This is a genomic window from Sinomicrobium endophyticum (genome assembly GCF_052983315.1).
The window spans coordinates 1-84,388 of record NZ_JBRKIS010000024.1 but is presented as its reverse complement, the minus strand read 5'-3'; the positions used below and the strand labels follow the sequence as shown (position 1 = coordinate 84,388).

The 84,388-nt window shown below is 44.3% G+C and carries 77 protein-coding genes and 3 tRNA genes; 38 read left to right on the top strand and 42 right to left on the bottom strand.

Annotated features, from left to right (window positions below; genetic code table 11):
- Positions 1–1,410: IS4 family transposase (locus tag ACVBDU_RS08725; protein ID WP_447179359.1), on the top strand; the 1,410-nt coding region annotated here is incomplete at its 5' end.
- Between the two features lie 452 nt (positions 1,411–1,862).
- Here the strand turns inward: ACVBDU_RS08725 and ftsY are convergent.
- The 11 genes from ftsY to recR form a co-directional block, all read right to left on the bottom strand.
- Entirely contained in the window at positions 1,863–2,816 is a 954-nt protein-coding gene (gene ftsY / locus ACVBDU_RS08720) for a signal recognition particle-docking protein FtsY (protein WP_447179358.1), read from the bottom strand.
- A gap of 217 nt (positions 2,817–3,033) precedes the next feature.
- Entirely contained in the window at positions 3,034–3,186 is a 153-nt protein-coding gene (locus tag ACVBDU_RS08715) for a DUF4295 domain-containing protein (RefSeq protein ID WP_123214962.1), read from the bottom strand.
- 39 nt (positions 3,187–3,225) lie between these two features.
- The gene (gene rpmG / locus ACVBDU_RS08710; RefSeq protein ID WP_447175892.1) at positions 3,226–3,408 is read right to left on the bottom strand and encodes a 50S ribosomal protein L33; all 183 of its coding nucleotides are present in this window, start codon (positions 3,406–3,408) and stop codon (positions 3,226–3,228) included.
- A 27-nt stretch (positions 3,409–3,435) separates the two neighbouring features.
- Entirely contained in the window at positions 3,436–3,672 is a 237-nt protein-coding gene (gene rpmB / locus ACVBDU_RS08705) for a 50S ribosomal protein L28 (protein WP_447179357.1), read from the bottom strand.
- A 77-nt stretch (positions 3,673–3,749) separates the two neighbouring features.
- A complete protein-coding gene (locus ACVBDU_RS08700) occupies positions 3,750–4,997 on the bottom strand; it encodes a competence/damage-inducible protein A (RefSeq protein WP_447179356.1) in 1,248 nt (415 codons plus the stop codon).
- Complete coding sequence (locus ACVBDU_RS08695) at positions 4,997–5,335, bottom strand: Hpt domain-containing protein (RefSeq protein ID WP_447179355.1); 339 nt, start codon at positions 5,333–5,335, stop codon at positions 4,997–4,999. The genes ACVBDU_RS08700 and ACVBDU_RS08695 overlap by 1 nt, the downstream gene beginning before the upstream one ends.
- Positions 5,336–5,533: 198 nt before the next feature.
- Positions 5,534–6,142, bottom strand: a complete 609-nt coding sequence (locus ACVBDU_RS08690) for a fumarylacetoacetate hydrolase family protein (protein WP_447179354.1) — start codon at positions 6,140–6,142, stop codon at positions 5,534–5,536.
- A 37-nt stretch (positions 6,143–6,179) separates the two neighbouring features.
- On the bottom strand, positions 6,180–7,121 hold the full coding sequence (locus tag ACVBDU_RS08685; protein WP_447179353.1) for a carboxypeptidase-like regulatory domain-containing protein: 942 nt from the start codon (positions 7,119–7,121) through the stop codon (positions 6,180–6,182).
- Between the two features lie 7 nt (positions 7,122–7,128).
- Entirely contained in the window at positions 7,129–7,905 is a 777-nt protein-coding gene (locus ACVBDU_RS08680) for an exonuclease domain-containing protein (protein ID WP_447179352.1), read from the bottom strand.
- A gap of 282 nt (positions 7,906–8,187) precedes the next feature.
- Positions 8,188–9,513 carry a dihydrolipoamide acetyltransferase family protein gene (locus ACVBDU_RS08675; RefSeq protein WP_447179351.1) on the bottom strand — a complete coding sequence of 442 codons (1,326 nt, stop codon included), beginning with the start codon at positions 9,511–9,513 and terminating at the stop codon, positions 8,188–8,190.
- A gap of 112 nt (positions 9,514–9,625) precedes the next feature.
- Positions 9,626–10,243 (bottom strand): recombination mediator RecR, encoded by a 618-nt coding sequence (recR, locus tag ACVBDU_RS08670; protein WP_447179350.1) that lies wholly within the window; start codon positions 10,241–10,243, stop codon positions 9,626–9,628.
- A 256-nt stretch (positions 10,244–10,499) separates the two neighbouring features.
- On the opposite strand from recR, the gene ACVBDU_RS08665 reads away from it, so the two are divergent.
- The 7 genes from ACVBDU_RS08665 to ACVBDU_RS08635 all read left to right on the top strand — a co-directional run bounded on the left by ACVBDU_RS08665 (position 10,500) and on the right by ACVBDU_RS08635 (position 16,881).
- Positions 10,500–11,966: a sodium:solute symporter gene (locus ACVBDU_RS08665; RefSeq protein WP_447179349.1), complete on the top strand. Its 1,467-nt coding sequence runs from the start codon at positions 10,500–10,502 to the stop codon at positions 11,964–11,966.
- A 19-nt stretch (positions 11,967–11,985) separates the two neighbouring features.
- The gene (locus ACVBDU_RS08660; protein ID WP_447179348.1) at positions 11,986–12,363 is read left to right on the top strand and encodes a nuclear transport factor 2 family protein; all 378 of its coding nucleotides are present in this window, start codon (positions 11,986–11,988) and stop codon (positions 12,361–12,363) included.
- Positions 12,364–12,527: 164 nt separating this feature from the next.
- Positions 12,528–14,468 (top strand): threonine--tRNA ligase, encoded by a 1,941-nt coding sequence (gene thrS, locus ACVBDU_RS08655; protein ID WP_447179347.1) that lies wholly within the window; start codon positions 12,528–12,530, stop codon positions 14,466–14,468.
- 35 nt (positions 14,469–14,503) lie between these two features.
- Positions 14,504–15,061, top strand: a complete 558-nt coding sequence (gene infC / locus ACVBDU_RS08650; RefSeq protein WP_447179362.1) for a translation initiation factor IF-3 — start codon at positions 14,504–14,506, stop codon at positions 15,059–15,061.
- 28 nt (positions 15,062–15,089) lie between these two features.
- Complete coding sequence (gene rpmI, locus ACVBDU_RS08645) at positions 15,090–15,287, top strand: 50S ribosomal protein L35 (protein WP_123214949.1); 198 nt, start codon at positions 15,090–15,092, stop codon at positions 15,285–15,287.
- 138 nt (positions 15,288–15,425) lie between these two features.
- A complete protein-coding gene (gene rplT / locus ACVBDU_RS08640; protein WP_447179346.1) occupies positions 15,426–15,770 on the top strand; it encodes a 50S ribosomal protein L20 in 345 nt (114 codons plus the stop codon).
- Positions 15,771–16,056: 286 nt separating this feature from the next.
- Positions 16,057–16,881, top strand: a complete 825-nt coding sequence (locus tag ACVBDU_RS08635) for an HAD family hydrolase (RefSeq protein WP_447179345.1) — start codon at positions 16,057–16,059, stop codon at positions 16,879–16,881.
- A 10-nt stretch (positions 16,882–16,891) separates the two neighbouring features.
- Here ACVBDU_RS08635 and ACVBDU_RS08630 read toward each other — a convergent pair whose 3' ends face one another.
- The 7 genes from ACVBDU_RS08630 to tgt all read right to left on the bottom strand — a co-directional run bounded on the left by ACVBDU_RS08630 (position 16,892) and on the right by tgt (position 24,749).
- Positions 16,892–17,314: a secondary thiamine-phosphate synthase enzyme YjbQ gene (locus tag ACVBDU_RS08630; RefSeq protein ID WP_447179344.1), complete on the bottom strand. Its 423-nt coding sequence runs from the start codon at positions 17,312–17,314 to the stop codon at positions 16,892–16,894.
- A 42-nt stretch (positions 17,315–17,356) separates the two neighbouring features.
- The gene (locus ACVBDU_RS08625; RefSeq protein ID WP_447179361.1) at positions 17,357–18,583 is read right to left on the bottom strand and encodes an asparagine synthetase B; all 1,227 of its coding nucleotides are present in this window, start codon (positions 18,581–18,583) and stop codon (positions 17,357–17,359) included.
- A gap of 200 nt (positions 18,584–18,783) precedes the next feature.
- The gene (gene dnaB, locus ACVBDU_RS08620) at positions 18,784–20,355 is read right to left on the bottom strand and encodes a replicative DNA helicase (protein ID WP_447179343.1); all 1,572 of its coding nucleotides are present in this window, start codon (positions 20,353–20,355) and stop codon (positions 18,784–18,786) included.
- 193 nt (positions 20,356–20,548) lie between these two features.
- On the bottom strand, positions 20,549–21,502 hold the full coding sequence (locus ACVBDU_RS08615) for an acetyl-CoA carboxylase carboxyltransferase subunit alpha (RefSeq protein ID WP_447179342.1): 954 nt from the start codon (positions 21,500–21,502) through the stop codon (positions 20,549–20,551).
- An 86-nt stretch (positions 21,503–21,588) separates the two neighbouring features.
- Positions 21,589–22,527, bottom strand: coding sequence for a DMT family transporter (locus tag ACVBDU_RS08610; protein ID WP_447179341.1), 939 nt, complete (start codon positions 22,525–22,527; stop codon positions 21,589–21,591).
- The gene (locus ACVBDU_RS08605) at positions 22,514–23,590 is read right to left on the bottom strand and encodes an LptF/LptG family permease (RefSeq protein ID WP_447179340.1); all 1,077 of its coding nucleotides are present in this window, start codon (positions 23,588–23,590) and stop codon (positions 22,514–22,516) included. The genes ACVBDU_RS08610 and ACVBDU_RS08605 overlap by 14 nt, the downstream gene beginning before the upstream one ends.
- Positions 23,591–23,618: 28 nt before the next feature.
- The gene (gene tgt / locus ACVBDU_RS08600) at positions 23,619–24,749 is read right to left on the bottom strand and encodes a tRNA guanosine(34) transglycosylase Tgt (protein ID WP_447179339.1); all 1,131 of its coding nucleotides are present in this window, start codon (positions 24,747–24,749) and stop codon (positions 23,619–23,621) included.
- A 241-nt stretch (positions 24,750–24,990) separates the two neighbouring features.
- Between tgt and ACVBDU_RS08595 the strand changes: the two genes are divergently transcribed.
- The 3 genes from ACVBDU_RS08595 to ACVBDU_RS08585 all read left to right on the top strand — a co-directional run bounded on the left by ACVBDU_RS08595 (position 24,991) and on the right by ACVBDU_RS08585 (position 27,584).
- On the top strand, positions 24,991–25,836 hold the full coding sequence (locus ACVBDU_RS08595) for a transketolase (protein ID WP_447179338.1): 846 nt from the start codon (positions 24,991–24,993) through the stop codon (positions 25,834–25,836).
- A 102-nt stretch (positions 25,837–25,938) separates the two neighbouring features.
- Complete coding sequence (locus tag ACVBDU_RS08590) at positions 25,939–26,892, top strand: transketolase family protein (protein ID WP_447179337.1); 954 nt, start codon at positions 25,939–25,941, stop codon at positions 26,890–26,892.
- Positions 26,893–26,984: 92 nt separating this feature from the next.
- The gene (locus ACVBDU_RS08585) at positions 26,985–27,584 is read left to right on the top strand and encodes an outer membrane beta-barrel protein (protein WP_447179336.1); all 600 of its coding nucleotides are present in this window, start codon (positions 26,985–26,987) and stop codon (positions 27,582–27,584) included.
- A gap of 87 nt (positions 27,585–27,671) precedes the next feature.
- On the opposite strand, the gene ACVBDU_RS08580 is transcribed toward ACVBDU_RS08585, so the two are convergent.
- Positions 27,672–28,403, bottom strand: a complete 732-nt coding sequence (locus ACVBDU_RS08580) for an FKBP-type peptidyl-prolyl cis-trans isomerase (RefSeq protein WP_447179335.1) — start codon at positions 28,401–28,403, stop codon at positions 27,672–27,674.
- Positions 28,404–28,482: 79 nt separating this feature from the next.
- Here ACVBDU_RS08580 and hslR point away from each other — a divergent pair, with 79 nt between their 5' ends.
- The 3 genes from hslR to ACVBDU_RS08565 all read left to right on the top strand — a co-directional run bounded on the left by hslR (position 28,483) and on the right by ACVBDU_RS08565 (position 30,077).
- Positions 28,483–28,872 carry an Hsp15 family ribosome-associated heat shock protein gene (hslR, locus tag ACVBDU_RS08575; RefSeq protein WP_447179334.1) on the top strand — a complete coding sequence of 130 codons (390 nt, stop codon included), beginning with the start codon at positions 28,483–28,485 and terminating at the stop codon, positions 28,870–28,872.
- A gap of 19 nt (positions 28,873–28,891) precedes the next feature.
- The gene (locus ACVBDU_RS08570; RefSeq protein WP_447179333.1) at positions 28,892–29,500 is read left to right on the top strand and encodes a methyltransferase domain-containing protein; all 609 of its coding nucleotides are present in this window, start codon (positions 28,892–28,894) and stop codon (positions 29,498–29,500) included.
- Positions 29,501–29,579: 79 nt separating this feature from the next.
- Positions 29,580–30,077 carry a phosphoribosyltransferase family protein gene (locus ACVBDU_RS08565; RefSeq protein ID WP_447179360.1) on the top strand — a complete coding sequence of 166 codons (498 nt, stop codon included), beginning with the start codon at positions 29,580–29,582 and terminating at the stop codon, positions 30,075–30,077.
- Between the two features lie 4 nt (positions 30,078–30,081).
- Here ACVBDU_RS08565 and ACVBDU_RS08560 read toward each other — a convergent pair whose 3' ends face one another.
- A complete protein-coding gene (locus tag ACVBDU_RS08560) occupies positions 30,082–30,597 on the bottom strand; it encodes a shikimate kinase (protein ID WP_447179332.1) in 516 nt (171 codons plus the stop codon).
- Positions 30,598–30,775: 178 nt separating this feature from the next.
- Between ACVBDU_RS08560 and ACVBDU_RS08555 the strand changes: the two genes are divergently transcribed.
- The 3 genes from ACVBDU_RS08555 (at position 30,776) to ACVBDU_RS08545 (ending at position 31,106) form a co-directional block, all read left to right on the top strand.
- Positions 30,776–30,848: transfer RNA gene (locus ACVBDU_RS08555), tRNA-Lys, on the top strand.
- Between the two features lie 91 nt (positions 30,849–30,939).
- Positions 30,940–31,012, top strand: a tRNA-Lys gene (locus ACVBDU_RS08550).
- A 10-nt stretch (positions 31,013–31,022) separates the two neighbouring features.
- Positions 31,023–31,106 (top strand) — tRNA-Leu (locus ACVBDU_RS08545).
- Between the two features lie 157 nt (positions 31,107–31,263).
- Here the strand turns inward: ACVBDU_RS08545 and ACVBDU_RS08540 are convergent.
- The 7 genes from ACVBDU_RS08540 to ACVBDU_RS08510 all read right to left on the bottom strand — a co-directional run bounded on the left by ACVBDU_RS08540 (position 31,264) and on the right by ACVBDU_RS08510 (position 40,541).
- Positions 31,264–31,827 carry a TlpA family protein disulfide reductase gene (locus tag ACVBDU_RS08540; RefSeq protein WP_447179331.1) on the bottom strand — a complete coding sequence of 188 codons (564 nt, stop codon included), beginning with the start codon at positions 31,825–31,827 and terminating at the stop codon, positions 31,264–31,266.
- A gap of 38 nt (positions 31,828–31,865) precedes the next feature.
- A complete protein-coding gene (locus tag ACVBDU_RS08535) occupies positions 31,866–32,417 on the bottom strand; it encodes a TlpA family protein disulfide reductase (RefSeq protein ID WP_447179330.1) in 552 nt (183 codons plus the stop codon).
- A 123-nt stretch (positions 32,418–32,540) separates the two neighbouring features.
- On the bottom strand, positions 32,541–34,805 hold the full coding sequence (locus tag ACVBDU_RS08530; protein WP_447179329.1) for an aconitate hydratase: 2,265 nt from the start codon (positions 34,803–34,805) through the stop codon (positions 32,541–32,543).
- 392 nt (positions 34,806–35,197) lie between these two features.
- Complete coding sequence (locus ACVBDU_RS08525) at positions 35,198–35,599, bottom strand: OsmC family protein (RefSeq protein WP_447179328.1); 402 nt, start codon at positions 35,597–35,599, stop codon at positions 35,198–35,200.
- Complete coding sequence (locus tag ACVBDU_RS08520; protein ID WP_447179327.1) at positions 35,596–37,488, bottom strand: amino acid ABC transporter substrate-binding protein; 1,893 nt, start codon at positions 37,486–37,488, stop codon at positions 35,596–35,598. The genes ACVBDU_RS08525 and ACVBDU_RS08520 overlap by 4 nt, the downstream gene beginning before the upstream one ends.
- A 54-nt stretch (positions 37,489–37,542) precedes the next feature.
- On the bottom strand, positions 37,543–39,072 hold the full coding sequence (gene guaA / locus ACVBDU_RS08515) for a glutamine-hydrolyzing GMP synthase (protein WP_447179326.1): 1,530 nt from the start codon (positions 39,070–39,072) through the stop codon (positions 37,543–37,545).
- Positions 39,073–39,167: 95 nt separating this feature from the next.
- A complete protein-coding gene (locus ACVBDU_RS08510) occupies positions 39,168–40,541 on the bottom strand; it encodes a pyridoxal phosphate-dependent decarboxylase family protein (RefSeq protein WP_447179325.1) in 1,374 nt (457 codons plus the stop codon).
- Between the two features lie 137 nt (positions 40,542–40,678).
- Between ACVBDU_RS08510 and ACVBDU_RS08505 the strand changes: the two genes are divergently transcribed.
- Positions 40,679–41,218, top strand: coding sequence for a pyridoxamine 5'-phosphate oxidase family protein (locus ACVBDU_RS08505; RefSeq protein WP_447179324.1), 540 nt, complete (start codon positions 40,679–40,681; stop codon positions 41,216–41,218).
- A gap of 4 nt (positions 41,219–41,222) precedes the next feature.
- Here ACVBDU_RS08505 and bshC read toward each other — a convergent pair whose 3' ends face one another.
- Positions 41,223–42,824 carry a bacillithiol biosynthesis cysteine-adding enzyme BshC gene (gene bshC, locus ACVBDU_RS08500; RefSeq protein ID WP_447179323.1) on the bottom strand — a complete coding sequence of 534 codons (1,602 nt, stop codon included), beginning with the start codon at positions 42,822–42,824 and terminating at the stop codon, positions 41,223–41,225.
- 257 nt (positions 42,825–43,081) lie between these two features.
- Here bshC and ACVBDU_RS08495 point away from each other — a divergent pair, with 257 nt between their 5' ends.
- Both ACVBDU_RS08495 and ACVBDU_RS08490 read left to right on the top strand, forming a co-directional pair.
- Complete coding sequence (locus ACVBDU_RS08495; protein ID WP_447179322.1) at positions 43,082–44,782, top strand: M23 family metallopeptidase; 1,701 nt, start codon at positions 43,082–43,084, stop codon at positions 44,780–44,782.
- 160 nt (positions 44,783–44,942) lie between these two features.
- Positions 44,943–45,572: a hypothetical protein gene (locus ACVBDU_RS08490; RefSeq protein WP_447179321.1), complete on the top strand. Its 630-nt coding sequence runs from the start codon at positions 44,943–44,945 to the stop codon at positions 45,570–45,572.
- Between the two features lie 117 nt (positions 45,573–45,689).
- On the opposite strand, the gene ACVBDU_RS08485 is transcribed toward ACVBDU_RS08490, so the two are convergent.
- On the bottom strand, positions 45,690–46,838 hold the full coding sequence (locus ACVBDU_RS08485; protein WP_447179320.1) for a cysteine desulfurase family protein: 1,149 nt from the start codon (positions 46,836–46,838) through the stop codon (positions 45,690–45,692).
- 172 nt (positions 46,839–47,010) lie between these two features.
- Here ACVBDU_RS08485 and ACVBDU_RS08480 point away from each other — a divergent pair, with 172 nt between their 5' ends.
- Positions 47,011–47,967 carry a hypothetical protein gene (locus ACVBDU_RS08480; protein ID WP_447179319.1) on the top strand — a complete coding sequence of 319 codons (957 nt, stop codon included), beginning with the start codon at positions 47,011–47,013 and terminating at the stop codon, positions 47,965–47,967.
- Positions 47,968–48,118: 151 nt separating this feature from the next.
- On the opposite strand, the gene ACVBDU_RS08475 is transcribed toward ACVBDU_RS08480, so the two are convergent.
- Entirely contained in the window at positions 48,119–49,129 is a 1,011-nt protein-coding gene (locus ACVBDU_RS08475) for a 3-oxoacyl-ACP synthase III family protein (RefSeq protein ID WP_447179318.1), read from the bottom strand.
- Positions 49,130–49,312: 183 nt separating this feature from the next.
- On the opposite strand from ACVBDU_RS08475, the gene ACVBDU_RS08470 reads away from it, so the two are divergent.
- Together ACVBDU_RS08470 and ACVBDU_RS08465 are read left to right on the top strand one after the other, a co-directional pair.
- A complete protein-coding gene (locus ACVBDU_RS08470; RefSeq protein WP_447179317.1) occupies positions 49,313–50,518 on the top strand; it encodes a DUF5009 domain-containing protein in 1,206 nt (401 codons plus the stop codon).
- A 141-nt stretch (positions 50,519–50,659) separates the two neighbouring features.
- The gene (locus ACVBDU_RS08465; RefSeq protein WP_447179316.1) at positions 50,660–53,083 is read left to right on the top strand and encodes an alpha/beta hydrolase family protein; all 2,424 of its coding nucleotides are present in this window, start codon (positions 50,660–50,662) and stop codon (positions 53,081–53,083) included.
- 80 nt (positions 53,084–53,163) lie between these two features.
- Here ACVBDU_RS08465 and ACVBDU_RS08460 read toward each other — a convergent pair whose 3' ends face one another.
- The 3 genes from ACVBDU_RS08460 to ACVBDU_RS08450 all read right to left on the bottom strand — a co-directional run bounded on the left by ACVBDU_RS08460 (position 53,164) and on the right by ACVBDU_RS08450 (position 57,159).
- On the bottom strand, positions 53,164–53,892 hold the full coding sequence (locus ACVBDU_RS08460) for an MIP/aquaporin family protein (RefSeq protein WP_447179315.1): 729 nt from the start codon (positions 53,890–53,892) through the stop codon (positions 53,164–53,166).
- A 75-nt stretch (positions 53,893–53,967) separates the two neighbouring features.
- Positions 53,968–55,455 carry a glycerol kinase GlpK gene (gene glpK / locus ACVBDU_RS08455; protein WP_447179314.1) on the bottom strand — a complete coding sequence of 496 codons (1,488 nt, stop codon included), beginning with the start codon at positions 55,453–55,455 and terminating at the stop codon, positions 53,968–53,970.
- A 123-nt stretch (positions 55,456–55,578) separates the two neighbouring features.
- Positions 55,579–57,159, bottom strand: coding sequence for a glycerol-3-phosphate dehydrogenase/oxidase (locus tag ACVBDU_RS08450; protein WP_447179313.1), 1,581 nt, complete (start codon positions 57,157–57,159; stop codon positions 55,579–55,581).
- Positions 57,160–57,463: 304 nt separating this feature from the next.
- Here ACVBDU_RS08450 and ACVBDU_RS08445 point away from each other — a divergent pair, with 304 nt between their 5' ends.
- From ACVBDU_RS08445 to ACVBDU_RS08425, 5 genes are all read left to right on the top strand, one after another.
- Complete coding sequence (locus tag ACVBDU_RS08445) at positions 57,464–58,219, top strand: DeoR/GlpR family DNA-binding transcription regulator (protein WP_447179312.1); 756 nt, start codon at positions 57,464–57,466, stop codon at positions 58,217–58,219.
- A gap of 246 nt (positions 58,220–58,465) precedes the next feature.
- Complete coding sequence (gene htpG / locus ACVBDU_RS08440) at positions 58,466–60,346, top strand: molecular chaperone HtpG (protein ID WP_447179311.1); 1,881 nt, start codon at positions 58,466–58,468, stop codon at positions 60,344–60,346.
- Between the two features lie 188 nt (positions 60,347–60,534).
- A complete protein-coding gene (locus ACVBDU_RS08435) occupies positions 60,535–61,173 on the top strand; it encodes an MOSC domain-containing protein (protein ID WP_447179310.1) in 639 nt (212 codons plus the stop codon).
- A gap of 101 nt (positions 61,174–61,274) precedes the next feature.
- Positions 61,275–61,742 carry a hypothetical protein gene (locus ACVBDU_RS08430; RefSeq protein ID WP_447179309.1) on the top strand — a complete coding sequence of 156 codons (468 nt, stop codon included), beginning with the start codon at positions 61,275–61,277 and terminating at the stop codon, positions 61,740–61,742.
- A 70-nt stretch (positions 61,743–61,812) separates the two neighbouring features.
- Positions 61,813–63,591 carry a DUF885 domain-containing protein gene (locus tag ACVBDU_RS08425; protein ID WP_447179308.1) on the top strand — a complete coding sequence of 593 codons (1,779 nt, stop codon included), beginning with the start codon at positions 61,813–61,815 and terminating at the stop codon, positions 63,589–63,591.
- 358 nt (positions 63,592–63,949) lie between these two features.
- Here ACVBDU_RS08425 and ACVBDU_RS08420 read toward each other — a convergent pair whose 3' ends face one another.
- The gene (locus tag ACVBDU_RS08420) at positions 63,950–64,558 is read right to left on the bottom strand and encodes a T9SS type A sorting domain-containing protein (RefSeq protein ID WP_447179307.1); all 609 of its coding nucleotides are present in this window, start codon (positions 64,556–64,558) and stop codon (positions 63,950–63,952) included.
- 232 nt (positions 64,559–64,790) lie between these two features.
- Here ACVBDU_RS08420 and ACVBDU_RS08415 point away from each other — a divergent pair, with 232 nt between their 5' ends.
- Both ACVBDU_RS08415 and ACVBDU_RS08410 read left to right on the top strand, forming a co-directional pair.
- Entirely contained in the window at positions 64,791–65,675 is an 885-nt protein-coding gene (locus ACVBDU_RS08415; protein WP_447179306.1) for an AraC family transcriptional regulator, read from the top strand.
- 38 nt (positions 65,676–65,713) lie between these two features.
- On the top strand, positions 65,714–66,319 hold the full coding sequence (locus ACVBDU_RS08410; RefSeq protein WP_447179305.1) for an alpha-ketoglutarate-dependent dioxygenase AlkB family protein: 606 nt from the start codon (positions 65,714–65,716) through the stop codon (positions 66,317–66,319).
- Positions 66,320–66,549: 230 nt separating this feature from the next.
- Here ACVBDU_RS08410 and ACVBDU_RS08405 read toward each other — a convergent pair whose 3' ends face one another.
- Positions 66,550–67,326: a S1/P1 nuclease gene (locus ACVBDU_RS08405; RefSeq protein ID WP_447179304.1), complete on the bottom strand. Its 777-nt coding sequence runs from the start codon at positions 67,324–67,326 to the stop codon at positions 66,550–66,552.
- 313 nt (positions 67,327–67,639) lie between these two features.
- Here ACVBDU_RS08405 and ACVBDU_RS08400 point away from each other — a divergent pair, with 313 nt between their 5' ends.
- Together ACVBDU_RS08400 and ACVBDU_RS08395 are read left to right on the top strand one after the other, a co-directional pair.
- Positions 67,640–68,971, top strand: a complete 1,332-nt coding sequence (locus ACVBDU_RS08400) for a serine hydrolase (protein WP_447179303.1) — start codon at positions 67,640–67,642, stop codon at positions 68,969–68,971.
- A gap of 96 nt (positions 68,972–69,067) precedes the next feature.
- Complete coding sequence (locus ACVBDU_RS08395; protein ID WP_447179302.1) at positions 69,068–69,877, top strand: HAD family hydrolase; 810 nt, start codon at positions 69,068–69,070, stop codon at positions 69,875–69,877.
- Between the two features lie 39 nt (positions 69,878–69,916).
- Here the strand turns inward: ACVBDU_RS08395 and ACVBDU_RS08390 are convergent, their stop codons facing one another.
- Positions 69,917–70,738: a siderophore-interacting protein gene (locus ACVBDU_RS08390; protein ID WP_447179301.1), complete on the bottom strand. Its 822-nt coding sequence runs from the start codon at positions 70,736–70,738 to the stop codon at positions 69,917–69,919.
- 189 nt (positions 70,739–70,927) lie between these two features.
- Between ACVBDU_RS08390 and ACVBDU_RS08385 the strand changes: the two genes are divergently transcribed.
- Both ACVBDU_RS08385 and ACVBDU_RS08380 read left to right on the top strand, forming a co-directional pair.
- A complete protein-coding gene (locus ACVBDU_RS08385) occupies positions 70,928–72,193 on the top strand; it encodes a DUF819 family protein (RefSeq protein WP_447179300.1) in 1,266 nt (421 codons plus the stop codon).
- Between the two features lie 56 nt (positions 72,194–72,249).
- On the top strand, positions 72,250–72,981 hold the full coding sequence (locus tag ACVBDU_RS08380; RefSeq protein ID WP_447179299.1) for a DUF4369 domain-containing protein: 732 nt from the start codon (positions 72,250–72,252) through the stop codon (positions 72,979–72,981).
- Between the two features lie 151 nt (positions 72,982–73,132).
- Here ACVBDU_RS08380 and ACVBDU_RS08375 read toward each other — a convergent pair whose 3' ends face one another.
- Both ACVBDU_RS08375 and dnaN read right to left on the bottom strand, forming a co-directional pair.
- The gene (locus tag ACVBDU_RS08375; RefSeq protein ID WP_447179298.1) at positions 73,133–74,113 is read right to left on the bottom strand and encodes a TIGR00341 family protein; all 981 of its coding nucleotides are present in this window, start codon (positions 74,111–74,113) and stop codon (positions 73,133–73,135) included.
- A 163-nt stretch (positions 74,114–74,276) separates the two neighbouring features.
- Positions 74,277–75,395: a DNA polymerase III subunit beta gene (dnaN, locus tag ACVBDU_RS08370; protein ID WP_447179297.1), complete on the bottom strand. Its 1,119-nt coding sequence runs from the start codon at positions 75,393–75,395 to the stop codon at positions 74,277–74,279.
- Between the two features lie 397 nt (positions 75,396–75,792).
- Between dnaN and ACVBDU_RS08365 the strand changes: the two genes are divergently transcribed.
- Entirely contained in the window at positions 75,793–76,362 is a 570-nt protein-coding gene (locus ACVBDU_RS08365) for an NADPH-dependent FMN reductase (protein WP_447179296.1), read from the top strand.
- 20 nt (positions 76,363–76,382) lie between these two features.
- A complete protein-coding gene (locus ACVBDU_RS08360; RefSeq protein ID WP_447179295.1) occupies positions 76,383–76,841 on the top strand; it encodes a MarR family winged helix-turn-helix transcriptional regulator in 459 nt (152 codons plus the stop codon).
- Between the two features lie 67 nt (positions 76,842–76,908).
- On the opposite strand, the gene lptB is transcribed toward ACVBDU_RS08360, so the two are convergent.
- From lptB to ACVBDU_RS08340, 4 genes are all read right to left on the bottom strand, one after another.
- On the bottom strand, positions 76,909–77,655 hold the full coding sequence (gene lptB / locus ACVBDU_RS08355) for an LPS export ABC transporter ATP-binding protein (RefSeq protein WP_447179294.1): 747 nt from the start codon (positions 77,653–77,655) through the stop codon (positions 76,909–76,911).
- 132 nt (positions 77,656–77,787) lie between these two features.
- Positions 77,788–78,147 (bottom strand): carboxymuconolactone decarboxylase family protein, encoded by a 360-nt coding sequence (locus ACVBDU_RS08350; RefSeq protein ID WP_447179293.1) that lies wholly within the window; start codon positions 78,145–78,147, stop codon positions 77,788–77,790.
- A gap of 30 nt (positions 78,148–78,177) precedes the next feature.
- Positions 78,178–79,008, bottom strand: a complete 831-nt coding sequence (gene tatC / locus ACVBDU_RS08345) for a twin-arginine translocase subunit TatC (RefSeq protein WP_447179292.1) — start codon at positions 79,006–79,008, stop codon at positions 78,178–78,180.
- On the bottom strand, positions 79,008–79,973 hold the full coding sequence (locus ACVBDU_RS08340) for a KpsF/GutQ family sugar-phosphate isomerase (RefSeq protein WP_447179291.1): 966 nt from the start codon (positions 79,971–79,973) through the stop codon (positions 79,008–79,010). The genes tatC and ACVBDU_RS08340 overlap by 1 nt, the downstream gene beginning before the upstream one ends.
- Before the next feature lie 88 nt (positions 79,974–80,061).
- Between ACVBDU_RS08340 and recQ the strand changes: the two genes are divergently transcribed.
- Complete coding sequence (recQ, locus tag ACVBDU_RS08335; RefSeq protein WP_447179290.1) at positions 80,062–82,263, top strand: DNA helicase RecQ; 2,202 nt, start codon at positions 80,062–80,064, stop codon at positions 82,261–82,263.
- A 191-nt stretch (positions 82,264–82,454) separates the two neighbouring features.
- Positions 82,455–84,020 (top strand): M28 family peptidase, encoded by a 1,566-nt coding sequence (locus ACVBDU_RS08330; protein WP_447179289.1) that lies wholly within the window; start codon positions 82,455–82,457, stop codon positions 84,018–84,020.
- Positions 84,021–84,388 lie beyond the last annotated feature (368 nt).

Sequence of the window (84,388 nt, the reverse complement as noted above, 5' to 3'; positions counted from 1 at the left end):
ACGGATCAAGGAACACATAGATTTCACCGATCATTTGCCAGACAAACGATTGGTAAAAAGGGGGCTACCTTATTAAGCTCCATACTCATAAGTAAAAGCAGCACTATACGTCGTATTTCCAGGGATTATGCAGAGCAACGTGCCAACTATAGATTTTTAAACAACCCAAGAGTGGAAGAACAATCGCTTATATCGGAATGCACCTCTCGCGTAAAAGAGTTAAGTAGAGACCGTGATCTTTTGGTGATCCAGGATGATACGGAATTCAATTTGTCCAAGCATTCCGGGCGATTACAGCCCCGTACAGGCCTTGGCCCCATAAGGAATACTAAGAGTATTGGTTTTTTTCTTCATCCTAGTTTGGTTCTGGATGCCACTATGCTTACTCCTATTGGTTTTTCCCATATCGATATATGGCACCGGGAAGAAGACAACGGAACTCGCCACAGCCGGCAATATCACAAGCTTCCCATAGAAGAGAAAGAATCTTTTAAATGGATTCGATCCAGTGAAGCTTCCAAAGAGAATCTGGCCTATGCAAGATCTATTACGATCATCCAGGATAGGGAAGGTGATATTTATGAGCAATTTGCCAGGATACCGGATACCAAAACTCATCTGTTGGTTCGGGCAGGTTATAACCGTAATATCAAAACGGACACCGAAAAGGTATTTGACCATTTGGCGCAACAAGAGGTTCAGGCGGTTTACACGGTTACCGTAGAAGAAGATTTACATAAAAACAGAAAGGGGCGGGAAGCAAAAATGGAACTCAAGTATAAACAGGTCGAGATTCAACGTCCCAAAAGGGCAGACAAAGCTGCTCCTAAAACACTAAAACTCTACATAGTAGAAGCCAAAGAATCCCAACATACCACACCCAAAGGAGAAGACCCCATTTGTTGGAGACTGTGGACTACTCATACTGTAGAAACCGCCGAACAAGCACAGATCATTGTTGCATGGTATAGCAGTCGCTGGTTCATAGAACAGGTCTTCAGGCTAATGAAAAAGAAAGGGTTTGCTTTAGAGGATAGCGAATTGGAAACCGGATGGGCCATACGCAAACTGGCCATAATGATATTACAAGGGGTTTTGAAATTGTGTCAAATGATGATCGCCTATGGAAAAGAAGAGAGTCAAGCTATAGCTGAAGTATTCGAGGATACAGAAGTAAAGTGTTTGGGAAAACTCAATGAAAAATTACAGGGAAATACCCTTAAAACAAAAAATCCATACCCCAGGGATCAATTAAGTTGGGCCACATGGATTATTGCTCGGTTAGGAGGATGGAATGGTTATAAATCCGAAAGACCACCTGGTCCAATAACCCTAAAAAATGGATTAGACGAATTTAACTCCATTTTTAAAGGATGGTCATTGCTAAATGGAGATGTGTACACACGGTAGTTCATCTGAAGGGAGGAGCTTTTTTGGTTTTTAATAAGATATAGAGCATAAGTCTTTTAAGACTATTATAGCACTAATTAAATGGCATTATCTAAAGCCTGCCTGTCGGCAGACAGGGGAGCCTGATTTCCTCTCCTGAAAGTTTTCGGGAGAGGAAAATCCTTCGGAATTAAATTTTGTCATGTACCAAGACCAGAAAGGCAAAGTAACGTTAGTTCGATTATATTACACAGAATAACAGATGGTTAACTTAATCCCTATCAGGTCGAGCGTAGTCGAGACCTCTTTGAGAGACCATTCGGGCTTAAAAACCCCTCGACTACGCTCGGGCCGACAGATATGTCATTATTAATTCGAGGTGACAGTATTATTTTGACTCAAGCACCTTATAACCAGTATATTTGGTCTTATCTTAACATACGTTAAAGTATATTTTTTACCCGGAAGCGGCTTTACTTAAAGAAAGAATCCACAAATTCATATTTATTGAACACCTGGAGGTCTTCAATCCCTTCACCTACACCAATGTATTTTACCGGTATACGGAACTGGTCGGAAATTCCGATCACCACACCTCCCTTGGCGGTTCCGTCAAGTTTGGTCACCGCAAGCGAGGTAACTTCGGTTGCTTTGGTAAATTGCCTGGCCTGCTCAAAGGCATTCTGTCCGGTAGATCCGTCCAGTACGAGTAAAACATCGTGAGGGGCATCGCCAATAACCTTTTGCATCACCCGTTTTACCTTGGATAATTCGTTCATCAGGTTTACCTTATTATGCAATCGTCCCGCAGTATCTATGATAACCACATCGGCATCCTGGGTTACGGCGGATTTCAGGGTATCAAAGGCCACGGAAGCGGGATCGCTTCCCATGTTCTGCCTTACTATAGGCACATCGACACGGTCTGCCCATACCTGTAACTGGTCTATTGCTGCGGCCCGAAATGTATCGGCGGCACCCAATACTACCTTTTTGCCCTCCTTTTTGAATTGGTAAGCCAGCTTGCCGATAGTTGTGGTTTTCCCCACGCCGTTTACTCCGACCACCATAATAACATAAGGTTTTTTGTCCTGTGGTATGGTAAATTCGGTTGCTTCCCCGGTATTGGTTTCGGACAACAGGCTTGCGATTTCCTCGCGAAGTATCCGGTTAAGTTCTTCCGTGCCCAGGTACTTGTCCCTCGAAACACGTTCTTCGATCCGTTCTATGATCTTCAGGGTAGTATTCACACCAACATCACTGCTAACCAGCACTTCTTCCAGGTTATCCAGTACTTCATCATCTACTTTGGATTTCCCGGCTACCGCTTTACTCAACTTACCGAAAAAGCTGGTTTTGGTCTTCTCCAGCCCTTTATCCAGTGTCTCTTTTTTTTCTGAAGAGAATATTTTCTTAAATAAATTCATGAATCGGGTTATTGGGTTGCTGAGTTACGGGTCATAAAGTTACAGATCTGTGTATTTCGGATTATTGAAGACAATGAACTCGTCTTGAGTTGTTCTATTCCGGAGGTACGGATAATAAAAATAACCTTAATGACCTTTACACCTGTCAAAGATATAAAAACAAAAAGCTACTTCCGATATGAAAGTAGCTGATATATAAAAAATATTGTGAACTTTTTTACTGTTTGCTCAACCAGTCATTAACCAATGAAGGATCCATAACTGATTCTACAAAAGTATATGCGCCTGTTTTCGGAGATTTTACCATTTTAATGGCTTTACTCAATCTCTTGGACTTAGTCTGTAAGGTTGCTACGGTTTTCTTTGCCATGACTTAACGTTATTTGATATTTTCTGCGAAAATATCCAATTATTTAATTTCTTTATGAACGGTCATTCTCTTCAGGATAGGATTGAATTTCTTGATCTCCAATCTATCCGGAGTGTTCTTTTTGTTCTTCGTACTAATGTATCTTGACGTTCCAGGCATACCGGACTCCTTGTGCTCGGTGCACTCTAATATTACCTGTATTCTGTTACCTTTCTTTGCCATCTTTCTATGCTTTTCTTAAAAAAACGATTATTTGTAATATCCTTTAGCCTTCGCTTCTTTCAATACCGCGGATATACCTTTTTTATTGATGGTCTTCAATGCGGAAGTAGAGACCTTTAAAGTGATCCAACGGTCTTCTTCTGGAATATAAAAGCGTTTTTTCGTGAGATTCACGTTAAATTTACGCTTTGTCCTGTTCATGGCGTGAGAAACATTGTTCCCCACCATTGCCTTTTTTCCGGTAAGCTCACAAACTCTTGACATTTTCTTCTATACTTTTGTGTTATCTAAAAACAGGGTGCAAATTAACGAAATTTTTCCCTGACAGACAAATACCTGCCTCAATTTTTTAAAATTTCTTTCCAAAGCATTTCCAAAGCTTTGTTCACTCCTTTATTCATTACCTTTTCCCGGTGATTTCCAAAATTGAATTTTTGCGAATAGACGCCTTTCGGAGTAGCTATTCCGATATATACGACACCTATATCCGCATCCGAATCTCCTTTTGTCGGGCCGGCATTTCCAGTTGTGGATACGGCAAAGTCCGATTTCAGCATTTTTTGTGCACCCAGGGCCATAGCTTCGGCTACTTCGGCGCTTACCACACTATATTTATCTATAAGTCTCTGCGGAACCCCAAGCACATCTACTTTTACCTCCGTGGCATAACTCACAACCCCTCCCCGGAAACAAGCCGAGGCCCCGGGAAACGAAATGATCTGTTCCGCTATCTTTCCACCGGTAAAGCTCTCTGCCGTTGCCAGGGTCTGTTTTTTTTCGGTCAATAGCTTCCCCAGAAGGCTCTCGAGAGGCTCTTCGTTTTCCACACCATATATAATATCCCCTATTAGCGCATACAGTTCTCTTATCTTTTCACTTACCGCTGTTTCTATCACTTCCTTGTCCGTACCTTTGGCGGTGAGTCTCAGGCGCACCTTACCTATCTGCGGCAAATAAGCCAGCCTGATGAACGATGGAAGATTATCTTCCCAATCTGCAATGGTATTGGCTATATCACTCTCCCCCGTACCATAGGTAATAATGGTATGGTGTAATATATACGGACGGTCATATATTTTTTGCAGCCTGGGCAGCACTTCTGCCTGCATCAGCGCCTTCATTTCATAGGGCACCCCGGGAAGGGATATATAAACCGTTTTTCCTTTTTCGAGCCACATACCGGGAGCAGTACCGTACCCGTTCATAAGAACCTGTGCTTTGGAAAGCACCATGGCCTGTTCCCTGTTAAGGTCGGATATAGGGGTATTTACATATTTTGCAAACAACTCTTCGATATGGCCCAGCACTTTCATATCCTGTACCAGGGTATCGTCAAAAAACTCACATAACGTATGTTTGGTAACATCGTCTTTCGTAGGTCCCAATCCACCGGTAAGGATAATAATATCCGCTCGATACCGTGCCTCTTCCAGTGTTTTCAGTATATGTTCCCTGTTGTCCTGGGTAGAAGTCACCTGGTACACGGAAATCCCGATCTTATTGAGTTCCGCGGCAATATAGGCTGAATTGGTATCCACGATCTGCCCGATGAGGATCTCATCCCCGATAGTAATAATCTCTGCCTGCATTAAAGTGCAAAATCCGTTTTTAATTCCGCAATAACTTCCAGTATCTGCCCTTTTGCTTCTGCATACATCTCTTTTACGCCGGAAATATCCGCATCCTCTCTGGCTTTTATTTCCAGGGTGCGTAATAATGAAGTGGTTTTGTCCATTCCAAGCAGATCCACATTGGGTTTTATTTTATGCGCATGCCTGTAGATCGCATCAAAATCTTCCGCTTGCACGGCCTGTTCCAATTCCTGCATATCCGAAGGGGTTTCTTCTATAAATACAGATACGACCGAAGCTATAAAATCCCTGTCCCCGTCGGACAGTTCTTCTAATTTTTCCAAACTGTATGGCATATTCTCTCTTTTAATATAGTGAACTCGTCGTTAAACTTTTTGCGGTTAATGAAAAGACAGTTAAAGAGTAAAAACAGTTAAGAGACTGTCTAAGAAAATTCCAGTGTTTTTTTTAACTCTTTAACTTTTGCCTTTTTAACTATAAAAAGCAAGTTTTTTTAAAGCTCCACTTCAGTAGTACTCTTTTTAAACATGCTCTTATTTTATATTCAGGGCAAACGAACTTTTGTCTTCCAGGAAACCTTCGAGAGTATCTCCGGGATTTACTTTACCGACCCCCGCCGGGGTACCGGTAAAAATAACATCGCCTTTTTTTAGCGTAAAATACTGCGAAACATACGCCACGAGTTCATCTACTTTCCAAAGCATCAATCGCGTGTTTCCATCCTGCACGACTTCTCCGTTCTTTTCCAGGCGAAAACGGATATTGTTAATATCCGGATATTCTGTTTTCGGCCCCCAACCACCCATCACGGCTGACGCATCAAAAGCCTTTGCTTTTTCCCAGGGCAGTCCTTTTTCTTTAAGTCTGCTCTGTACATCTCTCGCCGTAAAATCGATTCCCAACCCTATTTCATCATAATACTTGTGTGCAAACCTGGCATTGATATGTTTTCCTGTCTGGTTTATTTTCACGAGCAATTCCACCTCATAGTGTATGTCTTCACTGAAATCGGGAATATAAAAATCCTTTTCCCGCAACAAGGCGGTATCGGGCTTTATAAATATTACAGGATCTACCGGACGTTCGTTGGCGAGCTCCTCAATATGATCGGTATAATTCCTACCTATACAGATTATTTTCATCGATATTTCCAGTTTTCCGGGCATATTCCCGTTATTTTTAATTTGTTATCTTCAGCTTAAATGCAGGAACCGGCACCCTGTTACCAAAAACAGGAGCGGAGGTATCCAGGCGGTTCATTTTTTTCCATCCGTCGGTACTGCGGTAATAGGACCGGAAATTTTCATCATCCCGTTCCAGCACACCTTTAAAGACCGGGGCATACTTTATCACAGATACATTATCGTACACCAACGTGTCATTTACCCTCAAAGTCCTCGTTTCCTTATACGCGTTCTCCTTTATAAAAAGGTGCTCTACCGCCACAAAAAAACCGTTGTCCGGAATACGGATATGATAGGGCAACAAACCGATTTCAATTTTGGAAAGCAAGGGCTTTCTCCTTACGATAAGGTTATCTGGTAACAGGTCCTTACCCGGTTTACCTTCGGGAGTGACTTCCAGTATACGAAGGCGAAACACAGCGGCAATATTGTTTTGCTCCCTGGCAGGATAAAACCGTACCTGTACACTTTCCAAAAAGCAATTCTCTGCAAAATTACGCGGTTTTCCGTAATATTTAGCTACTGCGGAAGGATATGCTCCTCCACTGAAGTTCCCCAATCCTATGGTTCTTTTACCCGAAAAACCGTTTATGTTCTTGCGGTCGGTTCCTTTCACCAGGTAAACTTCCACCTCGTTCAACGCTTCCACATCCGGTTCCAGATAAACCCTTGCCCCGGACAATACGGACAAAGGCAGCATTCCGGACTTAAACCCAACACAGCTGAACCGCACCATTACATCGCCGTCACTTTCTTCCGGAATCCAGCGGAAATCACCGTTTTCATCCGTGGATGTTCCGGAGGTTTTCCCTACCAGGATAAGATGTGCAAAGGGAACCGGTTCGCCGGTATCTTCATTCAGCACACTTCCCGTAACAGCCTTTTCCTGGGCAACCCCGTACGAAAAGAACAAGAAAGTATACAGGAAGTACTTCACCGTGTATTTACAGAAGTTTATTATTCAGTTTTCGCAATTTTATTCCGGTAAGCACCTTTTTGGTATAGAGCGGAAAATCGGCATTCAAAAGCCAGCCAAAATACCCCGGTTCTTTTTCCAGGACTTCTTCTACAAGTTTCCCTTTATGTTTACCGAAAGAAAAGACTTCCACACCGTCCTCGTTATAGGTAATATACCCGGCAAAATCGGCAGTCTGTTTCCGGGTGGTAAATTCGGAAAGGAATTTTATATCGTTTTGCAGATCCTCGTACCGGTCCAACTGGGATTTCAACACCTCGTAAGTAGCTGTGGTATCCGCTTCGGCAGAATGTGCATTGTCCAGGTTCTTATCACAGTAAAATTTATACGCTGCTTCCAGGGTGCGCTTTTCCATCGTATGAAAGATAGTCTGTACATCTACGGACAGGCTGTTTTTCATATCAAAATCTACTTCGGCACGCAACATCTCCTCTGCCAGAAGGGGAATATCGAAACGATTGGAATTATACCCGGCCAGATCACTGTCTTTAATTATATTGTATATCTCGCGGGACAATTGTTTGAATGTGGGTTCGCCAGCTACTTTTTCGTCGGTAATACCGTGAATTGCCGTAGAGTGTTCCGGTATGGGCATTTCGGGGTTTACCAACCAGGTCCTGCTCTCCTTATTGCCGTTAGGGTATACCTTAAGGATAGATATTTCCACAATCCGGTCTTTCGCCACATCGGTCCCGGTAGTTTCCAGGTCAAAAAAACAAATAGGTCTGGTAAGTTTAAGTTCCATTATTACGATTAAAAATTTCTAGTCTTTAAATTACGGTAAATATACTGATTGCAAAAGAAAACCCCGAACAATGCCGGGGTTTTTTAATATATCATCTTCTTAGTACATGACAAAAATCGGTTTTGCACAATTTGATCGGAAAATCAGGCTCCCTTTAGGGTTGGGGCAACAATCCCGAAAGCTTTCGGGAGAGGAATTATCCAAATTCAATTTTTGTCATATACTAAAATTCATCTCTGTAATTAATTACAGCAGGAACGTACGGAAGTATGTCTCTGCAATTTATATGGTCCTTTCCAAATCCCAGGCCTCCAGATAATCGGCCACTCTTTTCACGAACATACCTCCCAAGGCACCGTCCACCACCCTGTGATCGTAGCTGTGAGACAGGAACATCCTGTGCCGTATACCGATAAAATCACCTTCGGGAGTTTCTATTACGGCGGGCACTTTCCGGATAGCACCCAGGGCCAGTATACCTACCTGCGGCTGGTTGATTATAGGTGTCCCCATAATACTTCCGAAAGTCCCCACATTGGTTACGGTATAGGTACCGTCCTGCACTTCGTCCGGTTTCAGTTTGTTTTGCCTTGCTCTCCCCGCCAGGTCGTTCACCTTCCTGGTAAGCCCCACGAGATTCAACTGATCGGCATTACGGATGACAGGTACTATAAGGTTACCGCTGGGCAGGGCTGCCGCCATTCCCAGGTTTATATTTTTCTTTTTAATGATCTTGTCCCCTTCTACGGAAATATTCATCATCGGGAAATCGCGAAGGGCCCTGGCCACTGCTTCCATAAAGATGGGAGTAAAAGTCAGTTTTTCTCCTTCTCTTTTTTCAAATTCACCCTTCTTCTTATTGCGCCAGTTTACAACATTGGTAACATCTACCTCTACAAAACTTTGCACATGGGCGGATGTCTGCACACTTTGCATCATGTGGTGAGATATCAGTTTCCGCATGCGGTCCATTTCAATGATCTCATCTTCCCCGCTGCTTACCGCTGTCTGTGGCGCCGGTTTTACAGGCTCTGTCTTCCCGGAAGTTCCGGTTACCGGAGCAGTCTTCCTCGCAATTTGCTCCTGCGTACTGCGGTTTTCCAGGTAGCCCAGAATATCATTTTTAGTCACCCTGCCATCTTTCCCGGTGCCGGGAACCCTTTCCAATTCTTCCAGGGATATGCCTTCTTCTCTGGCTATATTTTTTACCAATGGAGAATAAAATCTTTCGGAAGCAGAGAAATCCGCCGGTTCGGCTATTCCGGGAGATGTCGTTTCTTTAGCGGTTTCGAAAGTCTTTTCCACTTCTGCTACGGCGGCTTCCGCAACCTCCTCCCCGGTTTCTTTTTCAGCAGTACCGCCCTCTCCTTCTATTTCTATTATGGCTATGACCTCTCCAACCTGAACCACATCATCCACATCAAAGCGTTTTTCCAAAAGCACCCCTTCTACTTCACTGGGCACTTCGGAATCCACTTTATCCGTAGCGATCTCTAAAACTGCCTCATCCATTTCAATGGTATCCCCGACCTCCTTTAGCCATGATGTAATCGTTGCTTCCGCAACACTTTCTCCCATTTTGGGCAATTTAAGTTCAAATTTTGCCATATTTCTATTTTAAAGATGCCTTATCGATTTTCGATTGCGAAATTAATCAAAAAAACCGTTTTTCACTGAAAATAAATTATTTTATTTCCTTTCAATTTCCAACTTCCCGAGCCTATCCTTTCAAAGAATTCTCAAAAGGAATGCGGTGCAATATACTGCGCCCCAGGGTAATTTCATCCGCGTACTCCAATTCATCTCCGACGGCTATACCCCTGGCGATCGTAGAAGTCATTACGTCATAGGGTTCTATCTGCTTATAGATATAAAAATTGGTGGTATCTCCTTCCATAGTAGAGCTCAGAGCAAATATCACCTCTCTGACCCGGCCTTCTTTTACTTTATTTACTAACGTGGAAATGTTCAGATTATTCGGTCCGACCCCGTCCAAAGGAGATATTTTCCCTCCCAGGACATGGTACAATCCTTTATACTGGCTGGTATTCTCTATAGCCATGACATCGCGGATATCTTCCACCACACAAACCAGGGATTCGTCCCGTTTCGGGTTGGCACATATCTCGCATAGGTCCGTATCCGAAATATTATGGCAATTCCTGCAGTACTTCACTTCATTCCTCAGGCTGTGAAGGGTAAAAGCCAGCCTTTCTGTCTGTTCTGCGGGCTGCCGTAACAAATGCAATACAAGCCGCAAGGCCGTACGCTTGCCTATACCGGGAAGCTGAGACATTTCCCGTACCGCATTTTCCAATAGTTTAGAGGAGAATTCCATACCCGCAAAAATACGAAATTCAGGGTAGAATCAACAGCATCGGATGCCGATTGTTTTTTGATGTCGCGCATATTTTCGGTTGCTGGTTTTCGTCCGGATATCAGAAAGCCCCGGACCTGATCACTTGTAAAGAATATCCTGTCCGTTACCTGCTCTCCATCCGGGGCAACCCCGAACTCATCAACTCCAAAACTCCCGTACTCCCGAAACCATTCTTTTTCGTACTTTGGTCACCGGAAAAAATTCGATTTCTTTTATGCAACCGACATATATACTCCTCATCATTGCAGCTTACTTCGGACTACTTATTCTCATATCTTATCTTACCGGAAAAGGCGGCGACAACAACGAAACTTTTTTCAAGGCTAAACGACAATCGCCCTGGTATGTGGTAGCATTCGGAATGATAGGGGCTTCATTGAGCGGGGTTACTTTTATTTCCGTACCGGGATGGGTAGAGGCGTCTCAGTTCAGTTATATGCAGGTGGTTTTCGGGTATATTCTCGGGTACCTGATCATAGGGACGGTCCTCCTTCCTCTTTACTACCGGTTGAACCTTACCTCCATATACACCTACCTCGGCGAGCGTTTTGGCAATAACAGCTACAAAACGGGAGCTTCTTTTTTCCTCATATCCAGGGTTGTAGGCGCCAGTTTCCGGTTATTCCTGATCGCCAATGTCCTGCAGGTGATCCTTTTTGACGAAATGGGCATCCCTTTCTGGGTAACAGTTACCCTGACCATAGCTCTCATATGGTTGTACACCTTTAAGTCGGGCATAAAAACCATTGTCTGGACAGACACACTACAGACGCTGTTTATGCTTCTTGCCGTAGGTGTGGCCACGTATTCCGTCTACCAGGACCTGGCCATAAGCGATACAGGAGTTATCAGGTATTTATCGCAGAGTGAATTTTCCAGAATGTTCTTTTTTGACGATTTCAAAAGTGCCGATTATTTCTGGAAACAGTTTTTCTCCGGGGCTTTTATTGCGGTGGTGATGACCGGGCTGGACCAGGATATGATGCAAAAGAACCTCACCTGCAAAAGCCTGAAAGACGCCCAGAAAAACATGTTCTGGTTTACCATAGTTCTCACCGTGGTAAACTTTTTCTTCCTGTCCCTTGGCCTTCTCCTTACCGCCTATGCCCAACAAAACGGTATCGATGCCCACAAAGACGACCTGTTTCCGGTACTTGCCAAAGATTACCTTGGCACAGGAGTATTTGTCTTCTTCCTCATAGGCCTCATCGCGGCGGCTTACAGCAGTGCCGACAGCGCCCTGACATCGCTGACCACTTCTTTTAGCGTGGACATCCTGGATATAGAGAAAAGATATGATGAAAAAAAACAGGTCCGTATCCGTAAAAGGGTGCATATTCTTACCTCCCTGGTGCTTATACTGGTGATCATAACCTTCAAATACATTATAAAGAACGAAAGCGTTATTGCCAAACTCTTTGTATTTGCAGGATATACATACGGCCCACTACTCGGCCTGTACAGTTTCGGCCTTTTTACCAGGTGGAAAGTACGGGATGAACTGGTTCCTGTCGTGGCCATTCTCTCTCCCGTTCTATCTTATATTATTGCAGATCGTATGCAGGTGTGGTTCGGATTTGAATTCGGATTCATCATCCTTGTACTGAACGGGTTTCTCACCTTCTGCGGCCTGGCATTCCTGATAAAAAAGAATCCCCGGGAACACCTTCCGGTTTCGTAACCGTCAAATTCCGAAAATCATGACCGACCACAAAAAAATTATTGAAAACTATATCAACGCCTACAACAATTTTGATATTGACGGCATGCTCGCCGAACTCCACACGGACATCTGTTTTGAAAATATCCACGGCGACGAAACCACTCTCACGACTCAAGGAATCTCCGAATTTGAAGAACAGGCAGGGAAAGCCACCCGGATTTTCACCGAAAGAGAACAGGTTGTTAACAGTTTTCAGACCCATGGTAATCAGACCATCGTAAGCATCTCCTACACAGGGATCCTGGCCTGTGATTTGCCTAACGGATTGAAGAAAGGTGACATCATAAAACTGAACGGAAAATCCGTTTTCACCTTCCGGGAAGGAAAAATAATACACCTGAGAGATGAGAGTTAGAAACTACAAGAGTCAACATAACATTTACAATATACTGATATCCTACCGATTAAAGTCACTTCTCCATAATTTCGCCTTCGCTTTCGGACGATTATTTTAAACATGCGGTTATATTGCACGCGTGCTTACTTCCCCTTATCTTTGCACCTTAAAACTAAAAATTAATGATTGAGATTACCTTACCCGACGGATCTGTAAAGGAGTTTCCTGAAAACTCCACTCCTATGGACGTTGCCAGAAGCATCAGCGAAGGTTTGGCGCGCAACGTTATTTCTGCAAGTTTTAACGGTACAACAGTGGAAACGGCAACCCCGCTGACCACCAATGGTAATCTCGTATTGTATACCTGGAATGATGATGCAGGTAAAAAAGCTTTCTGGCACTCCACCGCCCACGTACTGGCACAGGCGCTGGAAGAACTTTATCCCGGAGCAAAACTCTCTATAGGCCCCGCCATAGACAATGGCTTTTACTATGATGTGGACTTTGGGGACAAAACCATCTCTGACAAGGATTTCCCTGACATCGAAAAGAAAATGCTGGAAATCGCAAGGGGAAAATACGATTATAAAATGCGCTCGGTTACCAAAACCGAAGCACTGGACTTTTATAAAAAGCAAGATAACGAGTATAAAGTAGAGCTCATCGAAAACCTGGAGGACGGCACCATTACTTTTTGTGACCACTCCACATTTTCCGATCTCTGCCGTGGTGGTCATATTCCGAATACCGGGATTATCAAGGCTGTGAAACTGCTCAACATCGCCGGTGCATACTGGAGAGGGAACGAAAATAACAAACAACTGACCAGGATTTACGGTATTTCTTTCCCGAAGCAAAAAGAACTGACGGAATATCTTCACCTCCTGGAAGAAGCCAAAAAGAGAGATCACAGAAAACTCGGAAAAGAACTGGAACTGTTCACCTTTTCGCAAAAGGTCGGACAAGGATTACCATTGTGGTTACCTAAAGGTGCCGCTTTACGTGAACGCCTGGAAAATTTCCTCAAAAAGGCGCAGAAAAAAGCCGGGTATGAACAGGTGGTATCGCCGCATATCGGACAAAAAGAACTGTATGTAACTTCCGGGCACTATGCCAAATACGGGGAAGACAGTTTTCAGCCTATTCACACCCCTCATGAAGGGGAGGAATTTTTGCTGAAACCTATGAACTGCCCGCATCACTGCGAAATATATAATGCCAGGCCGTGGAGTTATAAAGAACTCCCGAAAAGATACGCGGAGTTCGGAACGGTATATCGGTACGAACAAAGCGGCGAATTACACGGGCTCACCAGGGTAAGAGGTTTTACCCAGGACGATGCGCACATTTTCTGTACTCCGGATCAGCTCGATGAAGAATTCAAGAGCGTAATAGACCTGGTGCTTTATGTTTTCGGTTCTCTCGGTTTTGAGAATTTTACCGCCCAGGTGTCGCTTCGCGATCCGGAAAATCCGGGGAAATACATAGGTAGTGACGAAAACTGGGAAAAGGCCGAAAACGCCATTCTAAACGCAGCCAAAGAAAAAGGGTTGAATTACGTTATAGAAACAGGAGAAGCCGCTTTCTACGGCCCGAAACTGGATTTCATGGTTAAAGATGCCCTGGGAAGAAGCTGGCAGTTAGGTACCATACAGGTGGATTACAACCTGCCGGAACGCTTTGACCTTTCTTACAAAGGCAGCGACAATGAATTGCACCGCCCGGTGATGATCCACAGGGCTCCTTTCGGCAGTATAGAGCGCTTTGTCGCTATACTTTTAGAGCATACCGCGGGGAACTTCCCGCTGTGGTTAATGCCGGAACAAGCTATTCTACTCTCTATCAGCGAGAAATATGAAAAATATGCCGAAAAAGTTTTAAATGTATTAGAAAATTACGAAATTCGCGCCCTGGTAGATAACCGAAATGAGACCATCGGCAAGAAAATAAGGGAAGCCGAAATGAAAAAAATCCCTTATATGCTCATTGTTGGTGAAAACGAAGAAAAAGAAGGTACCATCTCGGTTAGAAAGCACGGTGAAGGTGACATAGGAACCATCACGGTGGATGCATTCGCCAAAATAGTAGAAAACGAAATAAACCGAACTTTAAAACAATTTTAAAACGAAGTTTAATTAAAAATCTGTAGGCCATAGCAATTAAAAGAAGATTCAACAGAAACCGTCCTAACCAAAGAGAGGACAAAAATCCGCACCGGACCAACAGGGATATCCGTGTACCGGAAGTTCGCCTGGTAGGAGACAATGTGGAAGTAGGCATATACCCAACCAAAGAGGCCCTGGCTAAAGCAGAAGAGCTTGGACTGGACCTGGTTGAAATTTCACCTAAAGCTGCTCCTCCTGTTTGTAAGATTACGGATTATAAAAAATTCCTTTACGAACAGAAAAAACGCGAAAAGGTTTTAAAGGCAAAAGCTACCAAGATAATAGTTAAGGAAATTCGTTTTGGGCCCCAAACCGACGAACACGACTACGAGTTCAAAAAGAAACACGGAGAAAAATTCCTGAAGGACGGCGCCAAACTAAAGGCATACGTATTTTTTAAAGGACGTTCTATCGTGTATAAAGACCAGGGAGAGATTTTACTTCTCCGTCTGGCCCAGGACCTGGAAGAGTATGGAAAGGTGGAACAAATGCCCAAACTGGAAGGTAAACGAATGACTATGTTTATCGCTCCTAAGAAGAGTAAGAAATAAGCGAAATAATTAAAATAATTTAGGAATTATGCCTAAGATGAAAACTAAATCCAGCGCCAAAAAGCGTTTTAAGCTGACCGGTTCTGGTAAAATCAAAAGAAAGCACGCTTTTAAAAGCCACATTCTGACAAAGAAAAGCAAAAAGCGTAAGCTTGCGTTAACACACAGTACCCTGGTACACGAAAATGATGTTAACAACATTAAAGAACAATTACGTTTAAAATAATTGTTCTTTACGGTTCGTATTATTGTATAACCCTGGAGTGAGGCAAAATAGATCGGAGATATTAGATTTTAGATTTAATAGAACAGCTATTTTAAAAGTACCGGTTGACGGACGCCTGCTACAAAAAACAAAAAAATTATGCCAAGATCAGTAAATTCAGTAGCATCAAGAGCCCGCAGAAAAAAAATAATGAAGCAGGCAAAAGGCTACTACGGAAGACGTAAAAACGTTTGGACCGTTGCCAAAAATGCGGTTGAAAAAGCAATGCTGTACTCGTACAGAGACCGCAGAAACAAAAAGAGGAGTTTCCGTGCTTTATGGATTACCCGTATCAATGCAGGTGCCAGGTTACACGGATTGTCCTACTCTCAGTTTATGGGTAAAGTAAAAGCCAATGACATCGAACTAAACCGTAAGGTTTTAGCCGATCTGGCCATGAACCACCCGGAAGCTTTCAAGGCAGTCGTAGACAAAGTAAAATAAACGTTTATTAACATATTTCGCTTATTGAAATCCGGCCAAAAGGCCGGATTTTTTATTGCCCCATGTGAAGTATAAGCTAGAACTTTCCACTAAAAAAACTCCACCACTTTTACGCTTGATCCTAAAATATTCGCGTACGTGTGACAAACAAAACACAAGACCTTTACCCAATACTTCATTTACCCTATACCCCTCTCCTGCCAGCAGCTTTCACCTCCGGAAATAACAAGCATTTAACAAGCATAACATCTATTATCCTTACCTTTGGGCCTTAAAATTGCTATGTATGGATTTATCACAAATAAAACTTATAGCCACCGATATGGATGGCACTTTGCTAAACTCCGAAAGCAATGTAAGTGACAGGTTCTTTAAAATATTCGAAGAACTCAAACAACATCATATACACTTTGTAGCCGCCAGCGGACGTCAATATCACAGTATCGTCGATAAACTTCGCCCAATAACGGATGACATTACCATTATTGCGGAAAATGGCGCTATTGCCAAACAGAGAGAAAAGGAGCTCCTTGTAACTCCGCTTTCCGTTTCCGTAGTGAAGGATACCATCTCACTGATCCGCCCCCTGCAAGACGCTTATATTGTTATCTGTGGCAAGGATCGGGCCTATATTGAGACGGACAACACCGCTTTTCAAAATATGTTCCGTGAATATTACCACGAATACACCAAAGTATCTGATCTGAACGATGTCACCGGGGACGAATTTCTCAAAATAGCCATATACAGCTTCGGTGGTTCCGAAAGGAACATATACCCTCATGTCCGTCACCTGGAAAGATCCCTGCAGGTAAAAGTATCCGGCGAATACTGGCTGGACATCTCCAGCCCGGATGCCAATAAAGGTCATGCCCTGAAGCTTCTCCAGGACAAACTAAAAGTAACCAAAGAAGAAACGCTGGTTTTCGGCGACTACAATAACGACCTGGAAATGATGGAGCAGGCGTATTTCAGCTACGCTATGGAAAATGCACATCCGAACGTTCTGAAAGCTGCCCGGTATAAAACACTGAGCAACGACAACAACGGTGTGGAACACATACTGGAAAAACTTCTGGAAGCAAAAAAAATGACGGTACCCGGACAATAACCCTTTAATATCACATCCCGAAAGCCGTTATTACCACGGTCCTGCTACCGCCGTAATTGCGATGTTCACAAAGGTAAATCCCCTGCCATGTACCGAGATTTAATCTCCCTGCACGGATAGGTACCTGGACCGAACTCCCCATGAGCGATGCCTTGATATGGGCAGGCATATCGTCAGGCCCTTCCTGGGTGTGAATATAATAAGGCTCGTTTTCGGGCACTGCAGTATTCATAAAGCTCTCAAAGTCTTTCCGTACGGAAGGGTCTGCATTTTCATTGATGGTCAGCCCGGCGGAAGTATGCTTTATAAAAACCTGCAACTGCCCTATCTGTATATCCCGTATCCGGGGGATGGCATTCCGTATTTCCTCCGTAACCAGGTGGAATCCTCTTTGCCTCGGTTTAAGTTGTATTTCTTCCTGCAAAAAGAGCATAACTTGTTATTTTAGAATTAATGATTTACCTATACCAGCCGATCAGGTTTTCTGCTTCTTTTTCTTCGCTGCGGGAAAAAGAATATTATTAAGTATAAGCCGGTACCCGGGAGAATTCGGATGCAATTCCAGTTCTGTTTTAGGGTCCCCTACCCTGTGCTGATAGTCTTCCGGATCATGCCCTCCGTAAAAGGTAAAAAATCCTTTTCCTTTTACCCCGTGGATATAACGGGCCTCCCCGTTGGCCTTGTTCTCTCCCAGGATCAATACGGGCGATTTGATCTCGTTTCCGTTAAAACTGGTGGTCTGACCCATAAAACCCTTGATGAGTGCCGTATGGTTCTGGCAGAGCATCGTAGGCACCGGGTCCCACTTGGCCGAAAATTCCATGAGCGTGAAATAATCCACTTCCTTGGCTATTCTCCGCCGTTCCGTCATATCAATAGAAGAAAACTCATAGACATTAGGATCGCGCTCCAGGGTAAACCCCGTAAAAGCAAATGTCTTATTATAATCTATTTTAGATTGGTAATTAGGCTCGGAAGGATCTCCGTCGAACATAGGCTCACATATATCCACCCCTTCTGCGGAAAGTGCTATATCAAAACTATCGGTAGCGGAGCACATGGCAAACATAAATCCGCCCCCTACGACAAAATCCCGTATTTTCAGGGCTACGGCCAGTTTGGCATCGGATACCTTATCAAAGCCAAGCCTGGTTGCGCGTTCTTCTGCTTCTTTCTTTTGTTGTATATACCAGGGCGCCATTTTGTATGCCCTGTAAAATTTCCCGTACTGCCCCGTGAAATCCTCATGGTGCAGGTGCAGCCAATCGTACATCAATAACCTTTCTTCAAGTACTTCTTCGTCATAAACCACATCATAAGGAATTTCGGCATAGGTAAGCACCATAGTCACAGCATCATCCCAAGGCGGGTTGTCTTTAGGGGAATACACCACCACTTTGGGTGCTTTTTCCAATACCACGGCTTCCTGGTTTTTAGCGGGACTGCTTATTTCCCCGAGAATACTTTCTGCTTCGGCATCAGATAAAACCTCGTAGGAAACCCCTCGTATAGTACATTCTTTCCGTATTCCTTCCGTATCGGGCAAAAGGAAGGAACCGCCGCGGTAATTGAGCAACCACTGCACTTTCAGATTCTTCGAGAGCGTCCAGTAAGCTATACCATATGCCTTGAGGTGATTCTTCTGATATTCCGCATCCATAGGCACCAGCACATGTGATGCCCGGACAGATATACCGCACATCAAAAGGACAAGGGTAAAAAGCAATGTACGGACAAATAAGCCGAAACGCATAATAAAAAGGTTTAGCTTCAAAGTTACGGAAAACGTTTGGAAATTTTATCGGGAAGACACCGGGTATTAAAAACGGCATGTTCCGGATATTAACCATTTGAATACCCGGAACACTACACTATCTTTCCTTCTATATTTACACCTGTCTTTTAGAACGGTACGTCACTGTCATCATCGGGCGCCGGACCATCGTTCATGGAACTTCCGAAAGCGTCTTCCGCACTCGGCAGGCTTCCGGGATTAAAGCCGTCATCTTCGGAAGCGTTCATCTTGGACTGGAATTCAAACGGAGAGTCAAAATCATCCAGGTTATCGAACTTACCGAGGTGTCCGATAAACTTCAGACGAATATTTTCCAATCCGCCGTTACGGTGTTTGGCCACGATAAATTCTCCCTGCCCCTGGGTAGGTGTACGCTCTTCATCGTCCCATTCTTCTATCTTATAATACTCCGGACGGTAAATAAAGGCAACGATATCCGCATCCTGTTCAATCGCCCCGGATTCCCGGAGGTCGGAAAGCAGGGGGCGTTTACTGCCTCCGCGGGTTTCCACCGCACGGGAAAGCTGTGACAGGGCAATTACGGGTACATTCAGTTCTTTTGCAAGCGCTTTGAGGTTCCTGGATATAGTAGATATTTCCTGTTCGCGGTTTCCTCCTTTCTGCGTTCCCCCGGCGGTCATCAACTGGAGGTAATCGATAATGATCATCCGGATACCGTGCTGCGACGCGAGTCTCCTGGCTTTCGCCCTGAGGTCGAATATAGACAAGGAGGGTGTATCATCTATAAACAAAGGCGCTTTTTCCAGGGATTTTACCTTTACGTTAAGCTGCTCCCATTCGTGTTTTTCCAGTTTTCCGGTACGCAGTTTCTCCGAAGACAGACCGGTCTCGGAAGAAATAAGACGGGTAATCAACTGTACGGAAGACATCTCCAGGGAAAAGAACGCTACGGGAATATCGGTATTTACTGCAATGTTCCGGGCCATAGACAGGGTTAACGCGGTTTTCCCCATACCCGGACGTGCCGCAACGATAATAAGGTCACTGGGCTGCCATCCGGAGGTGAGCTTATCGAGCTTATCAAACCCGGAAGGAACACCGCTGAGCCCTTCTTTATTGGATATCTCTTCGATCTTCTTCTTGGCCTGCATAACGAGACTTTGCGCCGTTTCCGAAGATTTTTTAATATTACCCTGGGTTACTTCGTACAACTTTGCTTCCGCGCTGTCCAGGAGATCAAAAACATCCGTAGTTTCATCGTATGCCTCTTCTATGATCTCCGAAGATATTTTAATCAGGCTCCTCTGAATAAATTTCTGCAGGATAATACGTGCGTGAAATTCGATATGCGCCGAAGAAGATACTTTCTGCGTAAGTTGTATAAGGTAGTAATCTCCTCCTATCTGTTCGAGTTTACCGTCTTTTTTCAACTGAGAAGATACGGTAAGCAGATCTATAGGTTCTGTATTTTCAAACAGTTTTACGACGGCTTCATATATGGACCTGTGTGCTTCCTTGTAAAAGGCATCCGGATGCAAAATATCTATCACTGCATCCACCCCTTTCTTATCGATCATCATGGCACCGAGTACCACTTCTTCCAATTCCAGTGCCTGGGGAGGTATCTTTCCTTTTTCCAACGAGATTATTCCCGACCTGCCCGAACTTACGGGCGCTTTTTCAATTTTAATTCCGGACACGGGGCCTGTTTTTTCCATAAATGCGAATGTAGAAAATGCTGCTTTAACTATTAAATAATAGAGTTACTTAATATTAACTCTTCGTTAACATTTAAGCTGTTAACAAGTTACAACTTTATGTTCATAACGTAAAAAAAACCGAAGTTCTTTACTCCGGTTTGTATACTTATCCCCCGAAACAGGGATTATAACGGTTGATATTTTAGGAAGATTAATTTTTAAATACTCCCATACTGGCGTATTTCTCCATACGTTCTTCCACGAGTTCCTGCGGGGAAAGTTTTTTCAGTTCTTCGTAATTTTCTATAATAACCTGGGAAACGGTTTTGAAAGTTGTTTCCCTGTCGGAATGTGCCCCTCCGAGAGGTTCTTTTATGATATCGTCTACCAGGTGTAGTTTTTTCATGTCTTTGGCCGTAAGCTTCAATGCTTCGGCAGCCTGTTCTTTATATTCCCAGCTTCGCCACAGGATAGAAGAACAGGATTCCGGTGATATTACGGAGTACCATGTGTTTTCCAGCATAAGCACCCTGTCTCCGACACCGATACCGAGGGCTCCGCCGGAAGCACCTTCTCCGATGATAACAACAATCACGGGGACTTTAAGACGGGTCATTTCCATAATATTCCTGGCAATAGCTTCTCCCTGTCCTCTTTCTTCCGCTTCAATTCCGGGATATGCACCGGGAGTATCTACCAGGCAAACTACCGGAACTTCGAATTTTTCTGCCATCTTCATAAGCCGAAGGGCTTTACGGTATCCTTCCGGGTTGGCCATACCAAAATTCCGGTATTGCCTTGTTTTGGTATTATACCCTTTTTGCTGCCCCACGATCATAAAACTCTGACCGTCAATTTTACCCAACCCTCCTATCATCGCCTTATCGTCCTTAACAGTACGGTCACCGTGCAGTTCCAGGAAAGTGTCCCCGCATATGGCCCTCACATAATCGAGCGTATAAGGTCTTGAGGGGTGACGTGACAACTGAACGCGTTGCCAGGCCGTGAGATTCTTGTATATCTCTTTTTTAGTTTGTGCAAGCTTCTTGTCTATCTGTTTACAGGTTTCGGTTACATCCACATCGCTCTCTTCTCCTATAACCCTGCACTTGGATAGTTGTTCCTCTAATTCTTTAATAGGTAATTCAAAATCCAAATATTCCATTATCCATTAAATTTTGATTCGGTTCAGCCCACAAACTTACGGATTTTTTTGTGTACAATTTACGGGCAAATCATTATTTATATCTCTTAACATATTCCCATATCACGGGAGGGGCCAATGCCATTACCCGGTCCGCCCGGTTTCCGTTTTTTTGCACCTCCCCTGTGTTTTAACACGCCATTAGCCAGTACAGTGGCCAGAATAACTATAGCTCCGAGATAAAATTCCGGACTCATCTTCTCACTGTCCCCCAGGATCATAAAAGCCAGTAGTATACCGTAAACCGGTTCCATATTAATGGTCAGCATTACCGTATAAGGGCTTATATATTTCATAACCTTAACCGAGGAAATCAGGGCATAAGCCGTACATACCGAAGCCAATACGAGGAGATAAAGCCAGTCTTGCGCAGCGAGCCTGAAAAAGTGCCCGGTGAAGACCTCTCCCGCCATAAAAAGAGAAAGAAAACCGACACCGCTCAGCAATTCGTAAAAGGAAATCACAGACGGACGGTACTGCTTTACAAACTTTCCGTTCATAAGCGAAAACACCGAAGACAACAAAGCGGCAATAAGAGCGAGTACAATTCCTTCGATATAGGAAGATTCCACCTTAAAAATAAGGTACAACCCGAGAATGACCACCAGTCCCAGAACAATTTCGTACCATATAACCTTTCGCTTGTACCATATGGGTTCGAGAATCGAAGTAAAAAGTGCTCCCGTAGATATCATCGCCAGGGTTACGGATACGTTAGATACTTTAACCGCCTTAAAAAAAGCCACCCAGTGCAGGGCAAGCACAATTCCTGCCAGGACAAAAGCAAACACTGCTTTTTTAGGCACCCGCAGGGAAAAGCCGCAGTACCACATGTAACCACCAACAAAAAAGGTAGCCATAAACATCCTGTACCAAACCAGCGGAATGGCATCTATAGTGATCAGGGCTCCGAGAACCGCCGTAAACCCCCAGATAAATACAATAAAATGCAGGAGGAGGTAGTTTTTCCGACTATTGTTTAGCATTATTCAGCAGATAGATGGCAAGTATTCCGAATACAATATTAGGTAATGCTGCTGCGAGCAACGGAGAAAATCCCGATTGCTCTGCCATGGCACCGAATATCCTGTCAAAAAATATAAATACAAAGGCCAGTGCGATTCCCAGGGCAAGATTAATTCCCATTCCTCCCCGTTTTTTCTTGGAAGATACGGCTACCGCAATAATGGTAAGTATAAATGCCGATACCGGAAGCCCCCATCTTTTATATTTCACCAGGAGATACGTATTGATGTTGGACGAACCTTTTCGCCGTTCTTTATCGATAAATTTATTCAGTTCAAAAAGGTTTTTGGTCTCCGCTATATACGATACCGGGGTCAGGTCATCCAGGTTAAAGGAAAAAACGGTATCCAGCCTGCTTTCCTTTTGCAAAACATCATCGGTTTCTCCTATTTTCCGCTTTATATAAGACGATAACCGGTATGTACTGTCTTTTTCTACCCACCGGATATTGCGGGCAGATATTTTGTATATGAGTTGTTCACCCTCAAAATGTTCCAAAGTAAAGTTATACCCTATTTTATTTCGCGGATCAAAGCTGCTCACATAAATAAAGTCATTATCGTTGATCTGGTTGTATAGATTTGTGGTTTCCCGGTCCTGTTTTCCTTTCTTCAGGTATTTATAATAGAATTCCTTGTATCCTTTACTGGCCGAGGGCACAATAAACATCCCCATAACAAAGGCCATTACAGCCACAAGAGCCGCCCCTACGATATACGGCCTGAGAAAACGGGTATAAGGTACTCCGGAACTCAATATAGCTGTTATCTCCGTATTATTGGCCAGCTTGGAAGTAAACCAAATTATGGAAAGGAAAAGGAATATGGGAAACAGCAGGTTGGCAAAATAAAAGGTAAAGTTAACGTAATAAATCACAATCTCCGAGGTAGGTGCTTCCTGCTCTATCATCTTCCCCACTTTTTCCGACAGGTCGATCATTATTCCTATAGGAATGAACAACAGGAGCATTACCGTAAAGGTACCCAGATACCTTTTAATAATATACCAATCTAATATTTTCACTATACCTATATATTATTTTCCCATTACACTAAAGCCTGTGTCCCAACTTTGGCACCATGGCATTTTTCCAGGCATAAAAATCTCCTGCGATAATATGCTTCCGTGCTTCGCGAACCAACCAGAGATAAAATCCGAGGTTATGTATTGTTGCAATTTGTTTGCCAAGATACTCATTTGCCGCAAAAAGATGCCTCAAATACGCTTTGGAATATTCGGTATCCACAAAAGTGATCCCCATTTCGTCTACCGGGGAAAAATCGTCTTCCCACTTTTTGTTCTTTATATTGATGATGCCATTTGCCGTAAACAGCATTCCGTTACGCGCATTCCTGGTAGGCATTACACAGTCGAACATATCCACGCCCAATGCAATATTTTCCAGTATATTTACCGGTGTTCCTACTCCCATCAGATACCGGGGTTTATCTTCGGGCAGTATGTTGCAAACCACTTCAGTCATGGCGTACATTTCTTCTGCCGGCTCTCCTACGGACAACCCTCCAATAGCATTCCCTTCTGCACCGACCCCGGCAATGTATTCTGCGGATTGCTCCCGGAGGTCTTTGTATACCGATCCCTGAACAATCGGGAATAATGACTGACTGAAACCGTATTTTTCGGGTACTTTCTCCAGGTGTTCCACACAGCGATCGAGCCAACGGTGTGTCATATGCATGGAACGCTGTGCGTAACGGTAGTCGCACGGATACGGAGTGCATTCGTCAAAAGCCATAATAATATCGGCCCCGATACTCCGCTGAATTTCCATTACTCTTTCCGGGGAGAAAAAGTGATACGAGCCGTCTATATGAGACTTGAATTTAACACCTTCTTCTTTTATTTTCCGGTTGGCAGACAGGGAATATACCTGATAGCCGCCACTATCCGTAAGTATATTTCTTTCCCATCCCATAAATTTGTGCAGCCCACCGGCCTTTTCCAGGATTTCTATCTGTGGCCGGAGGTAAAGATGATAAGTATTACCCAGGATAATATCCGGGTTAATATCTTCCCGCAACTCTCTTTGGTGTACACCTTTTACCGACGCCACAGTACCCACGGGCATAAAAATAGGAGTTTCGATAACCCCATGCCCCGCATGTATCTTCCCTGCCCTGGCCTTACTTGCAGGGTCGTTTGCTTGTAACTCGAACTTCATAAAAAATATCAATCAGTCGGCAAAGATAGGAATATTTTAAAGTTGGAAGCACGAAGCTCGAAGCTCGAAGTCTTGGCATACAAACTCCTGACTTCATGCTTCGAGCTTCGTGCTTCAGGCTTCGCACTTCCACCCAAATCCAACAAATTATTTGTGAAACCCTGAAAACTAACACGAAAATCCTTTGGGGGAAGCTTATTTTAAGTTTATTTTTGCCAGGGAATAATTTCAACTATTAAAAATGTCTAATATTCAACAACTAAACGACTTAGCAACACAGGTTCGCAGGGATATTTTGCGGATGGTTCACAAGGTTAATTCCGGCCATCCGGGAGGATCTCTGGGATGTACAGAGTTTTTCGTAACCCTGTACAACGAGATCATGGAACTGAAAGATGAATTCGATATGGATGGTAAAGGAGAAGACCTTTTCTTCCTTTCCAACGGGCATATTTCTCCGGTATTCTACAGCGTACTGGCACGAAAGGGATATTTTCCGGTGGAAGAACTCAGCACTTTCCGGATGATAGATTCCCGTCTCCAGGGGCATCCTACCACTCACGAAGGTCTCCCCGGAATACGCGTAGCTTCAGGTTCTCTCGGACAAGGAATGTCCGTAGCCATCGGGGCTGCACTCGCAAAAAAACTGAACAAAGACAACCACCTGGTATACAGTCTGCACGGTGATGGCGAATTACAGGAAGGACAAAACTGGGAAGCCATTATGTATGCTTCGGCATATAAGGTGGACAACTATATCGCAACCGTAGATTACAACGGCCAGCAGATAGACGGGGCAACAAATGATGTTCTCCCCATGGGTGACCTCAAAGCCAAATTCGAAGCCTTCGGATGGGATGTTATGGAAATTAAAGAAGGTAACAATACAGAAGCCGTAATAAAAGGCATGAAAGAGGCCAAAACCAGGACCGGAAAAGGAAAACCGGTATGCGTACTTCTTCATACGGTAATGGGTAACGGTGTGGACTTTATGATGTACACCCATGCATGGCACGGGAAAGCGCCTAACGACGAACAACTGGAAAAAGCCCTGGCCCAAAACCCGGAAACCTTAGGGGATTATTAATCCGTAGATTCGTGTACAGATGCACGGCCATGCGTCTCAATCCAGAGAAGGCCGTAGGTCTCTAACCGTTCCCTGAAAAATCCATTTAACAGAAAAACCAAGATGAAAAAATATACAGATACAGGAAAAAAAGACACCAGAAGCGGATTCGGAGCCGGGATGACTGTCCTGGGCCGTACTAACCCCAATGTGGTGGCTCTTTGCGCCGACCTTATAGGATCTTTGAAGATACAGGAGTTTATCGATGAAAACCCGGAACGCTTTTTCCAGGTTGGTATTGCCGAAGCAAATATGATGGGGATTGCCGCCGGGCTTACCATAGGTGGTAAAATACCGTTTACCGGTACTTTTGCCAACTTTTCTACCGGAAGGGTTTACGACCAGATTCGTCAGTCCATTGCCTATTCGGACAAAAATGTAAAAATATGCGCTTCCCACGCCGGGCTTACCCTGGGAGAGGATGGTGCTACACACCAGATACTGGAAGATATAGGACTCATGAAAATGCTTCCGGGCATGACCGTGATAAACCCTTGCGACTACAACCAGACCAAGGCTGCGACCATAGCCATAGCCGAACATGAAGGACCGGTTTACCTCCGTTTCGGAAGGCCAAGTGTAGCCAACTTTACTCCGGAAGATCAAAAATTTGAAATAGGTAAGGCCATTCTTCTCAACGAAGGGACAGACGTTACCATTATTGCTACCGGCCACCTGGTATGGGAATCTCTCCTGGCCGCCGAAGCCCTGGAAGCCAAAGGTATTTCTGCCGAAGTGATCAACATACACACTATAAAACCGCTGGATGAAGAGGCCATACTGGCTTCTGTTGCAAAAACCGGTTGTGTGGTTACTGCGGAAGAACATAACTACTACGGCGGACTGGGCGAAAGCGTAGCAAGAGTACTGGTAAAAAACCAGCCCGCCCCCCAGGAATTCATAGCTACAAACGACACTTTCGGAGAAAGCGGAACTCCCGCCCAGCTCATGGAAAAATACGGCCTGAACAATAAAGCCATAGAAAAAGCCGTTGAAAAGGTACTGAAGAGAAAGTAGACTTTTCCTTATTAAGGGAATACACCTGCTAAAAAAGTAATTATTTTTTAACCGTCCCGGACGAAAAATACTCCGGGAATTAAACCGTTCCTATGAAAAGATCGCTTTTAATTATTGCTATGCTTTTTGTCAGCGCTGCCGGGTTTTCCCAAATCGACTTTGGTGTAAAGGCCGGTTTTAACTACAACAAAACAGGAGACCTCAAAGACCAGGCAGAAAATGCCATCCTGGACGGCGGAAGCGGAAAAGCCGGATTTCACGCCGGAGTATGGCTCCGCGGAAATGTACCTATTATAGGTCTGTACCTGCGCCCGGAATTTATGTATACCCAGATCAGCAGCGAATACGAATATCAGGGTGACAAAGGGAATTTTGACCTGCAAAAACTCGATGTGCCGATTCTTATCGGTAAAAAATTCCTCGGTTTTGCACATGCCTTTATCGGGCCCTCTTTTCAATTCGTGGTAGATTCCGACTTTGATGCGGAGGATATTCAGGATATTGACACAGACAGCTTTACCCTGGGCATGCAAATGGGACTAGGCGTAGAATTCGGCAGTCTCGGTCTTGATGTCCGATGGGAAAGAGGACTCTCTGACTCCGAAGCTAAAATCGTGGGCAACAACAGTGACAACTTAACGATAGACAGCAGACCTAACCAGGTTATTTTTGGTTTGTCTTATAAGTTTTAGTGAAATCGCAACTCACTAACAGTAAAAAAAAAACGGTCTGAATTGGATTTTTCAGACCGTTTTTTATTTTCCTTTTTCCAAACCTCATCAATCCTCTTCTTCCTCCTTTATTTCCCGCACTCTCAAAAGATCAACGGTAAAAGCTATGGGCGTATAGGCCGGAATACTACCAGAACCGGAATAATATCCTAATCCGGCAGGCATAAACACCATTCCTATACCATAATTCCCGCTAATAACATAAGTACCGTCCTCTTCATTGATTTCTATCTTTCCACCCGACTTCAATGCAGGCATAAATTCCCGGAAACCGCGGATATTATTGGACAGGTTAAACCATACCGGTGTATTGCTGTTATCAAAGATAAAATCGTTCAGTAAAAAACCTTTGTACCTTACCAAGGTAGAATCCGTAGTCTTGGTAGCGGGAATACTATCATTGTCCCCCTGTCTTGCCACAAGGTAATACAACGTATGGTCGAGGGTCTCGTCTGCCGAGATCTCCACTGCTATGGTCTTTTCCTCTATCCGGTCCATCAGAGATTCCTTATTACTATTCTCTCCGGCAATGGTATCGATGACTATCTTGAAGTCAAAACCTGTACTCTCGGCATAGGTAGAGTCTTCAGCAGCTGCCTGGAACTCTTCGTAATTATAAAAGTGGGTGCTCAGGTATTCCCGGATATCCGCATCGTTTTCCGCTGCCACCTCGGCAGGGTCCCGAACCTCGACACCACCTCCGTTATCATCCTTTCTGCACGATCCCAGCAGGATCAATGCCCCTATTGCAACCAAACCAAGTCTGTTTATCTTCATCATTGTTAAAAAAATTGAATGCGCAAGATACAATTTTCTGTAAATTTGTTTTTATTAATTAACGTAGATTTTCCGTTAGCGTATGCGTATTGATAAGTATTTGTGGTGTGTCCGCTATTACAAGACGAGAAATATTGCCACCGAAGCCTGTAAAAAAGGACATATAGAAGTCAACGGCCAGACCGTAAAACCTTCCAGGGAGGTCTTTCCGGCCGACAAGATAAAACTCCGGAAGAACCAGATCCACTACGAACTTACCGTTCTGGATATCCCTCCAAGCCGGGTCGGGGCAAAACTGACGGATATATACCGGAGAGATACCACGCCGGCCGAAGCTTTTGAAAACGCGGAACTCCTGAAATATGCAAAGGAACATTATCGCAAAAAAGGAACGGGAAGGCCTACCAAAAAAGACCGGAGGGATATCGACGACTATGTAGAGAACGATCCGGAAGATTCTGCCCCGGAGTAACTAATATCGATACTATACCATGGATATTACCACCGAAAAATATTGGGCGGACCGGTACAATTCCGGTACCGACAGATGGGATATAGGCAATATATCCACCCCTATAAAAGCCTATACAGACCAACTGGAGAACAAAAACCTGAAAATACTCATTCCCGGTGCGGGAAATGGCTATGAAGCGGAATACCTGTTCCGGAGCGGTTTTAAAAATGTATACATCCTGGATTTTGCTTTACCGCCATTATTGCGATTTAAGGAACGGGTACCAGACTTTCCGGAAACCAGGCTCATCCACCGGGATTTCTTCACTCTTGAAATGTCTTTTGACCTTATCCTGGAACAGACCTTTTTCTGCGCGATTCCACCCGGGGCCAGACCGGAATATGCCCGCAAAATGCATCAATTACTACATCCCGGAGGAAAACTGGCAGGATTGTTATTTGATTTCCCGCTAACTGAAGAAGGCCCGCCTTTTGGCGGCGATAAACAGGAGTATCAGAATTATTTCTCTCCTTATTTTGACGTTATCACTATGGAACGCTGCTATAATTCCATAAAACCAAGAGAAGGCAGGGAACTCTTCTTTATATGCGACTCAAAAGAACCCGAAACAGTATCGGGATACTAAAAGAGTTTTCACCCGGTATATGCACATGTCATTTTAATCGGTAAATTTGTTATTCTTATCAAACAGAAAAGTTATGACCATTACGGAAAACAAGATACTCAACCACGAAGAGATAGAACACAAAATACGGAGGATCGCTTACCAGATATACGAAACCTTTGTAGATGAAGAAGAGATCATTGTTGCGGGCATTGTTTCTGCCGGCCTGACTTTCGCTGAAAAAATCGCGGCTACTTTAAGCAATATTTCCGATATAAAAGTAACCCTATGCGAGGTTACGGTAGATAAGGTAAACCCGACAAACCCGGTTAAGACCTCGCTTCCGGAAAGCGCTTACCAGGACAAGGCCGTGGTACTGATTGACGACGTTCTCAATTCCGGGGCCACATTGATATACGGGGTAAAACACTTTTTAAACGTACCTCTTAAAAAATTAAAAACCGCGGTACTCATAGACAGGAACCACAAGCGTTACCCCATTAAAGCGGATTTTAAAGGCATTTCCCTCTCCACTTCCCTCCAGGAACATGTAAGCGTGGAATTCGGTGAAGAGGAAAACTTCGCATATTTACAATAATCACCTATACGATCCTGGATACTATCTCATCTGCTATTGTCTCCACGGGACGGCCATCTACCTGTACGCTGTAATTTGCCTTCATGTAGAAAAAGTTTCTTTCAAAGAGATGTTTCCGTATGAACTCCTCCAGTTCATTGCCGGAAAGATGCTTTATTAAAGGCCTGTGTTCTTTTTCCTTTGAAAGACGAGCAGTGAGTTCGTCAATGGATGCCCTCAGATAGACAATCTTATCCGTAGCTTCCTGTATATATTCCATATTACTACCGTAACAGGGAGTACCGCCCCCAAGGGCAACAACCATGTCTCCTCCATTGGCAAAAAGCTCTTCCAGGTGACGGTTTTCCACTTTGCGAAAATATATTTCTCCTTTCTCACGAAAAATCTCCGGGATGCTTTTCTGCTCCTTTTCTTCTATATAATCGTCCATATCCACAAATTTCAGGGATAATTTTTCGGCTAGTTTACTTCCAACGGCACTTTTACCGCTTCCCATATATCCAATCAATACAATTACCATAAAACTTTAATCTATTTAAAAACAATATGTTATATTTCTCATCTAAAAAAAACACAAATTTATATCAAAATCACCTTGAAAAATAAATTATTGATGTTATATTTGCACCCGCCTACCGAGAAGGAGGCTTACCGCCAGCAACGGCGGGCAATCTGCCTGAAAAGGCAGTTCTTTGAATGACCTGGTAGCTCAGTTGGTAGAGCATCTCCCTTTTAAGGAGAGGGTCCTGGGTTCGAGCCCCAGCCAGGTCACTGTAAAATTTATATCCCGGTTCTCCGTAAGCAACCGGAAAAACAATAAGTGTTCTTTGCATTATTCTGAAATAATGATTTAATCTTAATTGACCTGGTAGCTCAGCTGGTAGAGCATCTCCCTTTTAAGGAGAGGGTCCTGGGTTCGAGCCCCAGCCAGGTCACTTTTTTTTAGCTCACGTGGTGAAATTGGTAGACACGCCATCTTGAGGGGGTGGTGTTCGCAAGGACGTGCTGGTTCGAATCCAGTCGTGAGCACACAAATACTTCAAAACCCCTGTTCGCAACCGGGGTTTCTTTTTTAAGACATTTCCGCCCTCCTTTGCACATCAAATAAATAGTTTTCAAGTATATGTATTTCCAAAATTCTCCTGTTTGATAAAAAAGGGATCGAAAAAAAACAGATTACACCCACTTACTCCACAATTAACCTGTCTAACATATCCCTGACTTTATCACTGTCCCATGCAGCAACTCCTTTCTTACCGACTACAATATCCCCGTTTTTATCCAATACCCAGGTAACCGGAATACTCGAAGAATACATTTTTTCCGGCACACTGGTCACCGGGAAATAAGCCGGGACATCCCATCCTTTCCGCATGAGAAACTCCTCTACTACTTCCGGTTCTTCCCCGGTTACAAAAAGAAAGACCACCTTATCTTCGTAATCTCTGTACAACCGGTGCAAAGCGGGCATTTCAGCAATACAGGGAGGGCACCAGGTAGCCCAGAAGTTTACCAATACCACCTTGCCCCGCGCATCGTTAAAATCATACATTCCTCCATCTAATGTCCGCAAATCCCAGCGATAGCTGCCAATATTTTTCCTGTTCTCTTCCGGGGTCTGCGAAGGACTGAAAGCCACCAGCCTGTTCACCCATATTTTCACAGCCGTACCAACGGGGGTAAACAGGACAAGCACCGCAAACACCAGCAGGAAAAGATTAGATACCTGGTTTTTTGACATTTTCATCATGCACACGCTTTACATACAGACCACTATCATACTCTCCATTATTGCAGCAAGGTATCGAGCAACTGCCTTATTCCGGCATTATCCCAATCCGCTATTCCATCGCTCTCTGCTGCTATATATCCGTTTTTATCTATAATATACCCGGAAGGCACCTTTTTGGCATCCAGAGGCATTTTTTCGCCTATTATAAGATATGTGACCGGAAACGAATATCCTCTCTTCTCCATAAGTTCCATAACAGGCTCTTTTTCCTCATTTGTAATTACATAAAAATCCACCTTATCCTTATAAGCATCATAGAGCTTCTGAATACTTTTTCTTTCCGCGATCGACGGGACACGCCAGGAAGCCCAGAAATTCACAAAAACAACACGTCCATCGGACTCATTAAAGTTAAATACCTTCCAATTCTCATCCTTTAATTTCCAGTCATAGCCGGAAATCTTTTCACGATCCCGAGGTTCTATAATTTCGGGTTTCGGTGAAAATAATCTGCTGAGCAGAATTTTACTCTCAAACCCTAAAGGAGTAACAAAGAAAGACAGCACAAATAATATAAGCAGGATATTCTTAACCGTTCTTTTTTTCATGGTTGAACTTTTATTTGAATTATTACACTGGCGTCCTGCCTTTCGGAAAACTCCCGCTACAAAAATAAAAAACTCCCGAAACCGGGAGTTTTTTACAAAATTATATTTCAGTTATTTTATCCATTAAGCCTTTCCGGCCGCGATAAGGTTCAATGCCGAACCTGCCCTGAACCAGGCTATCTGGCCTTCGTTATAGCTATGGTTTGTCACAATCACATCTTTGCTCCCGTCACCGTGAACCACTTCTATGGTCACAGGCTTGCCAGGTGCAAATCCTTCGAGATCCACAAAGTTGAACGTGTCGTCTTCCTGTATCAGGTCGTAATCTGCTTCATTAGCAAATGTAAGACCAAGCATACCCTGCTTCTTGAGGTTAGTTTCGTGAATACGTGCAAACGATTTTACAAGTACCACTTTTACACCGAGGTGACGTGGCTCCATCGCAGCGTGCTCACGGGAAGAACCTTCTCCATAGTTATGGTCTCCAACTACTACGGTAGGAATTCCCGCAGCTTTGTATTCTCTTTGTGTATCCGGCACACCACCGTATTCTCCTGTGAGCTGGTTTTTCACAAAGTTTGTCTTCATATTGTATGCGTTCACAGCGCCGATAAGACAGTTATTGGAAATATTATCCAGGTGACCACGATAACGCAACCAGGGTCCTGCCATGGAAATATGGTCCGTAGTACATTTACCGTAAGCTTTGATAAGCAATCTGGCTCCGGTAATATTTTTCCCGTCCCAGGGCTCAAAAGGCGTTAACAGTTGCAGACGTTCGGAAACAGGAGACACTACAACCTCAACACTGCTTCCGTCTTCTGCCGGAGCCTGGTACCCTGCATCTTCAACAGCAAAACCTTCCGGAGGAAGTTCATACCCTCTTGGTTCGTCCAGCATCACTTCTTCTCCCTCTTCGTTAATAAGCTTGTCTTTCAACGGATTGAAATCGAGCCTTCCGGAGATAGCAATTGCGGTTACCAGCTCGGGAGAACCTACGAAAGCCAGGGTGTTAGGGTTACCATCCGCACGCTTTGCAAAGTTCCTGTTAAAGGAATGTACAATCGTATTACGCTCTTCTTTTTCAGCTCCTGCACGGTCCCACATACCGATACACGGTCCGCATGCATTGGCAAATACCGTAGCACCGATTTTATTGAACGTATCGATAAATCCGTCCCTTTCGATAGTGTAACGCACCTGCTCCGATCCGGGAGTTATAGTGAAGTTTGATTTTGTTTTTAATTTTTTATCCGATACCTGTTGGGCAAGTGATGCTGCCCTTGAAATATCTTCGTAAGAAGAGTTGGTACAGGATCCTATAAGTCCGTACTCGACTTTCAGCGGCCAGTCATTTTCTTTTGCCGCTTCTTTCATTTTGGATATCGGTGTAGCCAGGTCCGGAGTAAAAGGACCGTTCAGGTGAGGTTCGAGCTCGGAAAGGTTGATCTCTATAACCTGGTCGAAATACTGCTCCGGATTTGCATACACTTCCGGATCGGCAGTAAGATAATCTTTTACTTTATTGGCCGCATCGGCTACATCTTCACGTCCTGTTGAACGCAGATACCTGTCCATCGACTCATCATAACCGAAGGTCGAAGTAGTTGCACCCACTTCCGCACCCATGTTACAAATGGTTCCTTTACCGGTACAGGACATCGCCTTGGCTCCTTCTCCGAAATATTCTACGATAGCGCCAGTCCCTCCTTTTACAGTAAGGATCCCGGCAACTTTAAGGATAACGTCTTTGGGAGCAGTCCACCCGGAAAGTTTACCGGTTAACTTTACTCCTATCAGTTTAGGAAATTTCAATTCCCATGCCATTCCGGCCATTACATCCACCGCGTCGGCACCACCAACACCAATGGCGATCATACCCAGTCCTCCGGCATTTACCGTATGCGAATCGGTACCGATCATCATACCTCCGGGGAAAGCGTAGTTTTCCAGTACAACCTGGTGAATAATACCGGCACCCGGCTTCCAGAAGCCGATGCCATACTTATTGGATACCGACCCGAGAAAGTCAAATACCTCATTACTGGTTTCGTTGGCTCTTTTAAGATCCTTGTCCGCACCTACTTTGGCCTGGATAAGGTGGTCACAATGCACAGTGGTGGGAACGGCCGCCTGGGGTTTTCCAGCTCGCATAAACTGCAACAACGCCATTTGTGCAGTAGCGTCCTGGCAGGCTATCCGGTCCGGGGCAAAATCCACATAATCCGTACCTCTCTCAAATGCCTTAGTGGGATTACCATCCCAAAGGTGGGCATACAAAATCTTTTCGGATAAGGTCAGCGGCTTACCTACCACTTCACGAGCTTTGTCCACCCGCTCGGCGATTCCAGCGTAGACCTTTTGAATCATATCAATATCAAAAGCCATTGTCTATAAAGTTTTTTATTTTGAAAGTCCAGCAAAAATACGAAATCGCCAACACTTTTTAAAGTTTTTAATATCTCCTTTTCTTTGCCTCGCAATTCGCAATAAAACCTCCCGAAAAACTTACAATTTTACGCATTTGATATTTTGAACATATGCAAAATACAAATTTGTTAATATACGGATATAGCATACCGCAAAATCCGGCTATTGATTTTATTTATAAGGGAATAATCAAACGAAATTTTAAGAGATTGTTAAGCCCGGGAGAATTACATCTTTGATAAAAGCACTTACTTTTCCTTCCCACCGAAAAGGGGTTTTCCGGCAATAATATCCGAAAGGTAAACGATCTGAAAACCCGGCCCTGGGTTTAATGATTTTCACCACGAAGCCTACCCCCAGTTAAACGCAATCTCTTTTTTTATATCCGGGTGAAGGCTGTAGTGTACGGGACAGGTATTTGCTGTATTTTCGAGAATTTTCTTTGTCTTGTCGTCGGGGTTCACCGCAAAGCGAAAAACCACTTTTATCTCCGAAATCCGCCTTGGCGCAGCAGCCATGGTCTTGGTAACCTCCGCCGTGGTCCCGGCGAGATCCACTCCCAGTTCACGAGCCTTAATTCCCATTACCGTAAGCATACAACCGGCCAGCGCCGTAGCTACCGTATCGGTAGGGGAAAACGCTTCTCCTTTACCGTTATTATCGGTCGGGGCATCGGTAATAAATATGTTTCCCGACTGCAAATGCTCGCATTCGGTCCTCAGATCTCCTTTATAAGTTACTTTTGAAGTCATTTTACCTCTTCTATTTCGAGTTTATCCGTATATCGGACTATGTACGCCCCGTTGTTGTAATATCCTCCCAGGGATTTTTTATGATACTTGAATTTGTTCTCCACATATTCGGTCTCTCCTATAGCCGAAGTAGTACTATACAGATCCTTATTATACGCGAGTCTCAGGATAACGTCCAGGGTAAGATCATACCCCCTTGCAGCATAACGGTTCGGAGAAATACCGAACCTTTCGGCATACGCCTTTACAAAAGCCCCTTCTCCGGAAGAAGCCTTATCCACAGTGGGATAGTGAAAATTCAGATTTGCCAGGTGAAAATTGGAAACACTTTCGGAATCATAGGCATTTCCTTTTTTTGTGGTAAACATGGTTATTTTGCGTTTGTCCGACCTCGCAGAGTTCAACACTCCGGTGACATTTGTCAACATCACAATATCTCCGGTCTCTACTATCACCCAGTTCTCTTTTGTTTCACTGAGTATTTTCTGCAGATCATCGAGCCTTATAAATTTGTCTTCGGTAGGACTGAGCACTTTTACCCCCGGTAATTCCTGTTGCAGTTTTTCGCGCACACCCGCATTCCCGGAATCGGCAATGACAATTACCTGCCTGTCCCCTACGCGCGATTTGATATACCCTATCATCTTATCCCGCAGCACATGATCGTCCGGAACCGTCTGAAATATATTATTCAGAGGTTTTACATTTCCGGAGAACGGCAGAAATACGGGAACACCCCTTACGCCTGCAGCCACTTCGTTAAAAGGTGTGGTAAGAAACGGCCCTATAACAGCATCTACATCTTTAAAATCGTTTGCTGTCAGCAACCTGCCCGTACCCGTGATACTCGCCCTGCTATCCAGCACCTTTACATCGACAGATATACCAAGTTGTTTTGCAGAATCCAGTGCGGCAAGCGCCCCGGTATAAAAATCCAGAGAACGACTTAACAGTTTACTGCTCTTTACCTTTTGCCTGAGATCATCTCCTTCTGCTATTTCGTTCAGTTTAAAAGGAAGCACCAGTGCTACGTTGGTTTTGGCCCTGCGATCAATGCTATCCACCAGGTGGAATTTCTCCGTAACCACTCCGTCTTCCACTTCCAGGTCGGCAGAAATGGATTTTGGTAGTTTGAGCACCATTCCTTCTTTAAGCCCCCCTTCCTTTAATTCGGGATTCAACCCTTCCAGTTCTTCACGGGTTACGCCCAGTTTCACTTTAAGCCTGTAAAACCCCTCTTTAGGCAGCACTACATAATAATTATGCGAATCGTCTATGGGTTTTTCTTCATTATCCGGATGGTCGGGCACCATGACTTCCTGCCCTTCCCGCAATACATCCCCCATACCCGGGTTCAGGTCTTCCAGTTCCTCAATGGTGATACCGTGCTTATAAGCTACCCGCCATTTACCTTCCTTAGCCTCCACCACGTAGGTTTTGGTATTGTCCGGTTCCGGATCTTTAAACACCTCTACCGCCTGGTATTCAAACCTTGGTATCCGGATCTTTTCTCTCTTTTTGAGTTGCCTGCCGTATAGTTCTTTGTTGTATTTTTTAATATCGTCTACACCAACATTATACAATTGCGCTATGCTGTAAAGTGTTTCTTTGCGCCTTACTTTGTGCGTAATGAAGGACACCACCTCCTGAGTCATGGATTCTCCGTCCGCCTTTGCCTTGTCGGAAACGGGAATTATTAAAATGGTGTTTACCGCGAGACCGTTCTTTACCTCCGGGTTCAACCGGATGATATCCGAAGAGCTCACCTGGTATTTCCTGGCAATACTTTCTACTGTCTCTCCTTTTTTTACCGCATGCGTATCAAAGTCCTGCGCATGCACAAAAGAACCAAAAAATACCAGCAGTAAGAAAACAACAAATTTGTTCATCTATCTTCTATTTTTTTTAAATCATTCGAACCGGACCGGGTTAGCAGACTTACATTACTCCCATTCTATGGTGGCCGGAGGTTTGGAGCTTATGTCATACACTACTCTATTAACGCCTTTTACCCTATTTATTATATCATTAGAGGTCTTTTGCAGAAAATCGTAAGGCAGATTTACCCAATCGGCAGTCATACCGTCCGTGCTCTCCACAGCCCTCAGGGCAACGCATTTTTCATAAGTACGTTCGTCTCCCATAACTCCTACGGAATTCACCGGGAGCAGGATAGCACCTGCCTGCCATACCTTATCATAGAGTCCCCAGTTCTTTAAACCGTTGATGAAAATTTCATCCACTTCCTGTAAAATACGAACTTTTTCCGGGGTAATGTCTCCCAGAATACGTATAGCCAGTCCGGGACCGGGAAAAGGATGTCTTCCCAGCAAACCGGCATCCATATCCATAGACGCCCCTACTCTTCTCACTTCATCTTTAAACAACATACGAAGGGGCTCCACCACTTTCAATTTCATAAAATCCGGCAATCCACCTACGTTGTGGTGACTTTTTATGGTTGCGGACGGACCGTTTACCGAAATAGATTCGATCACGTCCGGGTAAATAGTTCCCTGCCCGAGCCATTTTACATTTTTTATTTTATGCGCTTCATCGTCAAAAACCTCAATAAACGTACGTCCTATGGCCTTTCGTTTTAACTCCGGGTCTTCTACCCCTGCAAGAGCACTCAAAAAGCGTTCCGAAGCATCCACGCCGGTCACATTTAAATCCATACCTTCGTAACGCTCCAGCACTTTTTCAAATTCGTTTTTGCGTAGCAGTCCGTTATTTACAAAGATACAGTGCAGGTTTTCCCCTATGGCTCTGTGCAGCAATACGGCTGCCACGGAAGAATCCACACCTCCGGACAACGCGAGCACCACTTTGTCATTGCCGAGTTGTTCTTTCAACGCATTTACCGTCATATCCACAAAATTATCCGGTGTCCAGGTCTGCGCTACCCCGGCAATTTTCACGAGGAAATTTTCCAGTATTTTTTTCCCGTCGGTAGAGTGGTATACTTCCGGGTGGAATTGTATGGCATAGGTGGTTTCTCCTTCTATTTTATATGCCGCATTTTCCACGTCGGCAGTACTTGCCAGTTTTCTGGCATTATCGGGTAAGGCCTTAATAGTATCGCTATGGCTCATCCACACCTGTGTTCCCGGAACAACTCCTTCGAAGAAAAGTTCTCCTTCTACGATATGGGACAGGTTTGCCCGGCCGTATTCGCGGGTATTGGAAGGCTCTACGCTGCCCCCGCCAAAATGAGCAAGATATTGCGCGCCGTAACACACCCCCAACAGCGGTATTTTTCCGCGTATGGCAGACAAATCCGGATGCGGAGCATCTTCTGCCCGAACCGAGAACGGGCTTCCGGAAAGGATCACCGCTTTGTAGCGTGAAATATCGTCGGGTAAATTATTGAATGGATGAATTTCGCAGTAAATATTGAGCTCGCGAACCCTTCGAGCGATGAGTTGTGTATACTGCGAACCGAAATCTAAAATAAGTACGTCGTGTTGCATGCGCAAAAATACTACTAAATATCAAAAATCAAATCTCAAATCCCAATTTCCGTCCTTTTAATTATTCACAAAAGTACGAAGCTCCTTTTTTCGGGCTATTTCATTGTATCCAGGATCATTTTTATATCTTCTTCGGTGGTATCGGGATTTATAAAACAAAAACGGGAAACGGTCTCGTATTCCTCCCCGTTTTTCCATTTGGTGGGAGTAACGAGCGCCAGGCCTGCCTTGTGGTTTTTATATGTCCAGTTGGTATAATCTTCCGGCACCCAACCTTTCCGGCGATAGAGCACACAGGAAAGACTCGGTTCCCGGACGAGTTCCAGGTCGGGATCTTTCTCAATTAGCCTTCCGGCTATCTTTGCAAGTTCTATACCCCGTTCCACGGCTTCCTTATACATCCCGGTGCCGTGCATTGCCAGTGAAAACCACAGGGGTAATCCCCGCACCCTCCTGGTAAGCTGTATCTGGTAGTCGGCGGGATTAAAACCGCGCGCGCCCTCATCTTTAAAAATATCCAGGTAAGACCCTTCCTGCGCATGGGCCTGCCTGGCAAGTTCCGGGTTTTTATAGATCACGGCGCCACAATCATATGGCGAAAAAAGCCATTTATGCGGATCTATGGTAATACTGTCGGCCTTCTCTATTCCCAGGAACAAATGCCTTACCGAATCGGCAGCCAGGGCACCTCCCCCGTAAGCGGCATCTACATGGAACCACAGGTTTTCTTTTTCACATATCGCAGCTATACCTTCCAGGTCATCAATAATTCCCGCATTGGTTGTTCCCCCCGTAGCTACTACGGCAAACAACCTGTTTCTCTGTTCCGGAGACAGGTTTTCTATGGTTCCCCGAAGACCTTCCCCGGTAAGCCTGTCTTCCGAATCTACCAGGTGCACATCGGCATCAATCACTTTGGCCATCGCTTTAATGGATGAATGAGCACCGACAGAGGTGATCACCACTCCCCTATCCCTGGCATGTTCCCCGGAAACCGATCGCCAGTTTTCACGGGCAGTAACCATCGCGGACAGGTTAGCGGCAGTTCCTCCGCTGGTAAATACCCCGAAAGCCCCTTTCGGGAGCCCGGTCAGGGACACCAGCCATTTCATCGCTTCGTTTTCGCAATATATGCCGCCCGCTCCCTCCATCCAGTAAGCTCCATGAATACTGGAAGCCGAGGTAACCAGGTCGAACATCACCGCTGCACGCGTAGGGGAAGCAGGTACAAAGGCAAGATGTCTCGGATGATCTATAGGGACTGTTGCCTTAACCAATATGTCCCGGAACAACTGAAAGGCTTTTTCCCCTCCGATTCCTTCCGGGGTAATGGTTTCTCCGACCAGCCTGCGAAGTTCTTCCTCCTTTTTCGGATGCCCCAGTTCCGGAGAGGTCTGGGTAATCCTGTTTATGGCATACTTCATGACATCCAGCGTCATTTCTACCACATCCATATCTATATTATGCATATGTCGATTCTTTTCGCACAAAGATACATTATTGTCCTTTTAGCACTGAACTGTAAAATACGCATATGGAAAATACATATTGTTGTGAAGAATGAAAAATATATCGTAAATTAATGCTCTAAATACACTCCGACCTTATGAATATTCTTGATTCCATACAAAACGACCTGAAAAAAGCAATCGGCAAGCCCAAACACCGTTTTCGCTATTTTTCTATGGCCACCTGCGGTTTGCACGGTCATGTAAGGCAGCGCACACTGGTACTCCGGAATGTGGCAGATGACTTTACGCTTACAGCATATACGGACAGTCGTTCCAAGAAAATGATGCATATCCGGGAAAACAGCGAGGTAAGCCTCCTGTTTTTTAATTCTTCGAAGTTTGTCCAGGTAACCATGACCGCCAATGTACATATAGAAAAAGACGAACAGGTTATACTGGAACTCTGGAACCGGATAAAACCCAGGTCGAGGAAAGATTATATTACGGAATTACCGCCGGGAACCATGATCCAGGACCCTTCGGATGTGGAGCACCAGGACAATATTCACTATTTTACCGTATTGAGACTGGTTCCGGAAAAGATAGAATACGTAAAGCTGCAAAAAATAAACCACCTGCGGATATTGTATACCCGGAAAGGCAATTCCTGGAACAGCAACTATCTCGTACCGTAAACCATCAGAACGTCAGAATACAAAAATCTCCTTCCAGGGGCTTTAACTCCCGGATGAGTCCGGGAATAAGTTTTTCGCCATACTCCAGGTAAAACTGCGAAAAATTTGCCGTTCTTTCCTGCAGGGACTGCCCGGGAAACAATTCGTTCTGTATATCTGTCATCCGGACCACCTGGTCCGATAATTTGCGCTTCTGCGCCTTCAAAAGTCGTTTTTCCAGTTTTTCCAGACCTTTGAGCTGCTTCTCTTCCTGGGCTTTAACAGCATTTAAAAAGGTTTTATCGGTCTTTTCGGCAAGTTCGTACATTCCTTTGAACTGTTCCTGCAGATATTTCTTTTGCGGAGAAAAGTCGATATCAATATCACTTATCTCCCGCACTTTTTTATTGATAAAAGCATCGCGTTTCAGAAACAGTGTGGCCGGGGTAATATTCAGTTTCGCCAGTTTTTCCCGTTGTACAGTGTCTGTTAGCAGAACAGAATTACGTACCAGCAATACGGGAAAGGGTACTTTTTCCTTTTCAAAAAAACCTTTCAACTGCAGCCAGTAAGCTATTTCTCCACCGCCGCCTATATAACAGAGATTGGGTAATACGACCTCCTGGTACAACGGACGGAGCAATACGTTCGGGGAGAACTTCTGCGGCATTTCGTGCAGGTGTTTCAACAATTCGTCTTTCTCCCATTTCATATCCGTATCGTGAACAGAATAACTGTTCCCGTTTTTTTCTATGCGTTCCCTCAGGCCCTTGTCCAGATAAAAAAGATTAATTTCCCTCGGATTCACCTGCAATCCGTAATCATCATCCGTTTCTTTAAGAGCTTCCGAAGTTTCGGAGACACTGTGATAAGCCGTATTCCGAAGCAGGTCATTTTCCGCATACGGAATAAACAGTTTTTTAAGCGCCGGATCATTTCCATCTACAATTACAAGCCCGTATTCACTAAAAAGCTTATTTACCAAAAACCTGGTGGCTTCGGCCAGGCCGGTGTGTTCCAGGTAAGCTTGCCGAAACAGATCTTTCAGATATTCCGCATGCTCTCCCGGTCCGAGTTCGGCAGCAAACAACCGGAATACTTCTTCCAGCCCGTCTGTGGAAAACTCACCTACCGCCCCCCCGGAAGACCTGTTCCAGCGAAAGTTTTTGCCGTGCAAATTAAAATGGTTGATCTCTTCAAAATCATGATCTTCCGTCGCCATCCAGTACACCGGAACAAAATGATAATCCGGGTACTCGGATTTTAAGGTCCGGGCCAGGTTTACGGTAGTGATTATCTTGTATACAAAATAGGCCGGACCGGTAAAAAGGTTTAACTGGTGTCCTGTGGTTACGGTAAACGTATTATCGGAAGATAAGGCCTGCAGGTTAAACAGGGTTTCCCTGGATGTATCCGTGTTTTTATACTGGTCTTCCAGTGCTCCGACCAATACACGACGTGTTCCGGCTGGAAAAGAAGCGTGCTTTTCTTCGATCTGCTCCCGGAAAGCCTTTATTTCCGGAAAACGGCTGTAAAAAGGCTTCAGGGCCTGTTTTTTTTCCGTATAATCACATATCAGCTTCGAAAAATATCCGGTTTTTCTGAATGAAAGACACTCTGCGGGCATAATTTTAATACGAATTTTAGAGGGGTAAAGATAAAATTCTTTGCGGTACGGTTTCTAAAAATTACGTTAAGATGTCAGCACACCCCCCTCCAGGCACACAAGATACTAAACGTGAGACACAAAATCAATCCTGCTTCCGACCTAAGCACCGGGGATTTGCCGAAGACAAACGATCGTGTGTTAAAACAACGGATAACAACTGTTTTGTCTTGTTTGTACTTATTCTTTATTTTAGCGCCACATAACCGAAATTATTCATGCGTTTACTCCACATACTTTTTGCCAGCCTGACTTTTATTACTGTCTCCGGCCAGGAAACATATCCAAAAGATTATTTTCGCGCTCCTCTGGATATTCCGCTCCTGCTCTCCGGTACCTTTGGTGAACTGCGTTCCAACCACTTCCATTCCGGAACCGATATAAAAACACAGCAACGGGAAGGATTACAGACTTATGCCGTAGCCGGAGGATATGTCTCCCGGATAAAAATTTCGCCCTGGGGATACGGCAAGGCGCTTTACATTACACATCCCAACGGGTTTACTTCCGTTTATGCTCACCTGCAGAAATTCGCTCCCGAAATAGAAGCTTATATAAAAGAAAGGCAATATCGTAAGGAGTCTTTTGATATAGAACTTTTCCCGGCATCTGCAGAATTGCCGGTAGAGAAAGGCGACCTCATCGCTTATACCGGGAACACCGGTGGCAGCGGCGGCCCCCACCTTCATTTTGAAATACGGGACACTAAAACGGAAAAACCGATAAACCCGCTGTTTTTCGGCCTCCGGGTAAAAGATTCCGAACCGCCTTTTATACAAGACCTTTATGCATACCCGCTTAGCGACAGTTCGCAGGTAAACCGTTCCGGGGAGCCGCTCCCCATACATTTCAGCAGGCAACCGGACGGCACGCTACTGGCAGACAAGACCGAGGCTTACGGCCCTATCGGTTTTGGTATCCGTGCTTATGACAGGCAGGACCTGGCATACAATAAAAACGGGGCATATGCCGTGCAGATGTCTGTTAACGGAACTACACATTTATACTATGATTTCGAAACCTTTTCTTTCGCGGAGAGCAGGCATATAAACACTCTTATCGATTACGGGCATTATATCCGAGAAAGACAAAGAATACAAAAATGCTTTATTTCTCCGGGAAACAGCCTGAGTATTTACAGTAAAAGGCTGCATGAAGGAGTTATTGATGTCCTGGACGGCTCGGATTATAACATCATCATCGAAGTACACGACTTTGAGGGGAACAACAGTATCCTTAAAATTCCGATAACGGGTAAAAAACAGGACATCGTACACAAAAAAGAAAAACAGATAACTCCCAATTACCTGCGTACTAACCGGGATAACATATACGCTACCGGCGATATTACCGTTTTCTTCCCTTCGCACACATTTTACGAAGACCTGTATTTTGACCTGAAGGATAATGGTGACGGCACCTATGAAATTCACAATGACGAGGTCCCGCTTCAAAGGAATTTCACCTTGTCTTTTGATGTTTCCACTTATCCGCAGGAAGAGCGAAAACAACTTTTCATTGCACGTCTGGACCGCCGGAAGCGCCCTTCTTATGAGACTACTTACAAAAGAGGTGATACATTTTCCACACATACGAAGAACCTCGGCACTTTTACCCTTCAAAAAGATACCACGGCCCCGAAAATAACCCCGGTCAATTTCAAGGAAGACCAGTGGCTATCCAATTACCGCTACCTGAAAATAAAGATATCCGATGACCTCAGCGGTATAGCTTCATACCGTGCAACGATCAATGGCCGGTGGATATTAATGGAATACGAACCGAAAGACAACACCCTGACCTATAATTTCGATGACATCCGTTTTAACGACAGCAAACACAAACTGGAACTTTCTGTCACGGATAATGTAGGGAACAACAACACATTTAACGCTACATTTTATAGGGCAACTAAGTAAAAACAGTACCTTTGCACCACCGTATGCCAAAGATCGTAAATGACCGGCCAGCCGTATACAAAAGCTTTTTGTACATATCTGAACCACAGTTGGTAAAATCGTTACGGACATTGCGGATACACCACCAGGAGATGAGTTATTCAGCTTAAAAACCTTACAAGTGAAAAAAGCATTGTTTTTATTATTTATTTTATGCACAGCCCCGGTTTTTGCGCAAAAAACGATTTATGAAAGCCAGAAATTCGAAGAACTAACCAAAGATCATAAAACGCTTGCCATTCTTCCTTTCCTGGCTACCCTCGAACTGGAAAACATGGAAAACCTCTCGGAAGAGGAATTGGAAAAACTGGAGGCCAAAGAAGGATATGCGGTACAGAATGCCCTGGAAAGCTATTTTTCCAAAAAGAAAAACCGCAAAGGGTTCCGGGTAAACCTTCAGAATATAAAAAACACGAATGCCATTCTCAATAAAAACGAAATCTCTATCGAAAACCTGGATGTCTACACTTCAGAAGAACTGTGTAAACTGCTGGATGTTGACGGTATAATAAGCGGCAACCTCACCCTCCGAAAATTAATTTCCAAGGGAGTGGAAAACCCAAGCCTTTTTGATATTATACGCGGTAAAAGCGATTATGGCAGGATAGCTATAAAACTCAGTGACGGAAAAACCGGGAAACTGCTGTGGAAGTTTGAAAAAACCATAACACGAAAATCCGGGAAAAATACCCGTGATATTATAGAGTCTATTATGAAAAAGGCTTCCAGGAAGTTTCCGTATGATAAATAGATCTTAGAATTGAGATTTTAGATTTTAGATTCGGTGGGATTTAAGCATATTGTAAAAATGGCATATATCGAAACCCTATATATGCCATTTTTTATCAGACCTTCGGAAGAAAATCAGCTAGCTTTCCCGGAATTCTTTCAGGGTTTCCACTACGTAATCCAGTTCTTCTTTCGTGTTAAAGGAAGAAAATGAAAATCTCAGGGAAGGCTTCTGTAATTCCTCTTCACTGAGTATGGCACTGAGTACATGCGAACCCGTAAGGCTACCACTCTGGCAGGCGCTGCCTTCGGAACAGGCTATACCTTTCAGGTCCAGGTGAAACAGCAACATTTGCGCTTTTTCCCTGGTAAAAGGTAAACGTACATTTACCAGGGTATATGTACTCCTGCTATTATCCGCACAGCCTCCGTTAAACTCCACTCCCGGTATTTTTTCCCTGAGTTGCTCTACAAAGTAGTTTTTCAGCTCCAGTATATACGTTCTTTCTTCTTCCAGATGGTCGTATGCCAACCTCAGGGCTTCTTCCATCCCTACAATATTGTGTACACTTTCCGTTCCGGCGCGATATCCTCTTTCCTGTTCACCTCCGAAAATCAAGGGGTTCAGCCCGGTTTTTTTACGGATATACGCAAAACCGACCCCTTTGGGCCCGTGAAATTTATGTGCGGCAGCGGCGAGGAAATCTACAGGGATCTTTTGCGTGTCCCATTCCCAATGCCCTATGGATTGTACCGCATCCGAATGGAACAACGCATCGTTTTCCTTGCATATCCTGACAACCTCAGCGATATCTATTTTGTTTCCTATCTCATTATTCACATGCATAAGGCTTACCAGCTTTTTGCTGTCGTCGTTTTGGAGTAACCATTCCAGGTGTTCATGATTTGGTGTACCATCCGGATCCGGCACCACGTACTTTACAGCAATAGCGTATTCCTTTTGCAGTTGTTCTGCCGTATGCAACACCGCATGATGCTCTGTTTTAGAAGTGATAATAGTTTGTATTCCCAGATCCCGAACAGCGCTGCGGAGTACCATATTATCAGCTTCGGTGCCACCGGAGGTAAAAATAATCTCGGACGGAGAAGCATGGAGATATCCCGCTATGGTTTTACGTGCCTTTTCTATCAATGTCCGGGCCGAGCGCCCGAAACTATGCGTAGAAGAAGGGTTACCATAGTTTTCACGGAGAGATGTACCGAGTACTTCCAGCACCTCGTCCCGCGCTCTTGTCGTAGCTGCATTATCCAGATATATCTTGTGCATTGGTTGTTAAAATTATGTGGAATATTGTCCGTTATACATACATTTCCACTACTTTTGTTTCGGAAATGCCTGCGCAAATTTAAGGGTTTTGCCGGGAAAAGACAGAGATACCCGTGTATTAAAAAATACAGGCCTGTCGGAAAGAGAAAATATTACTATGAAACATATTTTTATGAAAAATACTTTCTTCGGAATACTGCCTGCCATTTTATTACTGACCGGCTGTAATGATGGCGATCTGGACATAGAACGTGTAGATTTTTCCGAAAGCAGTATTACAGGCTGTACTAATTTCGAAGACACCGGGCTCTTGTTTAAAATTGCAGACAACGAAGCCCTCATACTGCAGCTGGAATCCAATTTTCTAAGGAACAGGGTAACTGCAGACAGTATTGAAAGTAACATTCCCGGAAATTCCCAGTTATACTATCGTTTTTTCGACAATGCCGTAACGAATGAGTATTTTTGCAACACCGTTCCGCCTTCCACTCCCGCAGTACTTCAGGAAGTGGTAGCCACGGGAGGGGTTATACGCGCCCTTTCCACACCCAAATCGGACGGCACCGGGTTTAATCACGGAATCGTAATACACGGGGCAGTATTGATGAATGATGCCGGGGAACGGGTAATTGAAAACAGGTTTCCCCTGGGAACATACACCACTATCCCGCCCAGTGCGGCAATCGGTGCCGAATTCAGCAATGTCATACACTGCAACGACACGCTGGTATATAAAGCAGGTACCGACAATACCGACAGGGGAATTGCCCTGGTTCTGGACCTGGAAGAAGGCTTGTTCCGCAATGAAGAAACAGAGGAAGACAGTCCTATAATAAGTACCATCGGTACCGAAGGATCAAGGGTATTCTTTTATGTATTCGACGGTGAAGTGCCCGACAATTATTTCTGCCTGGAGGAAAAACCGGAAACCCCTGTACAATTAGCGCGATATGAAGCTATCCAGGGCGAAATAGCAATCACCACGACAGAAACAAGTGACAGAACAGGTTTTTCACACCAGATCAATTTCCAGAAAATGATCCTGCTGAATGCCAATGAAGAAAGACTCCTGGGACAAAATGCTAACTTCGGAACATTTACGATAACCACCGAAGGGGATACCCCTTAATACTGGAAAAACACTCCGGGCTGAAGTTTTATGCGAGACAAAAGCTTTCAGGAAAATGCCTGGAGACCGGCTGTCTATGTTTTGTCCTTTGGTATATTTTGTTGAGACTCTATAACACACTTGCTTACAAACACCGGTTTCACCCGGATCATCACCATCTGATAACAGCACTTCCCCAGGTAAATCCGCTACCAAATGCAGCGAGAACCACAACGTCTCCTTCTTTTATTTTTCCTTCCTCCCATGCTTCGGTAAGGGCAATCGGAATAGAGGCTGCCGTGGTATTTCCGTATTTCTGAATATTGTTGTGCACCTGATCGTCGGAAAGTCCGAATTTCTGTTGTATAAACTGTGATATCCGCAGATTGGCCTGGTGAGGGATTAACATGTTTATGTCCCCGGGTTGCAGGTTATTTTGCTTTAATCCTTCCAGGATCACTTCACTGAACCTCACAACGGCATTCTTAAAGACAAACTGGCCGTTCATATACGGATAATACGATATATCTTCCGGATCGTTTTCTTCGAGGATATCCTTCACCCAGCGCCCTCCCATTCCCGGGGCGGTAAGTGCCAGCTCTTCCGCATGCTCGCCTTCGGAGTGGAGATGGGTGGATAAAATCCCCTTTGTATTATCTTCTTCCCTGGTTACCACCGCAGCTCCTGCCCCATCACCAAAGATCACGGACACCGCTCTGCCACGGGTGGTCATATCCAATCCGGTGGAATGCAGTTCGGAACCGATAACCAGGATATTCCGGTACATTCCGGTTTTTATAAACTGATCGGCCACGGAAAGCGCGTAAATAAAACCAGAACACTGGTTTCTTACGTCCAGGGCACCTACCGTTTTTATCCCAAGCTCCTTCTGCACCATCACTCCGGGCCCAGGAAAATAATAATCCGGACTAAGGGTAGCAAACACAATAAAATCTATATCTTCTTTATCTATTCCGGCTCTTTCTATAGCCACTTTCGCAGCCTTCACTCCCATAGTGGCCGTAGTATCCCCGTCTCCCCGTACTACATGGCGCCTTTCCTTTATCCCGGTACGCTCCTGTATCCACTCGTCATTAGTATCCATTATTTTGGAGAAATCGTCATTCGTTACCACGTTCCCGGGGACATAATACCCCAGACCGGAAATTTTAGAATTATACATTTTTTCTGTTTTAAGGTATCTTTTTTTGTTAAAATCTAAATCAGGGATGCAATTTAACCTAAAATTAGTGAATATGTACAACTTATAAAAAACACTTACTTAAAACAGTATTTTTTTATTGCAGTATCTTCAAGAAGATAAATTAATCCGCTAAAAACTGCTATATTTAATTTTTTAAAGACCATGCAGACCATTCCCCAGGCACCAACCAAGACACGAATAGCTTCCATAGATATAATGAGGGGACTTACCCTCGTCCTCATGTTGTTTGTCAATGACCTGTTTGTTCCCGGCGTCCCCAAATGGCTGGTACACACACAGGCAGCAGAGGACGGCATGGGGCTCGCAGACTGGGTATTTCCCGGCTTTCTGTTTATGGTTGGTCTTTCTATTCCGTTCGCCTTTATATCAAGAAAAAAAAGAGGTGAAAACAAAAGAAAGATATTCCTTCATATTATAGGAAGAACTGTAAGTTTGCTTATTATCGGGGTTTTTATGGTGAATGTTTCCACGCTGAATCCACAACTTACAGGTATAGGTACTTACACCTGGGCTATCCTGGTATACCTATGTATCTTCCTCATCTGGAATAAATATCCGGAAAACACGGGGAGACAAAAACTATATCGAAGTCTCCGTTTAACGGGTATTGCAGGGCTAATACTGTTGGCCTTTCTCTTTCGGGCAGGGACAGCGGAAGACCCGGAATGGATTTCCCCGCAATGGTGGGGCATACTGGGACTTATAGGATGGGGATATTTTGCAGCGGCCGTTACTCTTTTACTAACCGGAGAGAACCTGAAAAGTATTTTTGCGGTCTGGATAGGTTTTATCGCATTGAACATCTTCTCCCAACTCGATTTGTTAACCTTTTTGAACCCCATACAGCCCTATTTCGGGGTATTACTTAGTGGCACCACACCCTCCATTGTACTTTGCGGTCTCCTGACCGGAGTTATTTTAAAGAGGAATAAGGACCATTTCACAAAACTGCTCCGTATCCTGATCCCTTTTGGTATTCTGATCCTTTGCACAGGATTTGTATTGAGAAACTGGTTTATCCTTTCCAAAATTTCGGGTACGCCTTCGTGGGCAATGGTCTGTAACGGCATTAGTATTCTCGTGTTTTGTATATTATTTTATATCATAGACTTCCGGAAAATCATTTCGTGGGGTAACGTCTTTCTGCCGGCGGGACAAAACTCACTGACCACCTATCTGGCTCCGGATATCTTATATTTTATTCTTTGGGGATTTCACCTCCCCTTCTTCTTTTACAAACAGGAACATTCCCCGCTCCTGGCTGTCATCGGGTCTTTAGCCTGGGCCCTGGCCATGATAGGCCTTGCCAGGTTGTTGTCCAAGGCGGGAATCCGGTTAAAGTTATAAGAGATAAAACAATTATATACCAGAACTTCAATAACCCTCTTTTTCATTTCTCAAACCCGTATGTTTATCTCATTTTAAGAAATATTTAAGTTTATTTATAGCTTTTTTTAGCAACTTTACCGGAATTATAAAAATTCCACAATGAAACTAAATGTATTCCTCTCCTCACTCCTCTTTGCCGGTTTTTCTTTTTTCTCCCCGGCACAGGAGAACCTGACGTATCAAAAACCACCAAAAGAAATCCTGGAACTGGTGGATATTCAACGGCCTCCTTCCGTACGGATAGACAACAACAAGGAAAATATGCTATTGCTATACCGCAACAGTTACAAAACCATAGCGGAACTGTCCGAAGATGAACTTCGTCTCGCCGGTCTTCGTATCAACCCTAAGACCAATATATCCAGCAGGGCCGTATTTATCAACAATATAAAATATAAGAAACTAAAGGACCCCGAACCCAAGCAGGTTACGGGGCTTCCGGAAAATCCCAGGTTGTCCTACTTCACCCATTCGCCGGACGAAAAGAAAATAGCCTTCACCAACACTACCGATACCGGGGTGGAAATATGGGTACTGGACATGGCAAGCGGGGCGGCAAAAAAACTGACTGATGCCAGTGCCAATGCCAACATGGGCAATCCGTTCAGTTGGTTTAAAGACGGAAAATCTCTCCTTGTACGGATGCTCCCGGCAAACAGGCCGGAACTTATAGACACGGAAGAAGCCGTACCCTCCGGGCCTACTGTAACGGTGAGCAGCGGTATTCTTGCCCAAAACCGGACTTACCAGGACCTGCTGAAAAGTAAAGCCGATGAATTCAATTTTGAAACTCTTACTACTTCGGAACTGTACAGCGTAGACCTGGAAGGTAATCAGTCCCTCTGGAAAGAAAAAGCCATGTACTCAGGCGAACGCTTCTCCCCGGATGGAAAATATGTAATGATAACTACCCTGCACCGCCCGTTTTCCTACATAGTTCCATTATACCGCTTCCCTTCAACAATCAACATATATGACCTGGACGGCAACCTGGTAAAAACCGTGGAAGAAACCCCTCTTATAGAAGACCTCCCTAAAGGCTTTATGGCAACAAAACAAGGAAAGAGAAGTATTTCGTGGCGTGCGGACAAGCCAGCTACCGTAGTATGGGTAGAAGCCCTCGATGGTGGCGATCCGGAAAAAGAAGTTCCTTTCCGGGACGAAGTATTTACCCTGGAAGCCCCGTTTAAGGGAAATCCGGAATCTCTGGTAAAAACCATCAACAGGTTTTCCGGAATCACCTGGGGAAATGACCGCGTTGCGGTTCTGACAGACAGGTGGTGGAACGACCGGAATACGAAAACCTATATATTCAATCCTTCCCAAGCGGGGAAAGAAGCTAAAGTAGTATTTGACCGGAATTACCAGGATAAATACAGCGACCCCGGAAACTTCGAAACGGAGAAAAACGAATATGGTCAGTATGCTCTGAAACTGGATGGTAACAGCGCCTTTCTTATCGGAGACGGGTATTCGGATAAAGGTCAGTTTCCTTTCCTTGACGAAATTAACCTGACCAGTCTGAAAAAGAACCGCCTGTACCAATCGCAATTCACGGACAAACTGGAAAACATCCACTCTGTAATCGATGCCGGAAAAGGAGAAATACTGGTGCGTATCGAATCTAAAAACGAATACCCTAACTATTACCTCCGCAACCTGAAAAAACGTATGGCGCCGGTTGCCGTAACCAGTTTTAAAAATCCTTTCCAAAGTATTGAAAATGTACACAAAGAGGTTATCACCTACAAAAGGGACGACGGACTGGAACTGAGCGGCACCCTGTACCTGCCGGAAGGTTATGATACGGACAAAAAAGAAAAGCTGCCGATGATCCTCTGGGCTTACCCCAGGGAATACAAAGACAAAAGCAGTGCCGCGCAAACAACGTCCAATCCCAACTCCTTTACTTTCCCTTCCTACGGTTCTCCCGTATTCTGGGTAACCCGGGGATATGTTGTTCTGGATGGCGCCGCCTTCCCTATCATAGGAGAAGGGGACAAAGAACCGAATGACACCTTCCGGGAACAACTCGTGGCCAATGCCAAAGCAGCGATAGATGCGGTGGATGCCCTGGGATATGTGGACCGGGAAAGAGTTGCTGTAGGCGGACATTCTTACGGCGCCTTCATGACCGCCAACCTGCTTACACATTCCGATCTGTTTGCAGCGGGAATAGCACGTAGCGGAGCTTATAACCGTACCCTTACTCCTTTCGGCTTTCAAAGCGAGGAACGAAATTACTGGGAAGCCCCGGAAATCTATAACGGTATGTCGCCTTTTATGCATGCGGATAAAATGAAAACTCCCTTACTGCTCATTCACGGGAATGCAGACAACAATTCCGGGACCTATCCTATGCAGAGCGAACGTTATTTCAATGCCCTGAAAGGCTTCGGCGCCCCTGCCCGACTGGTTATGTTACCTAAAGAAAGTCACGGTTATGCCGCTAAGGAATCTATTTTGCACATTTTGTGGGAACAGGATCAATGGCTGGAAAAATATGTGAAGAATAAAGAATAAACAGGAGTACAGACCTGTCATACCGGCCGGAACCCGGGAAAGCGCCAGAGACAAACAGCGCTTTTCCGGGTTCCGGCTTTTTATTGAAGTACCATAAAAAGAACCGCCGCCAGGACACCCCCCATAACAGGGCCGATCACGGGGACCCAGGCATAAGACCAGTCATTTCCTCCTTTTGTTTTTATAGGCAATATGGCATGCATCATCCTCGGTCCGAGATCCCTGGCCGGGTTAATAGCATATCCCGTGGTACCCCCGAGCGATAAGCCTATGGCCCATACCAGAAAAGCAACAGGGATCGCGCCTACAGATCCAAGTCCTATGGGTTCTGCGGAAGACGTTATTTCCGCCCCGGTGATATAAAAAATGGTGAAAAGCAAGACAAAGGTACCAACCACTTCACTGATAAAGTTGGAGGAATATCTCCTGATTGCCGGGCCGGTACAGAAAACGGCCAGTACTGCTCCTTTATTTTCCGTGCGGTTAAAATGGTCCCGGTACATAAGCCATACCAGGAAAGCCCCTGCCATAGCTCCCAATACCTGGGCTATAATGTAAGATGCCACACTTCCCCAGGCAAACTGCCCCGCTACGGCCAGTGCAATAGTTACCGCAGGGTTTATATGGGCCCCGCTATATGGTGCTGCCACGGTTACGCCCACAAAAACGGCCAGGGCCCAGGCGGTGGAAATGACAATCCACCCCCCGTTATTTCCTTTCGTATCCTTCAGCACTACATTGGCAACAACTCCGTCCCCTAAAAGAATGAGGAGCATGGTTCCTAAAAATTCAGCCACAAATGGTGTCATGTATATTATGAATATATTTCGGGTTAAACATTTTTTCACATATCACGGACAAGGGTAATCCCGGTTCCGAAAATTTTATTCGCTCCAGCTTCGTGTGGCCTTGATAGCCTTTTTCCACCCGGCAATTCCTTCTTTCATCTCTTTCTCCGGATCGGGAGTAAACGTTTTCTCCATCTGCCACAACTGTTGTATCTCATCGATATTTTTCCAGTACCCGATTGCCAGTCCGGCAAGGTAAGCTGCTCCCAGGGCGGTTGTTTCCACAACATTGGGCCTTATGACATCGCATCGCAGGAGATCGGATTGAAACTGCATCAACAAATTGTTTACTGCAGCACCGCCGTCTACGCGAAGTTCTTTGATCTTCAGCCCGGCATCGGCCTGCATGGCATTCAGCACATCGGCTGTCTGGTATGCTATGGATTCCAGTGCCGCACGGGCTATATGGGCGGATGTCGTACCCCGGCTCAACCCCACCATAGTGCCCCGCGCATCCGGGTCCCAGTGGGGGGCTCCCAGCCCGGCAAAGGCGGGAACAAAATATACGCCGTCGGTGTCTTTCACTTGTGTGGCCAGTTGTTCTATTTCATCGGACGTCCGGATAAACTTCAGGCCATCCCGGAGCCATTGTACAACGGCACCGGCTATAAAAATACTGCCTTCCAGGGCGTATTGCGTTTTACCGTCGATCTTCCATGCCACGGTAGTAAGCAGGTTATTTTCGGAAAGTTTGGGCTTGTCCCCGATATTCATCAGCATGAAACACCCGGTACCGTAAGTATTCTTTACCATACCCGGGGTGATACACATCTGCCCGAAAAGTGCTGCCTGCTGGTCTCCTCCTATACCGGCAATAGGAATAGGCGTAGCAAATACCGTGGTCTTGGAATGTCCATACACTTCACTGGATTGTTTTACTTCGGGTAACATACTTCGCGGAATGGTAAACAGTTCCAGCAATTCGTCATCCCATTCCATACTGTTGATATTGAAAAGCAAGGTCCGGGATGCATTGGTCACATCGGTTATGTGCAGTTCTCCCTTGGTAAAATTCCAGATGATCCAGCTATCCACCGTACCACAAACCAGGTCGCCTGCTTCTGCTTTTTCCCTGGCCCCGGGAACATTGTCCAGTATCCATTTTACCTTGGTCGCAGAGAAATACGAATCTATGATCAGTCCGGTTTTTTGGCGTATGAGTTCCTCTTTCCCCTGCTTTTTCAGTTCCGCACAATACCCGGCGGTACGGCGGTCCTGCCAGACAATGGCATTGTATACGGGAGTACCGGTGTTCCGGTCCCAAACAATAACAGTTTCCCGCTGGTTGGTAATTCCCATTGCGGCAATGCTCTTACCGTTCAGGCCTATTTTGGTTACTACCTCTGCCGCTACTCCCGCCTGCGTAGACCATATTTCCAACGCGTTGTGCTCCACCCAGCCCGGTTTGGGGAATATCTGGGTAAATTCTTTCTGCGCTACGGAAACGATCTGTCCCTTTTCATCAAACAGGATCGCCCTGGAACTGGTGGTGCCCTGGTCTAAGGCTAAAATATATTGTTTCATAGTATCGGGTTATTTAGGGTAGACTGTATTGAACTCATCTTGACTTTTCCGTTTATTTTTTTAAGCTAAAATGTTTAGTACATGATAAAAATTTAATTTCCATGAATTTTGATCATGTTCGTTTCACTCAATAATATAATTCCGGGCTACTTTTTCAAAGGCGTGCACCTGTTCTTTTTGCCATTGCTCATCCTTACCCAGTTCTATAGCCAGTAATTCTGCTGTTTTTCCTGCCATTCGTACCGCAGCCTTTGCGTCCAGGAAAAGTGCCCTGGTACGCCTCGCCAGCACATCTTCTACTGTTCTCGCCATTTCATAGCGGGCAGCCCATACCACCTCGGCTTTCCTGTAAGGAAGAGCATCATCGAGGTTTTCCTCCAATGCGGGATTTTCTTCGATCAGTGCCAAAACGTGTTCCCGGTCGCTTCCGTAAACATACAAAGGATCGTTAAAGTCCGGCGATGGTTTCGCTCCATGAATGGCCATTGCAGCACTTTTGCTGTCTTGTTTCGGTAATTTCCCCAATGTCACGGCTTTATCTATGGTATCTTCTCCCATCTTCCGGAAAGTCGTCCATTTCCCCCCGGTTATGGTAAGGAGTCCTGCTTGCGACACCAATATTTTATGGCTCCTGGAAATTTCCTTGGTTTTCCCGGAATCTCCCTCGGTAGCAGCAAGCGGCCTCAATCCTGCAAATACGGACAGAACATCTTCCCGGGCCGGTTTTTTGGTGAGGTATCGTCCGGCCGTCTTCAGTATAAACACGATTTCTTCTTCCAGGGCATGAGGTTCCAGGCTGTGTTCATCCAGGGGGGTATCCGTAGTTCCCACCACCACTTTATTGTGCCATGGCACGGCAAAAAGCACCCTGCCGTCATCTGTTTTCGGTATCATAACCGCGTCTTCCCCGGGGAGAAAGGATTTGTCGAGCACAAGATGTACTCCCTGGCTGGGGCGCACGAGGTCTTTACTCCCCGGCGTCTCCATACGCAGAATGTTATCCACAAATATACCTGTGGCATTCACCACTACATCCCCCCGGAGATCATATACTTTCCCTGTTTCCTTATCGGTAGCTATAACGCCGTCTATACTGTCGTTTTTTTTCAGCAATCCGTTAACTTCCGTATAATTTAGCACTACTGCTCCGTGCTCTACACAGGTTTGGGCAAGGTTTACCGCCAGACGGGAATCATCGAACTGTCCGTCGTGATACAGCACGCCGCCTCGCAATCCTTCCTGTTTAATTGTCGGCACCCTCCGCAACGCTTCATCTTTTCGGATATATACCGAAGAGCCAAGGCTAAGGCTTCCCGCAAGCAGGTCGTACACTTTCAAGCCGACGGTATAAAAGGCACCTCCCCACCACCGGTAATTGGGAATAACAAACGACTGGTTCTTCACCAGGTGCGGCGCATTTTTAAGCAACAGCCCTCTTTCGCGCAGGGCTTCCCGTACCAATCCTATATTTCCCTGTGCCAGGTAGCGGACACCGCCGTGAACCAGTTTGGTACTGCGGCTGGATGTTCCCTTGGCAAAGTCGGCCTGCTCCAATACCAGGGTTTTATACCCGCGGCTTACGCTGTCCAGAGCAACCCCAAGCCCTGTTGCTCCACCACCGATAACAATAACATCCCATTTTTCATTTTTTTCCAGTTCCCTGAGCAATTCTTCCCTCCGGAACCGTTTAGTTTCATTACCCATCTTTTTCTTTTCATTTTTTACAAAAAGTTTCGTTTATCAATAAATACATAAATAACGAAACTTTTCAAAAGTAAATGATATTTGCTAATTTCCCAAAAAAATCCTTTATTTTTTATTCACCTGAATATTTATGACCAATACCAACCTTATTCTCCGTTAAAAAACACATCATACACCTCCAAATAGTATGATCCTACACTATTTCCTTTTATTTCATTTTAATTCATATTACATTTCGATTTATTGCTCATTTTACGGTTTTATCAAACTTTTATGTATTTTTACCACTGAAAACGGGCTTTTTATGATGAACAGACACAAACAGATACTGGATAAACTGGCTAAGGAAAAGCATGTGGAAGTTCTGGAACTCAGCAAGGAACTTCAAACATCTGCCGTTACCATACGTAAGGATCTGCGCCTGCTGGAAGAAAAAGGGCTCCTGTTCCGTACTCATGGCGGGGCTTCACTGGAAAATCCGTATGTGAATGACAGGCATGTCCACGAAAAAGAGAAAGTACAAACCGAAGAAAAGAAAGCCATAGCGGCCGCAGCGGCCAGACTGGTGGATACTGCCGAATCTATCATCATTGCATCGGGCACTACCGTACTTGCTTTTGCAAGGGCAATTCAGCCTAAAGAAAAACTGATCGTTATTACCTCTGCTCTCAATGTTGCCATGGAGTTGCTGAGGCATCCGAATATCGAAGTATTACAGCTCGGCGGCTATACCCGGCACAGTTCCTCTTCGGTAACCGGGCATTATGCGGAAATGATACTGGAAGAAACTTCCTGTAACAAACTCTTTATAGGTGTAGATGGTATAGACCTGGACTTCGGGCTTACAACTACCGATATTACCGAGGCACACCTCAACCAGAAGATGATACGCTCCGCGCAGGAAGTTATTGTTCTTGCCGATGCCACGAAATTCGGAAAGAAAGGTTTCGGAAAAATCTGTGAACTGGATCAGGTAGACCATATCATCACGGATAAAAGCATTTCTCCCGCTTTAGTCAAGAAATTACGGGACCAGGGGATTATGATTACTGTTGTTTAGTTGAGTAGTTCCTGGTTTCAGAAAAATTTTCACGCACCCCCATCTTCGGCATCTCCCAAAAAGAGAAAGAGTACAATCCTTTTTGATCCTGTTTTTTTATTTTATTGACCCATTGTCGAATTATCACATCATCCGGTTCCTGACTTTTGACATCGTATTTTAAAATGCCACTTTGTCACCTCCTCCTGCATTGGTACTTTTTTTGAAACTGCCCTAGAAGAAAATCACTATTAAAATTCTAATAAAATGACAACCGGAAATATCAATGTATCTGTAGAGAACATTTTTCCGCTGATCAAGAAATTCTTGTACAGCGACCATGAGATCTTTTTGAGGGAACTTATTTCCAATGCCACGGATGCTACCTTAAAGCTAAAACACCTTACAAGTATCGGCGAGGCCAAGGTAGAATATGGAAATCCCGTTATTGAAGTTAAAATAGACAAGGAAGGTAAAAAGCTTCATATCCTGGACCAGGGTATCGGTATGACAGCCGATGAAGTACAAAAGTACATCAACGAAGTCGCTTTTTCCGGGGCTGAAGAATTCCTGGAAAAATACAAAGATTCCAAAGACACCGGGATCATCGGCCACTTCGGTCTCGGCTTTTACTCTGCTTTTATGGTAGCCAAAAAGGTAGAGATCATCACCAAATCTTTCACGGATGCACCCGCTGCACACTGGACATGTGACGGCAGCCCGCAATTCACCCTGGAAGAATCGGACAAGAAAGACAGGGGAACCGAAATTATACTGCACATAGCGGACGATTCCACCGAATTCCTCGAAGAGAGCAAAATACGTGAACTATTGGTTAAATACAATAAGTTCATGCCTGTTCCGATCAAGTTCGGCACCAGGACGGAAACCCTGCCAAAACCGGAAGACGCCAAAGAAGAAGATCCGGCACCTACCGAAGAAGTAGACAATATTATAAACAATACGGAACCGGCGTGGACAAAGCAACCGGCCGATCTCAAGGATGAAGATTATAAAAATTTCTACCGCGAGCTGTACCCGATGCAGTTCGAAGAGCCGCTTTTCCATATCCACCTGAATGTGGATTACCCGTTTAACCTGACAGGTATCCTCTTTTTCCCGAAACTGACAAACGACCTCAGCATTCAAAAGGATAAGATACAACTTTACCAGAACCAGGTTTTTGTTACGGATAACGTAGAAGGCATTGTTCCGGAATTCCTCACCATGCTCAAAGGGGTTATCGACTCTCCGGACATTCCGCTGAACGTGTCGAGAAGTTATCTTCAGGCAGACGGTAATGTTAAGAAAATATCGAACTACATCACCAGGAAAGTTGCGGATAAACTCAGTTCCCTGTTCAAGGACAACCGGGAGGACTTTGAGAAAAAATGGAACGACATCAAGATCGTTATTGAATACGGTATGCTTTCCGAAGAAAAATTCTTTGAAAAAGCCGATAAGTTTGCCCTGTATCCGACAGTAGACGATACCTTCTATACTTTTGAAGAACTCAGTGAGAAAATCAAGGACAACCAGACGGACAAAGATGACAAATTGGTTATCCTGTACACCAACAATAAGGAGGAACAACACGGTTATATAGAAGAAGCCAAAGCGAAAGGTTATGAAGTGCTGCTCCTGGACTCTCCTATCGTAGCCCACCTCATCCAGAAACTGGAAACAGAAAAAGAGAATATCTCTTTTGTAAGGGTAGATTCCGAACCTGTTGACAACATCATTAAAAAGGACGAGGAAAAGATATCCAAACTTTCGGATGAAGAAAAAGACAAACTGAAAGAGATCATCACCGAGGCTGTTCCGAAAGAAAAATATACGGTACAAATGGAGGCTATGGACAGTAATGCGGCTCCTTTCCTCATCACACAGCCGGAGTTTATGCGAAGGATGAAAGAGATGAATGCAACCGGAGGCGGAATGTTTGGCATGAGCCACATGCCCGAAATGTACAACCTTGTGGTGAATACCAACAACGAACTGGTATCTCAGATATTAAGCACCAAAACCAAGCCCAAACAGGAAAGGCTTATCAGACAATCCCTGGACCTGGCACGGTTGTCACAAGGACTCTTAAAAGGTGAAGAGCTCACTAACTTCATCAAGAGGAGTTTTGATATGATAAAATAAATACGAAGCAATCAGGACAGGACCGTCTTTAATTTTCATATCTGTCGGTTCGTTCTTTCTGCTATACATTCAAAAAACCGCCCCGGGATTCCCCGGAGCGGTTTTTTTGTTTACCCGGGGTAAGGTTTTGTATATAAATCCCTGGAAAATTTCCGGTTTTTTTCGTTTTTTCACCGTAATTTTACCATATGAAAGTCATTGCCGTCAATATCGCCAAACCTACAGCCATTCCATGGAAAGGGAAAGAAGTACTTACCGGTATCTATAAACATCCGGTAACTTCATCCATATTACTGGAAAAGGAGGATGTTCAGGGCGATGCGGTGGTTGACCGGAAATATCACGGTGGCACGGACAAGGCGTGCTATGCTTTTTCCGCAGATCATTATCCGTACTGGAAACAGCGCTATCCCGACCTGGAATGGGACTGGGGGATGTTCGGAGAAAATCTCACCATCGAAGGACTGGACGAATCCCGTTTACACATCGGTGACATCCTTAAAATCGGCAATGCTACCGTACAGGTAACACAACCCAGGCAACCCTGCTTTAAGCTGGGTATAAAATTTGACAGCCAGAAAGTACTTAAAGATTTTATCGCTTACGAACGTCCAGGGGCTTATCTGCGTGTCCTTACGCCCGGCACCGTTAAAGCAGGAGACCCCGTGGAAATTATAGAACAGGACCCACAGCGGTTTAGCCTGCAGGAAGTGTTCTCCCTGCTCTACAAACCGGTTCCGGACCATATTCCGCAGATTACATCACATCCTTTACTGGCAGAAAGCTGTAAAAAAGACTTGGACCGTATATTTTCCAGGATCTCCTAACATATCGGAAAGGATTATTTACAACCTTGTCCGAATGGTATTTTTTTGTATCTTTATAAGGCACGGTCTTTTACCTGAAACCTTCTGCAATTTCAAAAGAGATGAAAAACCTGTTCAAAAAATTAAAACTGGAAAACCAAAAGGAGATCCTGGTACTGAACGAGCCTAAAGGATTTACAAAACAACTGGCTGAACTGGTGGGTATCGAAGTATACGAATCCCTGGTACAGGTCAACAAGGTAGAATTTGCCCTGGTTTTTGTGACTACCATCAAACAATTTGAACAGCAGATGCTTACCCTGGGCCCCAAACTCAAGGATGATGTTGTTCTGTGGGTAGCGCATCCCAGGACAATTTCACAAAATTACACCACCGACATCACCAATGCCTATGACTGGGCTCCCCTGACCAGAAATTCTTATGACAGTGTGGACAGTCTCACCATTAATAAAGACTGGGAAGCGCTGCGCTTCAGAAAAATGGAATATATCCGTTCGGGCCACAACAATAACCATTCCGGTAAAATGGAAGGCAAGGATATCCGGCCGGATACATCGGCTACTTCTTAAAACAGTATGTTATAATGCCGCAATCTTCTTTTCCGGGTTATATTTACCAACTCAACCGATTAATCCTGTTATGAAAAACAAACTTATTCTTATTGCCGGAGCTGTCCTGGTAATTGTCCAAAGCTGCAAAAAGGAAGAAAAACAAAAAACCGAAAATCATCCCCCGATAGCACAGGTTTTTGCCGATTACCATGAGGGAAGTCTAAAGCTGGATCCGCTAAGCGCCACTTATGCCGGGGACTACCGTTATAACGATCTCCTGCCAAATTATCTCTCCGGGGCATACAGGGATTCTTTGGAAACTTTTTATACTTCCTACAAGGAAAAACTAAACAACTACGACAAAGATTCGCTCACACCAAATGACCAACTGAGTTATGATATTCTGGAGTGGGAGTGTAATATGAAGCTCCGGGACCTGAAGTTCCCTTCCTACCTCATGCCTGTTAATCAGTTTTATTCTCTCCATCTGACCGTTACCCAACTGGCAAGCGGAGCAGGTGCACATCCTTTTAAAACCGTCAAAGATTATAATGACTGGCTGAAACGCGCCGATGCTTTCGCGACATGGTGCGATACCGCCGTGATTTATATGAAAAGGGGGATGAAAGAAGGTTATGTTCTGCCTGTATCTCTCATTAAAAAAGTCATTCCGCAAATAGATGGCCTGGCAAACTCCGAAGTTGAGGAACACATGTTCTACAAACCCATAGAAAACTTCCCCGCAGCATTCGGAGAGGAGGACAAGGACAAACTCCGAAAGGCATATGCCGGTATGATCTCGGAAAAACTCATTCCCGCATTTAAAAAAATGGATACTTTTATAAAGGAAGAATACCTCCCGGCAGGAAGAAAAACTTCCGGTATATCCGAATTGCCCGGGGGACAAGATTATTACGACCATCTTATCCAACAATACACCACCACAACCCTGAGCGCCGCTGAAATACACAAACTGGGACTGAAGGAAGTGGAACGCATAGCTTCGGAAATGGAAAGGGTAAAAAATGAAGTAGGGTTTAAAGGAAATCTCAAATCATTTTTTGATTACGTAAGAAACAAAAAGGAACTTATGCCTTTTGATGATCCGCAGGAAGTGATCGACAATTTCGGTGATATCCATGAGACAATGCAACCTCAACTGGACAAATTATTCGATATGGTTCCCCGTACGGCCTTTGAAGTACGGCGTACGGAGGCATTCCGTGAAGCATCCGCCAGCGCAGAATACCATCCCGGTTCTCTGGACGGTACGCGCCCCGGGATATTTTACGTTCCCGTTCCGGATGTAAAAAAATACAATATGTTTTCTGACGAAGACCTCTTTTTACACGAAGCCATTCCCGGGCATCACTATCAAATATCCCTGCAACAGGAAAATGACAGCCTGCCGATGTTTCGAAAAACACTGTTCTACAGCGCATATGGAGAGGGATGGGCCCTGTATTGCGAATCGCTGGGTAAAGAACTCGGGCTCTATACCGACCCTTATCAATATTTTGGTATGCTCAGCGCCGAAATGCACCGTGCGATCCGCCTGGTAGTAGACACCGGGATACACACCAAAGGCTGGAGCAGGGAGCAGGCCATCCGTTATTCCATGGAAAACGAAGCCGAGTCCGAAGCAGGTATAACCTCGGAGATCGAACGCTACATGGCAATTCCCGGACAGGCTCTGTCTTATAAAGTGGGGCAATTGAAAATACTGGAACTGCGGAACAGGGCGGAAAAAGCGCTCGGAGACCGATTTGATATCAAAGAATTTCACAATAAAGTACTGGAACCCGGATGCCTGCCACTGCAACTGCTGGAAGAAAGAATAGATACCTGGATACAGGAACAATCCTGAATAAGGGGCCGGGTTTAAAATGAAGGCGATTGAAGGTTATGATTATTGGGGAATGACGATGCCACGGAAGAGTTGCAGGTTTGACAACTTAATGGCGCCTATGAAGGCGGCTGAGTGCTTCTACACAGAAGAGCGATATGGAAGTCCTGTTTTAATTTCGTAATTTCAGGCCAAAGGAAATACTCCCTCAGTTGCTTTTGCCTGCCCTTTAATTTCTGGGATTGCACCGTGAATAAAGTTGAGGTAACAATTTCTTAAACGAAAAGAGGCTGCAAATTTATTGCAGCCCCTTTCGCTTTAAAATCAATCAATCTATTAAAAAACCCAATATTATTAATCTTTTTCTTTTCCCGTTTATTTAAGACTTTGCAGGTTTTACTTTTTCTACAAAGGTTTTGTTTTTGTGGGTCATTACCAGGGTATATGTACCGTTGTTTACATTAGAGAAATCGTACATTTTGCCCAGTTCATAACCGCCTTTCAAGGTTTCCTGATAAAGAAGGTTGCTGTTTGCGTCGTAAACCTCCACATGAAGCGGGGATTTGTCAAGGCTCAAAAGGTTTACATAAACCATTTTATTCCTTACGGACACCATGGGCTTGTACATTTCATTGCTTTCGTTGTAGTACAATTTAGCGGAGTATGCATCTACTATTATAGAATACCTCTTTACTTTAGTAGCGCTTTCCACTTCGAGAAAATACTGTCCTTCGGGCAATCTGTCGAAGTTATAGGTTCTTTTGTATTCTCCGTCGATTTCTATATTTTCTGCATACAACACCCTGTTGTTTTTGTCGATAAGGGAAAGTCCTACGGATTTCTGCACGTTGTTAACAACAAAACTCACAGTTTTCCCCTCATATCCTTTTACTTCCAAAGAGAAGTCTAATTCTCCTGTCTTAGCTCCTGCTGTCACCACCATAAACATTAAAGCGGCAACGATACTGATCTTGGTTAATTTTTTCATAACAGCAATTTTTTTTAATTAAACAGATTAGGCTTTGTTGACGATGTAAAAGTACTATGCCCACAACGATCTCACTACTATTAAATTTTCCAATATATGTGCTATTTTACCCCTCACCTAATGTTAAGCCAATGTTAAGGTTAATATTTCATATATTATTGTTAACTTTGCATATAAACCGACAAAATCGATGATTTATTTTTAATAGGTTTTCACTCAAAAAGGTATAACTATGGAATTAAAGAATTTAAAGCCGTCATTTGAGGTAATACACCCGTCTTTTGGTAATTCCTTTTCCTATACCAGGTATAGCCAGAAAAAAAACAACAAAGCAAGAATATGGCATTACCATCCGGAAATAGAACTGGTATATGTAAACGGTGGTGCCGGAAAAAGGCAGATAGGTAGTCATATATCCTATTATACGGAAGGAGACCTCATACTTATAGGAAGCAATCTGCCCCATTGCGGTTTTACGGATAAACTTACCGGTAACAAAAGCGAAACCGTAATACAGATGAAACCCAATTTTCTGGGTAATGATTTCCTGGAAAGACCGGAAATGAAAAATATACAAACCCTTTTTGACCGGGCTAAGGGAGGGATCGCCTTCTATGGAGATACCAAAAAGGAGATCGGCAAAAAAATAGAGGGGATGTCCATGCAATCGCAATTCAACAGGCTGCTCACTATTCTTAGTGTGCTGCACGATCTGCAGGATTCCAAAGAATATAAGATCCTTAACGCAGCGGAAAGTTTTTCCATGGAAACCGAAGTTCAGGATAATGAAAGGATAAACCGGGTCTTCAACTTTGTCAAAGACAACTATCAAAGACAAATATCCCTGGACGAAGTAGCGGAACTGGTAAGCATGACCGTACCTTCGTTTTGCCGTTATTTTAAAAAGATAAACAATAAGACATTTACCAAGTTTGTCAATGAATACCGGCTGGTGCACGCCTCAAAACTCCTGGCGGAAAAACCCATGAGCATCACCGAAATATGTCTGGAAAGCGGGTTTAACAATTTTTCGCATTTTAATAAGTCCTTCAAGGAATTTACCGGCAAGAGCCCGTCCGAATACCGACATGAACTCCAGGCTGTTTTCAGCTGGTAGGACATTATGAGAAAATATACACACCAATACCCGTTACCTTGTATAAAAATTCCACATACCGACTGCCGCTCAAAGATGCCGAAGTGTTGTACTATCCGGGAATCTTCTCTATGGAGAGATCCCTTTTCTACTACCAATCCCTGATGGAAAAAGCCCTTTGGCAACAGGATGAGATAACACTTTTCGGAAAAACCCATCCGCAACCCAGGCTCACTGCCCTTTACGCAGACAACCTTGCCTCTTATTCTTATTCGGGTATTACCATGCATCCGCATCCGTTTTTCCCGGAACTGGCAGAGATAAAAGAAAAAGTAGAAGCCGTATGCGGGGAAAGTTTCACTTCCTGCCTGCTAAACCTTTATCGCAGCGGAAAAGACAGCAACGGATGGCACGCAGACGATGAGCGGGAGCTTGGCCCTAACCCCGTAATAGCCTCGGTAAGCCTTGGAAGTGAACGCTATTTTCACTTTAAACACAAAAAAGAAAAGGAATTCCGGCACAAACTTCTCCTGGAAAACGGAAGCCTGTTGCTTATGAAAGGGAGTACACAACACCATTGGTTACATCAGATACCTAAAACCGCGAAGAAAACAGGTCCCCGAATAAACCTCACTTTCAGAAACATCCGGATATCGGGAAAATAAGAAAAGGATAAAAAAAACGTCCGCCGGAGCGGACGTTGTATGTTTTATTCCCTGAAAAGAAAACTAATCACTGCCTTTAATACGACCGGGATATCTGCATTAATTTCCTTGCTTTTAGCCTTCGCTTAGATTAACACAATCTTCATGCCAAAGTCGAAATCACACTTGTTACCCTAAAAAACCACCGTATTTCCGGGTTTTCAATCGTATGTCCTTTGAAAACCGGGATATCAACCAAATATATCGTTAAGCACCTTTGCCAGGCGAAGTCCCCCTTTTTGCAATTGCCCTTTCACGGTATGAAAATGATCGTACATATATCTATATCCAAGTTTTTCCCCTGTTTCCGCCGAAGCATATACTTCATCAGCAAGGTGACGTGATTCCTCCACCCAATCGAGGACAGCACCTTGTTGAAGGCGCTTAACTTCCTGCTTTGAAATATCCGGATAGCTGTCTGCTATTTCCGTATAGCTCATTTTATAATGGTCAATCATCTTGGAATCCCATACACTGTGCAGGTTGGTCCCGCTGTTAAACCAGCGTACCTGTATATCGTTACCTCCTTTGTCTTCTGCTTTGCCCACATGCAACGGTTGATGCAGGTCTCCTATAAAATGGATCAGAAGTTTCAGGTGAAATACTTTGTCCTTGTCATCGGCATTATCGTCTTTTATTACGGCAACACACTTTTCTATGGCAGTAACCAGGTCCCCGTATTCACTTACAGGTTCTTCCCCGTATTGTTTTCCAGGCGTAATATTCACGTAATGCCAGGCATCGTATTTCCGGAAACGGTTATCCGATTTTATATCGTCCGCATGGTTGGCTACAACGGCCAGGCTCTCCCCGTGCAGCAACTTACTTATCTTTCTTTTGGCCCTGCCATTCAGATATTGTTCTGCAATCTCGCCAACTACCCGGTGCCCCGTAGGCCCCCAAACCACACTATTCGCCCAGGCCACATTTCCTATAAATAATAAGAGTAAAATAACGGCTCCCTTCATAATATTTTGCTGTTTGATTTATCTTGTTTCGAAAGACTTCAAAAATAAGATATCTTTATCAAAGGAAGGGAACAGGAAAAAGTTAAAATCAGGTACCGCTCTTCCGGGGTGATTCTGAAAAAATCACGTAGCGAGGAATAAAAGAAAGCGTATGATCCCTGAAAAACAGGAATTACAGTGAATGTAGATAAAATTTCAACGTAGTTACTGTAAAAATGCTGCCGGAATTTTCAACACAACTTTAACATTATTAACTTTGCCGGACAAACCTAATTGTTACCAACAATAATGATTCATGATACGGACAAAAAAGATGAGGCATCTGTCCGCCTTTGCATTATTGGTCCTCACCGGACCATGGTGCCTTGCCCAGATACCGGAACCTGTAAAAAATGAAATAAAAACCAGGGTGGATAACGGGATCTACCCCTCTGTAGTTCTCGGTGTATGGGAAGAAGGAAAAGAAACCTATTTCACCTACGGATTTAAAAATGCGGAGCGAAAAGAAAAAGCAGACAGGAATACCTTATATGAAATAGGTTCTATTACCAAGACCTATACCGCGCTGCTCCTGGCAAAATTTGTAACGGAAGGAAAGCTGGCTCTTGATTTTCCTGCTGATACACTTCTTCCGGACAGTATACGATTGAGGGACCGAAAAGGTAACCCGATACTGCTCAAACAATTGGCAACACATACTTCCGGATTACCACGCCTTCCGGGAAATATGGCTCCGGAATCCATGGATAACCCTTACCGGGATTACACCAGGGAAAACCTTCTGGCATTTTTAAAACAATACCAGGCAACACATATAGGAGAACGTTACGGATATTCTAACCTGGGAGCAGGCCTGCTCGGGGAAATTCTTGCCATAAAAGGTAAAACCGACTATTCTACCTTACTCAAAAAAAGTATACTATCTCCTTTAAAACTGGAACATACCTATGTTAAAATTCCTAAGGAACAGGCTGCAAACACAACTACGGGTTACATGGGCAATCGACCGGTAAGCCGATGGGATTTCAAGGCTATGGCAGGTGCAGGAGCACTAAAAACAAGTGTTACCGACCTCTTGCATTACGGCAAATCTTACCTGGACCCTGAAAATCCCCTGAAAAAAGCTGCTGATCTTACCCTTCAGCCCCATTATACGGACAAAAACCATAGAAAATATGGCCTTGCATGGCATTACTCGGGAGAAATTGCCCATCACAGCGGAGGGACGGGTGGTTTTCACTCTTTTATAGCCCTCAGTCCCGAAAAGAAGAAAATTGTGGTTATGATAACCAACACCAGCAGCAATTCCTTAGATGATATTGGCATGTATCTCGCCGCCCCGAAAAAACACAAACTTCTGACCACCCCCGAAGCCAGGGAAACAGACCCCGAAGTGTTACAGGACTACGCCGGGAGTTACCAGAATAACGGCCTGGGGCTGCGTATGCAGATCACGGTAAAAGATGATACTTTGTATGCACGTCTTGCGGCACAACCGGAACTCCCCGTGTATTATTACGGAGATCATCGTTTCTTTTATAAAAATGTTCTGGCAAGACTATTTTTCGAAGCGGATGAAAACGGCACCATCGTTGGGCTTACCCTGCAACAAAACGGACAAGAGGTATTGCTTATCAAAAATTAGAGATACTCCGGTAAAACGGTCACAAAAATCGTGTCCCTGAAGTTTGGTATCCGGAATATATTCGCTTTATTGCGCTAGAAAAATTGCAAGTACTTTATGGCCTACAAAATACTGTTTTCCGATATAGACGGCACTTTACTGAATGCCGAAAGGGATTTGTCCGAACTCACCATAAGCGAAATTACCAGGATTCGTGAGCAAATACCTGTAATCCTGGTTTCGGCCAGGATGCCTAAACAGATGTACCACCTGCAGGACAAACTGGGAATACGCAATACACCGCTGATCTGCTATAACGGTGCACTGGTACTGGTGAATGACAATCCTATTCACTCTACGGAAATCTCCCTGAATACCATAAAACAAGTTGTGGACTTTAATCACAATAGCCCGGACGGAAAATTCCACATCAGCCTTTTCAATACCAACTCGTGGTATGTGGAAGAATATGACTACTGGGCGCAACGCGAAGAGAACAACACAAAGATAAGTCCGGAAATAAGATCTAACAGGCAGGTAGTACAGGAATGGGAGCCTCTGCAAAAAGGCGCACACAAAATAACCTGTATGGGCGATGCGGCATTGATAGAAAGGGCCTACCAACATTTTAAAGAACATCTTGGAGAAGACCTGCACCTCTACCGGTCCAAAGACACTTATATAGAAATAGCCAGCAAGGAAGTCTCCAAACTAACCGGAATACAAAAGCTGCTGACACATTACAGCATCTCCCTGGAAGAAGCCGTTGCGTTTGGCGACAATTACAACGATACCGAAATGATAGCTGCAGTCGGTCACGGTGTAGCCGTAGCCAATGCCCGGGACGAAGTAAAAGCCGCAGCAAAAGCGATCACCGTTCATCATAAAGAAGACGGGGTAGCTAAATATATCCAAAAGGTATTTTAAGGTTTCCTTCCGGTCAAAAACCGGAAAATCAGATCATGCTTACACACTGCTCTTTTCCTGTTGGCGGTCCTTTACGGACTGATCCTCGGCCATACCTGCTTTCCAATAGGAATACGCGTAAAGTTCGTCTGTATTCCACCCCAGGTCCTTACGCAAAAAGCGCCGTATCTCCTTTACACTCGAAAACTCCGCAGCCACATAGCCAAACTTCGTACCGGTTTCCGGTAGTTCTACCTGCTTAACCGCATCGGCCAGCATCCCTCCGTTTTCCGGAGACGGATTGTATAGCCAACGAATTTTCAGTTGGGCCCGGGTATACAATTCCTGTTCATCTTCCTTTCCGGGAACTTCCAGCAGTGCCATAACCTTCGCCGTAGCAGGTAAACGCTCCAGGATAGCGCCTAGCACGGGAATGGCCGTTATGTCTCCCGCCAGCAGGTACCAGTCGGCTATCGGAAATAATTCTTTTTTACCCGCTTTCATCAGCACCCCCAGTTTATCCCCTTCTTTTGCATTCCCCGCCCATCGGGATGCGGGACCGGAATCTCCGTGATATGCAAAATCTATGATCATTTCCTGTTTCTCCGGGTCAATTCCCCGGTGTGTATAGGTGCGTACAACAGGACGCAAATGTTCCTCCGGGTGTATCCATCGGTTTTCCTCGTTATCGTATTTCGGAAAGTGGATTTCGTCAATCCCCTCCGGCGGGATCAGTATTTTGTTATTGACCCCTATCGTAGTATCCGCAAATTGAGGGACATCTTCTCCTTCAAGTACTACCCGGATATAGTGCGGGGTTATAAATTCCTTTCTCTTTACAGATAACACGCCTCTCAAAGCTTCATTTTTATTACTCGCCATATTTACAAAAGGTTTCAAGCTAAATTACGCCATTGCTTATAATTATTCTAAATAAAAAAGTTAAAAAAAAAAGGGGGGATTGGTGAGACTTAGATCTGTACCGCTAACATACAGAACCGGAAAAAATATAAATCTTCCGTCCCGTTCTGTTGTATTTTTGTATTTTGCCGCGAAATAACCACACCTTATATGGAAAAGACTGCTGTCTTTACGGACGACACTATAGTATTTGCCTTGTTGATGCTGGCTCTTGGTTTCGTTTTTTACACTTCTTCCAGAACTACGGGATTCTGGAGTAAATTCTATAAGATCGTCCCTTCCCTTTTGATGTGTTACCTCATTCCGGCCATATTTAATTCTGTCGGGCTGATTGATTACCGGATCTCCGGTTTGTACTATGTGTCCAGCAGATATTTGCTTCCTGCTGCCTTAGTGTTAATGACGTTGAGTATAGACCTGAAAGCGGTTTTCAACCTGGGGCCAAAGGCTCTTATTATGTTTTTCACCGGAACATTGGGAATTGTCATAGGCGGCCCCCTGGCTATCCTGCTTATTTCACTGGTGTCCCCGGATACGGTAGGCGGCGCAGGGTTTGATGCCATATGGCGGGGACTCGCAACCATTGCGGGAAGCTGGATCGGTGGCGGAGCTAACCAGGCGGCCATGTTGGAAATCTTCCACTACAACTCCGAAAAATACGGGGCCATGGTACTTGTAGATATCGTAGTTGCCAATCTCTGGATGGCCGTGATACTTTTAGGTATCGGAAAAAACAAACAAATAGACCGATGGCTGAAAGCAGACGATTCTGCCATAGAAGAATTAAAACACAGGGTTTCCGCCTTTGCGGAAAAGATATCCAGAACGCCATCGCTTACCGACCTGATGATCATACTTGCCATTGCTTTTACTGCTGTGGGTGTAGCACATTGGGGCGCCTCGGAAATATCCGGCTTTCTCACTTCTACATTCGAAGCAGTCCGGGATAAACAAAGTGCCTTGTCTTCTTTCGGGTCCCAGTTTTTCTGGATGATCACCATAGCAACTGCCATAGGTATATGTTTGTCTTTCACCAGAGCTAAAAATTATGAAGGTGCCGGCGCAGGTAAACTGGGGAGTATATGTATTTACATCCTTGTGGCCACTATAGGTATGAAAATGGACCTGCGTACCGTTTTTGATAATCCCGGCTTACTTGCCATAGGATTGGTATGGATGGCCATACATGCCGGACTTCTTATTCTTGTTGCCAAATGGATCAAAGCTCCGTACTTCTTTCTCGCCGTAGGTAGCCAGGCCAATGTAGGAGGGGCCGCATCTGCCCCTGTGGTAGCAGCCGCATTTCACCCCTCACTGACTACCGTAGGAGTGCTTCTGGCGGTATTCGGATATGCTGTGGGAACTTATGGGGCTATGTTGTGCGCATGGCTGATGGAATTTGCCTCCGCGGTATAGTGTATGTGGATCAGAATAAAGATATTTGCACCTCTAATCTAATCTTGTAAAAAATTATGATATCCGTAAACAAGACCATAGCCGTTGCAGCCGGCCTTCTGCTGTTTTTTTCCTGTGATCGAAACGAAAATGTCATGCACCTGACCGGACAGGTAAAAGGATTGAAAAAAGGAAAAATATACCTGCAGAAAATACAGGATTCCACCCTGGTTACCCTCGATTCTCTTATTATTGACGGTGACAGTAATTTTGATTTTACTACGGAAATAGAAGAACCCGAAGTATTTTATCTCTCCGTTAACCGCCATAACAGCATTAATAAAGATACCAGCCTGCTGTTTTTCGGAGAAAAGGGAGAGATCAATATCCAGACAAGCTGGGATTATTTTTCTGCCGAAGCCAGGATAGAAGGCTCCGAAACACATAAAAAACTCGAAGAATACGAAAAAATGATGCGCCGTTTCCGTCAGAAAAACCTGGAACTCGTAGCCGCACAATTAAGGGCCGGAAACGATTCTATTCAAAGAGATTCCCTGGCAAAACTGGCCAATAAAAATACTACCAGAAGTTATCTGTACACCCTGAATTTTGCCCTGGGTAACAGGGATTCCTATGTAGCGCCTTATATCGCTCTCGCGGATGCTCCCAATGCCAGGCTAAAATACCTGGACACTATAAACAACTCTTTATCTTCCGAAGTTGCCGCTTCCAAATACGGCAAAGCATTGAACGAATATGTACAGGAGATCAAAAAACTGGAGAAAAAAGACACTATCGCATCCGAATAGCATTCGGATATATCCGGAACATGGTGCTCGTTGGTATAACGGGCACCTGCTGTTTATAGCCGTCACTCATTAAACGAATCTCTTATACCCTCTATCGATTAATTTATGGGTTCTGCTTCGGCTGCCGCTACTCCGTCTCTTCGAAGCTATTTCATTCCGTTCCTATTTTCCGTATCAGCAGAACGGCGATAATAATAAGTGCCAAAGCCAGGGACCATATCAGAAAGGCGTTACGGATTTTCTTCTTGGCGTTTTCTTTTTCCCACCATTTCCCCGGCTGTATCCCCGCCAGATAGAAAGTAATGATCCCGGCAATGTTCAGGCAGATAATATTCGTAGAGAAAATAAGAAATGAATTCAGTGCATTACCGTAATAAGCTCCTCCGAGCAAAAGCCCTGCCCTGACGAGCGGAGGTACGAGTGCAGCCGCAACCATCACCCCCACCAATGATCCTCCCTGTCCGCTAAGGGCAGAGATCACCCCGGCGAATCCGCAGACCAAAGCCAGGACCACATCTTCCGTACTCAATTTCGGGTCCATGGTAATATTACCCACATCGCCTGCCAGCATACCCCAGAAAAAAGAGATAAGCAAAGCGATAACCGTAGAGACAACCCCCGTGATCATCGACTTTTTAATAATATTCCAGTCACCAAGTGTGGTTCCGAAAGCCATGGACATATTCGGACCGAGGAAAGGGGCAATAACCATAGCCCCGATAATGATGGCTACATTATCTTTCAGAATACCGATCCCCGCAACAAAAGAAGACAGCACCACCATTAAGATAAAGTTTGTGGAAAGGCTCACCGGTTCATCTATATCACTGTAAAGTTCTTCTTTACTAATGGTTATAAATTTGCCGAAACCTATCTTTTTTTCTTCCTCCTTATCCGGTGTTTCCGGTTTTGGCAGAATTCCCTCCACAGGATGTATAACCACCCGGCAATTGGACATATTTCCCAGGTTATTCAGTAGTTCTTTGGTATGTTCGTCCCGGAGCAGGGTCTTAATTATAAGATGGCCATCCAGCGTTTCGGAAATCCATTTATCTATAACCTCTTCTACACTCAGAAGTTTTTCTACGGCCTCTTTATCCTCTTTTGCAATAATAATCTCTAAAAGTCTCAATGATTGATCTGCTGATTAGATTCGAATAATATTATTCTTAAGCTTAAAGATACTAAAATTCTTATTTTTCCGGGGGAAATGTGCTATATACCCGGGCATTATCCAATAAAAAAGCCGCTCCTTAACGGAACGGCTGGCTGTATATTACACTTATTTAATGTATCTAATTGTTTAGCATCACAGGCATTACCAGCATGGTGATGTACTCTCCTTCATCCAGTCCGTCTGCCGGGGTAAGGATTCCGGCCCTGTTTGGCAAAGACATTTCCAGGGATACATCATCGGAAGTCAGGTTATTCAGCATTTCGATAAGGAACCTGGAGTTAAAACCTATTTGCATATCGTCTCCCTGATATTCACAGGTAAGCCTTTCTTCTGCTTTATTACTATAGTCTATATCTTCAGCAGATATATTAAGTTCTGCTCCTGCTATTTTCAAACGAATCTGGTGTGTTGTCTTGTTTGAAAAAATACTGACCCTCCTGGCGGAGTTGAGAAACTGTGTTCTGTGGATATTCAGTTTGTTCGGGTTCTCTTTCGGAATCACAGCTTCGTAGTTCGGGTATTTTCCATCGATAAGGCGACATACCAATTCTACATTGTCGAAAGTAAACTTAGCGTTGCTTTCGTTATACTCTACGGTAACTTCCGTTTCGCTTCCTCCGAGGATACCTTTCAGAAGGTTCAGTGGTTTCTTGGGCATAATAAACTCTGCCACTTCACTTGCGGAAAGATCGGTACGCTGGTATTTAACCAGTTTATGGGCATCGGTAGCTACAAAAGTAAGATTTTCCGGAGAAAACTGGAAAAACACCCCGCTCATCACCGGACGAAGATCATCGTTACCTGCGGCAAAAATGGTTTTTGCTATTGCTGTTGCCAGCACATCCCCTACAATAGAAGTAGAACTGGGATCGGTAAGTTCCACTGTTTTCGGGAACTCGGAAGCGTCTGCATAGGCCAGTGCATATTTACCGTGATTAGAACTGATCTCTATCGTATTGTTATCTTCCATGACAAAAGTAAGGGGCTGTTCCGGGAATGTCTTCAATATATCCAGAAGCAATCTGGCCGGTACCGCAATACTTCCTTCCGTGTCGGACTCCACGTCCAGCACCGAGCTCATGGTAGTTTCCAGGTCCGAAGCGGAAACCGTAAGCTTTTCCGCGTTTAATTCGAACAAAAAATTATCTAAGATAGGAAGGGTATTACTGTTGTTGATCACCCCACCCAAAACCTGTAGTTGTTTTAATAAATACGAACTGGATACAATAAACTTCATCTGTTAGTTTTTAAGGCTCCTTCCTCCAAAGAATGCGCAAAAGGAGATTTCTTATGTTCAACTACAAATATATCTTAATTATAAATTTTACAGAAAGATATTTATTAACAGGTTATGAATATTTTCCCGGTCTGTTTCTATACAACAAACCACATTTTAAACGGCGTATTTCCTTTCGTCCAGCCTTCGTTATCCGAATGTATTAAAACAGCATCCTTCTGATTACCTGCCTGCAACAAAGGTTTTGCTTCTCCACTTCTTCCATGTTTACCGGAAATCACCATTGACGGGATAAATAAAGTGATAGCTACAATCTATTGAATTACTATAAAACAATCGATAATATCGATTAATTTTAAAACATCAAAAAAGAAATCTCACTCAAAAAAACTCTATTATGAAAATTACCATTGTTATCGGAAGCGTACGAAGTGAAAGGCACTCCCATCGTCTGGCATACTTTATAAAGCAGCAACTATCCGTAAAAGGAATCGATACGGATATTATAGATCTGAGTATAACGCCCCTTCCTGTTTATGGCATGGACCAACCGGACACGGCCCATATAGCCCCGATAGGCCGGAAACTGGGACAAAGTGATGCCCTGATCCTGGTTACACCGGAATATCATGGCAGTTTTTCCGGGGCCCTGAAGAACATGCTCGATTATTACTGGTCCGAATTCCAGAAGAAACCCATAGGTGTCGCTACAGCATCCTCCGGGAAAATGGGAGGCATTAATGCTTCTTCGCAATTACAACATGTTATCCTGAGCCTGGGAGCTTATGCCCTACCCCTGAAATTACTTGTTCCGGAAATACACCGTGCTTTTGACGACACCAACGTACCGCTTCAGGAATCTGTTACGGGCAATACAGAAAAGTTTCTCCATGAATTCCTTTGGTATGCCGACGCCATTTTTCACAAAAAAGCCAGGGAATCCGGCAACATGATTTCCGTAGGCTAACATAATGAAACAGAATACATATGAAAGAAAAAGAAGATAGAAACACAGAAATAATGCAGGTATTTCGTGAAAAAGGGCCTGTCGGATACTGGGTAAAAATGGCTGATGATACATTTTCGAATGTAGTACGAACAACAACCTCATACGGAAGTTTTAACCGCCTGGAATGGCAGTTCCTGAACACTATCCACAAAAAAGGAGATATCCCTTCGGGTGAAACATTAAAATTACTGGACTTCTTTACAGATGAAACCGGGATGGAGAAACTGGTAAAACGCTTCGAAGCACAAAACCTCATACGGGTATATCGTCATCATATTTTTATCACCGAAAAAGGAAAACAGGTACACGACGAAGTATTGCAAATACAAGAGCAGATTATAGTTAAAACCCTGGAGAATATATCTCCGGAAGCTTATGCAAACTGTATAGATACCCTGCGGACCATATTAAAAAATATCCGTCCATACACCTTGTAATCATTAGAACTACCCCAACCGGAACTGTCCGGATAACGGCTGAAAAAGGTCTTTCCGGACGGTTTTTTTATTGGTGAAAATCCAGTTTTTTCCTCCGAAGTTCAAAATTCTGTCCGAGATACACTTTCCGGACCATTTCATCCGCAGCGAGTTCTTCCGGTTCTCCCGCTTTAAGGATACTTCCTTCGAACATCAGGTAAGACCGTTCGGTGATGGCCAGGGTTTCCTGAACATTGTGGTCGGTAATCAGGATACCGATATTTTTATTCTTGAGCTGGGCTACAATGCGCTGTATATCCTCCACGGCAACGGGGTCGACCCCGGCAAAAGGTTCATCCAGTAAAATAAAATTAGGATCCGTGGCAAGTGCCCTGGCTATTTCCGTCCGTCTTCGTTCTCCCCCGGAAAGCAGGTCGCCCCTGCTCTTACGGATATGCCCCAGGCCAAACTCTTCGATAAGCGCTTCCACTTTCATATGCTGCTCTTTTTTGGAGAGATTGGTAAGTTGTAAAACACTCAGGATATTATCTTCGATACTGAGCTTTCTAAATACAGAAGCCTCTTGTGCCAGGTAACCGATACCGTTCTGCGCCCTTTTATACATGGGGTATTTGGTAATATCCAGACTATCCAGATAAATATTACCTCCATTGGGCTTGATAAGACCTACGATCATATAAAAAGAAGTGGTCTTTCCCGCTCCGTTAGGCCCGAGAAGCCCCACGATCTCCCCCCGGTTCACTTCCAGGGAAATTCCCTTTACTACTCGTCGTCCCTTATAGGACTTCATTATATTTTCAGCTCTCAGCTTCATTTGCGACTTTGCTTAGAAAGTAAAAATACAAAAAACATCCGGCTGCCTGGTTACCTCTTGCCGGTTTAGGTTTCCTTTAACTATCCGGAAAGCCTTATTTTTTGCAAAATATCAACGTTTTGTACCTGTCGGTTAGCGGGATTCTCCTGCTTTGGCTTCCAACGCATCCCAAAATTCATAGGCCCTTCTCAGATGTGGAATCACTATGGTTCCCCCAACCAGGGTGGCTATCCCCAGGGCTTCCATAACCTCTTCCCCGCTTAGCCCTTCTTTATGGCAACTCTCCAGATGATATTTAACACAATCATCGCAACGAAGTACGGCAGAAGCCACCAAACCGAGAAGTTCCTTGGTACGCACATCCAGGGTACCGGGCATATAAGCATTGGTATCCAGGTTGAATATACGTTTTATGATCTTATTGTTATCCGCCAGAATACGATCATTCATCCTGGAACGGTAATCGTTGAATTCTTCTACTATATCTGCCATTTTTTCCCGTTCTTTAAATTCGTTATCCTCTTACGATTTCCTCAGCGCTTTTGCTTCTTTTTCCTGCCTACGAAGCACAAATCTGGATATGACGATACTTACTTCATACAGGATGATAATGGGGATGGATACAACAATCTGGCTGGTAATATCCGGAGGCGTAATCACGGCCGAAAGTATCAGCACTATAACCAGGGCCACCTTTCGGTACTTCTTCAGGAATTCCGGGGTCACCAGCCCTATTTTAGTCAGAAAATATATGAGAATCGGTAATTCGAAGATGAGTCCGCAGGAAATCACCGAAGCACGTACCGTAGCTATATAGGAACTAAGGTCTATATCATTATGCACTTCCGGACTCACCTGATATGAAGTCAGGAAGTTTATGGACAGTGGAGATATGACATAATAACCGAATGCTACCCCCATAAAAAACAACAGGGAAGCAATGACAATAAAACCTCTGGCATTATTTTTCTCATTATCATATAATCCCGGCCTTATAAAACGCCAGAATTCGTACAATACATAAGGGAAGGCCAATATAAACCCTGCCCAGATGGCGGTCCAGATATGCGCGGAGAACTGGCCAGCCATAGTACGGCTCTGAATCTGAAACGGCAGCTCTTCCGTACAGAAACTATCGTCCAGCCCCAGGCTCTGTGATATTTTACAAAAGAATTCGTAAGTTACGAAATCCGCTTTTTTAGGTCCGAAAATAATCGTGTCAAAAATAAAGTCCTTAGCCAGAAATGCCAGAAATCCCACAATTACCACAGCCAGTGTAGCCCGTATTAGATGCCAGCGAAGCTCTTCCAGATGGTCGAGGAAAGACATCTCCTCCTGTTTCTTTTTTGCCATTATATAATTCCTTCTTTTACTAGGTTATGCAAATGGATAACTCCGGCATATTCTCCGTCTTCTTCCACAAGGAGTTGCGATATACTGTTTTTTTCCATGACTTCCATAGCATCAACTGCCATAGCGTCGGCCTGAATGCTCTTTGGGTTTTTGCTCATAATATCCCCGGCGGTGAGGCCGTTTATATAATCGTATTTATTAAGCATGCGCCGGATATCTCCGTCCGTTATCACCCCAACTATCTTCCCTTCTTCTATCACTGCGGTAGCCCCGAGCATTTTTTCCGATATTTCTACGATAACCTTCCTTACATCCATATCCGGACTTACCTGCGGCTTCATATTGGCCGACGAAATATCGCGCACCCGAAGGTACAATTTTTTACCGAGTGACCCTCCCGGGTGATACTTGGCAAAGTCCTTACTGGTAAATCCTCTCAGGTTTAAAAGACAAATGGCCAGGGCATCCCCGATAACCAACTGTGCCGTAGTACTGGTAGTAGGCGCAAGATTGTTAGGGCACGCTTCTTTTTCCACATAAGCATGAAGAATAAAATCTGCCTGTTGCCCTAAAAGAGAATCCCTGTTGGAAGTAATGGCTATGAGTTTATTTGTGCCATTTTTGAGCAGCGGTACCAGAACTTTTATTTCGGGGGTATTCCCGCTTTTTGAAATACAGACCACTACATCGTCTTCCTGGATGGTTCCCAAATCTCCGTGAATGGCATCCGCGGCGTGCATGAATATGGCAGGAGTTCCGGTAGAATTTAACGTAGCCACTATTTTTGTAGCTATAATCGCACTTTTTCCGATCCCGGTTATGATTACTCTCCCTTTACTGTTGAAAATACACTCCACCGCGTTAGAAAATTCATCATCTATCAAAGATTTCAGGTGACTTATAGCGCTACTTTCAATTTCAATTACTTCTTTTGCAACCGCTTTTATAACGTCGTTATTACTCAAAATTTTTTTAAAGATTTATTGTTTGTAATAATTATAGAATGTTATATCTTTAGTTGTGCAAATGTATGTAAAATAGTAAAACGATAGAATGAGTTCAGTTGAAATTGACTTGCATAAGAAGTTAAAGCAATATTTCGGTTTTAACCAATTCAAAGGATTACAGGAAGGTGTCGTAAGAAGTATAGTTAATAATCACAACACATTTGTGATCATGCCTACTGGCGGCGGAAAGTCGCTTTGCTACCAGTTACCGGCATTGGTCGAGGAAGGCACGGCAATTGTGGTTTCTCCCCTGATAGCACTTATGAAAAACCAGGTGGATGCCCTTCGGGGGCTGTCTTCCAATAACGGTATTGCCCATGTGCTTAATTCTTCCCTTACCAAAAATGAGATAAAAACCGTGATGCAGGACATCCGGGAAGGAACTACCAAGTTACTTTACGTAGCACCCGAATCCCTTACGAAAGAAGAATACATCGATTTTCTGAGGTCCGTAAAGATCTCTTTTGTGGCTATTGACGAAGCACACTGTATCTCGGAATGGGGACACGATTTCCGGCCGGAATACCGAAACCTCCGGGCCATTATTAAACGATTGGGAGATGATATTCCCATTATTGCGTTAACCGCCACAGCTACGCCGAAAGTACAGGAAGACATCCTTAAAAATCTCGGGATTACCGAGGCCAACACCTTTAAAGCCTCCTTTAACCGCCCTAACCTCTTTTACGAGGTACGTCCGAAGACCAAAAATGTAGATGCCGACATCATACGCTTTGTAAAACAAAATTCCGGAAAATCGGGTATAATCTACTGTCTGAGCAGAAAACGTGTGGAAGAACTGGCACAGACACTCCAGGTAAACGGTATCAGTGCCGTACCATACCACGCCGGGCTTGACGCCAAGACCAGGGCCAAGCACCAGGACATGTTCCTCATGGAAGATGTAGACATCGTTGTGGCTACTATCGCTTTTGGTATGGGGATCGATAAGCCCGATGTACGATTTGTCATTCACCACGACATCCCGAAAAGCATTGAGAGCTATTACCAGGAAACAGGGAGAGCCGGGAGAGATGGCGGCGAAGGCCATTGCCTGGCTTTCTACGCATATAAGGACATTGAAAAACTGGAGAAATTTATGGCCGGGAAACCGGTAGCCGAACAGGAAATAGGTCATGCCCTCTTACAGGAAATGGTAGCATATGCCGAAACTTCCATGTCCCGCCGAAAATTCATTCTGCATTATTTCGGCGAAGAATTTGACGAAGTAAACGGTGAGGGCGCAGATATGGATGACAACATCCGGAACCCGAAGAAAAAACACGAAGCCAAAGACGATGTGGTTAAATTGCTTTCCGTAGTAAAAAATACCAATCAGAAATTCAAGGCCAAAGAAGTAGTAAACGTCCTGGTTGGCAAGGTCAACGCCCTTATAAAATCTCATAAAACCGATGAAAAACCGTTCTTCGCATCGGGTAAGGAAAAAGAAGGGAAACACTGGATGGCCCTTATTCGCCAGGTATTGGTAGCCGGATTGCTGAAAAAGGAGATCGAAACCTACGGAGTGCTTTTCCTTACGAAAGAAGGTAAAGACTTCCTCGAATCCCCGCATTCCTTTATGATGACCGCGGACCATACTTACGAAACGGTAGAGGACGACACCATTATTACTGCCAAAAAGGGTGGAGCAGCAGTAACCGATGAAACCCTGCTGCGGATGCTGAAAGAACTACGGAAAAAAGAAGCCCAGAAAATGGGTGTTCCGCCATTTGTTGTGTTCCAGGACCCTTCTCTCGAAGATATGGCCCTCAAATACCCGATAGACTTCAAAGAACTGCTCAACGTCCACGGGGTTGGCGAAGGTAAAGCAAAGAAATACGGCAAACCGTTTACGGACCTCATTACCCGGTACGTGGAAGACAATGATATTATTCGTCCGGATGACCTTGTCGTAAAAAGTACCGGTGCCAATTCCGCCTTAAAGCTCTACATTATTCAGAATGTGGATCGCAAACTGCCTCTGGATGACATTGCGAATGCCAAGGGCCTGACCATGAATGATTTTATCAAAGAAATGGAGCAGATCGTATACAGCGGTACCAAACTGAATATAGATTACTGGATAGACGACATACTCGACGAAGACCAGCAGGAAGAGTTATACGACTATTTTCTGGACGCCGAATCGGACAAAATCTCTGTTGCTATGAACGAGTTCGACGGTGACTATGAAGATGAAGAGATCCGCCTGTACCGTATTAAATTTATAAGCGAAGTAGCCAATTAACAGCTCATTACCGGCAAAGCACCTCTTCTGCTCCCCGATATCCACCGAACGGAAAACGGTGTTCATAACGATATTTTTCCGGTTTTTCGCCCCCTTCTTACCATACCAAACCTCATTACCGAAACTTTAGGAAAACATTGATTCCTATATTTCCCTTTTTATATATATTTGACAAATTTATATAGTTTACAATGAGAAAAATACTTTATTTGGCGCTATCCGTGGTTTTCGCATGCAATAGCTCCCAAAAAACCACGACACCTTCTAAAGAGGCCCCTTCGTATGATCCCGAGCCTTATGCTAAAATCATTACCGAACAGGATCTTAAAGATCATCTCTACACCTATGCATCGGATGAGTTCGAGGGACGGGAAACCGGAAAACCCGGTCAAAAAATGGCTGTGGAATACCTGAAAAACCATTATGTAAAACTCGGCATCCCTGCCGCACAAGGCAATGGAGATTATTTCCAGAAAGTACCTTTGGAAATCAGCGGAATGCCCGACGGCTCCCTGAGCATAAACGATAAAAAATTTGAAATGGGAGAAGACTTTGTCTCTTTCCAATCTCCTGCCAAAACCGAATATAATGCGAACGAGATAATCTTTGCCGGATACGGTATAGAAGACGCTGCTTATTCCGACTACAAAGACCTGGACGTAGAAGGTAAAATAATCGTAACCATAGTAAGTGAGCCAAAAAATACAGACGGTACTTATGTTATTTCCGGAACTACTTCACCATCTAAATGGTCCGACATTAAAATATCCATGCCCGACCGGCTGGATGCTGCCATGAAGAAAGGAGTGAAAGGAGTATTGATGCTGGATCAGAACAATTACGAGATGATCGCCCAGCAATTCCAGTTTATGAAAGAAAGAGCCATAGGTGGCAGAATGCAACTGAAAATAGGGGAAGAAGACGATTTTTTCTTTGCTTTTATTAATGAAAACTTAGCCGGACAGATCAGTGCCGATCTTGAAAACCTGGATAAAGGCGCTGCTATCCCGGTAAACTTCCAACTGGAATTCACAGGAGAATCCGAAGAGATCAGTTCGGAAAATGTAGTAGCTTTTATTAAAGGTTCTGAGAAACCGGACGAATACCTGGTTATATCCTCTCACCTGGACCACATAGGTATAACCGAAGACGGACAAATAAATAACGGGGCGGACGATGACGGTTCCGGCTCCGTCGCATTGCTGGAAATTGCCAAAGCATTTAAAAAAGCTGCAGATGCAGGAAATACTCCGAAACGTTCGGTAGTATTCCTTCATGTGACCGGAGAAGAAAAAGGACTTTTGGGTTCTGATTATTATACCAGGAATCCTATTTTCCCTTTGGCAAATACCGTAGCCAACCTTAACATCGACATGATCGGCCGTATAGATCCGAAAAGAGAAGGAAACAGAAATTATGTTTACCTGATCGGTTCGGATAAATTAAGTACGGAACTGCACAACCTCTCTGAGGAAGTAAATGAAAAATACTGCAATATCGAACTGGATTACACCTACAACGACGATAACGATCCCAACAGGTTCTATTATCGCAGTGACCATTATAACTTTGCAAAAAACAATATTCCCGTTATTTTCTATTTTAACGGTACGCACGAAGATTATCACAGACCCGGAGATACCCCGGACAAAATAAATTACGACCTGCTGGAAAATCGTACCCGGCTGGTATTTTATACCGCCTGGGAGATCGCCAACCGCGAAAACCGGCCGGTAGTGGATAAGGCTACGGAATAGTCCCTTGAACTTTATGACATGTAGAAAAGACAATCCCGTTCGAATCTAACCGAACGGGATTTTTTATTATGCGACAGCCATAACACGGTGTAATGCGCCATGTACAATGGGTACGACATCTTTCTCGAAAATATGCAAAGTTTTTTAAGCCAAGCGTTAACGTCGCCCCTGTGCCCAAAGCAGTCAACTACCTCGGGGCAAGCCGGGAGGCATGAGGCGGAAACCATAGATTACTTTTCGACGCAAACATCGGAGCATTTAAATCTCACTTAGTGAAGTGATTTAAACTTTTTTTAAAAATAAAAAAGGGTTGAAGATATTTGTGTTGCGAAACATACAGTTATCAAAACCAACCCTTTATGTACTCT

What these genes read in the sequence shown, in the direction of transcription:
- rpmB (WP_447179357.1), bottom strand. Translation starts at nt 3,672, where the DNA reads ATGTCAAGAGTTTGTGAGCTTACCGGAAAAAAGGCAATGGTGGGGAAC.
- rpmG (WP_447175892.1), bottom strand. Translation starts at nt 3,408, where the DNA reads ATGGCAAAGAAAGGTAACAGAATACAGGTAATATTAGAGTGCACCGAG.
- ACVBDU_RS08615 (WP_447179342.1), bottom strand. Translation starts at nt 21,502, where the DNA reads ATGGAATATTTGGATTTTGAATTACCTATTAAAGAATTAGAGGAACAA.
- ACVBDU_RS08360 (WP_447179295.1), top strand. Translation starts at nt 76,383, where the DNA reads ATGAAAGAAAAAGAAGATAGAAACACAGAAATAATGCAGGTATTTCGT.
- ACVBDU_RS08630 (WP_447179344.1), bottom strand. Translation starts at nt 17,314, where the DNA reads ATGCTCTTTTTGCAGGAAGAAATACAACTTAAACCGAGGCAAAGAGGA.
- ftsY (WP_447179358.1), bottom strand. Translation starts at nt 2,816, where the DNA reads ATGAATTTATTTAAGAAAATATTCTCTTCAGAAAAAAAAGAGACACTG.
- ACVBDU_RS08450 (WP_447179313.1), bottom strand. Translation starts at nt 57,159, where the DNA reads ATGGGTAATGAAACTAAACGGTTCCGGAGGGAAGAATTGCTCAGGGAA.
- ACVBDU_RS08540 (WP_447179331.1), bottom strand. Translation starts at nt 31,827, where the DNA reads ATGATGAAAATGTCAAAAAACCAGGTATCTAATCTTTTCCTGCTGGTG.
- recQ (WP_447179290.1), top strand. Translation starts at nt 80,062, where the DNA reads ATGAGTTCAGTTGAAATTGACTTGCATAAGAAGTTAAAGCAATATTTC.
- ACVBDU_RS08675 (WP_447179351.1), bottom strand. Translation starts at nt 9,513, where the DNA reads ATGGCAAAATTTGAACTTAAATTGCCCAAAATGGGAGAAAGTGTTGCG.
- ACVBDU_RS08580 (WP_447179335.1), bottom strand. Translation starts at nt 28,403, where the DNA reads ATGATGAAGATAAACAGACTTGGTTTGGTTGCAATAGGGGCATTGATC.
- ACVBDU_RS08390 (WP_447179301.1), bottom strand. Translation starts at nt 70,738, where the DNA reads ATGGCGAGTAATAAAAATGAAGCTTTGAGAGGCGTGTTATCTGTAAAG.
- ACVBDU_RS08485 (WP_447179320.1), bottom strand. Translation starts at nt 46,838, where the DNA reads ATGCACAAGATATATCTGGATAATGCAGCTACGACAAGAGCGCGGGAC.
- ACVBDU_RS08530 (WP_447179329.1), bottom strand. Translation starts at nt 34,805, where the DNA reads ATGGCTTTTGATATTGATATGATTCAAAAGGTCTACGCTGGAATCGCC.
- lptB (WP_447179294.1), bottom strand. Translation starts at nt 77,655, where the DNA reads ATGAAGCTGAGAGCTGAAAATATAATGAAGTCCTATAAGGGACGACGA.
- ACVBDU_RS08625 (WP_447179361.1), bottom strand. Translation starts at nt 18,583, where the DNA reads ATGTGCGGTATATCTGTCCGGGCATCACATGTGCTGGTGCCTATGGAT.
- ACVBDU_RS08695 (WP_447179355.1), bottom strand. Translation starts at nt 5,335, where the DNA reads ATGCCATACAGTTTGGAAAAATTAGAAGAACTGTCCGACGGGGACAGG.
- ACVBDU_RS08435 (WP_447179310.1), top strand. Translation starts at nt 60,535, where the DNA reads ATGAAAGTCATTGCCGTCAATATCGCCAAACCTACAGCCATTCCATGG.
- ACVBDU_RS08420 (WP_447179307.1), bottom strand. Translation starts at nt 64,558, where the DNA reads ATGAAAAAATTAACCAAGATCAGTATCGTTGCCGCTTTAATGTTTATG.
- ACVBDU_RS08570 (WP_447179333.1), top strand. Translation starts at nt 28,892, where the DNA reads ATGGATATTACCACCGAAAAATATTGGGCGGACCGGTACAATTCCGGT.
- ACVBDU_RS08635 (WP_447179345.1), top strand. Translation starts at nt 16,057, where the DNA reads ATGGATTTATCACAAATAAAACTTATAGCCACCGATATGGATGGCACT.
- ACVBDU_RS08715 (WP_123214962.1), bottom strand. Translation starts at nt 3,186, where the DNA reads ATGGCAAAGAAAACCGTAGCAACCTTACAGACTAAGTCCAAGAGATTG.
- ACVBDU_RS08595 (WP_447179338.1), top strand. Translation starts at nt 24,991, where the DNA reads ATGTCTAATATTCAACAACTAAACGACTTAGCAACACAGGTTCGCAGG.
- hslR (WP_447179334.1), top strand. Translation starts at nt 28,483, where the DNA reads ATGCGTATTGATAAGTATTTGTGGTGTGTCCGCTATTACAAGACGAGA.
- ACVBDU_RS08590 (WP_447179337.1), top strand. Translation starts at nt 25,939, where the DNA reads ATGAAAAAATATACAGATACAGGAAAAAAAGACACCAGAAGCGGATTC.
- ACVBDU_RS08665 (WP_447179349.1), top strand. Translation starts at nt 10,500, where the DNA reads ATGCAACCGACATATATACTCCTCATCATTGCAGCTTACTTCGGACTA.
- ACVBDU_RS08365 (WP_447179296.1), top strand. Translation starts at nt 75,793, where the DNA reads ATGAAAATTACCATTGTTATCGGAAGCGTACGAAGTGAAAGGCACTCC.
- thrS (WP_447179347.1), top strand. Translation starts at nt 12,528, where the DNA reads ATGATTGAGATTACCTTACCCGACGGATCTGTAAAGGAGTTTCCTGAA.
- ACVBDU_RS08445 (WP_447179312.1), top strand. Translation starts at nt 57,464, where the DNA reads ATGATGAACAGACACAAACAGATACTGGATAAACTGGCTAAGGAAAAG.
- ACVBDU_RS08495 (WP_447179322.1), top strand. Translation starts at nt 43,082, where the DNA reads ATGCGTTTACTCCACATACTTTTTGCCAGCCTGACTTTTATTACTGTC.
- tatC (WP_447179292.1), bottom strand. Translation starts at nt 79,008, where the DNA reads ATGGCAAAAAAGAAACAGGAGGAGATGTCTTTCCTCGACCATCTGGAA.
- ACVBDU_RS08480 (WP_447179319.1), top strand. Translation starts at nt 47,011, where the DNA reads ATGAAAAATACTTTCTTCGGAATACTGCCTGCCATTTTATTACTGACC.
- recR (WP_447179350.1), bottom strand. Translation starts at nt 10,243, where the DNA reads ATGGAATTCTCCTCTAAACTATTGGAAAATGCGGTACGGGAAATGTCT.
- ACVBDU_RS08460 (WP_447179315.1), bottom strand. Translation starts at nt 53,892, where the DNA reads ATGACACCATTTGTGGCTGAATTTTTAGGAACCATGCTCCTCATTCTT.
- ACVBDU_RS08405 (WP_447179304.1), bottom strand. Translation starts at nt 67,326, where the DNA reads ATGAAGGGAGCCGTTATTTTACTCTTATTATTTATAGGAAATGTGGCC.
- ACVBDU_RS08510 (WP_447179325.1), bottom strand. Translation starts at nt 40,541, where the DNA reads ATGCATAATATAGATATGGATGTGGTAGAAATGACGCTGGATGTCATG.
- ACVBDU_RS08610 (WP_447179341.1), bottom strand. Translation starts at nt 22,527, where the DNA reads ATGCTAAACAATAGTCGGAAAAACTACCTCCTCCTGCATTTTATTGTA.
- ACVBDU_RS08700 (WP_447179356.1), bottom strand. Translation starts at nt 4,997, where the DNA reads ATGCAGGCAGAGATTATTACTATCGGGGATGAGATCCTCATCGGGCAG.
- guaA (WP_447179326.1), bottom strand. Translation starts at nt 39,072, where the DNA reads ATGCAACACGACGTACTTATTTTAGATTTCGGTTCGCAGTATACACAA.
- ACVBDU_RS08465 (WP_447179316.1), top strand. Translation starts at nt 50,660, where the DNA reads ATGAAACTAAATGTATTCCTCTCCTCACTCCTCTTTGCCGGTTTTTCT.
- ACVBDU_RS08585 (WP_447179336.1), top strand. Translation starts at nt 26,985, where the DNA reads ATGAAAAGATCGCTTTTAATTATTGCTATGCTTTTTGTCAGCGCTGCC.
- ACVBDU_RS08430 (WP_447179309.1), top strand. Translation starts at nt 61,275, where the DNA reads ATGAAAAACCTGTTCAAAAAATTAAAACTGGAAAACCAAAAGGAGATC.
- ACVBDU_RS08415 (WP_447179306.1), top strand. Translation starts at nt 64,791, where the DNA reads ATGGAATTAAAGAATTTAAAGCCGTCATTTGAGGTAATACACCCGTCT.
- glpK (WP_447179314.1), bottom strand. Translation starts at nt 55,455, where the DNA reads ATGAAACAATATATTTTAGCCTTAGACCAGGGCACCACCAGTTCCAGG.
- ACVBDU_RS08680 (WP_447179352.1), bottom strand. Translation starts at nt 7,905, where the DNA reads ATGGAACTTAAACTTACCAGACCTATTTGTTTTTTTGACCTGGAAACT.
- rpmI (WP_123214949.1), top strand. Translation starts at nt 15,090, where the DNA reads ATGCCTAAGATGAAAACTAAATCCAGCGCCAAAAAGCGTTTTAAGCTG.
- ACVBDU_RS08475 (WP_447179318.1), bottom strand. Translation starts at nt 49,129, where the DNA reads ATGTATAATTCTAAAATTTCCGGTCTGGGGTATTATGTCCCCGGGAAC.
- dnaB (WP_447179343.1), bottom strand. Translation starts at nt 20,355, where the DNA reads ATGGAAAAAACAGGCCCCGTGTCCGGAATTAAAATTGAAAAAGCGCCC.
- dnaN (WP_447179297.1), bottom strand. Translation starts at nt 75,395, where the DNA reads ATGAAGTTTATTGTATCCAGTTCGTATTTATTAAAACAACTACAGGTT.
- htpG (WP_447179311.1), top strand. Translation starts at nt 58,466, where the DNA reads ATGACAACCGGAAATATCAATGTATCTGTAGAGAACATTTTTCCGCTG.
- bshC (WP_447179323.1), bottom strand. Translation starts at nt 42,824, where the DNA reads ATGCCCGCAGAGTGTCTTTCATTCAGAAAAACCGGATATTTTTCGAAG.
- ACVBDU_RS08560 (WP_447179332.1), bottom strand. Translation starts at nt 30,597, where the DNA reads ATGGTAATTGTATTGATTGGATATATGGGAAGCGGTAAAAGTGCCGTT.
- ACVBDU_RS08400 (WP_447179303.1), top strand. Translation starts at nt 67,640, where the DNA reads ATGAGGCATCTGTCCGCCTTTGCATTATTGGTCCTCACCGGACCATGG.
- ACVBDU_RS08505 (WP_447179324.1), top strand. Translation starts at nt 40,679, where the DNA reads ATGAATATTCTTGATTCCATACAAAACGACCTGAAAAAAGCAATCGGC.
- ACVBDU_RS08470 (WP_447179317.1), top strand. Translation starts at nt 49,313, where the DNA reads ATGCAGACCATTCCCCAGGCACCAACCAAGACACGAATAGCTTCCATA.
- ACVBDU_RS08380 (WP_447179299.1), top strand. Translation starts at nt 72,250, where the DNA reads ATGATATCCGTAAACAAGACCATAGCCGTTGCAGCCGGCCTTCTGCTG.
- ACVBDU_RS08690 (WP_447179354.1), bottom strand. Translation starts at nt 6,142, where the DNA reads ATGAAAATAATCTGTATAGGTAGGAATTATACCGATCATATTGAGGAG.
- ACVBDU_RS08525 (WP_447179328.1), bottom strand. Translation starts at nt 35,599, where the DNA reads ATGACTTCAAAAGTAACTTATAAAGGAGATCTGAGGACCGAATGCGAG.
- ACVBDU_RS08535 (WP_447179330.1), bottom strand. Translation starts at nt 32,417, where the DNA reads ATGAAAAAAAGAACGGTTAAGAATATCCTGCTTATATTATTTGTGCTG.
- ACVBDU_RS08350 (WP_447179293.1), bottom strand. Translation starts at nt 78,147, where the DNA reads ATGGCAGATATAGTAGAAGAATTCAACGATTACCGTTCCAGGATGAAT.
- rplT (WP_447179346.1), top strand. Translation starts at nt 15,426, where the DNA reads ATGCCAAGATCAGTAAATTCAGTAGCATCAAGAGCCCGCAGAAAAAAA.
- ACVBDU_RS08520 (WP_447179327.1), bottom strand. Translation starts at nt 37,488, where the DNA reads ATGAACAAATTTGTTGTTTTCTTACTGCTGGTATTTTTTGGTTCTTTT.
- ACVBDU_RS08385 (WP_447179300.1), top strand. Translation starts at nt 70,928, where the DNA reads ATGGAAAAGACTGCTGTCTTTACGGACGACACTATAGTATTTGCCTTG.
- ACVBDU_RS08425 (WP_447179308.1), top strand. Translation starts at nt 61,813, where the DNA reads ATGAAAAACAAACTTATTCTTATTGCCGGAGCTGTCCTGGTAATTGTC.
- ACVBDU_RS08330 (WP_447179289.1), top strand. Translation starts at nt 82,455, where the DNA reads ATGAGAAAAATACTTTATTTGGCGCTATCCGTGGTTTTCGCATGCAAT.
- ACVBDU_RS08660 (WP_447179348.1), top strand. Translation starts at nt 11,986, where the DNA reads ATGACCGACCACAAAAAAATTATTGAAAACTATATCAACGCCTACAAC.
- tgt (WP_447179339.1), bottom strand. Translation starts at nt 24,749, where the DNA reads ATGAAGTTCGAGTTACAAGCAAACGACCCTGCAAGTAAGGCCAGGGCA.
- ACVBDU_RS08395 (WP_447179302.1), top strand. Translation starts at nt 69,068, where the DNA reads ATGGCCTACAAAATACTGTTTTCCGATATAGACGGCACTTTACTGAAT.